71 protein-coding genes, 1 tRNA gene and 4 pseudogenes are annotated in these 98,153 nt (G+C 70.7%); 33 read left to right on the plus strand and 43 right to left on the minus strand.

The window, feature by feature from the left end:
• Window positions 1–43 precede the first annotated feature (43 nt).
• On the minus strand, window positions 44–1,213 hold the full coding sequence (gene xylA, locus B9S57_RS06920; RefSeq protein ID WP_103514641.1) for a xylose isomerase: 1,170 nt from the start codon (window positions 1,211–1,213) through the stop codon (window positions 44–46).
• 220 nt (window positions 1,214–1,433) lie between these two features.
• Between xylA and xylB the strand changes: the two genes are divergently transcribed.
• The 5 genes from xylB to B9S57_RS06945 all read left to right on the plus strand — a co-directional run bounded on the left by xylB (window position 1,434) and on the right by B9S57_RS06945 (window position 8,604).
• Window positions 1,434–2,915, plus strand: coding sequence for a xylulokinase (xylB, locus tag B9S57_RS06925; protein WP_103514642.1), 1,482 nt, complete (start codon window positions 1,434–1,436; stop codon window positions 2,913–2,915).
• A 71-nt stretch (window positions 2,916–2,986) separates the two neighbouring features.
• The gene (locus tag B9S57_RS06930) at window positions 2,987–4,273 is read left to right on the plus strand and encodes a VWA domain-containing protein (protein WP_103514643.1); all 1,287 of its coding nucleotides are present in this window, start codon (window positions 2,987–2,989) and stop codon (window positions 4,271–4,273) included.
• Window positions 4,273–5,097, plus strand: a complete 825-nt coding sequence (locus tag B9S57_RS06935) for a hypothetical protein (protein WP_103514644.1) — start codon at window positions 4,273–4,275, stop codon at window positions 5,095–5,097. Before B9S57_RS06930 ends, B9S57_RS06935 begins: the two co-directional genes overlap by 1 nt.
• A gap of 154 nt (window positions 5,098–5,251) precedes the next feature.
• Entirely contained in the window at window positions 5,252–6,619 is a 1,368-nt protein-coding gene (locus tag B9S57_RS06940; RefSeq protein WP_103514645.1) for a cytochrome P450, read from the plus strand.
• Between the two features lie 95 nt (window positions 6,620–6,714).
• A complete protein-coding gene (locus B9S57_RS06945) occupies window positions 6,715–8,604 on the plus strand; it encodes an ABC transporter ATP-binding protein (protein WP_103514646.1) in 1,890 nt (629 codons plus the stop codon).
• Between the two features lie 313 nt (window positions 8,605–8,917).
• Here the strand turns inward: B9S57_RS06945 and B9S57_RS06955 are convergent.
• From B9S57_RS06955 to B9S57_RS07010, 11 genes and pseudogenes are all read right to left on the minus strand, one after another.
• A pseudogene (locus tag B9S57_RS06955) lies at window positions 8,918–9,442 on the minus strand (maleylpyruvate isomerase family mycothiol-dependent enzyme); the annotation flags it as partial.
• Window positions 9,443–9,476: 34 nt separating this feature from the next.
• A complete protein-coding gene (locus B9S57_RS06960; protein WP_103514648.1) occupies window positions 9,477–10,811 on the minus strand; it encodes a hypothetical protein in 1,335 nt (444 codons plus the stop codon).
• Entirely contained in the window at window positions 10,801–11,541 is a 741-nt protein-coding gene (locus B9S57_RS06965) for an ABC transporter ATP-binding protein (protein ID WP_103514649.1), read from the minus strand. Before B9S57_RS06965 ends, B9S57_RS06960 begins: the two co-directional genes overlap by 11 nt.
• A complete protein-coding gene (locus B9S57_RS06970) occupies window positions 11,538–12,107 on the minus strand; it encodes a PadR family transcriptional regulator (RefSeq protein ID WP_103514650.1) in 570 nt (189 codons plus the stop codon). Before B9S57_RS06970 ends, B9S57_RS06965 begins: the two co-directional genes overlap by 4 nt.
• A 131-nt stretch (window positions 12,108–12,238) precedes the next feature.
• On the minus strand, window positions 12,239–13,222 hold the full coding sequence (locus B9S57_RS06975) for an ABC transporter substrate-binding protein (protein WP_103514651.1): 984 nt from the start codon (window positions 13,220–13,222) through the stop codon (window positions 12,239–12,241).
• Between the two features lies 1 nt (window position 13,223).
• A complete protein-coding gene (locus B9S57_RS06980) occupies window positions 13,224–15,206 on the minus strand; it encodes a proline/glycine betaine ABC transporter permease (RefSeq protein ID WP_103514652.1) in 1,983 nt (660 codons plus the stop codon).
• On the minus strand, window positions 15,206–16,297 hold the full coding sequence (locus tag B9S57_RS06985) for a glycine betaine/L-proline ABC transporter ATP-binding protein (protein WP_103514653.1): 1,092 nt from the start codon (window positions 16,295–16,297) through the stop codon (window positions 15,206–15,208). The genes B9S57_RS06980 and B9S57_RS06985 overlap by 1 nt, the downstream gene beginning before the upstream one ends.
• A complete protein-coding gene (locus B9S57_RS06990; RefSeq protein WP_103514654.1) occupies window positions 16,294–17,865 on the minus strand; it encodes a GMC family oxidoreductase in 1,572 nt (523 codons plus the stop codon). Before B9S57_RS06990 ends, B9S57_RS06985 begins: the two co-directional genes overlap by 4 nt.
• Window positions 17,866–17,943: 78 nt before the next feature.
• Window positions 17,944–19,476, minus strand: a complete 1,533-nt coding sequence (locus B9S57_RS06995; RefSeq protein WP_103514655.1) for an aldehyde dehydrogenase family protein — start codon at window positions 19,474–19,476, stop codon at window positions 17,944–17,946.
• Between the two features lie 511 nt (window positions 19,477–19,987).
• The gene (gene yicI / locus B9S57_RS07005; RefSeq protein WP_103514657.1) at window positions 19,988–22,255 is read right to left on the minus strand and encodes an alpha-xylosidase; all 2,268 of its coding nucleotides are present in this window, start codon (window positions 22,253–22,255) and stop codon (window positions 19,988–19,990) included.
• Window positions 22,252–25,191 carry a glycoside hydrolase family 3 C-terminal domain-containing protein gene (locus B9S57_RS07010; RefSeq protein ID WP_103514658.1) on the minus strand — a complete coding sequence of 980 codons (2,940 nt, stop codon included), beginning with the start codon at window positions 25,189–25,191 and terminating at the stop codon, window positions 22,252–22,254. Before B9S57_RS07010 ends, yicI begins: the two co-directional genes overlap by 4 nt.
• Before the next feature lie 411 nt (window positions 25,192–25,602).
• On the opposite strand from B9S57_RS07010, the gene B9S57_RS07015 reads away from it, so the two are divergent.
• The 7 genes from B9S57_RS07015 (at window position 25,603) to B9S57_RS07045 (ending at window position 36,493) form a co-directional block, all read left to right on the plus strand.
• The gene (locus B9S57_RS07015; RefSeq protein ID WP_103514659.1) at window positions 25,603–27,276 is read left to right on the plus strand and encodes an extracellular solute-binding protein; all 1,674 of its coding nucleotides are present in this window, start codon (window positions 25,603–25,605) and stop codon (window positions 27,274–27,276) included.
• A 1-nt stretch (window position 27,277) separates the two neighbouring features.
• Window positions 27,278–28,294, plus strand: a complete 1,017-nt coding sequence (locus B9S57_RS07020; RefSeq protein WP_103514660.1) for a sugar ABC transporter permease — start codon at window positions 27,278–27,280, stop codon at window positions 28,292–28,294.
• Between the two features lie 8 nt (window positions 28,295–28,302).
• Window positions 28,303–29,238 carry a carbohydrate ABC transporter permease gene (locus B9S57_RS07025; RefSeq protein WP_103514707.1) on the plus strand — a complete coding sequence of 312 codons (936 nt, stop codon included), beginning with the start codon at window positions 28,303–28,305 and terminating at the stop codon, window positions 29,236–29,238.
• A gap of 68 nt (window positions 29,239–29,306) precedes the next feature.
• Entirely contained in the window at window positions 29,307–31,544 is a 2,238-nt protein-coding gene (locus B9S57_RS07030; protein ID WP_103514661.1) for a sialidase family protein, read from the plus strand.
• A gap of 15 nt (window positions 31,545–31,559) precedes the next feature.
• A complete protein-coding gene (locus B9S57_RS07035; RefSeq protein WP_103514662.1) occupies window positions 31,560–33,536 on the plus strand; it encodes a beta-galactosidase in 1,977 nt (658 codons plus the stop codon).
• Window positions 33,533–35,752, plus strand: coding sequence for a glycoside hydrolase N-terminal domain-containing protein (locus tag B9S57_RS07040; protein WP_103514663.1), 2,220 nt, complete (start codon window positions 33,533–33,535; stop codon window positions 35,750–35,752). The genes B9S57_RS07035 and B9S57_RS07040 overlap by 4 nt, the downstream gene beginning before the upstream one ends.
• 33 nt (window positions 35,753–35,785) lie before the next feature.
• The gene (locus B9S57_RS07045; protein WP_103514664.1) at window positions 35,786–36,493 is read left to right on the plus strand and encodes a hypothetical protein; all 708 of its coding nucleotides are present in this window, start codon (window positions 35,786–35,788) and stop codon (window positions 36,491–36,493) included.
• Between the two features lie 106 nt (window positions 36,494–36,599).
• On the opposite strand, the gene B9S57_RS07050 is transcribed toward B9S57_RS07045, so the two are convergent.
• The 4 genes from B9S57_RS07050 to B9S57_RS07065 all read right to left on the minus strand — a co-directional run bounded on the left by B9S57_RS07050 (window position 36,600) and on the right by B9S57_RS07065 (window position 41,325).
• Entirely contained in the window at window positions 36,600–37,607 is a 1,008-nt protein-coding gene (locus tag B9S57_RS07050) for a LacI family DNA-binding transcriptional regulator (RefSeq protein ID WP_103514665.1), read from the minus strand.
• Window positions 37,608–37,945: 338 nt separating this feature from the next.
• Window positions 37,946–38,743 (minus strand): ATP-grasp domain-containing protein, encoded by a 798-nt coding sequence (locus B9S57_RS07055; protein WP_103514666.1) that lies wholly within the window; start codon window positions 38,741–38,743, stop codon window positions 37,946–37,948.
• A gap of 81 nt (window positions 38,744–38,824) precedes the next feature.
• Complete coding sequence (locus B9S57_RS07060; protein ID WP_258036268.1) at window positions 38,825–40,012, minus strand: cytochrome P450; 1,188 nt, start codon at window positions 40,010–40,012, stop codon at window positions 38,825–38,827.
• Between the two features lie 32 nt (window positions 40,013–40,044).
• A complete protein-coding gene (locus tag B9S57_RS07065) occupies window positions 40,045–41,325 on the minus strand; it encodes a cytochrome P450 (protein WP_103514668.1) in 1,281 nt (426 codons plus the stop codon).
• Between the two features lie 215 nt (window positions 41,326–41,540).
• Between B9S57_RS07065 and B9S57_RS07070 the strand changes: the two genes are divergently transcribed.
• Complete coding sequence (locus B9S57_RS07070) at window positions 41,541–41,810, plus strand: hypothetical protein (RefSeq protein ID WP_103514669.1); 270 nt, start codon at window positions 41,541–41,543, stop codon at window positions 41,808–41,810.
• On the opposite strand, the gene B9S57_RS07075 is transcribed toward B9S57_RS07070, so the two are convergent.
• Window positions 41,796–42,260: a hypothetical protein gene (locus B9S57_RS07075; RefSeq protein WP_258036266.1), complete on the minus strand. Its 465-nt coding sequence runs from the start codon at window positions 42,258–42,260 to the stop codon at window positions 41,796–41,798. The two genes, B9S57_RS07070 and B9S57_RS07075, sit on opposite strands and share 15 nt — an antisense overlap.
• An 86-nt stretch (window positions 42,261–42,346) precedes the next feature.
• Here B9S57_RS07075 and B9S57_RS07080 point away from each other — a divergent pair, with 86 nt between their 5' ends.
• The gene (locus B9S57_RS07080) at window positions 42,347–42,739 is read left to right on the plus strand and encodes a helix-turn-helix domain-containing protein (protein ID WP_219818554.1); all 393 of its coding nucleotides are present in this window, start codon (window positions 42,347–42,349) and stop codon (window positions 42,737–42,739) included.
• Between the two features lie 86 nt (window positions 42,740–42,825).
• Window positions 42,826–43,236, plus strand: coding sequence for a VOC family protein (locus tag B9S57_RS07085; RefSeq protein ID WP_103514671.1), 411 nt, complete (start codon window positions 42,826–42,828; stop codon window positions 43,234–43,236).
• A gap of 187 nt (window positions 43,237–43,423) precedes the next feature.
• Here the strand turns inward: B9S57_RS07085 and B9S57_RS07090 are convergent.
• A pseudogene (locus B9S57_RS07090) lies at window positions 43,424–43,666 on the minus strand (hypothetical protein); the annotation flags it as partial.
• A 134-nt stretch (window positions 43,667–43,800) separates the two neighbouring features.
• On the opposite strand from B9S57_RS07090, the gene B9S57_RS07095 reads away from it, so the two are divergent.
• Window positions 43,801–45,471 (plus strand): DUF262 domain-containing protein, encoded by a 1,671-nt coding sequence (locus B9S57_RS07095; protein WP_103514672.1) that lies wholly within the window; start codon window positions 43,801–43,803, stop codon window positions 45,469–45,471.
• A 281-nt stretch (window positions 45,472–45,752) separates the two neighbouring features.
• On the opposite strand, the gene B9S57_RS07100 is transcribed toward B9S57_RS07095, so the two are convergent.
• Together B9S57_RS07100 and B9S57_RS07105 are read right to left on the minus strand one after the other, a co-directional pair.
• Window positions 45,753–46,373, minus strand: a complete 621-nt coding sequence (locus B9S57_RS07100) for a hypothetical protein (protein ID WP_103514673.1) — start codon at window positions 46,371–46,373, stop codon at window positions 45,753–45,755.
• A gap of 53 nt (window positions 46,374–46,426) precedes the next feature.
• Complete coding sequence (locus tag B9S57_RS07105) at window positions 46,427–47,653, minus strand: DNA sulfur modification protein DndB (RefSeq protein ID WP_103514674.1); 1,227 nt, start codon at window positions 47,651–47,653, stop codon at window positions 46,427–46,429.
• A gap of 165 nt (window positions 47,654–47,818) precedes the next feature.
• On the opposite strand from B9S57_RS07105, the gene B9S57_RS07110 reads away from it, so the two are divergent.
• The 4 genes from B9S57_RS07110 to B9S57_RS07125 all read left to right on the plus strand — a co-directional run bounded on the left by B9S57_RS07110 (window position 47,819) and on the right by B9S57_RS07125 (window position 56,625).
• Window positions 47,819–49,990 (plus strand): N-6 DNA methylase, encoded by a 2,172-nt coding sequence (locus tag B9S57_RS07110; RefSeq protein ID WP_181011260.1) that lies wholly within the window; start codon window positions 47,819–47,821, stop codon window positions 49,988–49,990.
• Between the two features lie 85 nt (window positions 49,991–50,075).
• Window positions 50,076–52,193 carry a class I SAM-dependent DNA methyltransferase gene (locus B9S57_RS07115; protein ID WP_103514676.1) on the plus strand — a complete coding sequence of 706 codons (2,118 nt, stop codon included), beginning with the start codon at window positions 50,076–50,078 and terminating at the stop codon, window positions 52,191–52,193.
• Window positions 52,190–53,446, plus strand: a complete 1,257-nt coding sequence (locus B9S57_RS07120; RefSeq protein ID WP_103514677.1) for a restriction endonuclease subunit S — start codon at window positions 52,190–52,192, stop codon at window positions 53,444–53,446. Before B9S57_RS07115 ends, B9S57_RS07120 begins: the two co-directional genes overlap by 4 nt.
• The gene (locus B9S57_RS07125; protein WP_103514678.1) at window positions 53,443–56,625 is read left to right on the plus strand and encodes a type I restriction endonuclease subunit R; all 3,183 of its coding nucleotides are present in this window, start codon (window positions 53,443–53,445) and stop codon (window positions 56,623–56,625) included. The genes B9S57_RS07120 and B9S57_RS07125 overlap by 4 nt, the downstream gene beginning before the upstream one ends.
• 74 nt (window positions 56,626–56,699) lie before the next feature.
• On the opposite strand, the gene B9S57_RS07130 is transcribed toward B9S57_RS07125, so the two are convergent.
• Window positions 56,700–56,903: a DUF397 domain-containing protein gene (locus tag B9S57_RS07130; protein ID WP_181011261.1), complete on the minus strand. Its 204-nt coding sequence runs from the start codon at window positions 56,901–56,903 to the stop codon at window positions 56,700–56,702.
• Entirely contained in the window at window positions 56,900–57,766 is an 867-nt protein-coding gene (locus B9S57_RS07135; protein WP_103514680.1) for a helix-turn-helix transcriptional regulator, read from the minus strand. The genes B9S57_RS07130 and B9S57_RS07135 overlap by 4 nt, the downstream gene beginning before the upstream one ends.
• A 528-nt stretch (window positions 57,767–58,294) precedes the next feature.
• On the opposite strand from B9S57_RS07135, the gene B9S57_RS07140 reads away from it, so the two are divergent.
• The 3 genes from B9S57_RS07140 (at window position 58,295) to B9S57_RS07150 (ending at window position 61,841) form a co-directional block, all read left to right on the plus strand.
• On the plus strand, window positions 58,295–59,341 hold the full coding sequence (locus B9S57_RS07140) for a MarR family transcriptional regulator (protein ID WP_103514708.1): 1,047 nt from the start codon (window positions 58,295–58,297) through the stop codon (window positions 59,339–59,341).
• A 126-nt stretch (window positions 59,342–59,467) separates the two neighbouring features.
• The gene (locus B9S57_RS07145; protein ID WP_103514681.1) at window positions 59,468–61,237 is read left to right on the plus strand and encodes a hypothetical protein; all 1,770 of its coding nucleotides are present in this window, start codon (window positions 59,468–59,470) and stop codon (window positions 61,235–61,237) included.
• Between the two features lie 133 nt (window positions 61,238–61,370).
• The gene (locus tag B9S57_RS07150; RefSeq protein ID WP_103514682.1) at window positions 61,371–61,841 is read left to right on the plus strand and encodes an ATP-binding protein; all 471 of its coding nucleotides are present in this window, start codon (window positions 61,371–61,373) and stop codon (window positions 61,839–61,841) included.
• Window positions 61,842–62,104: 263 nt separating this feature from the next.
• Here the strand turns inward: B9S57_RS07150 and B9S57_RS07155 are convergent, their stop codons facing one another.
• Window positions 62,105–64,261: an AIPR family protein gene (locus B9S57_RS07155; RefSeq protein ID WP_258036267.1), complete on the minus strand. Its 2,157-nt coding sequence runs from the start codon at window positions 64,259–64,261 to the stop codon at window positions 62,105–62,107.
• A gap of 422 nt (window positions 64,262–64,683) precedes the next feature.
• Here B9S57_RS07155 and B9S57_RS07160 point away from each other — a divergent pair, with 422 nt between their 5' ends.
• From B9S57_RS07160 to B9S57_RS07170, 3 genes are all read left to right on the plus strand, one after another.
• Window positions 64,684–66,294 carry a protein kinase gene (locus B9S57_RS07160; RefSeq protein WP_374935919.1) on the plus strand — a complete coding sequence of 537 codons (1,611 nt, stop codon included), beginning with the start codon at window positions 64,684–64,686 and terminating at the stop codon, window positions 66,292–66,294.
• A 55-nt stretch (window positions 66,295–66,349) separates the two neighbouring features.
• Entirely contained in the window at window positions 66,350–68,485 is a 2,136-nt protein-coding gene (locus tag B9S57_RS07165) for a UvrD-helicase domain-containing protein (RefSeq protein ID WP_103514683.1), read from the plus strand.
• A 220-nt stretch (window positions 68,486–68,705) separates the two neighbouring features.
• Window positions 68,706–69,362 carry a YceI family protein gene (locus B9S57_RS07170; RefSeq protein ID WP_103514684.1) on the plus strand — a complete coding sequence of 219 codons (657 nt, stop codon included), beginning with the start codon at window positions 68,706–68,708 and terminating at the stop codon, window positions 69,360–69,362.
• A 7-nt stretch (window positions 69,363–69,369) separates the two neighbouring features.
• Here the strand turns inward: B9S57_RS07170 and B9S57_RS07175 are convergent, their stop codons facing one another.
• On the minus strand, window positions 69,370–70,410 hold the full coding sequence (locus B9S57_RS07175) for a helix-turn-helix domain-containing protein (RefSeq protein ID WP_103514685.1): 1,041 nt from the start codon (window positions 70,408–70,410) through the stop codon (window positions 69,370–69,372).
• A gap of 44 nt (window positions 70,411–70,454) precedes the next feature.
• Between B9S57_RS07175 and B9S57_RS07180 the strand changes: the two genes are divergently transcribed.
• A complete protein-coding gene (locus B9S57_RS07180; protein WP_103514686.1) occupies window positions 70,455–71,783 on the plus strand; it encodes an MFS transporter in 1,329 nt (442 codons plus the stop codon).
• A gap of 210 nt (window positions 71,784–71,993) precedes the next feature.
• On the opposite strand, the gene B9S57_RS07185 is transcribed toward B9S57_RS07180, so the two are convergent.
• A complete protein-coding gene (locus B9S57_RS07185; RefSeq protein WP_103514687.1) occupies window positions 71,994–73,313 on the minus strand; it encodes an aminotransferase class I/II-fold pyridoxal phosphate-dependent enzyme in 1,320 nt (439 codons plus the stop codon).
• Between the two features lie 47 nt (window positions 73,314–73,360).
• Between B9S57_RS07185 and B9S57_RS07190 the strand changes: the two genes are divergently transcribed.
• Entirely contained in the window at window positions 73,361–74,704 is a 1,344-nt protein-coding gene (locus B9S57_RS07190; RefSeq protein WP_308457384.1) for an MFS transporter, read from the plus strand.
• A 233-nt stretch (window positions 74,705–74,937) separates the two neighbouring features.
• Window positions 74,938–75,738: an SAM-dependent methyltransferase gene (locus tag B9S57_RS07195; RefSeq protein ID WP_103514688.1), complete on the plus strand. Its 801-nt coding sequence runs from the start codon at window positions 74,938–74,940 to the stop codon at window positions 75,736–75,738.
• A gap of 107 nt (window positions 75,739–75,845) precedes the next feature.
• Here B9S57_RS07195 and B9S57_RS07200 read toward each other — a convergent pair whose 3' ends face one another.
• Window positions 75,846–76,865, minus strand: a complete 1,020-nt coding sequence (locus B9S57_RS07200) for an alpha/beta fold hydrolase (RefSeq protein ID WP_103514689.1) — start codon at window positions 76,863–76,865, stop codon at window positions 75,846–75,848.
• Window positions 76,866–77,187: 322 nt separating this feature from the next.
• The gene (locus B9S57_RS07205) at window positions 77,188–77,700 is read right to left on the minus strand and encodes a DUF1772 domain-containing protein (protein WP_103514690.1); all 513 of its coding nucleotides are present in this window, start codon (window positions 77,698–77,700) and stop codon (window positions 77,188–77,190) included.
• A gap of 459 nt (window positions 77,701–78,159) precedes the next feature.
• Between B9S57_RS07205 and B9S57_RS07210 the strand changes: the two genes are divergently transcribed.
• A complete protein-coding gene (locus B9S57_RS07210; RefSeq protein ID WP_103514691.1) occupies window positions 78,160–79,038 on the plus strand; it encodes a septum formation family protein in 879 nt (292 codons plus the stop codon).
• Between the two features lie 130 nt (window positions 79,039–79,168).
• Window positions 79,169–79,969: an N-formylglutamate amidohydrolase gene (locus B9S57_RS07215; RefSeq protein ID WP_103514692.1), complete on the plus strand. Its 801-nt coding sequence runs from the start codon at window positions 79,169–79,171 to the stop codon at window positions 79,967–79,969.
• Between the two features lie 9 nt (window positions 79,970–79,978).
• On the opposite strand, the gene B9S57_RS07220 is transcribed toward B9S57_RS07215, so the two are convergent.
• The 6 genes from B9S57_RS07220 to B9S57_RS07245 form a co-directional block, all read right to left on the minus strand.
• Window positions 79,979–80,410, minus strand: coding sequence for a VOC family protein (locus B9S57_RS07220; protein WP_103514693.1), 432 nt, complete (start codon window positions 80,408–80,410; stop codon window positions 79,979–79,981).
• A 196-nt stretch (window positions 80,411–80,606) separates the two neighbouring features.
• Window positions 80,607–80,996 carry a D-ribose pyranase gene (gene rbsD / locus B9S57_RS07225; RefSeq protein WP_103514694.1) on the minus strand — a complete coding sequence of 130 codons (390 nt, stop codon included), beginning with the start codon at window positions 80,994–80,996 and terminating at the stop codon, window positions 80,607–80,609.
• A complete protein-coding gene (locus tag B9S57_RS07230) occupies window positions 80,993–81,931 on the minus strand; it encodes a ribokinase (RefSeq protein ID WP_103514695.1) in 939 nt (312 codons plus the stop codon). The genes rbsD and B9S57_RS07230 overlap by 4 nt, the downstream gene beginning before the upstream one ends.
• A 20-nt stretch (window positions 81,932–81,951) precedes the next feature.
• Window positions 81,952–83,919 carry a substrate-binding domain-containing protein gene (locus B9S57_RS07235; protein WP_103514696.1) on the minus strand — a complete coding sequence of 656 codons (1,968 nt, stop codon included), beginning with the start codon at window positions 83,917–83,919 and terminating at the stop codon, window positions 81,952–81,954.
• Window positions 83,909–85,486 carry a sugar ABC transporter ATP-binding protein gene (locus B9S57_RS07240; protein WP_103514697.1) on the minus strand — a complete coding sequence of 526 codons (1,578 nt, stop codon included), beginning with the start codon at window positions 85,484–85,486 and terminating at the stop codon, window positions 83,909–83,911. The genes B9S57_RS07235 and B9S57_RS07240 overlap by 11 nt, the downstream gene beginning before the upstream one ends.
• Window positions 85,483–86,499 carry a LacI family DNA-binding transcriptional regulator gene (locus tag B9S57_RS07245; protein WP_103514698.1) on the minus strand — a complete coding sequence of 339 codons (1,017 nt, stop codon included), beginning with the start codon at window positions 86,497–86,499 and terminating at the stop codon, window positions 85,483–85,485. The genes B9S57_RS07240 and B9S57_RS07245 overlap by 4 nt, the downstream gene beginning before the upstream one ends.
• Before the next feature lie 285 nt (window positions 86,500–86,784).
• Between B9S57_RS07245 and B9S57_RS07250 the strand changes: the two genes are divergently transcribed.
• Complete coding sequence (locus B9S57_RS07250; protein WP_103514699.1) at window positions 86,785–88,542, plus strand: hypothetical protein; 1,758 nt, start codon at window positions 86,785–86,787, stop codon at window positions 88,540–88,542.
• Window positions 88,543–88,734: 192 nt separating this feature from the next.
• Here B9S57_RS07250 and B9S57_RS07255 read toward each other — a convergent pair whose 3' ends face one another.
• Together B9S57_RS07255 and B9S57_RS07260 are read right to left on the minus strand one after the other, a co-directional pair.
• On the minus strand, window positions 88,735–89,448 hold the full coding sequence (locus tag B9S57_RS07255; RefSeq protein ID WP_103514700.1) for a VOC family protein: 714 nt from the start codon (window positions 89,446–89,448) through the stop codon (window positions 88,735–88,737).
• 268 nt (window positions 89,449–89,716) lie between these two features.
• Window positions 89,717–89,804, minus strand: a tRNA-Leu gene (locus B9S57_RS07260).
• Between the two features lie 189 nt (window positions 89,805–89,993).
• On the opposite strand from B9S57_RS07260, the gene B9S57_RS07265 reads away from it, so the two are divergent.
• A complete protein-coding gene (locus B9S57_RS07265; RefSeq protein WP_103514701.1) occupies window positions 89,994–91,298 on the plus strand; it encodes a DUF2254 domain-containing protein in 1,305 nt (434 codons plus the stop codon).
• A gap of 11 nt (window positions 91,299–91,309) precedes the next feature.
• Here B9S57_RS07265 and B9S57_RS07270 read toward each other — a convergent pair.
• From B9S57_RS07270 to B9S57_RS07305, 8 genes and pseudogenes are all read right to left on the minus strand, one after another.
• Window positions 91,310–91,616: pseudogene (locus B9S57_RS07270) on the minus strand (aldehyde dehydrogenase family protein); the annotation flags it as partial.
• Between the two features lie 92 nt (window positions 91,617–91,708).
• Complete coding sequence (locus B9S57_RS07275; protein ID WP_103514711.1) at window positions 91,709–92,779, minus strand: sugar phosphate isomerase/epimerase; 1,071 nt, start codon at window positions 92,777–92,779, stop codon at window positions 91,709–91,711.
• A 42-nt stretch (window positions 92,780–92,821) separates the two neighbouring features.
• Window positions 92,822–94,213 carry a nucleotide pyrophosphatase/phosphodiesterase family protein gene (locus tag B9S57_RS07280; RefSeq protein WP_103514702.1) on the minus strand — a complete coding sequence of 464 codons (1,392 nt, stop codon included), beginning with the start codon at window positions 94,211–94,213 and terminating at the stop codon, window positions 92,822–92,824.
• Window positions 94,210–95,385, minus strand: coding sequence for a metabolite traffic protein EboE (gene eboE, locus B9S57_RS07285; protein ID WP_103514703.1), 1,176 nt, complete (start codon window positions 95,383–95,385; stop codon window positions 94,210–94,212). The genes B9S57_RS07280 and eboE overlap by 4 nt, the downstream gene beginning before the upstream one ends.
• Window positions 95,386–95,388: 3 nt before the next feature.
• A complete protein-coding gene (locus B9S57_RS07290) occupies window positions 95,389–96,237 on the minus strand; it encodes a TatD family hydrolase (RefSeq protein ID WP_103514704.1) in 849 nt (282 codons plus the stop codon).
• Complete coding sequence (locus tag B9S57_RS07295; protein ID WP_103514705.1) at window positions 96,234–96,872, minus strand: EboA domain-containing protein; 639 nt, start codon at window positions 96,870–96,872, stop codon at window positions 96,234–96,236. Before B9S57_RS07295 ends, B9S57_RS07290 begins: the two co-directional genes overlap by 4 nt.
• A complete protein-coding gene (locus B9S57_RS07300) occupies window positions 96,866–97,750 on the minus strand; it encodes a sugar phosphate isomerase/epimerase (RefSeq protein ID WP_103514706.1) in 885 nt (294 codons plus the stop codon). Before B9S57_RS07300 ends, B9S57_RS07295 begins: the two co-directional genes overlap by 7 nt.
• A pseudogene (locus B9S57_RS07305) lies at window positions 97,747–98,153 on the minus strand (prenyltransferase); the annotation flags it as partial. The pseudogene B9S57_RS07305 and the gene B9S57_RS07300, both read right to left, overlap by 4 nt.

Consider the following 98,153-nt stretch of genomic DNA (forward strand, 5'->3'; position numbering starts at 1 on the left):
GTCCGGGGCGCCCGGTGGTGGGCCGGGTGCCCCGGGGGGTGGGTCAGCGGACGCCGAGGAGGTGTTCCATGGCGAGCTGGTCGAGGGCTTCGAAGGCCATGGAGCGCTCCGCTGCGGCGGTGGCGTCGAAGTTCTCGTAGGCGGACCGGTCGGCGAGGAGGCTCTTGAGGCCGTCGTCGGCGGTGGGCTGGGCGAGTTCGTCCAGGCGGGAGGCGGTCAGGGCCTGCTGGACGGCGGGGTCGGCGCGGAAGGCGAGGGCGCGTTCCTTGAGGATGAGGTAGTTGCGCATGCAGTTCTTCGCGGATTCCCAGACGCCGTCGATGCCGTCGGTGCGTACGGGCTTGAAGTCGAAGTGGAGGGATCCGGTGTAGTCGGAGGTCTCCAGGAGGTCGACGAGCCAGAAGGCCTGGCGCAGGTCGCCGGCGCCGAAGCGGAAGTCCTGGTCGTACTTGATGCCGGACTGTCCGTTGAGGTCGATGTGGAAGAGCTTGCCGGCCCACAGGGCCTGGGCGATGCCGTGGGGGAAGTTCAGCCCGGCCATCTGCTCGTGGCCGGTCTCCGGGTTCACGCCGACCATCTCGGGGCGCTCGAGGCGCTCGATGAAGGCCAGGGCGTGGCCGATCGTGGGCAGGAGGATGTCGCCGCGGGGCTCGTTGGGCTTGGGCTCGATCGCGAAGCGCAGGTCGTAGCCCTGCTCGGTGACGTAGTCGCCCAGCAGGTCGAAGGCTTCCTTCATCCGGTCCAGGGCGATACGGACGTCCTTCGCGCCGCCGGACTCGGCGCCCTCGCGGCCGCCCCAGGCGACGTAGGTGGTCGCGCCGAGCTCGGCGGCCAGGTCGATGTTGCGCATGACCTTGCGCAGCGCGAAACGGCGTACGTCGCGGTCGTTCGCGGTGAACCCGCCGTCCTTGAAGACCGGGTGGGTGAACAGGTTCGTGGTGGCCATCGGGACCTTCATCCCGGTGCGGGACAGGGCGTCCTTGAACCGGCCGATCAGCCGGGCGCGCTCCGTCTCGGAGGACCCGAACGGGATCAGGTCGTCGTCGTGGAACGTCACCCCGTGCGCACCGAGCTCCGCGAGCCGCTCGACCGACTCGACCGGGTCCAGCGCGGGACGTGTCGGCTCACCGAACGGGTCGTTGCCACGCCAGCCCACGGTCCACAGACCGAACGTGAACCTGTCCGAAGGGGTGGGAGTGAAGCGTTCCGTCATCGTCTGTCCGCCTTCGACTACCTGGGGTCCGGGACCGTCGTCGCCACCCCGGGCCTATTTGTTCACTGACATGATTAATTATGCACACGGTGTCGGGCGGACGTAACCCCCCGGACGTCGAAACGGGGCCGCCCCTGTTCCGGACGCCTCCGATCACGTAATTTGTTTGTCGCACTCCCAAAAGCCGCACCACCGGAAACCGCACGAGAAGAGGTAGCCCATGCCGCCGCGTACCGTCGTCATCGGCGTGGACAGCTCCACCCAGTCCACCAAGGCTGCAGTCACCGACGCCGAGACCGGTGAACTGCTCGCCGTCGGCCGCGCCCCGCACGTCGTCACCGGCGAGGGCGGGGCGCGCGAGACCGACCCCGAGGTCTGGTGGCGCGCGCTGTGCGACGCCGTCGCGGCCGGGCTCAAGGAGTCGGGCCTCTCCGCGTCCTCGGTCACGGGCATCGCCGTCGCCGGGCAGCAGCACGGGCTCGTCGTCCTCGACCGGTCCGGCCGGCCGCTGCGGCCCTCGCTCCTGTGGAACGACACGCGCTCCGCGCCGCAGGCCGCCGCGCTCGTCGCCGAGCTGGGCGGCCCCGACGCCTGGACCCAGCGCACCGGCACGGTGCCCGTCGCGTCCATGACCGCGACGAAGTGGCGGTGGCTGCGCGAGAACGACCCGGCGAGCGCCGAGGCGACGACATCGGTCCGGCTGCCCCACGACTTCCTCACCGAGCGGCTCGCGGGCGTCGCGGCGACCGACCCGGGGGACGCGTCGGGCACCTGCTGGTACTCCACGCGGACCGGCGCCTACGACCCGGAGCTCCTGGACCGCCTCGGCCTGGACCTCTCGATGCTGCCCGAGGTCGCCCCCACGGGCGGGACCCGGATCGGCTCCCTGACCGAGGCCGCTGCCGAGACGCTCGGCCTGCCGGTCGGCATCGCCGTGGCCGCCGGGACCGGGGACAACATGAGCGCGGCCGTGGGGCTCGGCCTGGGCGGCGCGGGCCTGCTGGACCACCCCGTCCTGAGCCTCGGCACCTCCGGTACGGTCTTCGCCGCCTCCCGGGCCCGTCCGGCGTCGACCGCCCTCTCCGGATTCGCGGCGGCCGACGGTACGTATCTCCCGCTGGCCTGCACCCTCAACTGCACCCTGGCCGTCGACAAGGTGGCCGCCCTCCTCGGCCTGCACCGCGACGACGCGACGCCCGGCGGTGAGGCCGTGCTGCTCCCGTACCTGGACGGCGAGCGCACCCCGGACCTGCCCACCTCCTCGGGACTCCTGACCGGCCTCCGGCACGACACCACGCCGCAGCAACTGCTGGGCGCGGCGTACGAGGGGGCGGCCTTCACCGTGCTGCGCGCGCTCGACGAGCTGCTGCGGGCCTGCGGCCTGGACCCGGCCGACCCCGAGGTGGCCGGCCGGCCGCTGCGGCTGATCGGCGGCGGCGCCCAGGGCCGGACCTGGGTGGACACCGTGCGCCGCCTCTCCGGCCGACCCCTGATCGTGCCGGGCAGCGGCGAACTCGTCGCGCTCGGAGCGGCGGCGCTGGCCGCCTCCGCGGCGGGCGGCGGCGATCCGGTCGCCATCGCGACGCGGTGGAACGCGACGCCGGACGACGCCGAACTCCCCCCGGTGGAGCGGGACACGGAGACCTGGGAGCGTGTCGGTTCGGTGCTGGACAAGGCATCGGGGCCACTGCTCGGCGGATGAGCACGGGCCCCGAAATCGCTTCCGGCACACACGTTTTGGGGATGACAGCGGATCTTCAATAGGATCCGGCGATGATCACAAGAAAACGGCTGACGGCCGGGGTGTGCGTCCTTCTCGCCACCCTGGCCGCCGGGCTCGGCACCGCCCTCCCGGCCTCCGCCGACGAACCCACCGCCGCCGCATCGCCCAAGGTCGAGCTGGTCCTTGACGTCAGCGGCTCCATGCGGACCCGCGACATGGACGGCGAGTCCCGCATATCCGCCGCCAAGCAGGCGTTCAACGACGTCCTGGACGCGGTGCCCGAAGAAGTGGAGCTCGGCATCCGCACACTGGGCGCGGACTATCCGGGCGACGACCGGAAGGTCGGCTGCAAGGACACCAAGCAGCTCTACCCGGTCGGCCCGCTCGACCGCACCGAAGCAAAGACCGCCGTCGCCACGCTGGCTCCGACCGGCTGGACCCCCATCGGCCCGGCCCTGCTCGGCGCCGCCGACGACCTCGACGGCGGGGACGCCACCCGGCGGATCGTCCTCATCACCGACGGCGAGGACACCTGCGGACCACTGGACCCCTGCGAGGTCGCGCGCGACATCGCCGCCCGGGGGATCCACCTGGTCATCGACACGCTGGGCCTGGTGCCGAACGCCAAGATCCGGCAGCAGCTGACCTGCATCGCCGAGGCCACCGGCGGCACCTACACCGCCGTACAGAACACCGACGAACTCTCCGGCCGCGTCCAGCAGTTGGTGGACCGGGCCGCAGAGCCCGTCGTCACCCCGGTGGCGACCGAGGGCGCGGGCAGCTGCTCCGCCGCCCCGGCCCTGAAGGCGGGTCTCTACACGGACCGCCAGGTGATCGGCACGCACCGCTGGTACCGGGTGGACGTCCTGCCCGGCCAGGAGCTGCGCGCCTCGGTGAGCGTGGGCGCGGACCGCGCCGTGAACAACGACTACGGGATCCTGCTGCGCGCCGTGACCGTACACGGCCGTGAGATCGTCCGCGGCTCGGAGTCGGGCACCGGGCGCACGGACGCCGTCTCCACCGGGTTGCGATACCCGAAGCCCGAGCAGGACGACGCCGACGACTCCGACGGCGACGTGAAGTCCGCCGCCGAGAGCGTCTGCCTCCAGCTCGGCAACTCCTTCTCGGCGCCCGCGTCCGTGAAGACCACTCCCGGCATGCCGGTCGAGCTGACCATCGACCTGGTGGACTCTCCCGACGAGGCCGCCGACACCGCCGCCTTCGGCCTGGGCCGCGGCTGGTGGCTGCTGGGCGTCATGGTGCTGGCCGGGCTGATCGCCGGCCTGCTGTTCGGCTGGATCTCGCGCTTGCGCATCGCCGTATGGAGGACCAACTGATGCGTACCACCCGCAGGAACACCCTGCGACGCGTAGGCGTGGGCGCACTGCTGGCCGCCGTCACGCTGCTGACACCGGCGGGGACCGCCGTGGCGGACGACCCGTCCGCGAGCGCGAGCCCGTCGGAGAGCGAGGAGGCGGGACCGACCGAGGCGGGCACCACCTTCCGCACCGCCACGCCGGTCCGGCAGGGACAGGCGGCCACCGCGGACGCGTCCACGGGTGACTACCTGTACTGGGCCTTCCCCGGAGACACCGGGCAACGCCCCACCGTCCGGGCGAAGGTGAGCCTGCCGGAGAGCGCCACCCGGCACGGGGCGTCGACCTGGCAGGTCGACGTGTACGACGGACTCCGCCGACGGCAGGCCTGCATGTACGGACACCAGACGCGGAAGGCGGCGCCCGACGCGGGCACCGTCGAGCTCTCCTGCGTGCTGCGGACGGTGCGCGCCTGGTCCGAGCCGTGGGCGTCCGACCCGCTGCCCGGCACGTACTACGTACGCCTGACGGTGGTCGGCCTGGCCGAGGAGGACCTGGGCCTGCCGGTCCACGTCGAGACCGAGGTCACCTCGGCCGACCAGGGCGGCGCCCACGACGTGGACGGCACCCTCTCCGCACCCGTGGTGCCGGGTGCGTCCGCCGTCTCGGCCAAGGGCGCCGCCCCGGCCGGCAGCGAGCCGGAGGACGGCTGGTCCTCCGGATGGTGGACCAGCCGCTGGCTGTGGACCGCGGGCGGGGCCGCACTCGCCGCGCTGGCGGGCGTGTTCGGCTACTCCCTGACGCGTGGCGGCGGCCGTCCGTCCCGCGTCCCGCAGGGGATCTGACCCGCAGCACGCTGTTCCGAGGGCCGCAGGCGAACCGTCTGCGGCCCTCCGTCATGCCGTGGCCTGAACCGGAGTCACCTGCTTCGAACTCACGGCCGACTGACGTTAGGCTCAGCAACTCACTTACTGCGTACGGCAGATGACGGGAGTTCCCATGTCCACGGAAACCGGTGCGGCCCTCGACGCCGAGCCGAGCGGCCACCGGCTCGTCCAGGGACCACGAGGGATTCCCCTCCTGGGGAGCCTGCCTCGGTTCGGTAGGGACCCCCTCGCGTTCTTCGAGCTTCTGCGCGGATACGGGGACATGGTGCGCTGGCGCTTCGGCCGCAACGACTGTGTCTTCGTCGCCGATCCGGAGTGCATCGGCGAGCTGCTCACCGAGACGGAACGCACCTTCGACCAACCGCTGCTGGGCATCGCCTTCCGCACGGTCATGGGCAACGGTGTCGTCGTCGCCCGCGGCCCCGACTGGCGCCGCAAGCGGTCGCTGGTGCAGCCCTCGGTGCGGCCCAAGCAGGTGAAGTCGTACGCCTCCACCATGACGGCGTGTGCGGTGGAGCTCGCCGACAGCTGGTCGGGCGGCGAACGCGTCGACGTCAAGCGCGAGATGGCGGCCCTGACGCAGCAGATCGCGGTCCGCACGATCTTCGGGGTGGACACGCCGGCCGACGCCGAGTCGATGGGCCGGGCCATGGACATCGCCCAGCAGGAGATCGGCAAGGAGTTCAGCGGGCTGGGCGCCGTCCTGCCCGACTGGGTTCCGACTCCCGGGCGGGCCAGGATCAAGAAGGCGGCCGCGGTGATCGACGCCGAGGTCGGGCGGGTGGTGGCCCGCCACCGTGACGGGGACGGTGAGCGCCCCGACCTGCTGAGCCGACTCCTCACCGCGGTCGACGAGACCGGGGCTCACCTCACCGACCAGGAGATCCGGGACGAGACCGTCACGCTCTACATCGGCGGCCACGAGACGACCGCCTCCACGCTCGTGTGGGCCTGGTACCTCCTCTCCCGTACGCCGGGGACCCTGGCCGCGCTCACCGAGGAGCTCGACCGGGTGCTGGGCGACCGGGAACCGGGCATCGACGACTACGCGCACCTGCCGTACGCGCAGGCGGTGGTGAAGGAGACCCTCCGGCTGTATCCGACGATCTGGCTGGTCACGGGGATCGCCAAGGAGGGCGCCCGGATCGGTGGGGTGCCGATGCCGGAGGGCACCCGGGTGTGGAGCAGCCAGTGGGCCACGCACCGGGACGAACGGTGGTTCCCCGAGCCCGAGGCGTTCCGCCCGGAGCGCTGGGACGCCGAGGACGGGGACGAGATCCCGGAGTACGCCTGGTACCCGTTCGGCGGCGGCCCCCGGGTCTGCCTGGGCACGCGCTTCGCGATGGTCGAGGCGGTGCTGATCCTGGCCGTCCTGGCGCGCCGTTTCGAGCTGGCGGTGGACCCCGGCACCGTCAATCCCGTACCGACGCTGACACTGCAGCCGGACCGGGAGGTCATGGCGACCGTACGGGCACGCTGAGCGCGCCGACGGGTGAAGCCGACGGGGAACGCTTGACCTCGACCTTACTTGGGGTCCTAGCGTTCCCCGCGTACCGACCGACCCCGGAGGACCGCATGGACATGGAAGTCACGGCGTGGCATTCGCTGCACAGCACGATGAACGCGCAGAAGGACCGCAGACCCTTCTCCAGGGCCACACTGGGCCGCATCGCGGCGTTCGCCCGGCCGCACCGGGGCAGGATCGTCCGCTTCCTGCTCCTCAGCGTGGTCACCGCCCTGCTCGCCGTGGCCACGCCGGTGCTTGCGGGGTGGGTCGTCGACGCGATCGTGCAGGGCCGGGACTCCGGCACGATCACCCGGTTCGCCCTGCTCATCGCCCTGATCGCCGTCGCGGAGGCCGGGCTCGGCCTCCTCGTGAGGTGGCTCTCGGCCACCCTCGGCGAGGGGCTGATCCTCGACCTGCGGACGGCCGTCTTCGACCACGTCCAGCGGATGCCCGTCGCCTTCTTCACCCGTACGAGGACCGGTGCGCTGGTCAGCCGGCTCAACAACGACGTGATCGGCGCGCAGCGGGCGTTCAGCAACACGCTCTCCGGCGTCGTCTCCAATGTCGTCACCCTGCTGCTGACCCTGACCGTGATGCTCACGATCTCGTGGCAGATCACGGTGCTGGCCCTGGTGCTGCTGCCGGTGTTCGTCGTCCCCGCCCGGCGCATGGGCGCACGGATGGCGGACCTCCAGCGGGAGGCCGCCGGCCACAACGCCACCATGGGCACGCAGATGACCGAGCGCTTCTCGGCGCCGGGGGCGACACTCATCAAGCTCTTCGGGCGCCCCGCCGACGAATCCTCCGAGTTCGCGGCCCGCGCGGGGCGGGTGCGTGACATCGGCGTCCGCACGGCGATGCTGCAGTCCACGTTCATCACGGCGCTCACCCTGGTGTCGGCGCTCGCCCTCGCCCTCGTCTACGGGCTCGGCGGCCACTACGCGCTGCGCGGTGCCCTGGAGCCCGGAGCCGTCGTCGCCCTGGCACTGCTCCTCACCCGGCTCTACGCCCCGCTGACCGCTCTGGCCGGTGCCCGGGTCGAGGTGATGAGCGCCCTGGTCAGCTTCGAGCGGGTCTTCGAGATCCTCGACCTGAAGCCGCTGATCAGTGAGAGGCCCGACGCCCGCCGGGTACCGGACGGACCGGTCTCCGTGGAGTTCGACGGGGTCTCCTTCGGCTACCCCTCCGCCGACAAGGTCTCCCTCGCCTCGCTCGAAGAGGTCGCCACGCTCGACTCTGGGGGCGGCACGCAGGTCCTGCACGACGTCTCCTTCACGGCGGAGCCCGGCCGGATGGTCGCCCTCGTGGGATCGTCCGGAGCCGGTAAGTCCACGATCGCGCAGCTCCTCCCCCGGCTCTACGACACCGACGCCGGGGCCGTGCGGCTGAACGGCGTCGACGTACGCGATCTGACGGCCGATTCGATCCGGGAGACGCTCGGCATGGTGACCCAGGACGGGCACCTCTTCCACGAGTCGGTGCGCGCCAACCTCCTGCTCGCGCGGCCGGAGGCCACGGAGGACGAGGTCTGGGACGCCCTGCGCCGCTCCCGTCTGGAGGGCCTGGTGGCCTCGCTGCCCGAGGGACTGGACACGGTGGTCGGCGAGCGCGGCTACCGCCTCTCGGGCGGTGAACGCCAGCGGCTCACCATCGCCCGGCTGCTGCTGGCCCGTCAGCGGGTGGTGATCCTGGACGAGGCGACAGCGCACCTGGACTCCACCTCGGAGGCGGCCGTCCAGGAGGCGCTGGCCGAGGCTCTGGAGGGCCGCACGGCCGTGGTGATCGCCCACCGGCTGTCGACCGTGCGCTCGGCCGACCTGATCCTGGTCGTCGAGGAGGGCCGTGTCGTCGAACGGGGCACGCACGAGGAGCTGCTGGCGGCCGGCGGACGGTACGAGGAGCTGCACCGCACCCAGTTCGACCGCCCGGAGGCCGTGAAGGACACCGCACCGCTCTGACCAGCACGGGACGGACGCCCGCCAGTCCCCCCTCGCTCCCGGTCCTGTCCCCCGTGCGACGCCGGGGGCCACCACGACGTCGTCCTGCTCGGCATGACCGCTGCGGAGTACCGGGCCACCCGCCCTTCGCCGCCGGTGCGTTGAGAGCCCGCGCACGTGGGGAACGGCGGCGGAACGTGCGCTCCGGGCCGGGCCCCACCGGGAGGGGCCTGTCGGCTGCGACGGCGGCGGTCGCGCCGACGCGTCGGACGGTGCACGCGAGGACGCGGTGCACGGAGGACGGTGCACGGGAGGACGGTGCACGGGAGGAGCGTCAGATGGCCGCCGACAGAGCGGTGACGCCCGGCCCGTCGAGGTCGTCCAGCGCCGCCCGCCGGCGGGAGACGGCCAGGAGCAGCGACAGCGCGGCCCCTGACACCTCGGGGCCTTCACCGATCGAGAGATCGGCGTCCTCGGCGGTCAGGCGAACGCGCGCGACGAGCTCCTTGGCACCGCCGAAGGAGGCCGGAGTACGCGCCTGCAGGCGGAGCGACCGGACGACGGCCTCCTGCGGGTAGGAGCGGGGGAGCCCCAGCGGCCGGCGGATGTCCTCACCGTGGACGACCTCCTCCACCAGTCGGCTGTCGAGAGGTGCCGGCGGGATGGGCCTCCGCGGGGCCACCCGCCGCAGCCTCTCCAGCGTCTCCCGCGGAGTGGCACCACGTTCACGCGCGACCCCGCGGGCGTTCTGGCGGTCGAAGTCGAATCCCGCCCGGGCGAGGCCGGCCACGAAGCCCAGGCAGGTCGTCCGGGCCGTGTCGGCCAGGTGGGCGACGACGTCGTGCACGGGCATCGCGGCGCGGCGGAGCTCTGCGAAGGCTGCGGGACAGCCCTCAGGTGAAGCGCAGCTCCGACGGGTGCGTCACGCGCCGCAGGAGCGGGAGCGAGGTGGCGGCGGCCAGCAGGCAGGCCGCGTAGACCGCCACGGGCACGAGCAGCGGCAGCAGGGGCACGAAGCCGTTGTTCACGATGCCTGCGTACGCCAGGTAGACCACCGTGCCTCCGGCGCCCGCGAGCAGCAGTGCGGGCGCCAGGGGGAGCGCGGTCTCCAGGAGTGTGGCCCCGGCGAGGACCCGGTGCGGTACCCCGGCGGCCGCCTGGGCGGCGAGCCCCCTGCGGCGGGTGGCGAGCGACTCGGCGGCGCCCACGGCCAGCCCGCAGAGGCTGATGGCGAGGGCGATCAGCACGGCGGAACCGGCAAGGTCGATCCCGGTGGTGTAGAACGCCATGTTCTCCGGGGGATGGCCAGGCCCTCGCAACTCCGCGAGCAGGACCCCGCGCACGCCAACGAAGCCGACGCCGACGACCGTCGCCAGCAGCAACGCGGCGTGGGTGCGCGCGGCGGCCCAGGGATCCTGCGCGAGGCGGCTGGCGGCGATGAGCACCGCCGGCCGCTTCGCGCGGAGCGTGAGCCTGCGGCCCATGAACGCGGCCGACGCCTTGGCCGCCCAGACCGCACCCATCCCCGTGAGGAGGACGAGGGCCACGAGCAGCAGCACGATCGGCGCCGCGCCCCTGCGGGCCGGGAACAGGAGGAGCAGGGCCGATACGGCGATCAGCACGACCGCGAAGGCGAAGCCGAGCGCCGCCCGGCGTTGCGAGTCCGGTCCCGTCCTGCGCACGTGGTCGAGGGGCGCGGCGAGCACCGTGCGCAGGGCGCGGGCACTCACCAGCCCCGCGGCCACCGGAACGGCGAGGACGACCGCCGCGAAACCCGCCCAGGCGCGGAGGTCCGGCAGGTACCCCACGACGGCGAGGAGTACGGCGAACGCCCCGAATCCGGTCGTCGATCCGGCCAGACAGGCGAATCCCGACTCCACGGCGGCGATTCTCCGCACCTGGGCGGGCGACGCCCCGGCGAGCCTCATGCCCGCCATCCGCCGGTGGCGGTGCACGGCGCCGATGCGCGCACACTGGCCGAGGAACCCCAGCACGGGGATCAGCAGCAGCACGAGCGCGAGCACCACCCCCGAACGCTCGCCGGGTTGGTTCAGCAGGCCGTGCGCGTACGGGATCGACATCTGCCCCGGCACGGCGGCGATCGTCACCGCCGCGAGGCCGAAGCCCGTGGCGAGCAGGGCGCCCAGGAACGTGAGCGAGACTCTCCACCACTCGCGGCGTTCCGAGCCGCGCGCGAGGATCCAGGCGATGCGGATGTCAGCCTTCATGGCGGGCGGCCTCCTGGGCGAAGGTCTCGGCCGGACCGGAGTGGACGACCCCGTCACGTATCCCCACCTCACGGTCGGCGTACGCCGCGACCTGCGCGTCATGGGTGATCAGCAGCACCGCTGTTCCCGATTCCCTCGCGGTGTGCACCAGAGCGGTCATCACCTGTTCCCCCGCGAGCGCGTCGAGGGCCCCGGTCGGCTCGTCCGCGAAGACGGCTCTGGGGCCGGTGACCAAAGCCCGCGCCAGAGCGACCCGTTGGCTCTGGCCACCGCTCATCCCGCCGGGGCGCAGGGCTGCCTGGCCGCGTACGCCGAAGCGCTCCAGCCACTCCCCCGCGCGCTCGTTCGCCTGGTCGCGCCGGGTCCCCGCGAGCAGCAACGGCAGCGCCACGTTGTCGAGCGCGGTGAGCTCGGGGATCAGCTGCCCGAACTGGAAGACCACTCCGAAGTCGTCGCGTCGCAGGGCGCTGAGCCGGTCCTCGGACAGCCCGCCGAGCTCCTCCCCGTCGTACATGACGGTGCCCGCGTCGGGGCGGACGATCCCGGACAGGCAGTGCAGCAGGGTGGACTTCCCGCTGCCGCTCGCGCCGGTGACCGCGAGGACCTCGCCCGTACGGAGGTCGAGGGAGGCGCCCCGGAGCGCCTCGGTCCTTCCGTACGACTTCGTCAGACCCCGCGCGGAGATCAGCGGGGCCGCCCCCGGGGACGGTTCTTCGTGCCGTGTGCTCATGATGCGTTGACCTCCGCGGTCAGGGCGTCGATGCGGGCGGTGGTCGTGGTCATCCACCGGACGTCGGCGTCGAGATGGGCAAGGGCGTAGTCGGCCGAGAGCACCGTGCTGAGATCGGCTCCCGGCGTGGTCTTGAGGGCGGTGAGCTCGCGCATCCGCTCCATGTGGGCGGCGCGCTGGGCCCGGAGGTGCGCGGCGGCGTCCGGCGTCCGTCCGTCCTCACCGGTCCCCGTGGAGACGGCGGCGACGAGGATCAGGACGACGACCTTGGCGAAGATCTCGTTCGTCACGAAGGGGGCGGGTGCCGTGATCTCGTCGGCCCAGCGGTCCAGTTCGTGTGATCCCTCGTCCGTGGACCGGTAGAGGGTGCGCTCCGGGCCGCCGTCGGAGTCGGTGCCGTCGACGGCTGCCAGGCCGTCACGCACGAGGCGTTGCAGCGTCGTGTAGACCTGCCCGTAGGCGAGCGGGCGGGCCTGCGGGAAGCGGGCGTCGTACTGGCGCTTCAGGTCGTAGCCGTGGCAGGGACCGGCCGCGAGCAGGCCCAGAAGGACGTGGCGGGTGCTCATGGACCGACTATGCCCTCGATACATGTACTGAGTGAATAGTGATTCCGGACGGTCCGTGGCCAAAAACACCTCAGCCGCCGCGGCAGGTGCCGCGGCGGCTGACGGTGGAGGCGAGGGCCTGTGGTCTCAGGTCACTTGTCCAGCCACTTCTTCCAGGTCTCCGGGTGCTTCTCGATCCAGCGTCCGGCGGCCTCGTCCGGGGACAGCCGCTCGGAGGCGATCATCTCGGACACCTCGTTCTGGTCCTTCTGCGACCAGTGGAACTTCTTCAGGAACGCGGCCGCGTCCCCGCCCCGCTTCGAGAAGCCCGCGTTGAGGTACTTCTGCAGCGGTGTCTTCGGGTACGCGCAGTCGATGTCCGCCGGGTCCTTCGCCGCGCAGGCGTCGGAGTACTCCGGGAGCTTCACCTCGACCATCGGCACCTCGTTGAACAGCCACTGCGGCTGGTACCAGTAGCTGAGGAAGGGCTTCTTCTCCTTGGCGAACTGCTGTATCTGCGTGATCTGGGCGGCCTCGGAACCGGCGAAGACGACCTTGTAGTCCAGGCCGAGATTCTTCACCAGCGCCTTGTCGTTGGTGACGTAGGAAGGCGAACCGTCCATCAGCTGGCCCTTGCCACCGCTCTCCGGGGTGCGCAGCTCGTCGGCGTACTTGTCGAGGTTCTTCCAGTTCGTGACGTCGGGGTGCTCGTCCGCCCAGTACTTGGGGACGTACCAGCCGATGTGGCCGGTGACGCCGAGGTCTCCGCCGGGGACGATGGTCTTCTTGTCCTTGACGTACAGCTGTTCCTGGTCGGGGTGGCCCCAGTCCTCCAGGATGGCGTCCACCCGGCCCTGGCTGAGGGCGTCCCAGGCGGGGACCTCGTCGGTCTGGACGAGGTCGACGCGGTAGCCGAGCTCGTCCTCGAGGATCTTCTGGGCGACGGCCACGTTGGACTGCGCGCCGACCCAGGACTGGACGGACAGGGTGACGGTCTTGATGTCCGCGGGCGCGGCGAACGGCGAGGCCTGCTTGGTCATGTCGGCCGCGCCGCAGCCGGTGACGGTCAGCAGCGCGCCCGCGGAGGCGACGATCGCGGCGGTACGGAGACGGGCATGCGTACGGGTGCGAGCCATGTCAGCTCTCCTTCCGCTGGCGGCGGGCGGTGGGCTGGGTGACACGGTCCAGCATCAGTCCCAGGCAGACGATGGCGGCGCCCGCGACGAGACCGGTGGCCAGGTCGCCCTGCGCGAGGCCGAACACGACCTCGTAGCCGAGTGCGCCGGAGCCGACGAGGCCGCCGATGATGACGACCGCGAGGACCAGGACGACGCCCTGGTTGACGGCCAGCAGAAGAGCGGGCCTGGCCAGCGGGATCTGGACCTGCCGCAGTTGCTGGCCTCCGGTGGCGCCGAGCGAGCGGGCGCACTCCATCGCGGCGGGGTCGACGCCCCGCAGCCCCTGGGTCGTGATGCGCACGACGGCCGGGAGCGCGTAGACGACGGCCGCCGCGGCGGCCGGGGCGCGGCCGACGCCGAAGAGGGCGACGACGGGGATGAGGTAGACGAACTGCGGCATCGTCTGGAAGACGTCCAGGACGGGGCGCAGCAGCCGTTCGAGGCGCCGGCTGCGCGCGGCGCCGACGGCGATGCCGAAGCCCAGGACGAGCGTGACGGCGACGGCGGCGATGACCTGGCTGAGCGTGTCCATCGACAGGTTCCAGACGCCGAGGACCCCGATGGCGGCCATGGCCAGTACGGCGGTGAGCGCGGTGCGCCAGGTGCCGAGGGTCCAGGCGAGGGCGGCGACGATCAGCAGCACCGACCACCAGGGCAGGCCCTGCAGTCCGCTGCGGAGCGGGTTGAGGATCCATTCGGTGAAGTGGGCGGCCCAGTCGGCTGTTCCGCCGATGACGGGAATGCCGGTGTAGAGGTGGTCGACCATCCAGTCCTTGGCCGTGTTGACCGGGCCCGCGATGGCGACGACGCCGCCTTCGGGCCAGATGCGGCCACCGGCGAAGCGGCCCACGACGGCGACGACGGCGGCGATGAGGGCGGCGAGGCCCCAGCCGCGTGCCCCGCGCAGGGCGGTGGGACCGGTGGGTTCCGTGCCGATCTTCCGGCCGGCCGCCTCGGTCGTACGGTCCAGGACGACGGCCAGCAGCACGATGGGGATGCCCGCGGCGAGCGCGGCGCCGACGTCGACGGAGGAGAGCGCCTGGTAGACGCGGTCACCGAGGCCGCCGGCGCCGATGACGGAGGCGATCACAGCCATGGACAGCGCCATCATGATGGTCTGGTTCAGGCCGAGGAGGAGCTCCTTGCGTGCCAGCGGGAGCCGGGCGCTCAGCAGGCGCTGCCGGCCGGTGGCGCCGAGCGAGGCGACGGCCTCCATGACGCCCGCGTCCGCGCCGCGCAGTCCGAGTGCGGTGAGCCGGGCCATCGGCGGAGCCGCGTAGACCACGGTGGCGAGCACCGCGCCGGGCACGCCGATGCCGAAGATCAGCACGACGGGCAGCAGGTAGGCGAAGGCGGGGAGCACCTGCATGGTGTCCAGGACGGGGCGCAGGACGCGGAACGTCCGGTCCGAGAGTCCGGCGGCGAGGCCGAGGAGCAGGCCCAGCACGACGGAGGCCAGGACCGCGACGACCATCAGCGCGAGGGTCTGCATGGTCGGCACCCACATGCCGAGCAGCCCGCAGGCGAGGAGGGACGCTCCGGCGGTCAGCGCGAGGCGCCATCCTGCGGTGCGCCAGGCGACGAGCGCGGCCACGGCGGTGACACCGGCCCAGCCGAGGGCGAGCAGGGCCAGGTAGACGCCGCGCACGGACAGGACCACGGCGTTGCTGATGTGGCCGAAGAAGTAGAGGAACAGCGGGTGGCTGTCGCGGTTGCCGATGATCCAGTCGTTGACCTCCCCGAGCGGGCCGCTCAGGTCGACGGTCAGGGCTCCGGGCCAGACCCCGCCGCCCCAGCGGGCGTGCGCGAGGGGCACGACGACGGCGGCGATCACCAGCAGCAGGAGGATCTTCCCGAGGGCGGGCCGCTCGCGCAGGGCGGCGAGCGGGGCGTTGCCCGGGGGTCCGGAAGCCGTACCGGAGGCGGCTTGGGCGGTGGCCATCAGACGGTCACCTCGCGGGTCGTCGAGTCGTCCGTCCCCTGGTCGCGGGGCTCGGGGTCACGGGCTCCCGCGACCACGTCGAGCAGGCAGGCGTGGTCGACGACGCCCAGCAGCCTGCCGTCCTCCACCACCCGTGCGACCGGGGCGCCGGAGCGGGACACGGCCTCGATGGCCTCGGAGACGGTGGCCCCGGGGCGGACGGCCGGGCCCTGGGCGTCCTCGCCGGTGGCCGGCGGGCGCATGGCGGTGGCCACGGTGAGGACCTGCTCGCGGGCCACGTCCTGGACGAATTCGCGTACGTAGTCGTCGGCGGGTGAGCCGACGATCTCCTCCGGAGTGCCCAGCTGGACGATGCCGCCGTCGCGCATCAGCGCGATGCGGGTGCCCAGGCGGAGCGCCTCGCTGAGGTCGTGGGTGATGAAGACCATGGTGCGGCCCTCCTCGCGGTGCAGCCGGACCACCTCGTCCTGCATCTCGCGGCGGATCAGCGGGTCGAGCGCGCTGAACGGCTCGTCGAAGAGAAGCACGGACGGGTCGACGGCGAGTGCGCGGGCCAGGCCGACGCGCTGCTGCTGACCGCCGGAGAGCTGGGCCGGGCGGCGGTTCTCCAGCCCCGCGAGGCCGACCTTCTCCACGAGTTCGGCAGCCTTGGCGCGGCGTTCGGTCTTCCCGAGGCCCTGGATCTCCAGGCCGTAGGCGACGTTGTCGAGGACGGTGCGGTGCGGGAGGAGTCCGAAGTGCTGGAAGACCATCGCGGCGCGGTGGCGGCGCAGTTCACGCAGCCGGGTGCTGTCCATGGCCAGGACGTCCTCGCCGTCGATGGCGAGAGTGCCGCTGGTGGGCTCGATGAGCCGGGTCAGACACCGGACGAGGGTGGACTTGCCGGAGCCCGAGAGGCCCATGACGACGAAGACCTCCCCCTTCTCCACGTCGAAGGAGACGTCACGCACGGCGGCGGTGCAGCCGGTGCGCTCTCGCAGTTCGGCGGGGGGCAGGCCGGCGAACTCGCTTCCGGGGATGCGGTCGGCCTTGGGGCCGAAGACCTTCCAGAGGTCACGGACGCTGAACACAGGGGTACCGGCTTCACTCATCGGACATCGCCTCCGGTGGTCGGGGTCGCTCGGAGCAGTTCGGCGCACTTCTCGCCCACCATCAGGACTCCGATCATGGGGTTCACGGCGGGCATGGTCGGGAAGACGGAGGCATCGGCGATGCGGATCCCGTCCAGCCCCTGGATCCGCAGCTGCGGATCCACGACGGCCGCGGGGTCGCCCCCGGCGCCCATCCGGCAAGTGCCGGCCGGGTGGTAGACGGTGTGCGCGACCTTGCGGGCGTACGCGCTGATGTCCTCGTCGGAGGTGACCTCGGGCCCGGGGCAGACCTCGCGCTTGAGCCAGTGCGCCAGCGGCTCGGTCTTCGCTATCTCGCGGGCGAGCTTGATGCCGTCGACCAGGGTGCGGCCGTCGTGGTCGTCCTCGTCCGTGAAGTAGCGGAAGTCCAGGGCCGGCTTGACCTCGGGGTCGGCGCTGGTGAGGTAGAGCCGACCGCGGCTGCGCGGCTTGGGGATGTTCGGGGTCATCGACACGCCGTGCTCGGGCTTCTCGTAGCCGAGGCGCTCCGGGTTGTCGGTGAAGGGGATCTGGTAGAAGTGGAACATCAGGTCGGGGCCCCGGGATCCGGGGTCCCTGCGCACGAAGAGGCCCGCGTCGGAGTCCATCGCCGAGTTCTCCGGGATGGGCCCGTCGGTCTCCCAGACGATGACCGACTCGGGGTGGTCCAGCAGGTTCTCGCCGACGCCCGGGGCGTCGTGGACGACGGGGATGCCGAGCGCGGCGAGGTCCTTCGCCGGTCCGACACCGGAGTGCATCAGCAGCCTCGGGGTGTCCACCGCGCCGGCGCAGACGATGACCTCACGGGCGGCACGCAGGAGGATCTCCTCGCCGTCCTTGGTGCGGACGTGCACCCCGGTGGCCCGGTTTCCGTCGAACTCCAGGCGGTACGCCCATGTCTCCAGCAGGATCTCGAGGTTGGGGCGGTCACCGGCCTCGATGTGCGGGTGGAGGTAGGCGACGGACGCCGAGGAGCGCTTGTTGTTCTCCGGGTGGTACGCCAGGTCGAAGAAGCCGACGCCCTCGTGGAAGGGCTTCTTGTTGAAGCTGTCCACGCGGGGGACGCCGGCGGCCGCCTGGGCGGCGTCGACGAAGTCGCGGGCGATGGCGTTACGGTCCTTCTCGTCGACCGGCACGATGTTGTTGCGCAGCCGGGCGAAGTAGGGGTCCATGGCGGCGGCGTCCCAGCCGTCGGCCCCGGCCTCGGCCCACTCGTCCCAGTCGCCGGGCAGCGGCTTGAAGCTGATCAGCGTGTTGTGCGAGGAGCAGCCGCCGAGGACGCGGGCGCGGCTGTGCCGGATGTGGGAGTTGCCCCGGGGCTGTTCGGTGGTGGGGTAGTCGTAGTCGAGGTCCCCGCCGAGCAGGCCGAGCCACCGGCGGAGGGTGAGGACGTCCTCGCGGTCGATGTCGGTGGGCCCGCCCTCGATGACGGTCACGGTGACGTCGGGGTCCTCGGTGAGGCGGGAGGCGATGACCGAGCCGGCCGTACCTCCCCCGACGATCACGTAGTCGACGGGGTCGGGGCGTGCGGTGCTGGGGGACGGGGGCATCGGTCACTACTCCTTCTGCAAGGTGCTTGCGTGTACGTGGTGCTGCGAACAGTTGTTCGGGCGGGCGGACTTCCGGATTCAGCCGGCGAACCAGCGCTGCGGGCGCGGGTTGAGGTTCTGGTAGATGTGCTTGGACTCGCGGTACTCGGCGAGTCCGGTGGGGCCGAGCTCGCGGCCCGTGCCGGACTTGCCGAAGCCGCCCCACTCGGCCTGCGGGAGGTAGGGGTGGTAGTCGTTGATCCAGACGGTGCCGTGGCGGAGCCGGCCGGCGACGCGCCGGGCGCGGCCCGCGTCGGTGGTCCAGACGGCGCCCGCGAGACCGTAGTCCGTGTCGTTGGCCAGGGTGACGGCCTCTTCCTCGGTGCGGAAGGTCTCGACGGTGAGGATCGGGCCGAAGGTCTCCTCGCGGACCACCCTCATCTCCCGGTGGCAGCCGTCCAGGACGGTCGGCCGGTAGAAGTAGCCGGTCGCCGGCCGGATGTCGGTGGGCTCGGGGCGGGCGCCGCCGGAGCGGACGACCGCGCCCTCCTCGCGGGCGGACGCCACGTACGCCTCGACCTTGGCGAGCTGCTGCGCGGAGACGAGCGGGCCGCACTCGACCCCGTCGACGGTGCCCCGGCCGAGCCGGATCGCGTCGGCGCGGCGGGCGAGCTCGGTGACGAAGCGCTCCCTGACGGACTCCTCGACGATGAGCCGGGCACCGGCGGAGCAGACCTGGCCGCTGTGGAAGAACGCGGCGTTCAGCGCCTGGTCGACGGCGGTGTCGAAGCCCTCGTCGGTGGCGCACGCGTCGGCGAACACGACGTTGGGGTTCTTGCCGCCGAGCTCCAGGGCGACCTTCTTGACCGACGGCGCCGCGGCCTGGGCGACCTTCGTGCCGCTGGCGAGGCCGCCGGTGAAGGAGACCAGGTCGACGTCCGGGTGTGCCGACAGCCGGGCGCCGACGGGGTCGCCCGCCCCGGTGACGAGGTTGGCCGCACCGTCGGGGAGTCCGGCCTCGGCGAGCAGCCGGACCAGGTGGACGGTGGAGAGCGGGGTGACCTCGCTGGGCTTGAGCACGAAGGTGTTGCCCGCGGCGAGGGCCGGGGCGATCTTCCAGCTGGCCTGGAGCAGCGGGTAGTTCCACGGGGCGATCAGGGCGCAGACGCCGACCGGCTCGTGCACGACGACGCTGTGGACATCGGGGTCGCCCGCGTCGACGACCCGGCCGCCGCTCTCGTTCATGACGAGGTCGGCGAAGTAGCGGAAGGCGTTGGTGACGTCGTCGACGTCGACGCGCCCCTCCTCCAGGGTCTTGCCGGTGTCGCGGCTCTCGGTGATCGCGATCTCCTCGCGGTCCCGCTGGAGGAGTCCGGCGACGCGGCGCAGGAGCTCGGCCCGCTCGGCGACGGGCCTGTGGGGCCAGGGGCCGTCGTCGAAGGCGCGGCGCGCGGCGGCCACGGCCGCGTCGGTGTCCTCGGTACCGCCCTCGGAGACGAGCGCCAGCACGGTGGCGTCGGCGGGGTCGAGGACCTCACGCGTCGCGCCTGATGCCGCCGCCTGCCAGACACCGTCGATGTGGAGGGTCTCCAGGGCGGCCGGGGAGTGGGCCGACGAGGGGTGAGCCGACATGTAGTGGTCTGCCTTCCGTGCCTGAATTGCTCCGCACCGGTCCGGCCGAGCACTGTTCCGAGCCGGTGGACCGGGATGAGGGCACACCAGCAGCCCGGACACCTCTCCGGTCCGGCGGAATGTATGCCGAGAAACTCACCCTGGGTGACATGACTCACTGCGGAGCACAGGAACGCAGCCGCGCATAATCGGGCAAAGCGCCCATAAATGGACCATTTAGTTGAATGCTGGACGGATTACTGGGGCGTGCGCGCCCCCGGAACGAAGCCGCCGAAGGGCTGCTCCCAGCGCTCGCCGGGCAAGACAGAGGTCACAGCCCCTCCGCGGACCGGTGGACCCGTATAGACGGTGCCCAGGCCCTCGTCGCAGGAGTACCGGTACAGCGGCGGCCTCGGAATCGCCGCCACGTCGTCCACGCCGGAGGCGCGCACGGCCCGGCCGTCCGCATGCGTGCGGCCCCGGAGAGAGGGCTCTCTGCGGGGCCGCAGACCCGCGCCGAGGCGCGGTCCGGTCAGGCGACGGTGACCGTTCCCGCCCCCTCCCCCGCCGCTCCGGTCTCCTCGACCGTCACCCGGTACGGCCTGTCCGTGCCCTCCGCCGTGACCCGCGCGCCGCCGGCGTCCCGTACGACACGGAACACCGCCGCCGGAGTACCCGTCAGGTCCGGTACGGTGACCGACCGTTCGCCGGCGCCGGGTCCGAACACCCGGAGGGTGAGACCGTCGAGCCAGTCACCGTCCGGGCGCTGGTCGTCGGCGCCCCACGGGAGCACGGCCCCGTCCCTGACCAGCAGGGGCAGGCTGTCGAAGCCGTGCGTCTCGTGCCGCCAGGCGGGCCCGGTGACGCGCTCACCGGTGAACAGGGACGTCCAGGTGCCCTCGGGGACGTAGTACTCGACCTCACCGTCCTCGGTAAAGACCGGGGCGACCAGCAGGTCCGGGCCGAGCATGTACTGCCGGTCCAGGGTGCGGGAGGCCGGGTCGCCGGGGAACTCCGCGAGCATCGGCCGCATCATCGGGACGCCCGTACGGTGCGCCTCGGCGGCCACTTGGTAGAGGTAGGGCATGAGCCGGTGCTTCAGCAGGGTGAACTTCCGTGCCACGTCGACGGCTTCCTCGCCGAACTCCCACGGCACCCGGTAGGAGACGTTCCCGTGGAGCCTGCTGTGCGAGGAGAGCAGGCCGAAGGCGAGCCAGCGCTTGAAGACCGCGGGATCGGGGGTGCCCTCGAAGCCGCCGATGTCGTGGCTCCAGAAGCCGAAGCCGGACAGGGACAGGGAGAGACCGCCACGCAGCGACTCGGCCATCGCGGTGAACGAGGCGAAGCAGTCTCCGCCCCAGTGCACCGGGAACTGCTGGCCGCCGGCCGTCGCGGACCGGGCGAAGAGCACCGCCTCCCCGGCGCCGCGCTCCTTCTCCAGGAGTTCGAAGACGGTGCGGTTGTAGATCTGCGCGTAGTAGTTGTGCATCCGCTCCGGGTCGGAGCCGTCGTGCCAGACGACGTCGGTGGGGATACGTTCGCCGAAGTCGGTCTTGAAGCAGTCGACGCCCTGGTCGAGCAGGGCGCGCAGCTTGTCGTCGTACCAGGCGCGGGCGGCCGGGTTGGTGAAGTCGACCAGCGCCATCCCGGGCTGCCACAGGTCCCACTGCCAGACGTCGCCGTTGGGTCGCCGCACCAGGTAGCCGTGTTCGGCACCCTCCGCGAACAGCGGCGACTTCTGGGCGATGTAGGGGTTGATCCACATGCTGATGCGGAGCCCGCGCTCCTTGAGGCGGGCCAGCATGCCCTCCGGGTCGGGGAAGACCTCGGGGTCCCAGAGGAAGTCCGACCACTGGTACTCGCGCATCCAGAAGCAGTCGAAGTGGAAGACGCTGAGCGGGATCCCGCGCTCGGCCATGCCGTCGACGAAGGAGGTGACGGTGGCCTCGTCGTACGAGGTGCAGAAGGAGGTGGTGAGCCAGAGGCCGAACGACCAGGCCGGCGGAAGCGCGGGACGGCCGGTCAGAGCGGTGTAGCGGGACAGGACGTCCTTGGGCGTCGGCCCCGCGACGACGTAGTACTCCAGCGTCTGGTCCTCGACGCTGAACTGCACCTGGCCGACGGCCTCGGAGCCGACCTCGAAGGAGACCTTGCCGGGGTGGTTGACGAAGACGCCGTAGCCGCGCGAGGACAGGTAGAACGGGATGTTCTTGTAGGCCAGCTCACTGCTGGTGCCGCCGTCGGCCTGCCAGATGTCGACGGTCTGGCCGTTCTTCACGTACGGGGTGAAGCGCTCGCCGAGGCCGTAGACGTTCTCGCCGACCTGCAGGGCGAGTTGGGCGATCATGTGGTGGACGCCGTCGGGTGTGGCCGCGAACGCCGTGCCCTTCGGATCCACTCCGGTGAGACGGCGCCCGTCACCGTCGAGGAAGGTGATTCCCCAGGGCCCGTCGCCGTCCGTGCGCAGCGTCAGCGGCCCACTGGTGAGTTCGGTGGCCGCGCCGTCCCGGCGGGTGCGGGCCGGCGGCGCCGTGGCGTCGCCCGCCATGATCTCGAAGTCCGGCCCGCGCCGGGCCCTCCCCGCGTGGTGGGTGGTGCGGACGCCGATGACGCCCTCGGCCGGGGAGAAGCATTCGACCGTGATCAGTGGGGTGTTGAGGGTGTCCCCGCGCGCCGCGACTCGCTTGACCGCGGCGTACGCGGTGAACCGGTCTGCTCCGACCCGCAGGTCGCGGATCTCGGTCGCGTAGGAGGCGCGGACGCCCTCACGCATGAGCCAGAAGCCGTCGGTGAACTTCATGAGGACTCCTTGCCGGGGATGACGTCGATGCGGGCGAGGCGCAGAGGCCCGGAGAGGCCGATCCGCAGATCGTGGACCCCGCGGAGGTGGAGTGCGGCCTCGACGGGGCGGTAGTCGTACGGCCCCCGGTCGCCGGAGAAGAGGGTGCTCAGACTCTGTCCACCGGCGGTCACGGTGATGCAGCCCTCTCCCGAGACGAGGAAGGCCAGTCCGTCCACGCCCGCTCCGAAGTCACACGCCCGGTAGACGAGATGCCCCTCGCTCCCGGCGGTGGCGGGCGCGACGACGTCACCCGCCGTCCTGCTGCGGTCGAGGATCACCGTGTCCTTCTGCCGGTCGTAGTCGGCGGCCTCCAGCCCTCGCCCCACCACCGGCCGGGGCCCCTGCGCCTCCCCCTGGACGACCTCCGTGGCGGTGAGCCGGACGTCGGTGCTCGACGCCCCCACGAGGACCTCGTACGCGCCCGGCTCCACGGTCCACCGGCCGTGCGCCACACTCCAGTGGCCCAGCTCCTCGACGGGCACGGTGAATTCGACGTGCTCCGCCGCTCCGGGTGCGAGGTGCACCCGTCGGTGGCCGACCAGCTTGCGCAGCGGCAGGTCCACGGGTTCGTCGAGACCGCCGAGCAGGCGCCCCAGGCCCTCGGGGGACGGGCGGGCGGTCCCTTCCGGCCCGGCCCGGCGGACGTACACCTGCGCCACCTCGTCGGCGGCGGTCCCGCCGTCGTTGGTGACGGTCAGCGACACCCGCAGGTGTGCCCCGTCCACCTCCGTCCGCAGCGCGGAGTAGGTGAAGTCGGCGTAGGCCAGACCGTGTCCGAACGGGAAGAGCGGGGTGCCGTCGAAGTAGAGGTACGTCTGCCGCGAACCGATGATGTCGTAGTCGAAGAGGCCGGGCAGGTCGTCGTCGCTCGCGTACCAGGTCTGCGGGAGCCGCCCGGCAGGTGACACGTCACCGGCGAGGACGCGCGCGAGAGCGGTGCCGGCGGCCTGGCCGCCGTGCGCCGTCCAGAGCAGGGCCGGCAGTGCGTCCGCCGCGTCGACGACGGCGTACGGGTAGGCGGAGGACAGCACGAGGACCGTACGCGGGTTGGCGGCGTGCGCGGCGCGCCACAGGCGGTCCTGCTGGGCGGGGAGGGCGAGGGTCGTGCGGTCCTCGGTCTCGCGGCCGTTGATGTGGGGGTCGTTGCCGGCGACGACGATCACGGTGTCGGCGGCCGCGGCGACCCTGGCGACGGCGTCGGCACCGTGTTCGACGGTCTCCAGCTCGAAGACGGTGGCCCCGTCCCCGGAAATCCTTTCGCCTGATTCGGCAACCTTCGCGCCGTCGGCGGCGACAGAGACGTACCCACCCGTCCCGATGTGCAGAAGGCGGTGCCCGCCGTCGTGTCCCTCCACCGCCTCCATGCGGAACGTCTCCTGGACGACCCAGCCGCCGGGCTCGTCCGCGGAGGCCCTGACGTAGCCGTCGTCGGCGACGGAGAGGTACAGCCCGTCGTCGGTCCGCAGGGTGAGGACGCCGTCGCCCCAGTCGACGAGGGCCAGTTCGGTCGCCTCCTCGCCGCGGGTCAGCGGGGGGAGGTCGGTGCGGCCTGCGAGGAGGGCGGGATCGAGGGTGCCCTCGGCGCCCCGGGCCTCGCCGTCCGTCGCCCCGCCGGCCGCGGGCACCTGGAGCCAGCCGTCGGAGGTCTTCAGCCGGATCCGGTCCACGCCCTCCGCGTGGAGGACGTTCTCGGCGCCGTACCGTTCGCGGATTCCGTCGAGCGGGGTGGAGCGGTGCATGAGCATGCCGCTGTACCAGTCGAGCTTGCAGACGTCACCGAGAAGTCCGACCACGGCGACGGTGCGGCCCGGCTTCGGCTCCAGAGGCAGCAGGCCGCCGTTCTTCAGCAGGACGACGGCCTGCTCCGCGGCCTCCAGGGCGAGCGCGCGGTGCTCCTCGGTGTCCAGGGCGTCCACCCCCGCGTACGGATCGAGCTCCGGGTCGAACTCACCGAGCGCGAGGCGCATGGCGAGCAGCCGGCGGACCGCGGTGTCGATGTCGCTCTCGTCGACGAGGCCCTTGGCGAGCGCGTCGCGGATGCGGCCGGTCATGACGGTGGAGTCGGTGCCGTGGTCGGTGAAGCTGTCGACGCCCGCCTTCAGGGAGGCGGCGGTGGCCTCCTCGTGGGTGTCGAAGTAGTGCTCGGAGTCGACCAGGTTGGAGGGCGCGCCCGCGTCCGAGCAGACGACGAGCGGCTGGTCGGTCCAGCTCCGCAGGTGCTCACCCATGAGCGGGGAGACGTGGTTGGGGCGGCCGTTGACCAGGTTGTAGGCGGGCATGACCCCGGCCACCGCTCCGGCGCGCACGGCATCGCGGAAGGCGCGCAGATCGTATTCGTGAAGGACGCGCGGCCGGACCGAGGAGGACGCGGTGTCGCGGTCGGTCTCGTTGTTGTGCGCGAGCCAGTGCTTGAGCACCGGAGCGGTACGCCAGTATCGGGGGTCGTCGCCGCGCAGTCCCCGGGTGTAGGCGACGGCGATGGCGGAGGTCAGCGCCGGGTCCTCGGAGTACCCCTCCTCACCGCGGCCCCACAGCGGGTGGCGCAGCAGATTCACCGTCGGCGCCCACACGTTGAGCCCGACACGGTCGTCCTGGGCGCGCTTGGCCCGTACCTCGTCGCCCACGGCCTCACCGACCCTGCGGACCAGGTCGTCGTTCCAGGTGGCGCCGAGGCCGACGGCCTGGGGGAAGACGGTGGCGGGTCCCATCCAGGCGACCCCGTGAAGGGCCTCCTGCCCGGTGCGGAACGCACCGACGCCCAACCGCTGGACCGCGGGGGCGAACTGATGCAGCATCGCGATCCGCTCGTCGAGCGTAAGCCGCCCGAGCAGGTCGTCGGCGCGCCGGGAGAAGGACAGCTGCGGGTCGCGGAAGGGAAGCGGAAGGTCCGTCACGTGCGGGTCCCCTTGGAGAGGTGGGAGGTTTTCCGGTCTACGAGCATCGAAGAGGCCTTCGACGTGAGGAGAAGATCTTTCGAAGCGCTTCGATGCTCTGCGGCCAACCCCGCAGGTGTCAAGGGTGCTACCGCCCCAAAGAGGCTCTTACGGACGTATCAATGCCGTGTCGCACCAGGAAGCGGTTCGGAAACAGGTCGGAGGAATATCGAAACGAACTCTTGTGTGGTCGGGACCCTTCACTTAATCTCGCTGCAACATCGAAGCGCTTCGACGAGGCAGCCCGTTGACCGCTTCAGCTCAGCCGGCGCACCGCCGTCGGCTCGGCCGGTAACGCCCCTACCTCAGACACAGGGCCGAGCGGCAGTCGCCGCCGCGGGCCGTCCTGTTGCACCACGAAGGGTTGACGCAATGACGCCGAACTCCCCCTCCGCCCCCAGCCGGAGACGATTCCTCGCCTCCTCCGTGGTCGTCGCGGCAGCCGTGGGCGGCGGGATGCCGCTCCTCGCCGCCTGCGGCGGTGGTTCCGGCGGTTCGAAGAACGAGGGCACGACCACGGGCAAGAAGCTGAAGGACGTCCTTCCGACCTTCGTGCCCTCCAAGGCGGTCACCGGGGACATCCCCGCCAAGAACGGCTCCGCGGTCGGATTCACCACCGCGCTCCCGGTCGACCAACTGGCGGTGTCGGTCCCGAAGAAGCTCGGCAAGGGCAGCGAGCTGAGCATCATGGCGCCGCTTTGGGGCACCTCGCCTGGCGCGGGTAACCCGTACTGGACCGCGATGGACGAGGCGGTCGGCGTCGAGGTCAAGTGGCAGAACCAGGACGGCAACGTCTACGGCCAGAAGCTCGGCGCGGTGCTCGCGTCCAGCAGCATCCCGGACGCCGTGGTCGTCCCCGGCTGGGAGCTGGGCGGCAAGATACCGAGCGCCATCGCCAACAAGTTCGCCGACCTCGGCCCCTACCTCTCGGGCGACAAGGTCAAGGACTACCCGAACCTCGCTGCCATCCCCACGGGTGCCTGGCAGCGCGGGGTCTTCGCCGGGAAGCTGCGCGGCCTGCCCATGCCCGCCGAGTCGACGCCCAACATCACCCCCTTCTACCGCGCGGACATCTTCGAGGAGAAGGGCTACGAGGTCCCGACCACCACGCAGGAGTTCTACGACCTCTGCAAGGAGATCAACGCCCCCAAGAGCAAGGTGTGGGCGTGCAGCGACATGACGTGGTCGTCGTTCGTCTTCTTCGGGGTGCTGCCGGAGAAGCCGTACTACTGGCAGCTCGTCGACGGCAAGCTGGTCAACCGCTACGAGACCCAGGAGTACCTCGAGGCGCTGGAGTGGTCGCGCTCGCTGTACTCGGCGGGCTTCGTGCACCCGGACGCCAAGGCGGAGACGGGTGACATGCGCACCACCTTCTCCTCCGGCAACGTCCTCATGTACAACGCGGACATCTCCGACTGGTACGCGGCGACCACGGTCCAGAGGCTGGACAAGCCGGAGTTCCGGATGGGCGCGATGGACTTCTTCGCCCACGACGGCGGCGACCCGGTGATCTACGAGGCCGCGCCCTCCAACATCTGGTGCTTCGTCAACAAGAACGCGGACAAGAAGACGATCGAGGACATCCTCGCCCTCGCCAACTTCACCGCCGCCCCGTACGGCACCAAGGAGCAGCGCCTGAAGGCGTACGGCATCGAGGGCACCCACCACACTCTCAAGGACGGCGTCCTCGTCAAGACGGAGAAGGGCAACAACCAGGTCTTCGCGACGTACGAGTACATCGCGACCTCGGCTCCCTTCCGTGCCTACCCCGACCACCCGGACGTGGTGAAGGGCGTCATCGAGTGGCAGCAGCGTCAGGGCGCGCATCTGAGGAAGCCGCTCTTCCACGGCATGCAGATCCAGGAGCCCACCCGCTACACCCAGCTCAACGCGCAGTTCGAGGACCTGGAGAAGGACATCGTGCGCGGCCGCAAGAAGGTGAGCGACATGCAGCAGGCGGTCTCCGACTGGAAGACCAGGGGCGGCGACAGCCTTCGCGACTGGTACGAGAAGCTGCTCGACGAGACCGGTGAGTCGGCCTCCTGACATGTCGCTGAGCACAGACGACCGGCGCGCGCAGGAGGCACGGACGCCGCCGGTCAAGACGGAGGCGAGCGTCGGACGGCCGGTGAGCGGGCGCATGCCGCTGCGGCACCGACTCCGCCGGGACCGCACCCTGCTGCTGATGACCCTGCCGGCGATGCTGCTGCTGCTGGTCTTCGCGTACATCCCTCTGGCGGGCAACATCGTCGCCTTCCAGGACTACGACCCGTACGTCGCGGACAACGCCTTCCAGGCGATCGCGCAGAGCCCCTGGGTCGGGTTCGAGTGGTTCCAGCAGATGGTGAACGACCGGCTGTTCTGGTCGGCACTACGCAACACGCTGACGATCTTCCTCCTGCAGCTGACCCTGTTCTTCCCGGTGCCGATCCTGCTCGCGCTGTTCATCAACAGCTTCGTACGGCCCCGGGTCCGGGCGGTGGCGCAGGCGATCCTCTACCTGCCCCACTTCTTCTCCTGGGTCCTGGTCGTCACGGTGTTCCAGCAGATGTTCGGCGGCGCCGGACTCATCGCGCAGACGCTGCGGGAACACGGACACGAGGGGTTCGACCTCATGACCGACCCCGGTCTGTTCAAGTTCCTGATCACCTTCGAGATGATCTGGAAGGACGCCGGCTGGGGAGTCATCGTCTTCCTCGCCGCTCTGGCGGCGGTCAGCCCGGACCTCTACGAGGCGAGCGCCATGGACGGTGCGAACCGCTGGCACCGGATGTGGCACATCACGCTGCCGGCCCTGCGTCCCGTCGTGGCCCTGCTGCTGGTGCTCCAGGTGGGCAACGCCCTGACCGTCGGCTTCGAGCAGATCCTGCTCCAGCGCACGGCGGTCGGTCCGGGTGCCTCCGAGGTGCTCGACACGTACGTCTGGAACGTCGGCATCACCAACGGCGGGTTCAGCTACGCGGCGGCCGTCGGGATCGTCAAGGGAATCTTCGGTCTGCTGCTGGTCCTCGGGGCCAACAAGGTCGCCCACCTCATGGGTGAGCAGGGGGTGTACAAGAAGTGAGCAGCAGCCTGCTCTCCGGCCTGACCGGCTTGGGCGGCGTGAAGCCGGGAACCCGCGGACGCCTGCGTCCGGTGTGGGAGGAGGAGCCGTCGAGGACGGGTCTCGCCTCCAAGGGTGTGGTCCTGGTCCTGATCTGCCTCGCCGTGCTGTTCCCCCTCTGGGTCGTGATCGTCACCAGTCTGTCCTCGGTGAAGACCATCACCGGGACCGGCGGGCTGGTGGTGATCCCCCGGGGCATCACGTTCGTCGCCTACCAGGAGCTCCTCGGCGGCGGCCAGGTCACGCGCGCCACGGTGATCAGCCTCGGTGTGACCCTCGTCGGGACGCTCTTCAGCATGACCGTGTCGATCCTGTGCGCCTACGGTCTGTCCCGTACGGGGTCGGTGCTGCACCGGCCGCTCCTGGTGTTCATGCTCGCCACGATGTTCTTCGGCGCCGGCCTCATCCCCACCTATCTGGTGGTCCAGGGCCTGGGCCTGACCGACTCCTATCTGGCGCTGATCCTTCCGAGCGCGCTGAACGTCTTCAACATCCTGGTGCTGCGTGCCTTCTTCATGAGTACGGCCCAGGAGCTCATCGAGAGCGCCCGTATCGACGGGGCCGGTGACTTCCGCATCCTGTGGCAGATCGTCATGCCGCTGTCCCGCGCGGTCATCGCCGTGATCACGCTGTTCTACGCGGTCGGCTACTGGAGCGCCTGGTTCAACGCCTCCCTCTACATCAGCGACCCGGAGATGCTGCCGCTGCAGAACGTGATGAACCAGCTCGTGCTCAAGCAGGAGCGGCCCACCGGCCTCGCCCAGGCCATCAACACGGGCCACCTGTCACCGCTCGCCATCCAGATGGCGGTCATGGTGCTCGCGCTGATCCCCGTCGCGTTCCTGTCGCCGTTCGTCCAGAAGCACTTCAAGGAAGGCATGCTCACCGGCGCCGTCAAGGGCTGAGCCCTGCCCCGGTCGGTCAACGCCCGCCCGGCCCATATCACCGTCACTCCCCACGGAGGTCCGTCGTCATGCGCGCTTCGTCCGCCCCGCAGCCAGATCCCGCCCCGCTCCCCCGGCGCCGCACCGTCCTGGCCGGTGCGGCGGTGGCAGCGGCCTCGGCCTCCGCGCTGCCGGCGGCGGGTCCGGCCGCGGCCGCCCGGCGGCCCGCGAGGACACAGCCGCACAGATGGCGCACCGTGGCGATCGGCGGGACGGGGTTCGTGACGGGCGTCCTGTTCCACCCGGCCGTGCGCGGTCTGGCCTACGCCCGCACGGACATCGGCGGTGCCTACCGGTGGGACGACCGGAGATCCCGCTGGACGGCGCTCACCGACCACCTCGGCTGGGACGACTGGAATCTCCTCGGCGTCGAGGCGATGGCCGTCGACGCGGCGCACCCGGACCGGCTGTACCTGGCCCTCGGGACGTACGCGCAGGAGTGGGCGCCCCCGGGTGCGGTGCTCAGGTCCGAGGACCGGGGCGCGACCTGGGCGCGCACGGATCTCGCCGTGCGCCTCGGGGCCAACGAGGACGGCCGTGGCTGCGGCGAGCGGCTCCTGGTCGATCCGCGTGACAGCGAGACGCTCTGGCTCGGTACGCGCCACGACGGGCTGCTGCGCTCCACGGACCGCGGCGCCACCTGGGCGGCCGACACCTCGTTCCCGGCCGTCGCTTCGGCGACCGGCCAGGGCGTCACGGTGCTGGTCGCGGTCGGCCGGACGGTGTACGCGGGCTGGGGCGACGGCGGGACTGCCCTCTACCGCAGGGGCGCGTCCGACGACTGGGAGGCGGTCCCCGGGCAGCCGTCGGCCGGAGCGGCGACGCGGGTGCCGGTCCGGGCGGCGTACGACGCGGGCAGCCGCGCGCTGTACGTGACCTACGCGGACGGGCCGGGCCCCAACAACCAGGCCGACGGCTCCGTGCACCGTCTCGACACCGTGACCGGCGGCTGGACGGACGTCACTCCCGTGGCACCGGGTGACGGCGACGCGTTCGGCTACGGCGGGGTGGCCGTGGGTGCGGCCCGTCCGGGCACGGTCGTGGTCTCCACGAACAACAGGTGGGGCGCCGTGGACACCCTCTTCCGCTCCACGGACGGCGGGTCCACCTGGACCTCGCTCAAGGACACGGCGGTGCTGGACGTGTCGGAGACCCCGTACCTGACGTGGGGCGGGGAGCCGAAGTTCGGCTGGTGGATCCAGGCCGTGGCCGTCGACCCGTACGACGCGCGGCACCTGCTGTACGGGACGGGTGCCACGATCTTCGGCACCCGTGACCTGGTGCACTGGGCCCCGGAGATCCGCGGTCTGGAGGAGTCGGCCGTCCGCCAGCTGATCGCGCCGCCCTCGGGCGCCCGGCTGCTCAGCGGCCTTGGGGACATCGGCGTCATGTACCACGACTCCCTGGCCTCCTCCCCGTCGCGCGGCATGGCGTCCGACCCCGTGTTCGGCACGGCGACGGGACTCGCCCTCGCCACCCTGAAGCCCTCGTACGTCGTACGGACCGGCTGGCCGTCGGGGTCCGACGCGGCCGGTGCGTACTCCCGCGACGGCGGGGCGAGCTGGCAGCCGTTCGCCGCCCAGCCGGCGATCGCTCCTTCGGCCCCGGGCCCGGTGGCGGTCTCCGCCGACGGGGCGACGCTCCTCTGGTCGTTCGTCCACTGGGACGGCACGAAGTACGCGGCGCACCGCTCCACGGACGGCGGCGCGACCTGGGCCGAGGTCGCCACGTTCCCCAAGGGCGGCACACCGGTCGCCGACCCGCTCGATCCGAAGCGCTTCTACGTCTACGACACGGACACCGGGGCGGTGTTCCTGTCCACGGACAAGGGCGCCACCTTCACCGCGGGCGCGAGCGGGCTCCCCTCGGGCGACGCGCAGTTCCGCATCGCCGCGGCCCCCGGGCGCTCCGGCGACCTGTGGCTCACCGCCAAGGACGACGGGCTGCTGCGCTCGACGGACGGCGGCCGCACGTTCGCTCCGGTGGCCGGCTGCCAGGCCTCGCACGCCCTCGGCTTCGGCAAGGCCGCCCCGGCGAAGGGCGGGCCGGGCTACCCGGCTGTGTTCCAGACCGGGCGAGTCTCCTCGACGTACGACGGTGTGGCCGTCCTGCGCTCGGACGACGCCGGTGCGACCTGGGTCCGCATCAACGACGACGACCACCGGTGGGGGTGGACCGGCGAGGTCATCACCGGCGATCCCCGCGTCCACGGCCGTGTCTATCTGGGCACCAACGGCCGCGGCATCCAGTACGCAGACCCGAAGTAGAGGAACGAGACGTCCATGCCGTCCCTGCACGATGCCACCCGTGGCCGCATCCTCTTCGGAGGCGACTACAACCCCGAGCAGTGGCCCGAGGAGGTGTGGGCCGACGACGTCCGGCTGATGAAGGACGCCGGGGTCAACTCCGTCACCGTCGGCGTCTTCTCCTGGGCGACGATCGAACCACGCCCGGGTGCACGGGAGTTCGACTGGCTCGACCGGCTGCTGGACCTCGTGCACGCCCACGGCGTCGGCGTCGTCCTGGCCACCCCGACGTCCTCACCGCCACCGTGGATGGGTGCCCTGCACCCGGAGACGCTGCCGCGCACGGAGGACGGCTCGGTGGTCAGCTACGGTTCGCGGCAGCACTTCTGCCCGAGCTCCCCGGTCTACCGTCGCTACGCCGCGGCCCTCACCGAGGATCTCGCGGCACGGTACGGGGACCATCCGGCGCTCACCGTGTGGCACATCAACAACGAGTACTGCACGCACTGCTGGTGCGACGAGACCGCCGCCCACTTCCGGCGCTGGCTCTCCTCCCGGTACACCACCCTGGACCGGCTGAACGACGCCTGGGGGACGGCGTTCTGGAGTCAGCGCTACGACACCTGGGCCGAGATCCTGCCGCCGCGCCGCGCCCAGTACATTCGCAACCCCGCGCAGGAGCTGGACTTCAAGCGGTTCACCTCCGACGCGCTGATGGAGTGCTACACCGCCGAGCGGGACATCGTCACCCGGCACACCCCGCACATCCCGGTGACGACCAACTTCATGCCGCTGTGGCCGGGCCAGGACGCCTGGGCGTGGGCGGAGCAGGAGGACGTCGTCTCCGTCGACGTCTATCCGGATCCGAAGGACCCGGGGGCCGGCCAGTACAACGCGATGCTGGCCGACATGACCCGCTCGCAGGCGGGCGGACCGTGGATGGTGATGGAGCAGGCCACCGGCACGGTCAACTGGCGCACCGTCAACCACCCCAAGCCGACTGGTCTCAACCGTCTCTGGTCGCTGCAGTCGGTGGCCAGGGGTGCGGACGCCCTCTGCTACTTCCAGTGGCGGCAGTCCCGGCAGGGGGCTGAGAAATTCCACTCCGCGATGGTGAGCCACGCGGGCGAGCACGGCAGGACCTTCCGCGAGGTCAAGCGCATCGGCGCCGAACTCGCCCTGATCGGGGCCGAGGTGAGCGACACCGTCGTGCCCGCCGAGGTCGCCGTCCTGCACGGCTGGGACGCCTGGTGGTCGAGTACCCAGGAGGGCCGGCCGTCCTCCCTCGTCTCCTACCCGGAGCTGCTCCAGGCGTGGCACCGAGGGCTGTGGGAGAGCGGCATCACCACGGACTTCGCCCGGCCCGGGGCGGATCTGAGCGCCTACCGCATGGTCCTCGTGCCCCACCTCCAGCTCCTGGACGACGCGGCGACCGAAACCCTCGTCGCCTACGTGCGGGGCGGCGGAACGCTCGTGTGCGGCTTCTTCACCGGCGTCGCGGACGTGGACGACCGGATCAGGCCGGGCGGCATGGACAGCCGGCTGCGTGGGCTCTTCGGCATCCGCACGGTGCACGAGTGGTGGCCGCTGGACGCTGACGTGACGGTGGAGTGCGACGGTTTCCGCGGCACCCTCTGGTCGGAGGAGCTCGAACCCGACGGCAGCGCGGAGACGGTCGCGGCCTACCGCGGCGGCGAGCTGGACGGTCTCCCGGCGGTGCTCCGCAAGGGCACGGCCTGGTACGTCTCGACGCTGCCGGAGCCCGAGGCGCTGCGCGCCCTGCTCGGCCGTGCCGCGGCCGATGCAGGCGTGCGTCCCGTGCTGGAGGGGCTGCCGGCCGGGGTGGAGGCCGTGCGGCGCGGCGGGCTGCTCTTCCTGCTCAACCACGGACGGTCGCCGGTCGAGGTGAAGCTGCCGGGCCGCCGGTTCGACCTGCTCACGGGCACCGAGGCCGACGGCGGTGTGGAGCTGGGCCGCTACGGCGTGGCCGTGCTCGGGGAGGTCTCACCATGATCGACGGCACGTGGGAGCCCGGCCCCGCCACCCGCTGGGAGGACGCGTTCCTCAGCGGCAACGGCCGTCACGGGGCGATGGTGTTCGGCGACCCGGCGGACGACCGGGTCGTGGTCAACCACCACACCCTGGTGCGGCCGAACGGCAGCGGGGACCTGCGGCCCCCGGAGCTCGCCGACGGGCTGGGCCGCCTCAAGGACGCGCTCCTGTCCGGGGACACGACGGCGGCGGAGGACTTCGGAGCGGGGCGGCCCCTGGTGTGGGTGCAGCCCTTCCACCCGGCGTTCCGCACCCGGGTGCGCCGCAGCCGGGGACTGCACGAGGCGGTCTGCGGATACCGGCGCGAGGTCGACTTCACGACGGGCGAGGTGACCGCGTCGTACGAGGCGTGGCGCAGCGGCGTCTTCGTGTCGCGGGCCGACGACGTGGTCGTCCAGCACATCACCGACCCCGGCCTCACCGCCGACGTCGTCCTGGACCACGCCCTGCCCGGCGCCCCCGCGCACCTGGCGGTCGGCCGCTCCCACGCGCTGACTCCGGGGGGAGCGCGGCTGGCCCTGCGGGTCGGCTATCCGGACAGCGAGCTCGGGTACACGGGAGTCACCGTGGCCCGGGTGGACGGAGGCCGGGTGTCCGTGGCGGGCGAGGGAATCCGCGTCGAGGGAGCGCGGAGCCTCACCCTGACGACCAGGGTCGTCCGTGCGGCGGGCCGTCCGGACCTGGCCGAGCTCTGGGCCGGCCTGCCCGACGAGGAGTACGCCACCCTGCTGGACCGGCACCGGCCGCTGCACCGGAACGCCTACGGACGCGCCTCCTTCAGCGTGCGGGACGCCGCGGCGGAGCGGGAGCTGTCCGGCAGCGAGCTGCTGCGCCGCCCCAGGAGCCCCGCGCTCCTGGAGCGGCTCTTCGCGGCGGGCCGCTACCACCTGCTGTCCTCCTCCGGGATGCTGCCGCCCCGGCTGACCGGTCTCTGGACCGGGGACTGGGACACCGCCTGGTCCGGCGCCTTCACCACGAACGCCAATCTCAACCTCCAGATCGCCTCGGCCCCGGCGGCCGCCCTCCCGGAGGTCACGGACGCCCATACGGCTCTGGTGCAGAGCCAGTTGCCCGACTGGCGGGACAACGCGGCGGCTCTCTTCGGGACCAGGGGCATCGTCGCGCCGTCCCACACCGACGGCGCTTCGGGCCACACCCGGCACTTCCAGCGCGCCTATCCGCTGCACCTGTGGACCGCCGGAGCGGACTGGCTGCTGCAGCCGCTCCTGGAGCAGGCCGAGGCCACGACCGGGGCCCCGGGCAGGGGCCTGACCGCGGCCCTCGTCGAGACGGCCCTGTTCTACGAGGACTTCCTCGACCGCGAGGACCCGGACGGGAACGCGGCGGTCGTGCCCTCGTACTCCCCGGAGAACCGGCCGGCCAACGCGAGTTGGGTCACGGTGAACGCCACCATGGACATCGCCGCCGCCCGCCACGCCCTGACGACCGCCGCCGCGCACGCTCCCGGGCACCCGTCGGCCGGCCGCTGGCGGTCGCTGGCCGCCCGGCTCCCGGCGTACGTGGTGAACGAGGACGGGGCGCTCGCCGAGTGGGCGTGGCCCGGCCTGCGGGAGACGTACGACCACCGCCACCTCAGCCACCTCTACCCGGTGTGGCCCCTGGGCGAGATCAATCCCTACGACACCCCGGAGCCGGCCGCGGCCGCACACCGCGCGCTGGAGCTGCGGGGGTCGGAGAACGACTCGGCCCACGGGCATCTGCACCACGCTCTGATCGCCGCCCGGCTGCGCGACCCGTCCCGGGTGTCGGCGGCGCTGGACGCGGTGCTGGGCGGCGACTTCTTCCACGACTCGCTGATGAGCGCCCACTATCCGTCCCGCGACGTCTACAACGCCGACGCCGCACACGCCCTGCCGGCCGCCGTGATCGAGTCGCTCGTGCAGTCGACGCCCGGCCGTCTGGTGCTGCTGCCCGCCGTCCCGGCGTCCTGCCCCGCCGGTGAACTGCGCGGCATTCGGACCCGGTTCGGCGCACACCTGGACCTGTGGTGGGCGGAGGACGGCGCCACCGCCGTGCTGCGCCCCACCCGCGACGCCCGCGTCGATCTGCGTACGGGCGACGGGTTCGCCCTCACCGAGACCTCCGCCGGAATCCCCCCGGCTCCGCTGGAGCTGACGGCCGGCGTGGACCGCGTCCTCACCCTGGGGGCGCGGTAGCAGTCCTCCATCCCCACATGGAAGGAACACCTCATGGCACGATCCACCCTGACCCGGCTGCTGCTGGCCCCCACGGCAGCCGTGGCCGCGCTGATCGGATTCGCGGCGGCGCCCGCCCACGCCGCGATCTGGACCTCGTCGGAGCAGTGGGGCAACTACACCACGTCCGACGGCTACGTCCTCTACAACAACATCTGGGGCTCAGGAGCGGGGACCCAGAGCATCTGGGCCGACTCGTCGAGCACGTGGGGCGTGACGGCGAACCACCCGGACACCGGCGGCATCAAGTCGTACCCGAACGCCAAGAAGGTCGTCGACAAGCCCATCACGTCGCTCTCCTCGCTGACCAGCCACTACAACGTGAGCGTCCCGTCGTCCGGGGCGTACAACACCTCGTACGACATCTGGGACACGGACTACGACTACGAGGTCATGCTCTGGGTGAACTACAACGGCGCCGTCGGCCCCCTCGGCACCTCCCAGGGGAACGTCACCCTCGGCGGCCACACCTGGACCGTCTACAAGGGGGACAACGGAGCCAACGAGGTCTTCTCCTTCCTGCGGACCTCCGACTCGACGTCCGGCACCGTGGACATCCTGCCGATCCTCAAGTGGATCAAGGAAACCAAGGGCTGGTGGGGCGACGAGACCATCGGCGACGTGCAGTTCGGATACGAGATCACCTCGTCGTCGGGCGGGCTGGACTTCACGACCAACGGGTTCGGCGTCTCGTCGAGCTGATCCCGGCGTGAGGCGGGGCGGGAGGACGCTCCCGGCCCGCTGCACGTCGCCGCCTCACGAGAGCCGGAACCCGTTCCACCCGCACCAGCGAGCCGGACCGCGTGGCTCACACCGGTGCCGGCCCCGTGCTCGCGCGGACCGTCAGAACCGGCTCCAGCAGCTCCACCTCGTCCGTACCCCGCCCCGCGAGTTTCGCAACCACCTGTTCCACCGCGCGGCGCCCCATCTCCTGCGCCGGAATGGCCACGGAGGTGAGCCGCACCGACGCCTGGGTGGCCACCTGTTCGGGGCAGACGGCGACGACGGACACGTCCTCCGGGACGGCGCGCCCCTGCTGCTGGAGCAGATTGAGCAGCGGCTCGACGGCGGCCTCGTTCTGGACGATGAATCCGGTCGTGCCCGGCCGTTCGTCGAAGATCCGGGTGAGGGTGCCGGCCATCGCGGCGTACCCGCCCTCGCAGGGCCGGTGCAGGATCCGCATCCCCGCGTCCTGTGCCGCGGTGCGGATACCGTCCACCGTCCGTTCGGCGAAGCCGGTGTGCCGCTCGTAGACGGCGGCGGCTTCGCCGATCACCGCCACCTCGCGGTGCCCGAGGCCGGCGAGATGGTCCACGCAGAGCGCCCCGGTGGCCTCGAAGTCGAGGTCCACACAGGTCACCCCCGCAGTGTCGGCGGGCAGGCCGATGAGGACGGCCGTACGACCCGAGTCCCGGAGCAGCGGCAGTCGTTCGTCGTGCAGTTCGACGTCCATGAGGATCATGGCGTCCGCCAGCGAGCTCCCCGCGATGCGCCGGACGGCCGCAGGGCCCTCCTCGCCGGTGAGCAGCAGGACGTCGTAGCCGTGCGTACGGGCGCTCGTGGCGACGGCGATGGCGATCTCCATCATCACCGGTACGTACATGTCCGTGCGCAGCGGCACCATCAGCGCGATGATGTTGGACCTGCTGCTGGCCAGAGCGCGCGCACCGGCGTTGGGGTGGTAGCCGAGCTGCTGGATACTGAGCTCCACCCGTTCCCGGGTGGAGGCCGAGATCGACCGCTTGCCGCTGAGGACGTAGCTCACCGTGCTCGCGGAGACTCCGGCGTGCTGGGCGACCTCGGCAAGCGTGACCATTCGGCTTCTCCCCTACAGACGGTGACCGCAGGGGAGAGCGGGTGAAGCGCTTCGACAGCGCCTTGCTGTGCTCCCCTTCGCACTCTGACATGCGCAGACACCGTGGAGCCTAGACTCGCTTGCGGGCACTGTCCAGAGTCGCGTCGAAGCGCTTCGACCAGCCCTTGTCGGCAGGCACCCTGCCGCACACCGTGACTCAGGACGCCGAGGGTGTCCAGCCTGCCAGCCAGTCGGCGGTCTCCTGGTCCACCGCCTGGGAATCGGTGAGCTGCAGTAGTCGCCACGGCCGTCCCGAAGGTTGCCGTGCCGGGTTCACCGTGCCGGGTTCACGGCCCGCTTCACGGCCGCCGGAACGGTGCGTCCCGCTCCCGAACTCCGGCGCCGGGGCCGGCCGAGCGGAGGACCACGTCGAGGGCGCGGGCGGGGTCGGCGGCGTAGACGTTGCTGAACCAGGCCATGTTGGCCTCGACCACGGCCCACCGCCCGGTGGCCCCCCGGTCGTCGTCCGCGCGCATCAGTCCGACATCGAGCACCACGCCGCTGGGCAGGGTGTCGGCGCATGCCGCGCCCAGCCGGCGGACGAACGCGCGCACCTCGGGCTCGTCGGCATGGCCGGTCAGCGGCGCCGGATCGAGCCGTCCGAACGTGGCGTACTGCGAACCGGTCCGTATCTCCCCGTCCAGCAGATGCAGCCGGAACTCCTTGGCCCAGGTGACCACGTCGCTGATCTGGACGAGGGGGTCGTCCTCGGCGCCCACGGGGACACGCAGTGCCTCGCCGTCCGCGTACACCCCGGCCGGGAAACTCTTCTCCGTGGGCGGTTTGGCGAAGAGCGGGCCGGGTGCGCGGCGGGCCTCGCTGAGCGGAACGCACCGGATGCGGCGCCCCGTGAACGCGTACGGCAGGGCGTCCAGCCAGCCGTCGGACGGCTGGAGAAGGGCGATGCCGAGACGTCCGGCGGCCGAGGCGGCGAAGCGGGGACCACCGTAGTAGTGCACCCGGGTACCGGCCGTCGGCCTGCCGGGAAGGCGGTCGCGCGGCAGGACCGTCACGTCCATGCCGCGCTCCCGCGCCGCACAGGCCAGCAGACCGACGGTGGTGGACCGGTGCGGGGCGAGGGCGAGGAGGTCGGCCATGCCGCCGCAGCTTACGGGCCGGCGCCCGTGAGCTGCGGCGGCCCCTCGGAAGGTCCCGGGACCGCTTCGTTCGGGGCCGCCTCAGCCGTTGAGCAGCACCGGGAAGGCCTCCATGTCGTTCTGCGTCATGACCGGCAGCTTGCGGATCTCGTCGTCGCCGATGGCCAGCTTCAGCTCCGGGAAGCGCCCGAACAGTGCGGGCAGCGCGATCCCGGCCTCGACCCGGGACAGTGCGGCGCCGGGGCAGATGTGGGGCCCGTGGCCGAAGGTCATGTGCCGGATCGGCGTCGGGCGGGTGATGTCGAAGGCGTCCGCCGCGTCCCCGTGGTGGACGGTGTCGCGGCCGATGGCCCGGTAGGAGATCACCACGCCCTCCCCCTTGGCTATGACCTGGTCCCCGACCTGGATGTCCTCGGTGGCGAACCGCATCAGCAGGTGCGTGGTGGGTGTGTCCCAGCGCAGCGTCTCCTCGACCACCGTCTCCCACGGGATCTCCCCGCCCAGCACCTTTCGCAGCTGATCGGGGTGGGCGAGCAGCGCGCGTACGGCGTTGAGGATGAGGCCGATGGTGGTCTCGTGGCCCGCAGCCACCATGGCCTTGAGGTTGCCGACGACCTCCTCCTCGGTGAGCGGCTTCCCGCCCTCCTCGGCGAGGATCAGCGCACTGGTGAGGTCGTCGGTGGGGCGGGCGGTCTTCTCCCGCACGAGCTCCGCGTAGAAGACGTCGAGCTCGGCCAGCAGGGCCAGCCTGTCCTCCTGCGGGGTGAGCATCGAGAAGAACGCCTTGTACTGCCGGGTCAGCATGGGGTGCAGCGCCTCGTCCACCCCCATCAGGAGGCCGACCACCTTCATCGGGAGGGGCTGGGCGAACACGGCCTTGAGGTCGACGACCCCGTCCTCGCCCTGCGCGGCGAGCGCGTCCAGCAGCTCCTCGGTGAACTTCTCGATGTCCGGACGGATCGCCTCCAGACGGCGGGGGGTGAGGGCCTGGGAGGTCTTCGTCCGCAGTCGGCGGTGCTCCTCACCGTCCACGGTGAACATGGAGCGCCCCGCGTCGATCATGCCGATCAGCGGCCAGGCGTGGGTGACCTCCCCGCTCTGCCAGAGCCCCCATGCGTCCAGGTCCTTCACCAGACGTGTGTCGACGAGGAGTTGGCGGGCCTCGGCATGCCGGGTGACGGTCCAGGCCGGGACCCCGAGGAGCTCGATGCGGGCGAGCGGGGCGGACGCCCGCAGCTGTTCGGTCTCACCGTCGAGGTCCTGGACCATGGGGTCGATGACCACGGTCGCGTACGGGCAAGTCACAGCAGGTCTCCTGTCGTGTGTACGGGTGCGAACCGGACGGGAAGCGCGTTCATCCCTCGCAGGAAGGCGGACGGCCGCCGGACGAGATCCCTTGCGGGGACGGTGAGTTCGAGGTCGGGCAGCCGGTCGAGAATGACCTCGATGGCCGTACGGGCGATGGTCTCCGCGATCTCCTGCGCGGGGAAGGGGCAGCGGTACTCCCCGTGGCTGAACGCCAGATGCGACCCGTTGCCCGCGTGGTGCCCGGCGCCGGCCACTCCCATCTCCTGGCGTATCAGCGGGTCGGTGTTGGCCGCCCCCAGGCCGAGCAGGAGCATGTCACCGGCGCGGATGGTGCGGCCGCCCAGCCGCGTGTCGCGGGCGGCCCAGCGTCCGGCGAGGATCTGGGTCGGGCTCTCCTCCCAGAGGACCTCGTTCATCGCGTCGCCGACACTGCGCCGCCCGCCCGCGAGGGAGTCGGCGAACTGGTCCTCGGTAAGCATCAGCCGCAGGGAGTTGCTGATCCAGTCGGCGGTGGTGAGGTGGCCCGCCGCGGTGATGGCCATGAGGTCGAGGGCGTACTCCTCGTCCGTGAAGGGCTCCGGGTCGGCCAGCATCCGGGAGGTGACGTCGTCGCCGGGCGCGGCCCGCTTGGCCGCCACCAGCCGTTGCATGTGCTCGCCGAAGCGGCCGTACGCCTCCTGGGCGCCGGGCCCTCCGTCCGCCAGGTCCTTCAGGACCCGGGCGATGTCCGCACCCTCCGCGTCGGGGAAGCCGACGAGGCGTGCGAGGACGAGTACGGGCAGCGGCTCGGCGAACTCGGCGACGAGGTCGGCCCTGCCACGGGCGCAGATGCCGTCGACGAGCCGGTCGGCCAGCTGCTCGCAGTGCCCCCGGATCTCGAAGGGGTCCGCGGCTTCGAGGGCCGGCACGACCATCTCGGCGTGCCGCCGGTGCTCGGCGCCCGCGGTGAAGTAGATGGAGGGCATGGGCCGCCCCACCATGGGGAGCAGCGGCCAGTCCTCCGGTATGTGCTCCCACTGGTTCCACAGCCCGACGTCCCTCGGGAACAACTCGCCGTCGCTGGTGACCTGGTGGAGCTCGCGGTAACCGACGACCAGCCAGGCCGGAAAGCCACCGGGCAGCTCGACGGGGACGACGGACCCGTAGGAGTGGCGCATGGACCGGTAGACGGCCTGCGGCTCGGTGTGGAACTCGGGCCCGCTCAGCGGCACGGGGGCGTGCGCGGGGCAGCCGCCGCCGGAGGCGGGCGTGGCTGATAAGGAGGGGGTCGTCATCGTACGGACTCCTGGGAGACGGCTTCGCGCGTTGCGGCCGATCAACGCGCCCCCACTATAGGGAGGTTGCGTGAAGCTATGGGTACAGATCGTGAGGTCGCCCGCTGACGGCCCCCCGGAATCCGGGCCGCGCCAGGTGCGACAGGCTTCCCACCCGTTGCAGTTGCCCGGTGATCCGAGGCCTCATCACCCCGCTTCGGGGTATGGAGGTGAGCATGGCTCTCGTGAAGCGTGTTGCTCTTGCTCCTCGTGCGGTGCGGCAGCTACGGCGCGTCCGCTCGGTGTACGTGGCGGGGGTGCTGCTGTCCGCCCTCGGTCTGCTCTCCCTCGACGGCGCGGCGGAAGGGGGTGGCCGGCAGACGGTGATCGCGGGCGTCTTCCTCCTGGTGTTCGCCGCGCTCCTCACCCTGACCGCGGTGCAGCTGCGGCGGCACGGACGGACCGAGCACTGCAGCACGGCCAAGAAACTCTCACCGCTCGTGTGACATCGGCCCGTACGCCTGGCCAAGGGAGAGGCGACCAGCGAACGCAGAATCGGTCATGTCGTCCCGCCTTCGGCGGCCACCCAGCTCGGCTGCGAGATCCGCGTCGCGCATGCCGGGGAAGGCGTAGCCCTCGGTCTCGTCCCACGGAACGTCGAGGTCGTCCATGTGCACGCTCCAGTCCGCTCCTGGCAGGGCGCGGCGCAACTGGCTCACAGAACTCAGCACATGGTCGAGCACCGGGAGGAGCCGGCCGGGGTCGAAGGGCATCTTGGTGGATCCCGCGAGGATCTCGGCGGGCTCACGCCCCTGCCCGTCGTACAGGTGCAGGCTCTCCTCGTCCTGATACGGGAAGGACGACCTGTGGGCAGCGACGATGCGCTCGACGGCAGCCGACTCGGCAGCCGTCGGCTGCAGGGCCCTGCGCGCGCTGCAGTAGAGGGAGACACTCATGTCCCCGAGCGTACGGAGGGGGTATGACAACGCCGTCGCGCCGGAGCGCTCCGCCTGACGGCGGACGCTGTGGTGAGATGGTCGCCGTGAGCCGCACCGTCGAGGAGTCCAACCGCCGCCTGCTCCGAGCCCGGGACGCGATGGACCGCGCGTACGCGCAGCCGCTGGACGTCCCGGCCCTGGCCCGGATCGCCCACGTGTCCCCGGCCCACTTCACTCGCACCTTCCGGGCCACCTTCGGCGAGACGCCGCACCGCTATCTGCAGCGGCGCCGCGTCGAGCGGGCGATGTTCCTCCTGCGGGAGAGCGACCGCAGCGTCACGGACATCTGCTACGAGGTCGGCTTCGGCAGCACCGGCACCTTCAGCCGCACGTTCCGCGACATCGTCGGCCGCTCGCCGAGGACGTACCGCAGTCAGGCGACCGCCGCGGACGTCCCCACGTGCTTCACCAAGGCGTGGACACGGCCGAGCGCCTGAACGTCGCGTACGGAACCGCCACACCGGTCGGCCATTGAGCAGTTCTGGATAAGATTTCGCCGTGCCGGCCGTCTAGCGTGGGATGCATGTTCAACGCGATCACACACTCACAGATCTTCGTCCTCGACCAGGACGAGGCCATCGACTTCTACGTCGGCAAGCTCGGCCTGGAGGTCAACGCCGATGTCGACATGGGCTTCATGCGCTGGCTCACCGTCAGCGTCCCCGGTCACCCCGACCGCCAGGTCCTGCTGGAGAAGCCGGGGCCTCCGGCCATGTCCGAGGAGACGGCCGAGCAGGTCCGCGACCTGGTGACGAAGGGCGCGATGGGCGCAGCACTGATTCTCACCACGGACGACTGCCGCACGACGTACGAGACGCTGAAGGCCCGGGGCGTGGAGTTCACGGACGAGCCGACGGAGCGCCCGTACGGAATCGACTGCGGCCTGCGCGACCCCTTCGGCAACAACATCCGCTTCACCCAGCTGAAGGCCTGAGGGCGGAGGGGGAGGGTCCGGCCGCACGGCGGGCGCCGTTCGGTGGCTCCTGGCCGGTCCACGGGGGCATGATCGGGGACCGAGGTGGTGGATGCCGTCGTCGCGGCAGCGCACCGGCTGTCGGCGCGGCTGAACGGGGCGGAAGCCGAGACCGTCTGAGGAAGGCACGCCAGGCATGGCTCGCCGGTCAGCCGCGCTGGGTTCCCTGGGCGTCCTGGAGGACGCCACGGCGGCTGTCGTCGGTCTGCACAAGAAAACCTTGCCCCCGCTGTTCGAGCGCGAGGTACCAGGAGCCGGGCACAAGCTCTGCGACCGGCTTGCGACTGCCTATTTCGCTGGACAACGGCCGGATGACCGGCACCGCAAACCAGAAGGGACCGAATTCACCCGCCTCAGCATCATCCTGCGAGGCCTGCCCCGCTTCCACCGGGCAGTCGCCGCGAGCTGCGGAAAGGGCCCCTCTTTTCAGCCCGTGCACCCCCCGTTCTGCCGCTTCGCGAGGCCGCGACCATACTTTGCCCACTTCGCTGCGGAGTTCGCCTCCGGTGGGGAATCATTGCGATCATGGCTCAGCTCGAAGCGCGCGAAGTGCCGCTGCACAAGGTCTTCTGCAGTGACTACGACTTCCGGATTCCTGACTACCAGCGCCCTTACGCCTGGCAGACCGAACAGGCCCAGCAACTGCTCGCCGACCTCGAAGAGGCACTCCTCCGGGGCGACGGGGAGCCCTACTTCCTCGGATCCCTGGTGCTCGTCAAGGACAGTCGCGCCGCCCAGGCCGACGTGATCGACGGCCAGCAGCGGCTGACGACCCTGACGATCCTGCTGGCCGTCCTGCGCGACCTGGCCCAGCAGTCCGACGTGGTGACCAACCTGGTGGCGATGATCGCCGAGCCCGGAAACACGGTCCTGGGGTTGAAGGCGAAACCTCGGCTCACCCTGCGCCCCCGGGACGCCGACTTCTTCCACCAGCACATCCAGACCTCCGATTCCATCAGGACCCTTCTGGAGCTGAACCCCCACAACCTGAGGACCGACGCGCAGAGGGCCGTCCAGGCGAACGCGCGGGTGCTGCACACCACTCTGTCGTCCTGGACCGATGAACAGCGGCTCGCGCTGTGCAAGTTGATGGGAATCCAGACCTTCCTGGTCGCGGTCAGCACCCCCGATCTGGACAGCGCCCACCGGATCTTCAGCGTCATGAACTCCCGAGGTCTCGACCTGTCGCCCGCCGACATCTTCAAGGCGCAGATCATCGGAGAGATCGACGAACAGGTCTCGGAGACCTACGCCAGGCGGTGGGAGGACGCGGAGGAGAGCCTCGGCCGCGAGGACTTCTCCGACCTCTTCCTCCATATCCGCATGATCTTCTCGGGGGAGCGGGCACGGCAGGAGCTGCTGAAGGAGTTCCAGACGCAGGTCCTGTCCCACTACAAGGGGGGACGGGCCAAGGAGTTCGTGGATGAGGTACTCGTCCCCTATGCCGAGGCGTCCGCGATGATCCGCGACAAGGCGTACGCGGCCGGGGAGGGGTCGACCCAGGTCAACCTCTGGTTCCGTCGGCTGTTGCAGCTGGACAACAACGACTGGTGGCCGGCCGCGTTGTGGGCTCTTCGCTCACACGGGGACAACCCGGTGTGGCTGGGTTCGTTCTTCCGGCAACTCGAGCGCCTCGCGGCAAGCATGTTCGTACGGCGCGTCTACACCACTCCTCGTGTGCTCCGGTTCGCCGAACTGCTGACGGAGCTGAACAACGGCCTCGGTCTGGACGCCCCGGCGCTCCAGCTGACCGAGGCCGAGCGGACGGAGACTCTGACCCGGCTCGACGGCGATGTCTACTACGAGCTGCGGACGCGCCGCTTCATCCTGCTGCGACTCGACGAACTGGTCGCCGAGGACGACATCGTGGCCACCTACGACGCTCCACGCATCACGGTCGAGCACGTGCTCCCCCAGAACCCCGGGGCCCAGTCGCAGTGGCGTGCGGACTTCACCGTGGACGAGCGGAAGAAGTGGACGCACCGGCTCGCCAATCTGGTGCTGCTCAGCCGCACCAAGAACTCCCAGGTGCAGAACCTCGACTTCACCGCCAAGAAGGAGCGGTACCTCAAACGGGGCGTCGTCACCTTCCCCCTGACCACGCAGGTACTGGGGCAGGACACGTGGACACCGGAGCACCTGGAGAAGCGGCAGACGGAACTGCTCGGGTTGCTGGTTCAGGAATGGCGCCTGTAGCCGAACCCGGGAAGCCAGTCACCGCGCGCCCGCGATGGCCGGGCGCGGTACGTGAGTCGAAGAGCAGCCCATGAGTGCCGACGGGGGAGCTACCCTCGCCCGAGCAGCGCCGTCTCCAGCTCTACGGCCTCGTGCGAGGTGCCACGCAGGTGTGGTCGGTGCAGATCCATCTGTCCTTCGCATACGTCGCCCCCAGGGCACGCCCCTTCTCGAGGAGGCAGGATTGCGCGAGAAGGGAACTGCGCTGCTTCGCGCCGCGCTCAGTCACCGTTCGATGCCGCTCACCCGACGCGCTTCCACTCCTGACAGCGCGTCGACTTGAAGACCTCGCCCTTGTTGACGGTGACCCGGCCGCTGCCGTCCAGGTTGCCGTTGGCGATGATCGCGTCGAACTCGCCGCTGGCGTTGCTCGCCCGCTCCCAGTAGCACCCGAAGCCTCCTTCGGGTCCTGCGGTCTTGTAGGTCCCCGCCTTCATGTCCTCACCCACCAGGTACTCACCGTCCCCTTCGACGGTGGTGGGCGGCCCCTTCGGCTTCGGGGGCTTGGGCGGCGGGGCCGTGACCGTCGCGGTCTTCGTGACCGTCACCGTGGGTCCCGGCACCTCGACCGCCTTGGTGACGCTCTTGGTCACGGTCACCGTCGGCGCGGGGCCGGCGGCGTCGGTGGCCTGGGCCTGGTCGTCCGAGGTGCCGATCCCGACTCCGAGGAAGAGGGCGACGAGACCGACCGCTCCGTGGGTGAGGCACCCCCTGCCGCGCGACGCCGGCCTGGTGGGCGGGGCGGGCGGGGGCAGTTGTCCGCCCGGGAACGCGCCGTGCGGAGACGGTCCGGTCCAGGTCGGATGCGTACCGGAGGAAGGGGCGGGCGGACGGCCGGGCTGTTGCGAGCTGTCGGGACTCATCGTGCGAACTCCTGGGTGTGTGGTCGTGTGTCGGGATGGGCGAAGGAAGACCGTCACCGGCCCCTGATACGCCGCCCCGCCTCCGTGCCCGGGTAGAGCATCGCGTCGGCGACCCGGCCGCCGGAGTCCTTCACGCCGCCGCTGAAGTTGAGCCGCCCGGTCGCGCCGGCCTTGGCGGCGACGCCGTCCCAGTAGCGCGCCTCGCGCTCCCACTGGATGTCGGCCAGAAGGCGCTCCAGCGCATCGGGGCTCAGCGCGTTCGCCGGATCCGCCCAGGGCGTCGTGTGGTGAACGGCGATCCCGAGCCCGGCGAGTACGGCGGGAGCGGTGAGGGCGCTGCGCGCGACGAAGTGGGCGCTGTGCTCGGCGATGAGGCGCGCCAGCAAGGGCACGACGCACGCTTCTACCTGCGCGACGTCGGTCCCGTTGGGGAGTTCGTCCTCCTGGACGGTCTCCGCGGACCTGGTCAGCCCGTTGCGACCGTAGATCGCCGTGATGACGAGGGCACGCAGGGCGGACAGGGTGATGACCTCGGGGTCGGACTTGCCGACCTGCCGCTTGGTGGCGTTGACGAGCTTGGCGAACGGGATGAGCTTGCCCTCGACGTCCACCTTGACGGCGTCGGCGACCCGGTGGGCGAGGCGGGTGGCGAAGTCCCGTTGGTCCATGGACATGGCCAGGTTCTTCGCGACGGCTACTCCCTGGACGTTGCGGTCGTAGAAGATCTGGCGTGCGTCGGCCACGCTCAGGTCCACGTACAGCTCGAACGGGACGCGCACGGAGGCGAGTTCGTTGTAGGTCAGCCCGAAGCGCTCGGGGCCGTCGTACAGCTCGTGCCAGGCGGTCGTCTGGGTCTCGCCGTCGATGGCGACGACCGAGGTGCCGGGCGTGATGGTCAGGGTCCGCAGTCCGGTGCCGGGCAGCAGTTCGTCGCTGAGCGCGGCGAGCGGTCCGGCGTGCCAGAAGGTGATCGGCGGGGTGGACCAGCCGGCGCCCAGCTCACCGTTGACGCCGTCGGCGATGTACTCGGCGTAGGAGCCGACGTTCTTCCCCTTCTGTGTGGACTTCAGCGCCCGCTGGACAAGAGATCGCAGTTCGGCGTGGCGGCGCACGGCGCCGGAGGCGACCTTCAGCGTCTTCGTGTCCTCCTCGCGGCGGGGCGAGGGGACGAGCTGGACGAGCGTCGGGACGGACATGGTCCCGATCACGGCATCCGCCCGGAAGGGCATGACGGTGAGCTGGGTTCCCTCGATGACTGCGGTCGGCATGGTGATGCGCATGGCGATGCTTCCCCCCACGGGTTCGACGAGCTCGGACCGAGCACATGCACTCGGAAGCAACACCAGATAAGCAGAACCGTGAAAGCACTGTCAATCAGCATTATCGGTTTGACGAGTGGTGTAGATTGTGAGCTGTTCACTACCGAGAGGCTCAGGACTCCCGCCATGCCACAGCCATCCGCCCAGGTGACCGCCGCCGAGATCTCACGCATCGCCGGGGTCACGCGCGCCACCGTCAGCAACTGGCGCCGCAGGCACGACGACTTCCCGGCCCCGTCGGGGGGCACGGAGTCCAGCCCCTTGTACGACCTCGTGGACGTACGGGCATGGCTCGGCACCCGTGGCCACACGGCGACGGCGGATCCTGCCGAAGAACTGCGCACCACCCTGCGGCTGCACCCGAGGGGCAGCGGTCTGACCGGCCGCCTGCTCCCTCTCGTCCTGGCCGCCGCCCGTTGCACACCCGAGGAGCGCACGGATGTGGCCGGCCTGTCCGACCCCAGCCTGATCGTCCGCGCGGAAGGCGCATCCGCCGATCTCGTGGACCTCGTCCCCGAGGCGGAGGCCGTCCGCTTCGCAGGGGAGGACATCGGCGTCCTGCGGGCTCTGCTGCACTGCGTACAGGACGACGGGACGGGCGAGGCGGCGCTGGCCGTCCTGGCGGACCGTGAGCTGGAGGACAGTTCGACCGGCGGCACCTACCGCACGCCCGCCCCCCTCTCCGACCTCCTGGCCCGCCTGGTGCCTGCCCCGTACGCCCGCGTCCTCGACCCGGCCTGCGGCAGTGGCTCCCTGCTCGCCGCGGCGGCCCGACAGGGAGCGACCGAGCTGTACGGCCAGGACAGCGTGGTCGTACAGGCCCAGCGCAGCGCGGTGAGTCTGCTGCTGGCCGCCCCGGACAGCGACATCACGGTCCGTACGGGAGACAGCCTCCGCTCGGACGCCTTCGGCGGGGTCGCAGTCGACGCCGTCCTGTGCAACCCGCCCTACGGCGACCGCGACTGGGGTCACGACGAGCTGGCGTACGACGCCCGCTGGGCGTACGGCGTCCCGCCGCGTGCCGAGTCCGAGCTCGCCTGGGTGCAGCATGTGCTGGCCCATCTGGTGCCGGGCGGTCACGCCGTGATGCTCCTCCCACCGGCCACGGCCTCCCGCGCCTCGGGGCGTCGCGTACGGATGGACCTTGTACGCAGCGGCGCCGTCCGCGCCGTCATCGCGCTTCCCCCAGGTGCGGCGGCGCCCCTCCACGTGGGGCTCCAGATCTGGGTGCTGCAACGCCCCGAACCGGCGGGCCCCGAGCGGAAGTCGGTGCTGTTCGTCGACACGGCTGAGCCGGCGGGAGCGGGTGACCGGGTCGCGACGGCTTCGGCGGCGACGGCGACCGGCACGCGTGGCACCCGTTCCGCCCTGGACTGGGACGCGCTCACGGCTGCGGCGCTCGGCCAGTGGTCGGCGTTCACCGAGGCCCCCGACGGGTTCACGGACGAACCGGGGACGGCGCGCGCGGTCCCGGTGGTCGACCTCCTGGACGACCAGGTCGACCTCACGCCCGCCCGTCATGTCCGCGCCTCCCGTACGGACATCGCCCCGGCGGACCTGGCCCGGGAGACGGACGAGGTACGCCGCCGGCTCGTCGCCGGGGCTGCCTCGCTGGGCAAGGCGGCGCGCTACACCGACTGGAGCTCCGCCGGCCCCTCTCCCCGCGAGTGGCGCACGGCCACCGCGGCAGACCTCGCACGGGGTGGCGCGCTCGCCCTGCTGCGGACGGCGCCGGAGGGGCGGGAGTCCGCTGTCGACACATCAGCGGCGTCACGTGCCGTGCTCACCGGCACGGACATCGCGCGGGGGACGGCCCCGTCCGGCGCCCCGGGCAGCCTCCGCACGGACTCGGCGCCGGTGATCGCGACCGGCGACGTCCTCGTACGGGCGCTAGCAGGCGGCAACGGCGCGATGGCCCGGGTGACGGACGAGGCGGACGCCGGGGCGCTGCTCGGCCCCCAGGTCCACCTCTTCCGGCCCGACCCGGCGCGGCTCGACCCGTGGTTCCTCGCTGGGTTCCTGGGCTCGGCGGAGAACATCGCAGCCGCGTCGACGGGCAGCACGACTGTGCATGTGAGCCCGGGGCGGCTACGCGTGCCACTGCTGCCGCTGGAGGAGCAGAGACGCTACGGCGAGGCGTTCCGGCGCGTGCACAGGCTGCGGGCCGAGGCCGCGCGCGCCACGGAACTGGCCGACGAGACGGCACGGCTGCTGGCGGGCGGGCTCACCGGCGGCGGCCTGATCCCGTCCCCGATGCCGACCAGGGACAGCACGGCCCCTGATGACGGATCGGCCTGAACCAGCACCACGCCCTTCACGTAACCACCACACTTGCCCATACCCGCTCCGGTAGAGCGGGGTCGATATGGAACCGGGGAACCCCTTGAACAGCAGCAAGCACACGGAGCTGGCGAACCACGCCTGGTCCGTCGCCGACCTTCTGCGCGGCGATTACAAGCAGTCCGACTACGGGAAGGTCATCCTTCCGTTCACGGTGCTGCGCCGCCTGGAGTGCGTGTTGGAGCCGACGCGGGAGAAGGTCGCGGAGGAGGTCGTCCGGTGCAAGGAACAGGACCTCGACCCTGACTACTTCCTGCCACGTGCCGCGGGCCACTCGTTCTACAACACGAGCGGCCTGACGCTCAAGAAGATTGCCGGTGACGCGGGCAACGCGGCCACCAATCTTCAGATGTACGTCGCCGGCTTCTCGCCCAACGCCCGCGAGGTACTGGAGAAGTACAAGTTCGCCCAGCAGATCACGGCGCTCGACGAAGCGAACCTGCTGTACAAGGTCATCGGCAAGTTCACCGACCTGGACCTGCGCCCCGAGGCCGTGTCCAACCACCAGATGGGGTACATCTTCGAGGAGCTGATCCGCCGCTTCTCCGAGCAGTCCAACGAGACCGCGGGTGAACACTTCACCCCGCGCGAAGTCATCAAGCTCATGGTCAGCCTGCTCATCGCTCCCGACGGCGACGCGCTGAGCCTGCCGGGTGTCGTACGCACGGTCATGGACCCGGCCTGCGGCACGGGCGGCATGCTCAGCGCGGCCGAGGACCACATCAAGGCGTACAACGAGCACGCGACGGTGGAGGTGAGCGGCCAGGAACTCAACCCGGAGTCCTGGGCGATCTGCCGGTCCGACCTGATGATCAAGGGGCAGGAACCGGAGAACATCGCGTTCGGCAACTCCTTCTCGGACGACGGCCACAAGCGGGAGAAGTACGACTACCTGCTGGCCAACCCTCCGTTCGGCGTGGAGTGGAAGAAGGTCAAGGAGGCAGTGGAGTTCGAGCACAACAGCCTCGGCGACTCCGGCCGCTTCGGCGCGGGCCTGCCGCGCATCAACGACGGCTCGCTGCTCTTCCTCCAGCACATGATCTCGAAGATGAAGCCGGTGGACGTGAAGGGCGGGGGCGGTTCGCGCATCGCGATCGTCTTCAACGGCTCACCGCTCTTCACCGGCGCGGCCGGCTCGGGCGAGTCGGAAATCCGCCGCTGGATCCTGGAGAACGACTGGCTGGAGGCGATCGTCGCCCTGCCGGACCAGCTCTTCTACAACACGGGGATCTCCACCTACTTCTGGATCCTGACGAACCGCAAGGACGCCCAGCACAAGGGCAAAGTCGTGTTGCTGGACGCGCGTGACCAGTGGGTGAAGATGCGAAAGTCGCTGGGCGACAAGCGCAAGGAACTGGGCGACGGCACGGGCGGCAAGCCGAACCACATCGCCGACATCACCCGCTTGTACGGGAACGCGGTGGCGGTCGCGGCGGACCCAGAACACCCGCTGCACCGCAAGGTGAAGGTCTTCGACAACGAGGCGTTCGGCTACCAGCGGATCACGGTGGAACGACCGCTGAAACTGCGGTTCGAGCTGACTGAGGAGACGCTGGCCGCGTTGCTCGCGTCGAAGCCGGTGCAGAAGTGGGCGGAGGAGCGGTTCCTGCCGCGCGAACCGGAGCTGGCGGCGAAGGCGAAGGCCCGGCGGAAGCTGACGGACGAGGAGGAAGCGCGGTTCCGGGATCTGGCGGAGACCGAGACCACGCTGCTCGCCGATGCGCTGCTTCCGCTGAAGGACTCAACCTGGGTGACCAAGTCGGAGGCGCAGGTGGCGGTGCGGAGCGCGATGGCGGATGCCGGGGTGCAGGGGCCGACGGGTGCGACGTTCACGAAGGCGCTGCGGGACACGGTGGGGGTGCGGGACCCGGAGGGCGAGGTTCAATTGCTCAAGGGCGGCGAACCCGAGCCGGACAGCGAGCTGCGCGACTACGAGAACGTGCCGCTGGGCGAGGACGTCGAAGAGTACCTGAAGCGGGAGGTGCACCCGCACGTGCCGGACGCGTGGATCGACCACACGAAGACGAAGGTGGGATACGAGATCCCGTTCACGCGGCACTTCTACGTGTACAAGCCACCGCGACCGTTGGCGGAGATCGACGCTGAGCTGAAGACGCTCGAAGCGGAGATTCAGGCACTGCTGGGTGAGGTTACGGAATGAACGCAAATATTCCACTGAAGCGTGTAGCTCGTGTTCAATACGGGCTGGGGCAGCCGCCGAAACTTTCGGACTACGGAGTCCCTATTCTCCGAGCAACAAACATCACAAGGGGGAAGATCACAGAAAGTGGTCTACTCCGAGCGAAGTTGGAAGACCTTCCCATCGAGAGAGCACCACTTCTTCGGGAAGGGGAAATTCTCGTCGTGCGAAGTGGCGCCTACACAGGAGACTCAGCAAGAGTTTCTGGGAAGTGGATTGGAAGTGCACCAGGCTACGACCTTCGAGTCACTCCGCAGGGAGCCGACTCTCGATACCTGGCACATTCACTGCTGAGTTCTGTGGCCCTGGATCAAATGAAGCTGGCCAGCTCACGAGCCGCTCAGCCGCACCTCAACGCCGACGAATTGGGAGGGGTAGAGCTATGGTTTCCTTCTCTGGATGAGCAGCGCCGCATCGCTGACTTCCTCGACGCAGAAACCGCCCGCATGGCTCAGCTCACCACCGCGCTGCATCGCTTCGATCAGGACGTTCGAGAGCGAGAGCGCACTGTCCTTGCGAATGTACTGAACGCGGACACACAAGAGGCTCAAGACGACTTGCCCTCGGGGTGGCGATGGACTCCTCTCATGCACCTAACCGATCAATTTCGACAGATCATGTACGGCATCGTGCTGCCTGGCCCCAATGTTCCTGACGGGGTTCCGATCGTAAAAGGTGGAGATGTCGCCGCCAACCGTCTCTCGCTGGCGACCCTGAATCGGACGACCCATGAAGTCGAGTCCTCCTACGAACGATCTCGTCTCATTGGCGGCGACTTGGTGATCGCCATCCGCGGAAGTGTTGGCGAACTTGCGACCGTGCCAACCGAGTTGGCGGGGGCCAACCTCACACAGGATGCTGCACGGATCTCCATCGGAGCCTCCACCAACCGCAATTGGCTACGCCTGGTACTCGGATCCCCTCTAGTCGCACATCAGATCCAAAAGCGCATCACAGGGGCAACAATCAAAGGGATCAACATTTGGGATCTGAAGCGAGTGATGATCCCCACGCCCAACCCTGCCGTACAGAAAACGTTGGCCCAAAAGGCTGGTGGCGCAATCGCAACACACGAAGCTCTGAGATCACGCGTGGCTCAGCACCGCAAATTGGTAGCCGAACGCCGCCAAGCCCTCATCACCGCCGCCGTGACCGGCCAGTTCGACGTCTCCACCGCCAGCGGCCGCAACGTAACGGACGGAGTCACGGCATGAGCCCCATACACAGCGAGTCCGCCTTCGGCGAAGCCATCGTCTCGGCCATGACCGAGCGCGGCTGGCGTGAAGCACGTCCTGAGGACTACGCGGCAGACCGAGGCCTGGACGCCAAAGAGCTGTTCGCCTTCCTCAACGAGAGTCAGCCGCGCGAATGGAGCGAGCTCGCCGCCGTCTATGGCAATGACGTCAACGCCGCCGAGCGCGGCTTCGCCCAGCGCCTCGACAAGGCCATCAGTGACGACGGCCTCCTCCACGTCCTCCGCAACGGCGTCAAGGACCGGGGCGTCCGCCTCCGTGTGGCCTACTTCAAGCCGAACCTCGTCACCGACGACTCCGTCCTGGACGGCTACCGCGCCAACCGCCTCACCGTCGTACGCGAGCTCGCCTACGCCACGAAGCAGGCCGACTGGGGCAACAAGCTCGACCTGACCCTGTTCCTGAACGGCATCCCCGTCGCCACCGCCGAGTTGAAGAACCCGATCACCCGGCAGGGCGTCGAGCACGCCAAGGAGCAGTACCGCACCGACCGCGACCCCACCGAGCCGATCTTCACCCGCCGCGTCATCGCCAACTTCGCCGTCGACCCGGACCTCATCTTCGTCGCCACCCAGCTCCGGGGCAAGAACACCCGCTTCCTCCCGTTCAACACCGGCTCCAACGGTGCCGGCCTGCCCGGTGGCGCCGGAAACCCGGCCCCCACCGCGTACGGCACGTACGCCACCTCCTACCTGTGGGAGCAGGTCTGGGCGCGGGACAACTGGCTGGACCTGCTCCAGCGGTACGTACATCAGCAGAAGAACAAGACCCCCGGCGGCGGTACCACCAAGTCGACGATCTTCCCGCGCTTCCACCAGTGGGACGTGGTCAAGAAGCTCACCACCCACGCCGCGACCTTCGGCGTCGGCCAGAACTACCTCGTCATGGCCTCCGCCGGCTCCGGCAAGTCGAACACCATCGGCTGGCTCGCCCACCGACTGAGCGACCTCCACGCCGACACCGACCCCCGCACTCTCGACCCGGACGCGCTGTCCGCCGGCCGGATCAAGCCGGGTACGCCGGTCTTCGACAAGGTCATTGTCATCACCGACCGCCGAAACCTCGACGCGCAGCTCCGCGAGACGGTCGGCAGCTTCTCGCAGACCGAGGGCCTGGTCGTGAAGGTGGACGAGAAGCACGGCTCGAAAAGCGAGCAGCTCGCCCGTGCGCTGTCCCGCGACACCGGCAAGATCGTGACCGTCACCCTGCACTCGTTCCCCGCGCTCATCGACTACATCGAGCGCAACCCGACCGAGATCAAGGGCACGAACTTCGCCATCGTCATCGACGAGGCCCACTCCTCCCAGTCCGGCGACGCCTCCACCGCCGTCAAGGCCGCCCTGCGCGACCTCGGCCTGGACGCGGACTCGGACGAACCGGGCGCGAGCGCCGTCACGGTCTACGAGAAGCTGAGGAAGAAGGCCGCGGAGCGTTCGCAGGCCGCGAACCTCTCCTACTTCGCTTTCACCGCCACCCCGAAGGCGAAGACGCTGGAACTCTTCGGCACGGAAGACACCGTGGACGGCAAGTCGGCCTACCGCCCCTTCCACACGTACTCCATGCGCCAGGCCATCGAGGAAGGCTTCATCCTCGATCCGCTGCGGAACTACGTCACGTACAACACCTACTGGAAGCTGGTGAACCAGAACGCGGACGAGCGGGAGGTGGACCCGTCCAGGGCCAACACCCTGCTCGCCCGGTACGCGCTCACCCACGAGCACACCGTCTCCCAGCATGCCCAGGTGATCGTCGAGCACTTCGTGACGCACTCCCGGGGCCGGCTCGGCGGGCGGGCCAAGTCCATGGTCGTGACGGCCTCGCGGCAGTCCGCCGTGGAGATGGCGCGGGCGATCAAGAGCTACATCAAGGACCGGGACTACGACACCAAGTACCCGGACCTGGGTGTCCTGGTGGCGTTCTCCGGCGTGCTGAAGATAGGCGATGACGACGAGACGACCGAGCCGAAGGAAAACGGCGGGATCGCGGAGAGCGCACTGCCGAAGGCGTTCGCCTACACGCGGGCCGATGACAAGGCGGCACGCGCGGGCGGCCGGGGCCAGCAGGAGTTCAGGATCCTCGTCGTCGCGGAGAAGTACCAGACGGGCTTCGACCAGCCGTTGCTGACGACCATGTACGTCAACAAGACGCTGACCGGGATCTCTGCCGTCCAGACCCTCTCCCGCCTCAACCGCACCGCCGACCACAAGGCCCAGGCCGACCTGGCGGTCCTGGACTTCGTGAACGACGCCGAGGACATCCGGGACGCGTTCCGCCCGTACTTCGAGGAGGCCAACACCCTCCCGTCCGACCCGAACCTGCTCTACACCGCGCAGAGCCGGGTGATGTCGGCGCCGATCATCTCGGAGTCGGAGATGGACGAGTTCGCCACGGCCTACTTCGCGGCGAAGGAGAAGGCGGCCGGCTCGCAGGCCAAGTGGGAGAAGCTGCACGCGGAGCTGTACCGGCTGCTCTCCCCCGCCGTCGCGCGCTTCACGCCGCTCGTGGAGAGCGAGGAGGAGGACGACGTGGAGACGGCGGAGGACTTCCGCGCGAACCTCAACGACTACGTACGCAAGTACGGCTTCCTCGCCCAGATCGTCCCGTACCACGACCCCGAGCTGGAACGCCTCCACCTCTACGGCCGCTACCTCCTCAACCGGCTTCCGCGCCGCGCGGACGGTGGCGTGGACATAGGCGAGATCGACCTCAGTCACCTGCGCGTGGAGAAGACGGGCGAATACGACGTCTCCCTGAACCCCGAGGGCTCGACCGAACTCCCAGGGTTCGGTGACGGCTCAGGCGGCGCGGCGGAGGAGGAGAAGTCGCTGCTGTCGGAGCTGATCGAGGCGTTCAACGCCAAGTTCGGCACGGACTTCACCGAGGAGGACGTCCGCAAGCCGTTCAACAAGACCAAGGAAGACCCCAAGGTCCGGGCGGCGGCCGTCGTCAACGACGAGGCCAACTTCGGCAAGGTCTTCGACCGGGCCTTCGCCGACAACATGGCCGACCACATCGAGAACACCGCCGGCATAGGGCGCCAGTACTTCGGCCCCGACAAGAGCTTCCGCTCGAACCTGGACCGCAGCGCACGGCGGGCGGCGTGGCGGATGATCCGCCGCGAGGAGAACGTGGACGAGTAGGCCCCTACGTACGCGGGAGGGCCCCGCCGCACGCCGAATCAGCGTCGCCGGCGGGGCCCTCCCGCGCACGTTGCTCAGCCGGCGACGATCCCGACGAACCCGGCCCATGCTTTGGGGCCAACTGTCAGCACCGGGCCGTTCGACTGCTTCGAGTCCCGGATGTGCACCTGGGTGGCAGCCGCAGCGACCTCAACGCACTCGCCGCCGTTGCCGGTGCTGTAGCTGCTCTTGAACCACGCCAAATCGGAGGTCGCCAGCCTGGTGTGGTGCATGGTCATTTCTCTCCCAGAAGCTTCTCGATGAACTCCGAGGACTCACGTGGAGTGAGAGCCTGTGACCGGATGATGCCATAACGGGCTTCGAGTTCTCGGACTGCTGCAAGACCTGTGTAGAGACGGCTGTCACCCTGCACTTCGGCATACGCGATGCGCTGCCCCTGCGCGGTGTCGATCAGCGTGAACGGCCCTCCGAGCGCCGCGTGATCCTCTCGGTCCAGAGGCATCACCTGCACTTCGACGTTGCGCTTCCTTCCAAGGCGCAACAGTTGTTCCAACTGGCCGTGTAGCGCTGGCCGACCACCGATCGGCCTGCGAAGTACGGCCTCATCGACGATGAAACTCAACAGCGGTGCAGGACGTCGGTCGTAGATCTCCTGCCTGGCCAGTCGAGCAGATACCCCTTGCTCAATGACTTCGTCGTCAAGAAGCGGACGCTCTTGCTGGAATCCAGCCCGCGCATAGTCTGCCGTTTGCAACAACCCTGGCACCGCGTACAGCCCGTATACGCAGAGGGCAACCGCCTTCGCCTCCAACCGCGCAGCATCCCGGAAGAACGCCGGATACTGCGACCGAGCCAACTCCTCCTTCAACGCCACCAGGAGCCCGCCGGCCTCCAGTACCCGGTCCGCCTTGTCCACGAACCCCGGCTGCGGGACGCGCCGCCCCTGCTCGAACGAGGCCACCGACTGCGCGGCGTACCCCACCCGCTTGCCGAACTCAACCCGGTCCAGCCCGGCCCGCGTCCGCAGCAGCTTCAGTTGGCGCCCGAACGCCACCGCCACCCCGTTCTCCGACTGTCCCTCCGGCCGCGTCCCCGGCGGGTGCTCCACACCCTCACCCGCAACCGCCTCATCCTGCGTCACCCGCCACCGCCTGCCCCACGTACGTACACGTCCCACCCAACTGCGTACAAACAAGCCGAGAGAGGGACCGTTCACAGATTTGCCGTGTCGGCGGCGCCCGCTCCGACTCGTCCCACTCGGGCACCGTAACGAGCTGCGCGGTTACGCGCCCGTCATTCTCGCGACGTTCCCTCGAAGGAGCGGCCCGACGCTCGGGACTCGAGAGCCGAACTTCGTGCGCCGGAACAGGCTCGTTCACACCTTGGAGTTACAGCGATCAAGAGCCAGGCCCGACGCTTGAGCTTCGGGATTCGGGGGCCAAGATGCGAGCTTCGTGATCCGAGCGATGTTGTTCACCCGGTAGGTAGAAGAAGGGTTTGGGAAAACCTCCCCACCCCCCTGCCCCTCCACAACCAGCTGATATGACTAAATGTGATCAGCTTGCGGCGCAGAGTCACGTCTGCTTACGGTGCCCCCAACGAATCGACCCCGACGCGGTGCACAAACACCAGGCCGGGGTCTCACCCCAAGATCGAAATGGACGATCTCGTGGCTACCGAGCACCTTAGCCCCGCCCTCCGCGCACCCGCATCCTCGCGCCCGTACGCGAAAGCCCACCCCGGCTACGGCAAGCGGGCCGCGCCGGACCAACGCACGCCCCATGCAAATGACTTCGCCCTGATGCCGGAGCGCGAGCGGTACATCGCCGGATACGTCGACCAGCTCCCCGACGGCGCGGCCATGGACATCAAGTCACTCGCCAAGAGCCTCCCGCTGTACGGCCAGATGGCAGTCTCCAGCGCCCTGAGGGCCCTGGGCGTCGCCGGGCACCTGCGGCGCGTGCGATGCCTGGCCGGCCTGGGCGACCAGGTCCGCTGGGTCTCCCGCACCTACTGGTCCCGCACTGCCCGCGACAACGAGTGGTGGGACGCCTTCCTGACCGGCGAGGACAGCCGCCCGGCCCCGGAAGCGACGTCCGCTCCCCCGTCGGCCGACACCGTTCCACGGGCCCCGGCCGCATCCGAGCCCCTGCCCGTGACACCGCCCCCGGCTGCCGAGCCCAGGCGAACCCCGCAGCCGACCACCGCTGCCCCCGCTGCCTCCGTACCCGAGCAGCGCGCTCCCGCGGCGGCTTCGTCCGCGGCCTCCCCGGCCTACCTCGCACTGGCCCAACTCGGCCGCGCGGAACCGCGACTGGCCCTCTCCGCAGCTGACTGTCAGGTCCTGGAGCCCTTGGCCGCCGCGTGGTTCGTACGCGGCGTGGACTCGGCCTACCTCACCCAGGCCCTCACCGCAGGCATCCCCGCGCAGGTCGGCTCCCCCATCGGCTTCGTACGCCGCCGCCTCACCGACAAGCTTCCCCCGCACCTGCCCGCCAGCTCCGCCCCCGCCTCGACCACCGCCCCGACTCGCCGCGTCGTCGCGGAGTGCACCGAATGCGGCCGACCCGGACCGCCGGAAGCGCTCCCCGACGGCCTCTGCCGCCCCTGCCGCACCACCGCATCGCCAGCCCCTTCCGCCACAGCGACTCCGCCTGTCGAACGTGACGTACACGCGCTGGTCAGCCAGCTCCGCGACCTGACCCGCGTGCCCTGACCCTCCTCGATCCCTCCTCGATCGACTTGGTGCATTCGCCCTGAACCGCCAGGTGTTGAGCCATAGACTCCAGCCGTCAACGCCTACGGTGTCGGGCCGTTGCGCGTCCCCGCAGGAGGAGATCACATGCAGGACCCTTCGGACTCGTTGGAGAGCGCCGAGCCGGAGGAGAGCGGCCGGAGCCGTACCGCCGGCCCACCTGGTGAGGACGCTCAGACACCCGACAGGGACACCGACTCGGCCCCGGCCTCGACGGTCCTGGCGGAGGTGCTCCCCGGAGTCGCCGTCCTGTGCGGTGAGGTCCCGCCGGAGCTCAAGCCGGATCTGATCGACTTCGGGATCGTGCCGGCCGCCGACCGCAAGCAGATCTCCGCAGTCCTCGCCTCGATCGGGAACCTCGCGACCGTCGCCGGCAACCTCGGAAACGCGTTCGCCGGTGTCCAGGGGCTCTACAGGCTCGGCGCCACGACACAGGCCCTGCTGAAGGGCGGCGCGACGCTCGCCGTCAAGGACGGCGCGAACCTCGGAACGGTGATGCTTCCTGGCCGCATCCTGCGCCAGGCTCGTCTCTACCCCGTGAAGGCGGTGAGCAAGGCACAGGGCGCGGCCTCGATCGGGCCGGGGCTGGCCATGATCGCTCTTCAGATGATGCTGAGCGAGGTTTCCGGCCTCGTCAGGACCAACCTCGCGGTGACGAGCCAGGTCCTCACCGCCATCCGTAAGGAACAGTGGGCCGAACTGACCGGACTCGTCACCGCCATCGATCGCGCGGTTGACCAGGCGCGAGAGATCGAGTCGGTCCCGGCGTCCCTGTGGGAGGACGTCACAGGCAGCGGAGCGCTGCTGCAGAAGCAGCTTGAGCTCTACCGAGGGCACGTCGGCGACCACGTCAGGCAGATCGACCGGTCCACCGCACGCAGCCACCACGAGTACCTGCAGACGAACGCCGAGGCGATCGCCTTCGACGCCTACGCCCTCCTGTCCGCCCTCAAGGCATGGACCGGATATCAAGCGCTGCGCGCCGCGAGGTCGAGGGCCGCCGGGCGCAAGGACGCGGCCGAGGCTCAGTACGCCGAGGTCATCGCGCGCGACACCCGCGCGGAGTTCGACTCGTCCCTCGCCGAATCGACGAGCCTCATCGACTCCCTCACACGGGACCTACGCATCCTGGCCGAGCTCCCCGGCCGCGACACACTGCCACTGCCCGGGAAGCGGAAGGACTCGAAGGCAGCCCGCCTGACCGTTGCCCGCCTCCTGGATGCGATCGTGCCTCTCGCCGATGCACTCCGTGCTCCGACTCCTGCGCTCCAGGCTCCGGACGTCGTCTGCGCACCCGGCTCACCGGAACTCGGGCCGTACCTGCGCATCCTGCGATGGCTCCTCGAGGACGGTGAGACCCTACGTGTCCTAGGCTTCGCCGATCAGCTCGACGCACTCGGGCCCGTCTCTGCGATCTTCAGCGGGGCCAAGGGGAAGTTCACGGCAGCAAGGGACAAGACCGCGGCAAGCACACTGGTCGCCATCACGGATCGCCGCGTCATCACGGCCAAGGCAGGCGCGTTCCTCGAACAAGCCGAGATCCGCGCGGACATCCCGATCGACCAGGTGCGATACGTGCGCGCAGCGGACACCCAGGACAAGGCCACGCGTCTGACGGTCGACCTCATCACGCGAGACGAGAACATCCGTTGGCTCTTCCACGCCGACGCGGACAGCACCCAAGTGGACGCGCTCGCCGCCGTGCTTGCCGAGTCGATGACGATCCCGGACGCAGAGCGCGACGCACTGCAGCGGCTTCGCCACCCGGCCATCGAGGCGGGCGGGAAGCACGAGACTTCCGACGTGAGCTCCACCGAACCGACCGGATCCGAACCCGCGACCTCCGACGCAGGGTAGCCCCGGGGCCGGTCGGCCCTGGGAAATCCCGGTGCCCATTCCGCGTACAAGCCCCGCCCCCGCCACGTACATCCAGGACGTGACAGCACGTCACCTCTGGTCACACTCAGGCATGACGCATCAACGTTGAGGAATGAGCAGCAAGCAGACACCCCTCCCCGTGCGCGCCGCCTCCACCCCTCACACGCGCTTCCCCTGGCATCACTTCACGATGCGTTTCAGTTCCACCCCGCGCGGCGCCCGCCTCGCCCGTCGGCTGGCCGGCGAGCGCATCGACGCCTGGGGCATCGCGTACGGGAGCGATACGCACGACGCAGTGACTCTGACCGTCGCCGAGTTGAGCGCCAACGCCGTACGGCACGGTCACGTGTCCGGCCGGGACTTCCGCCTCCGCCTCTCGGCCGAGGACACAGCCATCCGCATCGAGGTCACCGACACCCGGGGCGAACGCCTTCCCACGCTGCCCGAAAGGCCGCCGCTCGTCCAGGACGGCGGCCGCGGGCTGCTCCTGGTCGCCGCGCTGGCCGATCGCTGGGGGTGGTACCCCAGTCCGGATGGCCCGGGTAAGACGGTGTGGGCTGTTCTGGGAGTCCAGATCTCCTGAGCGATCGCGGCCTGGATGTGCTTCTACTGTCACGAGCCGCTCATGCGCGTGGACCGCGGCAACGGGTCGAGACTTTCGTCGGCGGTCTTCGTCCAGACAAACCGTGCCGCAGTGGGCGTGAGGCACCGCGAAGCGGGGGTGGCGCAGCAGCCCCGCTGCTGATCGGGGTCTTCAGGGAGTAGGTGCCTGCCGGAGGACACGCGCAACCCGCCGCTGTTCCCTCAAGACCTGGGTGATCTTGAGCGGCCGGCAGGATCGTGCCACTACTCGGCATCCTTCTCTTCCTCCATACCGTCAAGCAGCCGCCGGGCGAGAATGGCGAGCGTCGTTCCGTCCTGGGTGGCCCAGCGGGCGGTGCCCTGGTTCGCGACGGGGTGGCCTTCCCAGTCAGCCAGCTCCCACATCCGTGCGATGAGACCGCTGGGTGAGTATGCGAGGCCATCGGCAGCCCAGACGATGGGACGTGTACGGCTGGCATTGGTCCACTTGGCGAGTCCTCGGCGCGGATTCGCTGCGAGCCACTCGGCCAAGGCTTCCTTCTCGGGCTGCAGGTACAGGGCCAGGTGCAGGGCCGCCCCTTCCTCCAGGGAACCGCGGTCGATAATGACGTGTACTGCGTTGGGCCTGCGACGCTTGCGCGGCTTGCTCGCCTGCCGCCGGTACTTCGCGGCGGCGTCTTCGGTGCCACCGCCTTCGAGGGCTGTCAGAACAGCGCTCACGAGGTCCGCGGCCTGCCGAGGGTCGGCACATACGCGCAGGAGACTCGTTCGGGTTCCTACTTCATCGTCCAGGGCCTGCACAAGTACGGGGACGATGCGCTTGACCAGCCCGGGCACCTGATCCTGGGCCATCGCGGCCCACTCGAGCGATTGATCCGGCTCACCCATGCCGGCGTCTTGGGCGAGCAGTTGCCGGAACACCAGGTGGGTGATGAAGAACGTGCCGTCGTCGATGACGGCAGCCCCACGCCCCTCGTACTGTTCGCGTTCTGCACGCAGGGCTGTACGTACCCCGCGGAGAACGCCCACGGCGTTCCAGGTTTCGTACACGCTGGGCACGGATCGGAAGAGGGGGTCGTAGATTCCGCTGCTGCCCCGTTCCCACAGCACGTCGGTGGAACCGGAGGCGACAAGCCTGGCCGCGAACCGGCTGCCACTGTGTGCGCAGGCAAGTGCGCAGGCCGCTTCCACGACGGAGCAGCCCTCGTCGTCCTGCGGTTCGAGTTCGCTGCGCCGCACGCTGTACACAAGGCCGAGCTCGGCACGGAACTCTTCGATGAGCACTGCCTGGGCCGGGTCAAGAGCGATACGGTCGCGATCAGTGATGTGGTTCTGCCGGTTGGTGGCCAGGGTGGTGCGGTTCGCGAATTCGGTGTTCCCGCCGGTAACGATGAAACGAACGGTGACCTGGGCCAGTTCGGCGTCCTCGGTCTGCTGGGCGGCCTCGATGACGGAACGCACGGTCTGCGCGCCGTTCACCACGCTGGCACCGTGGGCGCTGAGGCGGACGGGGTGGCGCTCGGGGACCTTCTGCGACCCGAATACCGGTTCAACGGAGTCGCACAGAACCGTGACTCCGTTGTTGAAGTACCAGAACAGGGACGGCTCGGCGTTGAGAGTATCCACCAGTTCCCTGTTGATCGGTGTCAGCCCGAGCGGGTTGCGGATGTTGCGGGCAAACAGCTCGTCACCGTGCTCAGCCCAGCTCGCGATCTCTTCGCCCTGCACGACGCCCTCGTAGGAAGCGTAGGGCGACGTCACGCTGAACCAGGGGCTGAGTGTCGCTTCGAGTGTGACGGGTTCTCTTCTCTGATCCTTCCGGATCAACGCGTGAATGTGTGGAGCGTGGAGGAAGTGGTGATCGACGTAGTCGCCGTGGGAGTTGAACTCCGTCTCACCGTTCTTGATGACTCGTTGCACGCCTGGGGAAGGCGGCTTGATCCCCATGAGGGCGATCACTTGGGTGATGCGAGTGCTCTTCTCGCCGATCAGGTCGTGTGCCCGCTTGGCAAGGATCTGACCGCGAGGGTTGAACTGTGCTGCCTCTCCGGAATCGATGAGGGTAAGTCCCGCGAACAGCTTGTGTACCGCGGTCTCATCCGCCTTCGCCGTCCCCTCCGGGCTCCACTTGGCCTGCACGAGGTAGATGTGTGAGCGCGCCTCGTCGATGGCGATCGCGTCGACCCCCTGGTCCTGGCCGCCGTCGATCACACAGTCCGCGGCCTGTTCCGGGGTCCATCCCGTCATGAGACGCACGGCGTGCGCGGCAAGAGCGCGGGAGCGGAAGGCGGGCTTGGTCTGCTCTGGCGACCGATTGCCGAAGTCACTCATATCGATGAGCCCGGTGTACGTCTCGTCGAAGGCACGCTCGGTCTGGCGGACCTGGGTGGGTATGTCAGGGCTCTGGGAGTGAGTGCTCACGACGTTCCTGTTCAACTGGCTACGAGTGGCGCAGAGTTCAGCGGCACTGAATCACCGGCGGAGAGATTCCCGGAGCGCCTGGAAACCCTCCTTTGCGATCCTCGAGAGGGGGCACAATCGCTTGCGTGATGCCGCATGGATCGCCAAATCCCTTCTCTGCAGGGTGATCGCCCGCCGAGCCTATCCGGCGACCGGTCGTCTGCGCCGGTATTTGGCGCGGCTCCAGAACTTAGGTCAGTAGGAGCGCCGGCGATGCCCGGTGCCGACGAAGAGGGGAGGCCCGGGGCCGACCGCACATCTCCGACCTGGCTGGAATCGTTCGACAACTCACTCTGCGTTCTGCAGCCGGTGGACCACGGGCGGCCCGCCGGAGAGACTTACCCGACAGAGGCCAGGCGGGTGGCAGTCGCGCACCGGCCAAGATGCGCACACACGGGGGCAAGGTGCCAGACCAACCGATCGCCGGGCGGTACGAGCTCCTGGAGGAGCTCAACAGCGGCGGTATGGGCGACGTGTGGCGTGGTTACGACGCCGTGTTGGACCGGCCCGTCGCCGTCAAAGTGGTCCGGCGGCAGGCCGTCGCCGGTTCCCCGCAGCTTGCGGAGGAGTTCGCCAAGCGGTTCAAGCGCGAGGCCCGCATCACCGCACGCATCCAGCATCCCGGCGTTCCTCAGGTGTTCGACGCGGTGCTCGATGACGCCTACGAGCGGCTCTTCCTCGTCATGGAGCTGGTCGACGGCGTCCCGCTGTCCGCGTACATCCACCCCGAGCGCCCGCTTCCCGTCAGCTGGGCCGTGGCCGTCGCGGCGCAGGTCGCCACCGTGCTGTCGTACGCCCACGAGGTGCCCGTGATCCACCGGGACCTCAAGCCGGGGAACATCCTGGTCGCGCGGGACGGGACGGTGAAGGTCCTGGACTTCGGGATCGCGGCGATCCTGCGCACGGACGTGACCAAGCTGACCGCGACCGGCAGCCCGATCGGCACGTACCAGTACATGGCACCGGAGCAGGTCCGCGGGGGGCGGACCAGCCCGCAGACCGACCTGTACGCGCTCGGCTGCGTGATGCACGAACTGCTCAGTGGTAGGCACCTGTTCACCGCCGACAGCGAGTACCTGGTGATGTATCAGCACGTGAACGCCGCGCCGACCCCTTTGCGCATGCTGCGACCGGACGTGCCGACGGCTCTGGAGGAACTCGTCCTGCATCTGCTGCTCAAGGCTCCTGAGGCACGGCCCGCCGACGTGCAGGAGGTGTACGAGCGGCTGAGGCCCTTCCTTCCGGCACCCGGCGAGGAACCCGCACCCGGTGAAGGAGGGCCACGGGGAGCACCCGACCCCACGGGGGTCTTCCGTCAGCCGTACGCGCCGCGCGCCCGCCCGGGGGCACGGAAGCCCGCAGCCACGGCGGTCGATCCGGCCGCTGCGATCCCAGCTCCCGCTGCCCTGCCGGAACGGCTGCGGGAGGAGATCGCGGAGGCGTACGCCCACTCCGACGCGCTGCTGGAGGAGGAGCGGTTCACCCAGGCCGCCGAGGTGCTCAGCGAGATCATCGAGCCCGCTGCCCGCGCCCTCGGCGCGGAGAACAGGAAGGTCCTGGAACTGCGGACGCAGCGCGCCGCGATCCAGCTGCTCGGCGGGGACTACCGGGCGGCGCTTCCCGAGTTCGACGTCCTCGCCGACGCGTACGCACGTACAGGCGGCCCCAGCAGCGCACAGGCCCGCGCCTGCCGTGCCCAGGCCGCCCGGTGCCGCGCCGAGCTGGGCCAGGCCACGGACGCCTTGGCGGCGCTGCGAGGCGTTCTCGACATCGTCCGTACGGTGGACAGCGATGTCAGTGAGGAGGCGGTCGAGCTGCGGAGAGACATCGGCATGCTCCTCCTGGCCCAAGGACTGGCGGCCGACGCGCACGTCGTCCTGGCACCGCTCCACGACGACCTCCGCGTCGTCTACGGCCCCGCGGACGAGCTGTCCGAAGAGGTCGCCGAGGCGCTGGTCCTCATCGAGCTCGATCTTGACGGCCCGGCCGTCTGAGTCGTCACCACCCCGGCATCCCTGTCACACCCGCTGCTGCACGGAGAGTCCACCCATGCCTCACCTCGCGTTCGACATCGATTTCTGTGCCCAGCTCAGCAAGCTCCAGGGCGGCGTCAAGAAGGGAGTGTTCGACGCATGGGAGAAGTTCGAACGCCTCACGCTGGAGCAGCTGTTCAAGGACCCAGGGCTGAAGCTGGAGAGCCTGAAGCAGGCACGTGATCCCCATATCCGGACCATTCGCATCGATCAGGGAACGCGCGGTGTCGTCCTCGCGCCGGACAGCGGCGACACGTACGTGCTGCTGCGCGTGATGCCACATGACAAGGCGATCGCCTGGGCCGTCAAGCAGAAGGCCAGCATCAACACCGTCACCCGGGCCGTCGAGATCCGGGACATCGCCATGCTCGACGAACTGACCCCGGCGTACGAGCGAATCGCTCCGGCTCCCGACCAGCGGCTCTTCGCGCAGGTGTCCGACGGTGACCTGGCCGCGCTCGGGATCGACGAGACCACACTCCGGCAGGCCCGCGCGCTCACCGACGCCGAACAGCTGGAGGTCTTCGCACCGTACTTCCCGCAGGATCAACGTGAGGTCCTGGAATACCTCGCGGCCGGGTTCAGCGTGGAGGACGTGTGGCGGGACGTGGTGTCCGTGGCCATGGCCACCGTGTCCGCCGGTGACCCACCCGTGGACACGCATGACTTCGCGACGGCGATTCAGCGCACCCGTGCCCGGATCGCTCTGGTCACCGCATCCGAGGAGCTGCGCGACATCCTCGACAAGCCCTTCGCGGCGTGGCGGGTCTTCCTGCATCCGTCACAGCACAAGGTCGCCTACCGGCCTTCGTACTCGGGTCCCGCACAGGTCACAGGTGGCCCCGGGACCGGGAAGACGGTCGTCGCTCTGCACCGCGTACGTCACCTTCTGGGACACCTGCGTGACGGCGACCGGGTGCTGCTGACGACGTACACGAATGCGCTGGTCGCAGCCCTGCGCGTGGGCCTCGCGGCCCTCGTCGAGGACGAGGTGCTGCGCGACCGTGTCGACATCATGACCGTGGACGCGTTCGCCGGCCGTGTGGTGTCGACGTCACGGCGGCCGTTGCGAGGGGGCGAGGAGGAGGCACGGTGGGAGCAGGCGGCTCGCGCCACCGGCTTCACCGGCACCACCCAGTTCCTCGCCCAGGAGTACAAGCACGTGATCCTCGCCCGGAATCTACGGAACCTGGAGCAGTACGAGGCCTGCGAGCGCCGGGGGCGCGGCAGCGCTCTGCCCGCGTCCGCACGCGCTTCCGTGTGGCGGACGGTCGAGGAGTTCACCGACCGTCTCACCGCCGACGGGCTGCGCACCTACCTCGGCACGTGCGCGGAGGCCTCCGATCTGTTGGAGGGTTCCGGTCCGCGCTACCGGCACGTCGTCGTCGACGAGGCTCAGGACCTGCATCCGGCCCAGTGGCGGCTGTTGCGGGCCGCGGCTCCCGCACGGCCCGACGATCTGTTCATCGCGGGAGATCCCCACCAGCGCATCTACGACACGAAGGTCTCCCTGAAGTCGGTCGGTGTCCGGGTGACCGGCCGGTCCACGAAGATGCGTAAGAACTACCGTTCCACTCACGAGATCCTCAGCTGGTCCACGGCCCTTCTCGTCGGCCGGCCCTTCGAACAGTTGGCGGACGACGCCCGCAACGAGACCCTGCTCGGCTACCGTTCGGCTCTGCACGGCGACGGTCCCGAGACGTTCGGCGGGTCCTCGGAGGATGCCGAACTCAACGCGCTGACCGCCCGGGTACGCGGGTGGCTCGACGCCGGCATCGCGCCCGGCGAGATCGGGATCAGCGCCCGGTTCAACAAGACCTGCGACAGGGCCCTGGAACGGCTCAGGGCGGCCGGCATCCGTGCCGTGCGGCTCCGGGGCGACGCACCTGCCGATGCCGACAGCGTGCAGATCGGCACGATGCATGCGTTCAAGGGCCTCGAGTTCCGGTGCGTCGCGGTCGTCGGCGTCAGCGACGGGGCGCTTCCGTATCCGAGGGCGGTCACCGCGGCCGAGGTCGACCGGCTCCAGCACGACGCGGACCTCCTTGCCGAACGCTGCCTGCTGTTCGTCGCGTGCACCCGCGCGCGCGACGGGCTGTACGTGTCCTGGTGGGGAGACCCGAGCGAGTTCCTGGTGGAGGCCGGGGTCTGAAGCGCCCAGGCTTCCTCTCTCGGGCAGGACACCGCCTCGCGACCGAGTCGGGCGGTCGGCTGCCGTCGGCCGCCCTCACGGCGGGTCACAGGGCCGGAACCGCGCGTTCCACCATCTCCGCGCCGCCGATGGTTCACCGTGTGAAGGTTCGCTCGGGGATGGTCGGGTTCGTAGATCATGGGTTGCGAGTCGTCCTTACGCGCGGGTAACAACATGCTCCATGAACCTCTTCAGCCGCAACTCCCTGCTCCGCCGTCCGGAGACCCCTCCGGAGGAGTCGGCCTCCGTCCCGACGGCCGCGGGCAACCCGGTTCTGCCCGATCCCGGACTGGCGGCCCTCACCGGGGAGTGGATGATCGACCCCGCGCACAGCAGGATCGGCTTCTCCGTGCGGCACGCCATGGTGACGACGGTGCGCGGCGCGTTCCTCGAGTACGAGAGCCGCCTCTACTTCGACGGGCGCAACCCGGCACGTTCGCGGGCCGAGATCTCCATGTCCACCGCCAGCGTCGACACCGGTGTCGAGCAGCGCGACGCGCACCTGGTCGGGCGCGACTTCCTGAACGCCGCGAAGCACCCGCGCATCAGCTTCGCGAGCACCGCCGTGCAGCTCATCGGCAAGGACGTCTACCGCATGACCGGCGACCTCGCGATCAGGGGCATCACCCGCCCTGTCGTCCTGGACCTCACCTACATCGGATACGTCACCGACCCGTTCGGCTACGAACGGGTCGGGTTCGACGGGACCACCACCATCAACCGCTCCGACTGGGGCCTGACCTACAACGCCCGGCTGGCCGAGGGCGGCGCCATGGTGAGCGAGAGGCTGCGGCTTCAGTTCGACATCGCCGCCATCCGCACTCCCGGCTCCGTCTGACCTGGCGTCAGCCGGTCGGGCCGCCGTCCGCGCCTCTGAACGTGCGGCGGTACGCGCGCGGTGACACCCCCAGTGCCGCGTGGAAGTGCTGCCGCAGCGCCGTGCCGGTCCCGAAGCCGGAGTCGGCGGCGATCCGGTCCACCGGCAGGTCGGTACGCTCCAGCAACTGTCGTGCCCGGTCGACGCGTTGCTGAATGAGCCACTGCATGGGCGTGAGGCCGGCCTCCTGACGGAAGCGCCGGTTGAACGTGCGTACGCTCATCGACGCCCGGTCCGCCAACTCCGCAAGCTTCAGGGGCCGGTGCAGATGGGCGAGCGCGAACTCCCGGGCCGGGCCTGTGGGGCACTGCTCCGGCGGGGTGACCGGGCGCTCGACGTACTGGGCCTGGCCGCCTTCCCGGTGCGGAGGTACGACGGTCCCGCGGGCAACCGTGTTGGCGACCTCCGCACCGTGGTCGGTGCGGATCATGTGGAGGCAGAGATCGATGCCCGAGGCCACCCCCGCCGAGGTGAGGACCCCGCGGTCGTCGGTGTACAGCACGTCGGCGTCCACCTCGATCTCCGGGTAGAGCGTCCGGAACTCCTCGCAGGACTTCCAGTGCGTGGTGGCCCTGCGTCCCGCCAGCAGCCCCGCCGCCGCGAGGACGAACGAGCCGGTGCAGATCGATGCCACCCGCGCCCCCGCAGGAACCCGGGCCAGCGCTCCCGCCACATCCGCACCGATCCGCCCGCGTTCCTGTGGCTCGTAATCCTCCTGAGCGGCCGGCACGATGACCGTCTCCGCGTGCTCCAGCGCCTCCGTGCCGACGGCCACGTTGAGGGTGAAGTCGGTGTCCGTCGGCACGACGCCCGGCCGCGGCGTGCAGGTGACGACCTCGTACAGAGGGTCGCCGGACGACGAGACCGCCTGCCCGAAGAGTCGGTGCACGATGCCGAGCTCCATGGGCAGCAGCCCCGGCCGGACGAGTACGGCCACCCGATGCCTGTCCCTGCCGTCCCTTGCCCTGCCGTCCCTTGCCATGGCCAGATTCTTGCAGAAGTAGTCCATCTCGCCAGTGGTCGGCCTGCCGGGGTACGCAGACGATCGAACGCATGGACACAGTCACCACACCGTCGCGCCACGATCGGCCGTCGCAGCGCCACCGACTGGGCCACCGCGCCTGGTGGGTCGCGGGCGCAGCACTCCTCGCCGTCGTCGTGGCAGGGGCCTTCTCGACCCTGCCCGGCTTGCTCACGGGGCCGCTGCACGAGGAGTTCGGCTGGTCCCGCGGTTCGATCGGCCTCGCCGCGTCGGTGAACATGGTCCTCTACGGCCTCACCGCACCGTTCGCCGCCGCGTTCATGGACCGCTTCGGGATGGGCCGTGTCGTGGTCGTCGCCCTCCTGGTCGTCGCGTCGGGGGCCGCGCTCACCACCGTCATGGCCACGGCCTGGCAGTTCACCCTGTACTGGGGGCTGCTCGTCGGTCTCGGCACCGGGTCCATGGCCACGGCTTTCGGCGCCACGGTCACCCAGCGCTGGTTCGTACGCCGACGCGGTCTGGTCACCGGCATCATCGCGTCCGGCAGCGTCTTCGGGCAGATGGTGTTCCTCCCGGCCCTCTCCTGGGTCGTGGACCATCACGGCTGGCGCCCGTCGCTCGTCAGCCTGGTCCTCGCGGCGTGCGCAACGGCGCCGCTGGTCGGGCTCGTGCTGCGGGACCATCCCGCCGACGTCGGCCTGGAGCCGTACGGTGCCGCCCGGCCCGTGGCGAAGCCCGCACCCGCCGACGGCGCGGGACGCAGGGCGGTGAAGGTCCTGCGCGCGTCGGCGCACACCGGCCCGTTCTGGCTGACCGCCGGTGCGTTCGCCGTCTGCGGGGCCTCCACCAACGGCATCATGTGGACGCACTTCACCCCGGCCGCCCACGACCACGGCATGCCCGCCACCACCGCCTCGTCCCTGCTCGCGGCGATCGGTGTCTTCAACGTGATCGGCACCGTCGTGTCCGGGTGGGCCACGGACCGCGGCGACCCCCGGCGGCTGCTCGCCGTGTTCTTCACCCTGCGCGGTCTGCTCCTGATGTGCCTGCCCCTGCTGATGAGCGCCACGGTGCGGCCGTCGATGCTGGCCTTCGTGGTCGTCTTCGGCCTGCTCGACCTCGCCACCGTCCCGCCGGTCATCGCGCTGTGCCGGGAGTTCCACGGCGACGACGGTGCGATCGTCTTCGGCTGGGTCGGCGCGGCGCACCAGGTCGGCGCCGCCCTGGCCGCGTTCGGAGGAGGAGCCGCCCGGGACACCTTCGGTACGTACGCTCCCGTCTGGATGACCCTGGGCATCCTGTGCGCCGGGGCGGCACTGTTGTCACTGATGGTGCGGCGCCCCTCCCCGGCCGGGCAGGGCGCCGGATCGTACGCGGCGGCGGACGAGCAACGTCCGTGAGCATCTGTCCCGCCCCGCCTCGGAGAGCCGCTCCGACCGCGACAGGCGGTGACCGTTCAGCCGTGGCAGCCGCCCACGGCTCTGCCGGCCGGCTCCACCGTGCACGCCCGTGTCCTGCACCGCGGGTTTCCGGACGGTTCCGGCGCCGCGTTCACACCGGCCGAGCGCATCAAGCTCGCCCCACCTGCGGCCGCGCCTGCGGGACAGCCCTCAGCCGCCGTAGACCGCCTGTGACTCGGCGAGCACGTCCGCGAAGTCCTGTGCCAGCTGTGCGGCTTCGGCGGGGGTGAGGGTGGCGGTGGTGACGCGCACCGCCGGCGGGGAGGCGATGCGGAAGCGGGTTCCCGCCGCGGTCCACCAGCCCCGGGTGCGCAGTCCGTTGACGACGGCGGACTCGTCGCGGACGGGCACCCACACGTTGAGCCCGCTGACCCCGTGTGACGCGATGCCGTGCCCCTGCAGTGCGGCGGTCAGGGCCGCGCGGCGGGCGGTGTAGGTGTCGGCCGCCTCGGCCACCAGCCGGGCCACCGCCGGATCGGTCAGGAGGTCCTCGACCGTCGCCTGGAGGATGTGGCTGACCCATCCGGACGTGAGCAGCATCCGCCCGTCGTGCCGTGCGAGGGTGGCGGGGTCGGAGGCGAGGGCGGCCCAGCGCAGGTCGATCCCCAGGTGCTTGGACACCGTACGCACATGGGCCCAACGGGGCAGGCCGCCGGAGGCGAGATTCACCGCGTCCGCGCCGGCGATGTCCGCGTTGTGGTCGTCCTCCACGACCAGCACCTCCGGGAAGTCGCCCAGCACGGTGAGGAGTTGATCGCGGCGGCCGGGGGTGAACCGGGCGCCGGAGGGGCTCTGGCCGCGGGGGCTGCACACCAGCGCGCGGGCCCCCGCGCGCAGGGCGGTGCGCAGCGCTTCCGGGCGGATGCCCTCGTCGTCGACCGTCACCGGCAGCATGCGCAGGCCCGACGCCGTCACCAGGTCGAGGAGGTGATGGAAACCGGGATCCTCCACGGCCACGGCGTCCCCGGGCCTGAGCTCGGTGGACAGCAGCCTGGCGATGCAGTCCAGAGCGCCGTGGGCGAACGTCACCGAGCCGGTCGGCACTCCGTCGCGGGCGAACCAGGCGCGGGCGGCGTCCTCGAGCGTCGCGAGCCTCGGTGAGGCGCGGTGCGATCCGGGCACGGGGGCCACGCGCGCGGGCGGGGCCAGCACCGGGAGGCAAGCGGGGTCGGGGTGCCCACCCGCGAGGTCACGGAGTCCGGCGGGCACCCGGGGAGGCCGCCGCGAGGTGACGGCGGGTGCGGACGCCACCACCGTGCCACCACGCCCCAGGGTCACCACCACCCCGCGGCCCCGGAGTTCCTTGTACGCCGCCGCGACCGTCCCCGCGCTCACGCCCAGCTCCTCGGCCAGTCGCCTGACCGGAGGCAGAGAGGCGCCCGGCTGCAACGTGCCGTCGGCCACGCGGTGTTCGACGGATGCCGAAATCTCCCTGGCCGTACCGCCCGCGATCCCATATTGTTCTGCCACAGACGACAGTTTGTACCGATACAAAATGCCTGTCAAGGGGGAACACGATGGAACCGGCCCCGAGCCGAGCACCCTTCACCCGGCGCTTCACCATCCCGGGAGGCCGCGACGGACGGCGGATGCTGGTCGTCGCCGTCATCGACAAGGTGGGCACCGGGCTGTGGGCGGGGGCGGCCACGCTCTACTTCATCTATGTCGCCCATCTGTCGGTGGCTCAGATCGGCGTACTCATGGGGCTGTCCGGCGTCCTCGGCATCGCCGGTCCGCCGCTCGCGGGACGGCTGGCCGACCGCTTTCCCGTGACGCGCGTCCTCGTCGTCGCCCAGCTCGCCAGGGGAGCGGCCCTCCTGGCCCTGCTGACGACCGACGACTACGCACTCCTGGTGCTGTTCTCGGCGCTGGGGTCGCTGCCGGACCGTGCGTCGAGCGTTCTCACCAAGCTGTTCGCCGCACGCGTCGCGGGCCCCGACCGCATCCGCTACCAGGCGATCCAGCGCACCGCCGTGAACATCGGCTGGGCCGTGGGCGCGGCCGGGGCCGCTGCCGCGCTCACTGTGGGCACCACTGCCTCCTACCAGGCGCTCCTGCTCGCCAACGTCGCCTCGTACGTGGTCATCGGGGCCCTGACCCTGCGGTGTGCGGAACCCCCGGCACCCAGTCGCACGGTCGCCGCGTCGGGCCCGCCCACCGACCGGACCGGGACGCCGACGCCGTGGAGGGACCGACGCTACCTCGCGTTCACCGGGTCGGAGATATGGCTGTTCCTGGACGACAGCATCCTCCAGGTCGGGTTCCCCCTGTGGATCGTCCACGCCACCGACGCCCCGGTCGGGCTGGCGCCGCTGGTGCTCGTCCTCAACAGCGCGCTGGTGATCGCGCTCCAGGTGCCGCTCTCCCGCTTCGGGGAGACGAGCGCCGCCGCACGCCGCCTGCTCGTCCCCATCGGTGCCGCCTTCCTGACCGGAGGGGTGGCGCTCGCAGCCTCGGCCGGCGGTGGCCCCTGGTTCGCCACCGCCGCGGTCCTCGTCGCGGCGGTCGCCTTCACCCTCGCCGAGATCCTGCACTCGCTCGCGTCCTGGGAACTCTCCGTCACCCTCGCGCCCGGCGAGGCCCAGGGCGCCTATCTCGGCGTGCACGGCCTGGCCCAGTCGGCGCAGCGCAGCCTCGGCCCCGTCGTCGTCGGGATCGCCGTGAGCGTCGGCCCGCTCGCCTGGCCGGTGCTCGGCGCCACCCTGGTGGCGGCCTGCCTCGCCCAGCACCGACTGGTCAGGCCGATCGCCGCACACCCGGCGCCGGCGGCCGGGCACACGAGTGCGCCGAAGATCCGTCCTGCCGCCGACTCCGGTCACTCCCCCGCCACATCACCGCCTCCGCCCGCACCCGGCAGCTGACGGCGGCCCCGTCCGTACGCTCCGACGACCGGAGCAGCGTGACTGTTGGGCGTGGGTCTCGTGGGCCTCGTCCGGCAACTCGACAGGCCGTGACGTGACGCGCCCGGGACACGCACCGGACGCACGGCGTCGGCCCTGTTCCCGCCGATCGACGATCGATGGCTGATCACCGGGGGTACCGTGGCCGAACACGAGTCCGACCGGGCCGCTTTGGCCGCACGAGGTGACGAACGATGAACGAATACCCGCTGCCCACACCGCATCCCGCCAGTGCGCATCCCGCACGCGTCTACAACGTCTGGCTGGGAGGCAAGGACCACTACCCGGTCGACCAGGAGGCCGCCGAGCTCGCCGCCCGGGCGAACCCGACCATCGTGCCGTCGGTCCGCGCCAACCGGGCTTTCCTCGGACGCGCCGTGCGTCACCTCGCGGCGACCGGGGTCCGCCAGTTCCTCGACATCGGCACGGGCATCCCCGCCGCCGAGAACACGCACGAGGTGGCCCAGCGGGCCGCTCCCGACGCACGCGTCGTCTACGTCGACAACGACCCGATCGTCCTCACCCACGCCCGGGCTCTACTGGTCAGCGGCCCCGAGGGACAGACCGACTACGTGCAGGCCGACGCGCGGGACGTCGACACGATCCTCGACGCGGCATCCCGCACCCTGGATCTGAGCCGGCCGGTCGGGCTGACGCTGGTGGCGATCCTGCAGTACATCAAGGACTCCGAGGACCCGTGGGACATCGCCCGCCGCCTGCTGGACCGGCTCGCCCCGGGCAGCCATCTCGTCCTGTCCCACCCGGCCGCCGACGTCACCGCCCCCGAGGTCGCGGAATCGATGCGGATCTACAACGAGCGCGCCGCCGCCCACGCCTCCGCGACCCCGCGCACCCGGAAGGACGTGGAACGCTTCTTCGAGGGCCTGGAGATCCTCGATCCGGGCGTGGTCACCCTGACGCGCTGGCGGCCCGGGCCGTCCGACACCCCGGACGACACCCTGCCCATGTGGTGCGCGGTCGCCCGCAAGGCGTAACCGTCCGCCGTACGTGAACGAGGGACCAGGCGGGCGGAACTTCTCTCGTGGGAGGGGAGTTGCAGCACGCCGCCCGTCTGGTCCCCGGCCGTACGGGGGGGCTCCCCTCATGTGGCGCTGCGCTCGCTCGCCTCCCGCAGGTCACGGTCCACCGCCCGGTCGAAGGCGGGGTCCGGCGCGCCGGCCGCACTGCTGGGACGGCCGGCGCGGAGAAGTTCGCGCCAGCGTTCCTGGCTCCAGTCGGCCGGGGCCGTGGTGCCCATGAAGTCCTCGACCAGGGCGCAGAAGCGCGCCGGGTCGCTGTGGAAGGGGAAGTGACCGGCGCCCTCGAAGATCTCCAGGCGACTGCCGGGCATGGCCGCATGGGCTCCGTAGGCGTGGTGCACGGGGACGACGCTGTCGCGGGAGCCCCACAGCAGGAGCGTGGGCATGCCCTGCGTCAGGTAGCAGCGGTCCAGCATCGTGACGACCTGGCCGCGCCAGTCGACCACCGCTCTCAGCGTGCTGATGAAGGCGCTGCGGGAGGTGCTGTCGGGGAGGGCGTCCACGAGGTCGATCAGTTCGCCCGCGTCCTGCCCGAGATCGGTGTCGAGCAGCTTGATCAGCCGGGTGAAGAGGCCGACCTGGCTGCGCATCCCCGGCAGGCGCAGCGTGGACAGCATCAGATCGGCGCCGGGGAGGGAGACGGCTCGCAGCACGGGGTTGACCTCCCGCCCCACGCCGCCCGCGCTCACCAGGATCAGCCGGTCGGTGCGTTCGGGGTACTGGTAGGCGAACTGCATGGCCACACCACCGCCGAGGGAGTGTCCGACCAGGGTGGCGCGTTCGATACCCAGGACGCCCAGCAGGTCGCGGATGCCGTTCGCGTAGGCCGCCACCGAGTAGTCGGCGCGAGGCTTGTCCGAGGCGCCGTGCCCGAGGAGGTCCGGAGCGATCACCGTGTGGTGGCGGGCCAGCTCGGGGATCAGCTCGGCCCAGGTCGCGGACGAGTCACCGATGCCGTGGATGAGCAGGATGGCAGGCCCCTCCCCCGCCATCCGGTAGGCACGGCGGTAGCCGTGGATGGTGCGGTGGGACAGCCCCACGCTGTGCTCGGCCTGTCGTCCGCGTACTGGTGCGCCGGCCACGGCACCGCCTCCGTCTGCTGCTCCGACGATTCCCGAGCGAGGGTAGAAAGCTCCCGCGCCGAGCGGATTACCGGGACGTTTCAGGCGGCGCCCGTGTGTGATCCGGGGTGGCCGCCCGCCGTCCCGGCATTCGTAACACGCGCGCGCTGGTCCCACCGGAAGACGCGCCCTGTGATCGTCGTGGCACCACCTGCGGGGGAAGCGACGCCTCGTCAGGCGCGGTTCCGCGCCTACCGCGTCGCGGCGTACGGGCTCATCCGGCCGGCCGAGCGGGCGATCGCCGTCGCGGCCTGGGTCCTCAGGCTCCCCGTGGCGCCCGCGCCTACGAGCCCGTCTCCCCCTTGGCCGCGCCATGGAGGTGGATCGCCCAGAGCAGCGCGCCGAGGGACGCGGTGTGAAGGACCGCGCGGACGGTGTTCCACGTGACCCAGCGGTCCTCGAACGCCGCCCGCGCGTCCCCGAGCCGGGCGGGGCCCGCGTCGATCGGCACCTTGTCGAGTGCGTCGTTGAGCGGGACGTTCTGCGTACCGGTCACGAGGAAGGCCGCCGCGTACAGCGCAAGCGCCGCGATGATCCAGGGGAGGGCTCCCCGGCTGTGCCCCTTGGCCGCGAGGACCGTCGCCAGGACGAGCAGGGGCAGTGGCAGGAGGAAGGGAAGGAGGAACCAGCCGTTGAGGATGGCCTTGTTGATGTGCTGCATGCTCTGGACGAAGGAACGGTCGTCACCGCGGGCCAGGCCCGGCATGACGGCGTAGGAGAAGGCGCAGAACAGCCCGGCCATCAGGGCGGCGCCCGCCGCCGAGGCGAGGAGTGCAGCGGTCTGCAGTGCTCTCATGCGTGCTCCGATTCCGGCGCTGAGGCCCGGTCGACGAACGGGACGGGCGGCCCCGTCGGGGCCGGTGATGGTGGCGGGCCGACGCCCCGGACCGCTTCGGCGTCCCGGCCGGACCGGCCGCGCTCGGCGCGCCCCAGCTCAGCGACGCCGACGGGACGCCACTCCGGAGCATGCTGCGCACCTCGCGCTGAAGAAATATCAGAGTGCGCTGTATTAAGGGGAGTTGATTCCCGAAGCGGTAGCCGACCCCTCCGTTTGCGGGCCCTTCGGACGCTGCGGGTCCGGACGCGAGGACGACCCTCGCGCGGTGGCGAAGCACCGCGTCCCACCCCCTTCCGCACGGCACGGCACGGACGAGAGGGGGCATCGCCGGATATCACCTGCACACAGAGAGGTCATATTTATGCCATACGATGCGCACACCTGTTCACAGTTCTTCCGTTTGAGGATGCCCACGTCATGTTCTCCGGTGTCACGTCACGTTCAGCACGCGGCATATCCGCCGCCGTAGCCCTTCTCGCGATCGGCGCGGTGGGTTGTGCCGATCTCGTCGACAGCGCCAAGGACGGCGCCAAGAAGGTGGCGCGTCAGCGATCGGTCTTCTCGCTGACCCCCGGCGACTGCTACAACCCGAACGCCGGGACGGGCGAGAGCCAGGAGTCCAGCGTCGAGATCGTGCCGTGCGGAGAGGCGCACAAGGGCCAGGTCGTCGGCGAGTTCTCCATCGAAGGGAAGTCGGAGTACCCCGGGGACACGGAGGCGTCGAAGATGGCCGACGAGGGCTGCCCGGCGGAGTCGCAGAAGTTCGTCCCCGACACCTGGGCGGTGCCCGAAGGGGTCGGGCTCTTCATCTACTACCCCACCAAGGAGAGCTGGGCGGACGGCGACCGGGCTGTGAGCTGCACGTACGCCAAGGAGTCGGGCACGTTCTCCGGCTCGCTCAAGAACGCCTCCCTCACCGCCGACCAGCGCTCCTACCTGAAGGGTGCGAACGCCGTCTACGAGGCGTTCTGGAGCAACCAGCCGGAGGCGGACCAGATCGAGAAGGACCTGGCCGGCTACAAGAAGCAGGCCGAGGCCGTCGCCAAGGCACTGGACTCGCACCTCGCCGCCCTGAAGAGCGTGGACCAGCCGGAGACCGTCAAGCTCCGCACCCAGCTCGGGGAGACCGCCGAGGCGTGGGACGATGCCGCATCCGCGGCCGGCATCGACGACTTCTACATCGCCTACGACATGGCGTTCACGGGCATCGACCCGCACAAGACGGTCGCCGCCCGCAAGGAGCTGAAGCTCGCCACCACCATCCCCGCCGACGACGCCGACGTCTGGGCGAGCTGACCCGGCGTCGGGGGCCCGCTCGGGTGTCCCCTGCCCGGTCGGGGCCGTGCAGGGGCACCGGGGCGACGCGGGGGAGGATGGGCGGACCGGGCGCGCCGCGTCCGCCTTCCCTGCGTACGAGGAACCACCGTTGAGCCCCGACCCCTCGCCCTTCCATCTCGTGCCCGGCGCCGTCGGATCGCCGGTGCTGCTGCACGTCCCGCACTCCTCACGGGCGATCCCCGCACCCGTACGCGCGGGCATCGTGCTCGACGACGAGGCGCTGGAGACCGAACTCGACCACATCACGGACTCCCACACGGCCGAGCTGGCAGCCAGGGCCTCCACGGCCTGCGCGGTGGCTCCCTGGCGTTTCGTCAACGGCCTGTCCCGGCTGGTCGTCGACCCCGAGCGGTTCCCCGACGACCGGGAGGAGATGCTGGCCGTCGGCATGGGCGCCGTCTACACCCGCACCACGCACGGGGAGCGGCTCCGGCCTCCCGGCGCTGATCCGGAGCCCCTGCTCGACCGCTGGTTCCACCCGTACGCCCGGGCGATGACCGCGGCCGTGGACGAACGGCTCGCCGCCACGGGGCGCGCGGTCGTCGTCGACCTCCATTCCTACCCGTCCACCGCACTCCCGTACGAGCTGCACGGCGCCGGCCCCCGCCCCCCGGTCTGTCTGGGCACCGACGGCTTCCACACCCCGCCCGGGCTCCTCGCCCGGGCGGAGGCGGCGTTCGCCGGATTCGGCGGCACGGGGCTGAACAGCCCCTTCCCCGGTACGTACGTGCCGCTGAAGCACTACGGGAGGGACCGGCGGGTCTCCGCGCTGATGATCGAGATCCGGCGCGACACGTACATGACCGAGCCGGGCGGCCCGTACGTCCCTGGGCTCGACGCGCTGGCCTCCGCGCTGACCGCACTGGTGGACGGCCTCACGGACGGGTGACGGAAGCGGCTACCTGGGCCGGGCGTAGGGCCGGGTCATGATCTCCATGTTGTGGCCGTCCGGGTCCTTGAAGTAGGCCCCCCTTCCGCCGAAGAGGCGGTTGATCTGCCCGGGTTCGGTGTGCCGTGGATCGGCGTAGTAGGTGACATCGAGCGCCCCGAGCCGGGCGATCATGGTGTCGAACCCGGCGTCGGGGACGAGGAAGGCGTAGTGCTGCGGCTGCACCGGCTCGTCCCGCAGTTCGTAGTAGTCGAGCGTCACGCCGTTGCCGAGGTCGACGGGGAGGAACGGCCCGAACGGGGAGCCGACCTCCAGACCGAGGACCGCTGCGATGAACTCGGCCGACAGGCCGCGGTCCTTGGCGTACACCGCGTGGTGGTCCAACTGGACGACGTCGACGCCCTGGTGGTCCCGGTCTGCTTGCTGCTCTGTCTCGGGCATGTGTGTCACGTCTCCGTGTCGTGGATTCCGCTGGGACGGGGGCGCCCCATACGGGCGCCGGGCGGGAGAACACGACAGGGCGGCGGGGCTCGTGCCCGCCATGTGGTCACGCGGGGGCCGGGCAGCGCTCTCGTACATGGCCCATGGCCGACCCGGCAGTCACATGACGGATTCTAGCCCCGGCCGCCGTGCGGCGTCAGAAGAAGACGCCGCACCGCAAAAGGACGTTGGCATAGGGCCGGGCCTCGCCGGTCCGTACGACCAGCCGGGCCGACGCGGTGAGTTCCTTCAGCCGCTCGTGCGACACGTGCGCCGGCTCCGGGAGCCGGGCCGCCAGGAGCCGGGCGGCTTCCGGATTGGCCTCCCGCATCTCCTCGGCCGCTGTCGCGCCCTCCACCACCAGTTCGTCCAGCAGTCCGTCCAGGACCTCCGCGAACGACGGGACGCCCGCCCGGAAGGCCAGGTCGACCACGCGCGGCCCCGGCGGGATGGGCATGCCCACGTCGCATATCAGGACGCCGTCGCCGTGGCCCAGTTCGGCCAGGGCGCCCGCGAGGTGGCGGTTGAGGATGCCCGACTTCTTCACAGCGCCGCGACCTGTTCGATGGTGGGGAAGGACGCCTGCGCGCCCTGCCTGGTGACCGCCGCCGCGCCGACCCGGACGGCGAACGCGGCGGCCTGTTCCAGTTCCTCGCCCAGACCGAGCCGCCAGGCGAGCGCCGCCGTGAACGCGTCGCCCGCGCCCGTCGTGTCCACGGCATCGACCCGGGGGCTCGGCACACGTACGGGAGCGCCTCCCCGCGTGTCGCAGACCAGTGCGCCCTCCGCCCCCAGGGTGATGACCACCGACCGGGGGCCGAGCGCGGTGAGCCCCCGCGCCCAGGACTCCGGGGTGCTGCCCGCGCCCTCACCGAGGATGGAGCGCGCCTCGTGCTCGTTGACGACCAGCGGGTCGCAGGCCGCCAGCACCTCGTCGGGGAGCGGCGCTGGCGGGGACGGGTTGAGGACCAGCCGCGCTCCGGAACCGAGGGCACGCGCCGTCTCCGCGACGGTGTCCAGCGGAATCTCCAGCTGTACGGAGACGACGCGGGCCGAGGCGAGCAGAGGCCCTGCGGCCCTGATGTCCTCGGGGGTCAGCCGGGCGTTGGCGCCCGGGGACACGACGATGCTGTTGTCGCCCGAGGGGTCGACGGTGATGAGGGCGACGCCGGTGGGCGCGCCCCCGACGAGGACTCCGCCGGTGTCGACGCCCGCCTCCTGCTGCGAGGCGCGCAGCAGCCGCCCGTGGGCGTCGTCGCCGACCCGGGCCAGCAGGGCCGTACGGGCGCCGAGGCGGGCGGCGGCGACCGCCTGGTTGGCGCCCTTGCCGCCGGGGTGGACGACGAGGTCGGAGCCGAGCACCGTCTCCCCCGGTCCGGGGCGGCGGTCGACGCCGACGACCAGGTCGGCGTTGGCCGAGCCGACGACCAGCAGGTCGTACCGGGGCGGAGCGAGCGGCGCGGAGTCATCGTTCCCGTGCATCTGGGCAGTACCTTCCGTGATCAGGAGAAGTCGGCGACGTTCTGGCGGGTGACGACCTTGACCGGCACCTTGACCGTGCTGTCGACCTTCTTGCCGTCGGCAGCACGGATCGCGTTCCGGACGGCGATCTTCCCGAGTTCCTTGGGCTGCTGGGCCACGGAGGCGTAGAGCGTGCCCGCCTCGACCGCGGTCAGCCCGTCGGGCGTTCCGTCGAAGCCGACGACCGGGACGGACTTCCCCGCCTTGCTGCCCAGTGCCTTGACCGCGCCGAGCGCCATCTCGTCGTTCTCGGCGAAGACGCCGTTGACGGTGGGGTGGGACTGGAGCAGGTTGGTCATGACGTCGAGGCCCTTGGTGCGGTCGAAGTCCGCCGGCTGGGTGGCCACGACCTTGATGCCCGGGTAGGCCTTGATGCCCTCGGCGAAGCCCGCGCCGCGCTCACGGCTGGCCGAGGTGCCGGCCGTGCCCTGCAGGACGATGATGCTGCCCTTGCCGCCGAGGCGGCCGGCGAGCGTCTTCGCGGCGAGCTTGCCGCCCGCGACGTTGTCGGAGGCCACGAGGGTGGCGGTCTCGGCCTTGTTGACGCCCCGGTCGGCGGCGATCACCGGGATGCCGGCTTGGTTGGCACCGCGGACGCCGGGGCCGACGGCGTCGGAGTCCACCGGGTTGACGATGACGGAGTCCACCCCGGAGCTGGTGAAGTTCTGCAGCTGGTTGGCCTGTTGCGAGGCGTCGTTCTGGGCGTCGGTGACCGTGAGGTCCACTCCGGCGGCCTTCGCCTCCTCCTGCGCGCCCTCCTTCATCTGGACGAAGAAGGGGTTGTTCAGAGTGGAGAGCGACATTCCCACCTTGGTGGTGGTGCCGGTGGAACCGGACTTGTTGAAGAAGGTCACCGCGGCGATCACGGCGGCCACGCAGACCACGGCAATGCCCAGCTGCGTCGCTCCCTTGCGGCCCTTTCCAGGGCCTCCGGGTGCGGCGGACGAGCCGCCGGCGGAAGCGGCACCCGGTCCTGCCTTGCGGCGCAGGGTGTCCAGGAGCACCGCGAGGGCGATGACGACACCGATGACGACCTGCTGCCAGAAGGCGGACACCGAAAGGAGGTTGAGGCCGTTGCGCAGCACGGCGAGGATCAGCGCGCCGATCAGGGTTCCGGACGCCTTGCCGACGCCGCCCGCGAGGCTGGCCCCGCCGATGACGACCGCGGCGATCGCGTCGAGTTCGTACCCCTGCGCGGCCTGGGGCTGTGCGGAGACCAGGCGGGAGGCCAGGACGATGCCGGCGACGGCGGCGAAGAGGCCGGACAGGGCGTAGATGGCGAGCTTCTGCTTCTTGACGCGCAGGCCGGAGAGGCGGGCCGCCTCCTCGTTGCCGCCGATGGCGTACATGGAGCGGCCGATGTAGGTGCGGGCCAGGATCAGTGCGGCTATCAGGCCCATGGCGATCATCACGAGGACCGGGACGGGCAGCCAGCCGCCGAGCGTGTCACCGAGCACGGAGACGGAGTCGGGGAAGGGGATCGGCCTGCCCTGCGAGATGACCAGGGACAGCCCCCGCGCCACCGAGAGCATCGCCAGGGTCGCGATGAAGCTGGGCAGCTTGCCGTACGCGACGAGGGCGCCACTGACGAAGCCGCAGGCGATGCCGGTCGCCACGGCGATGACGACCGCCAGCCAGACGGGTACGCCCGCAGAGGTCGCGGACCAGGCGAGGACGGTCGCGGAGAGTGCGGCGACGGAACCGACGGAGAGGTCGATGCCGGCCGAGACGATGACGAAGGTGACGCCGAACGCGAGGATCGCGGTCACGGCGGCCTGGACACCGACGTTCAGGAGGTTCTGGGTGGTGAGGAAGTCGCCGGAGAGCAGCGACATCGCCACCAGGAGGACGACCAGGGCGCTGAGCGCGCCGTTGTCGAGCAGGAGGCGGCGGAGGGTGTGTCCGGCGCCGCCCGCGCCCGCCTTGCTCGGATGCGTGTCAGTGGCCACGGGGGCTCTCCTCTGCGTTCTCGGTGCGCTCGGTGTACTCGGTGTACTCGGGGTTTTCGGCGGACGGGGCGGTGACGGGGGCGCCGCTGACGGCGAGGGCCATCACGGCGTCCTGGGTGGCTTCGTGGGCGGGGAGTTCACCGGCGATGCGGCCCTGGGCCATGACGAGGACCCGGTCGCTCATGCCGAGGACCTCGGGCAGGTCGCTGGAGATCATCAGCACGGCGTGTCCGGAGGCCGTCAGCTCGTTGATGAGCTGGTAGATCTCGACCTTGGCGCCGACGTCGATGCCACGCGTGGGCTCGTCGAGGATCAGCACCCGGGTGTCGGCCAGGAGCCACTTGCCGATGACGACCTTCTGCTGGTTGCCGCCGGACAGGGTCCGGACGTGCTGGCCGAGGCCCGACATCCGTACGCCGAGCTGCTCCGCGATCCGGGCGGCGGCCGTGCGCTGCCCCTTGACGTCGACGAGTCCGGAGCGGGTCGCCGAGCGGAGGGTGACCAGGCCGAGGTTCTCCTGCACGGAGGCGTCGAGGACGAGGCCCTGGCCCTTGCGGTCCTCGGGGACGAGCCCGATCCCGGCGCCCATGGCGGCGGTCACGTCGTGCTTGCCGAGCCGCTCGCCGCTCACGTCGACCGTGCCGGTGTCGTACGGGTCGGCGCCGAAGACGGCGCGGGCGACCTCGGTGCGACCCGCTCCGACGAGTCCTGCGAGCCCGACCACCTCACCGGCCCGCACGTCGAAGCTGATGTCGTGGAACACCCCGTCGCGGGTGAGCCCGCGGACGGAGAGCAACGGCGCTCCGGTCTCGGGGCGTTCGCGCGGGTACTGCTGGTCGATGCTGCGGCCCACCATGAGCTGGACGAGCTCCGCCTCGGGCGTCGAGGCGGGCACCTGGTCGATGCTGCGGCCGTCGCGCAGGACGGTGACGCGGTCGCCGAGGGCGGCGATCTCGTCGAGGTGGTGGGTGATGAAGACGACGCCGACGCCGTCCCCGCGCAGCTGCCGCACGATCCCGAAGAGCTTGTCGACCTCTTCGGAGGTCAGGACCGCCGTCGGCTCGTCCATGATCAGGACACGTGCGTCCAGGCTGAGCGCCTTGGCGATCTCGACCATCTGCAGCCGGGCGATGCCCAGTTCACGGACCCGGACCCGGGGTGAGACGTGCAGGCCGACGCGGCGCAGGAGCACCTCGGCGTCGGCTTCCATGCGCCGCCGGTCGATCACGCCGAGGCGGCGTGGCTGGCGGCCGAGGAAGATGTTCTCTGCGACGGTCAGATCGGGGACCAGGTTGAACTCCTGGTAGATCGTGGCGATTCCGAGCTTCTCGGCGTCCTGCGCGCCGCTGATCCGCACCTCTCGCCCACCGGCGAAGATCCGCCCGGCGTCCGGGCGGTAGGCGCCGGAGAGCATCTTGATGAGGGTGCTCTTGCCGGCGCCGTTCTCACCGAGCAGGACGTGCACTTCACCGCTGCGCAGGTCGAAGTCGACACGGTCCAGGGCGACGACGCCGGGGAAGGTCTTGCGTACGCCTTCGATGCGCAGCAACTCGACTGATTCACTCACTCGTTGCTCCCGGGAGTGGGGGTGCTCTCGCCGCAGGAGCTGCGTACGACGAGGCCGGCGGGCAGGGTGACGGACTGCGGGGGGCGGCCCTCGACGATGTCGATCAAGGCGCGGACGGCCGCGCGGCCGAGGTCGCCGGTCGGCTGGGCGATCGCGGTGATCGGCGGGCCGGTGTGGACGAACCACGGGATGTCGTCGAAGGCGGCGATCCCGATGTCCTCGGGGACCCGCAGACCGCGTGCGCGGATGGCGTCGAGGGCACCGAGCGCCATGAGGTTGTCGGCGGCGAACACGATCTCGGGCGGGTCGGGGAGCGACAGGAAGTGCTCCGTGGCCCGTCGGCCGCTGTCGGCCTGGAAGTCGCCCTGCCCGATGTAGGCGTCGGGGAGGGCGAGCCCGTGGGAGCGCATCGCTTCCCGGAACGCCTCCACACGTTCGTTGCCCGTGGTGGTGGCCGCCGGGCCCGCGATGATGGCGAGCCTGCGGTGGCCGAGGGCGTACAGATGGGCGACGAGGTCCTGGATGGCCCGGTGACCGTCCGCACGGACGACGGGAACGTCCACCCCGGGCACCCAGCGGTCCACGAAGACCATCGGGGTGCCGGTGCGGGCGACCTCCCGCAGGAGGGGGGACTCACCGTCGGCGGGCGAGACCAGCAGTCCGTCGATCCTGCGGTCCAGGAGCGTGCGGACGTGGTCGTCCTGCTGCTCGGTCCGCTCGTCGGCGTTGCCGATGATCACGCTGTAGCCGAGGGCGCGGGCCTCCTCCTCCACGGAGCGGGCCAGTGCGGTGAAGTACGGGTTGAGCACGTCACTGATGACGAGCCCGAGCGTGCGCGTCTGGTCGGTGCGCAGTGAGCGGGCCACCGCGTTGGGCCGGTAGCCGAGGGCCTCGACGGCGGCGAGGACGCGTCGGCGCGCGTCCGGGCTGACGGAGGGATGGCTGTTGAGGACGCGGGAGACCGTGGCGACAGAGACTCCTGCCTGGGCCGCGACATCCTTGATGCTCGCCATTTCCGGACCACCTCCTTGTGGTTTCCGTGAGCCTCGAAACCAGCGGTACCAGCCGTGGAATCGATTACACGGATGATTGGAATCGATTACATGGCGGAAATCAACCCCCTGAGCGGCGCCCGAGGCCGGATTGTGATGCACCACTCCCTCCACACGCTTCGCCTGCGGCTGGCCGTAATCCGAGCTCCGAGACACCGCGGAGACGATCCCGAGAGGTGCCACCGGTTCCATCGCCCCGGGCTCATCCGGCCCGGCACGGTGGTGACACGACGCACTGGAGGTGCGATGGACGGCGGGGCAGCCAGAGACACGGCGAGCGGGCGCGGGCCCGGGAACGAGCGCCGGGCGGTAACGGGTGTGCGGCGGTGGTGGTCCCGCTGCGCCGTCCTGGCCGCGGCCGCTGTGAGCGCCGCCCTGCTGACGGCGCCCACGGTCCAGGCCGCGCCCGCCGCCGCGCAGGCCGCGCCCTGTCCCCAACTCCCCTGCGAGGGAGCGGATCCGGGCCAGGTGACCGCGTGGCAGTCCGGCGGGGCGCCGAAGGTTCTGAAGCAGACGACCCTCGCCTCGGGGACCACGATCATCCAGTACACCGGCAAGCCGTCCTGGGACGCCTCCGGCGGCCGTACCTACACCTGGGCCGAGGTGCGCTTCGGCACCGGGGTGCAGAACGGCCGGCTGTGGCTGCGCACCGAGGACAACTGGGGCGACGGCATCAACATCATCACGACCCTGCAGCACCCGCGTTCGTACCGCGCCACCACCGGCACCACCGGCATGTTCCTGTACTCGACCTCGGTCCCCCAGGGCACGTACGCCAACAGCGCGTGCGTCACCGACGGCAGAGAGCGGGGGTGCCTCGGTCAGTACGCCGCCGAGGTCGTCCCGCTGGGGCCGTGCGAGGGCTGGTGCGCCGAGGTCGCCGACCCGGTGGCGGTCCCGCAGTCCGACTGGTCGTACGTGGAGCGCTCCGAGTACGACCGGGCCGAGCTGCCGTCGGGCGCGTCCGTGCAGCAGGTGGCCGGACGCCTGAAGCAGGGCAGCTATCTGGGCTGGGCGGAGGGCGAGCTGCCCTCGGGCGGGCGCTTCTGGCTGGAGGCGTGGCAGGGCGAGGGCCGCTGGGGCCAGGTGTACTCCGCGCTCCCGCGTGACGGCGCCTCCCGCACGGCGACGGGCTCCACCCGGGCGTTCTCCTGGCTGCCGGAACTGCGGGCCTGCGTCAGCGACGCGACGGGCACGGAGTGCACCAGGGACGAGGGTTCCATGGCGACGACCCCGCCCGAGGCCCCGTGCAGCACGCTTCCGTGCACGGGGATCGACCCGGCGAGCGTCACCGAGTGGATGCCGAACTACGAGGGTGACGTGGTGGAGGACGCCAACATCTACCTGGGGGGCCGGCTCAAGATCTACCAGGGTCGTCCGGCCTGGGACCCGTACCACATGTACTACTGGGGCGAGGCGGAACTCCCGCCGGGCCGCAACGACGTCTCGGCCACGCTCATGAAGCACTCGTCGAGCGGTGCCGACTCCCGGACCGCCCGCCCCGTGCCACTGCCCGGAGGCCGGCTGACCGCCTCGGGCACGACGAAGATGGTCGCGCTGGACCCGCTGTCCGGGGACGAGATCGCCGGGCTGGTGGTGGACGGCGAGAAGTGGGCGTTCGCCACCCGGCAGGGAAACAACATCGACAAGACGTCCGTCCAGGGTCCGATCGGCCCGTGCGCCCCGGGTCAGGCCTGTGAGGGGGTCTCCCCGAGCGCGGTCACCACCTGGTCGTCCAAGGCGACGGAGTGGGCGGCGGCGACCCTGCCGGGCGGCGCACGCGTCACCCTGTCCGGCGGCCGCCCCGACTGGTCCGTGACCGACCACTATGCCTGGGCCCACTCGGACACGGCGGGCGTCACGGTATGGCTGGAGGACAAGCAGTCCGGCGGGACGTACGCGAAGGTCGCCGACGCCGACAAGCTGAAGGCGACCGAAGGCCGCTTCGTGCGGGCCTGCCTGAGCGACGGCACGACGACGGAGTGCACACAGCCCATGGTGTGACCGAGGAAGGCGCCACCTGGCATGCGGGTGGGTGCGGACGAGGTGTCCGGCCCGCCCGTGTGCACGGCGGGCGCGGCACCGGAAGGGCCCTGGACGTGAAAGAACCCGACGGGGCGGGGATCTCTCCATGGCGGCCGGCCGACACCGTGCCCGGGGTCGGGTGCGGGTCTTCCGGCTCCCTCGGTTCCGGGTTCATCGGCGCGTGAGCAGGCGGAACTCGTTGCCGTCGGGGTCGGCCAGCAGCACCGTGCCGTCCTTGCCGTGGGCGGAGTCGAGACGCTTCGCCCCGAGGGAGAGCAGGCGCTCGACCTCTGCTTGTTGATCGTCGTCCGGGACGAGGTCCAGGTGCAGGTCCTTGCCGGGGTCCGGCATGAGCGGCGGACCGCCCCACGTGATCTTCGTGCCGCCGTTCGGTGACTGGATGGCGGTCTCCTCGTCCTGGTCCCAGACCAGCGGCCAGCCCAGCGCCTCGCTCCAGAAGTAGCCCACGGCCTGCGAACCGTCGCAGGCGAGCGCTCCGAGGAAGCCGCAGCCGGCGAGGAATGCGTTGCCCGGCTCGAGGACGCAGAATTCGTTCCCTTCGGGGTCGGCGAGCACCACATGGGGCACGTCCGGTCCCTGGCCGATGTCGGCGTGCTGCGCGCCGAGGTCGAGCGCCCTGGCCACGGTCTCCTGCTGGTTCTGCAGAGAGGTGCTGGTCAGGTCGAAGTGCAGCCGGTTCTGGGCGACCTTGTGCGCCTGGGAGGAACGGAAGCCGAGGCGGTGGCCGGCGTCGTTCCCGGACAGCAGGGCGACGCCGTCGTAAGGATCGTCGGCTCTCTCCAGGCCCAGGGCACCGGACCAGAAACGCGCCAGGCGCTCCGGCTGATGCGCGTCGAAGGAGATTGCGTAGAGTCGGCTGCTCATGCGCCACGCGTCCTCGGTCCGTTGGATGCCGACTGCCGGCAGGGCGCCGTGCAGGTGCCTCGGCCGACGATCCTATGGGCGGACCGGCTTCAGCCGCAGCCGAGTATTCCGCGGGCCCCACAGCCGGAGCTCCCCCTTGAGGTTCGGCCTCGGCGCGAGGGTCGGCCTCCGCGTATGCGCAGAGGGCCGGATCACGTCCACCACGCCGAAAGAGCCGGTCGAAGCGACAAAGTGTCGCTTCGACCGGCTCCGTCTGGTCAGTTGACCATGGTGTCCGAGGGGGGACTTGAACCCCCACGCCCGATAAAGGGCACTAGCACCTCAAGCTAGCGCGTCTGCCATTCCGCCACCCGGACAAGGTGTCTGTCGTCCCGGGGTGTTCCCCGTGGCGACAAAGAAAACAATACCAGGGGTTTGGGGTGGCTCTCACCTGCGTTTTCGGTGGTCAGTGCGGTGTGCGCACCTTCGGGTGCGCCCGGCGCCGGATCGCGTACGTTCCGTGGCGCGTCATGTACACGGTGTGCTCACGGGCTACCTTCGCGGGCATGAGTGACCGCCCCTACCGACGGCCCCGCGTACTGTCCCCCTTGCGGGAACATCTGCGCGACACCTTCTGGTTCGCCCCGACGACGGGGCTGATCTGTTCCTTCCTCGTCTGGTGGGGCCTCTCCCTCCTGGACACACAGATCGTGGCCGGCCTCCAGGAGGAGAAGGCGTACGACGAGATCCGGAGCCTGATCTCCTACGCCTCCGACGCCAAGTCGATCGTCACCACGATCAGCTCGGCGATGATGACCTTCATCGGCGTCGTCTTCAGCATCTCCCTGGTGGCCGTGCAGATGGCGGCGGGTCAGCTCACCCCCCGGGTGGTGCGCATCTTCGTGCGGAGCCGGATCAGCAAGCTCACGCTGACGGTGTTCCTGGCGACCTTCGCCTTCTCGCTGCTGGTGCTCACCTCGTACGAGAGCGAGACGGATCCGCGCCGGATCCTCTCGGTGCCCGTGCTGCAGAGCCTGGTCACCGTTCTGATGGTCGGCCTGAGTCTGCTGCTCTTCATCGCCTACCTGTCGTCCACGCTGCGCCTCATGCAGGTCGGCCCGGTCGTCGACCACATCGCGCGGGAGTCCTTCCGGGTGATCGGCCGGGTGCCCGGCGGCTCGTCGGAGGACGGCCCCCGGGCCCCGGAGACCGCACAGGTCATGCACCGGGGGCGGGCAGGGGTCCTGAAGGACGTGAACGTGCCACGGCTGGTACGGGCCGCGCGTCGGCAGGGCGTCGTCCTGCGGCTGATCCCACGCGTCGGGGACTTCGTCGTCCCGGGGACTCCGGTGCTGGCCGTGCACGGTGGAGACCCTCCGCCGCGGTCCCGGCTGCGGTACACGATGGCGCTCGGGGTCGAGCGCACGCTCCACCAGGATCTGGCGTTCGGGCTGCGCCAGCTCTCCGACATCGCCCTGAGGGCCCTGTCCCCGGCGGTCAACGATCCGACCACCGCCGTGCAGTGCCTGGACCGGATCGTGCAGATCCTCGCGGCGGTGGCACGCCGTCCACTGGGGCCGGTGCACCACCGCGACCGCCGGGGCGAGGTGCGACTCGTCCAGGACGGGCCGGACTGGACGGACCTCGTCGATCTCTCCTTCGAGGAGATCAGGGGGCACTCGGCGAACAGCCCGCAGGTCACCCGGCGGTTGCTGGCCGGGATCGACGACCTGCTGCTGCTCGCCCCGGACGACCGGAGGAAGCCCCTCCTCCGGCACCGTGCGCTCCTCGTGCAAGCCGTGGAACGCACCGTGCCCGAAGCCGCGGAGCGGGAGTTCGCCCTGCTGCCCGACCACCAGGGAATCGGCTGACGCGTGCAGGCCTACGGCATGAGGTGGTGGTCCGGGAAGTCGCCCGGCAGCCGCCCCTCCCCCGGGCCGTCGATCACCGCCCGTACGAGCAGTTCGCCACCCACGAACGCGGTGTGCCGTGGCCGGTCTCGAATGCGCGGATCCGCGGGGGCAGCCGTTCGTACGTCGCCGGGTCGTCGGTCGACAGGGTGCGACCAAGGCCCCGTTCGACGCGTTCGTGGCGGCGAGGAGTTCGGCCTCGGTGTCGACCAGGACGATCGTGCCGACCGGGCCGAAGGGCTCCGCCGCGTGGTGGATCGGGGAGGAGGGCGGGGGGTGTGACCGGCCCCGGCGTGGCATGACCGGTCCGTTCCTCGGCACACAGCAGTACGGGGGCCCGGTGAGGGCCCCCGTGCTGCTGTGTGCCGGAGTCAGTCCCCGCAGCGGCTCTCGCGCAGCGAGTGGAGGTGCTCGCTGGACTTGCGGGCGAAGGCGAAGGACTCGACCGGGTTGTCGTGCTCGGTCTGCCAGTGGTGGTAGGTGCGGCCCCGGTGGGTCCGCGCGGTGACCCTGCTCAGGAAGTTCTTGTAGTCGATGTCCCCGTCGCCGACGTCCGTCATGTCGTAGCCGTCGACGGCGGAGTCGTTGCGGGTGCCGTCCTTGACGTGGAAGAGGGGGTAGCGGTCGGGCTGCTTCAGCACGTAGTCGATGGGGTTGAACGGTGCCGGTGTGCCGTCCGCCCGCTTGCCGAAGCGGAACTGGGCGCAGAACGCCCAGTAGATGTCCATCTCGAGGTAGACCAGGTCGGGGTCGGTCTCGGCGAGCAGGACGTCGTAGAGGCGCACCTTCGGCCGGTCCGTGGCGAAGGAGAACTCCTCCGCGTGGTTGTGCTGGTAGAACTTCATGCCGCGCTTGCGGGCGGCGGCTCCGTACGTGTTGAAGTCCTCCGCCGCGCGCTTCCATCCGTCGACCGTCGAGCCGTAGCGGAAGGGACCGGAAGCGGTGCCGATGTGCTTGAGGCCGAGGGCCTCCGCGTCGTCGAGGACCTTGGTGAGGTTCTGGGCGAAGGTGTAGGCGCCCGGGTTGCTGTCGTCGTAGTAGCCGACGTGACTTCCGATCGGGTCGAGGCCGTGGTCCCGGGCGAGCTTCCTGAGCTGGGCGAGGCTGATGGCCCCGGCCGAGCCCTGGGTGTAGCCGGCGAACTCGATCTCGTCGTACCCGTATGCCTCGAGTTCCTCGAAGACGGGGGCGAAACCGAGGGTCGAGACCTTGTCGCGGAGGCTGTAGAGCTGGATCCCGAGGCGGCCCGGAGGCAGGACGGGACGTCCCCTGCCGTGGCCGTGGCCCTTCCCGCGGTCGTGTCCCTGGCCGGCCTGCGGGCCGGCCGCCTGGGCGGCGGCGCCGCTGAGGAGGGTGGCGGCCGTGGCTCCGGCGGCGACGCCCAGGATGTTGCGGCGGCTCAGTCTGCGGGCGAGTTCTGAGTCCTTCGGAGTGCGGCTCATGATCACGAATCTCCCTGTGGAGGTGCGGGTGCGGGCGGATTGTCAGTGCAGTCCGGCAAGGTGGAGGAGCAGGGACTTCACTTCGGTGGCCTGGACGCGGTCGCCGAACGCATGGGGGGTGGAGCAGAGGATGAGCGGACCTTCGTCGTCGCTCGTGGGCAGGCGGCCGTGGCTGCCCCGGATGGGTGAGGGGTCAAGGGGGACGACCGCCATGCGGTAGCGCATCCCAAGCTTCTTGCGGGCCACGGCGGAGACGGCCTTGACCCGCACGTAGGGGTCCTGGGGGTCCATGAAGAGTTCCACGGGGTCGTAGCCCGGTTTGCGGTGGATCTCGACGAGCTGCGCGAAGTCGGGCGCGCGGGCGTCGTCGAGCCAGTAGTAGTACGTGAACCAGGCGTCCTTCTCCGCGACGGCGACGAGCTCCCCGGAGCGGGGATGGTCCAGCTGCTGGGCCTTCTTGCCCTCGTCGTCGAGGAGTTCCGCGATGCCGGGCAGGTCGGCGAGGGCCTCCCTGGTCGCCGCGAGGTCCTCGGGCCGGCGTACGTAGACGTGCGCGAGCTGGTGGTCGGCGACGGCGAAGGCGCGCGAGGCCATCGGGTCGAGGTACTCCATCCCGTCCTGGGTGTGGACCTCCAGGAGGCCGGCCCGGCGCAGGGCGCGGTTGATGTCGACGGGCCGGTCGACGCGGGTGATGCCGTACTCGGAGAGCGCGACGACGGTGCGGCCCTCGGCCCGTGCGTCGTCGAGCAGCGGCGCCACGGCGCGGTCGAGGTCGGCCGCCGCCTGGTGGGAGCGGGGGTCGTCGGGACCGAAGCGCTGGAGGTCGTAGTCCAGGTGGGGGAGGTAGCACAGGGCCAGGTCGGGGGTGCGGGTACCCATGATGTGCCGGGTGGCGTCGATGATCCACTGAGAGGAGACCAGGTCGGCCCCGGGACCCCAGAAGTGGAAGAGGGGGAAGGTGCCCAGTTTCTCGGTCAGTTCGTCGTGGAGCGCCGGAGGCCGGGTGTAGCAGTCGGGCTCCTTGCGGCCGTCGGCGTAGTACACGGGGCGGGGGGTGACCGTCCAGTCGGTGTCGGCGCCCATCGCGTACCACCAGCAGATGTTGGCGACGGTGTAGCCGGGGTGGGCGCGGCGGGCGGCGTCCCACAGCTTGTCGCCCTCGACGAGCCCGTTGTGCTGGCGCCACAGGAGGACGTCGCCGAGCTCGCGGAAGTACCAGCCGTTGGCGACGATGCCGTGCTCGGCGGGGGTGGTGCCGGTGAGGAAGGTGGACTGGGCGGCGCAGGTGACCGCGGGCAGCACGGTGGAGAGGGGAGCCTTCGAGTCGGCCATGGCCCGGAGGTTCGGCATGTGCTGGAGCAGCTGCGGGGTGAGGCCGACGACGTCCAGGACGAGGAGCGGGGTGGGGCGGGTGCCGGATTCCGGTGTGGTCACGGAAGCTCCTTCAGTCCGAGGTCGACGAGGAGGTCGCGGGCGAGGGTCAGTTCGGCGGCGATGCCGTCGGCGAGCTGGGTCCGGGTGCGCGGGCGCAGTTCGGCGGGGAGCGCCTGCCAGGTGTACGTCTCGACCTCGAGGTGCCGGGTGAGGGGCACCGGTCCGCCGACGAGCCGGGTCAGCACCGACTGGAGTACGGGGAGGGTGGAGGTGAGCGGGGGCGCGGGGGGTGCGTGGAGCGGGACGTGGAAGTGGGAGCGCCAGGGCGTGCTGTCCGGGAGCGCTCCGCCGGAGACCGCCTCGTCGAGGTCGTCGGTCCCGCGGAGACCCGCGGCGGTGAGGGTGCGGGTCTGGTGGAGGAAGCGGGGTTCGGCGAAGGCCCCGAGGGCGGCGCGCACCTCGGGCAGGTGCGGGTGCTCTGCGTGCAGTGCCGCGGAGAGCTGGGCCTTGGCGACGGGGACCCCTGACCTGTTCAGGGCGTCGAGTGCCGTGTCGGGGTCCTCGAAGGAGGTGGCGAGGTGGCAGGTGTCGACGCAGATCCCGATGCGGTCGTGGCCCACCGCGGTGAGGGTGCCGATGGCGTCCGCGGTGGTCTCCACCGTGCAGCCCGGCTCGGGTTCGAGGCCGATCCTGATGGACTTGCCGGTGAGCTCGCAGAGCGCGTCGAGCCGCTGGGCGAGGGCGAGGAGCGCCCTCTGTGCGATGCCGGCCGCCGTGGGGTCGTCGGCGAACGGGGTGCGCCAGGCGATCGGCAGGGTGGAGATCGTGCCGTCGGTGACGTCGTCGGGGAGCAGGGCGGCGAGCAGCCGGGCCAGATCGGTGGTGTGGGCGAGCCGTTCGGGATCGGTCCAGTCCGGTGTGTAGACCCGGTACTTGACCTCCTGGGCCCCGAAACCCTCGTACGGGAATCCGTTGAGGGTGACCACCTCGAGGCCGCGGCCGTCGAGCTCGCCGCGCAGCGCGCGGAGCGCGGCGGGGTCGTTGACCAGGGTGCGCGCGGCGTCCTTGGCGAGCCAGAGGCCGATGCCGAGGCGGTCCCGGCCGAGCCGTCTGCGTACGGGTTCGCAGTGGTCCCGGAGCTGGGCCCTGACTCCTTCGACGGTCTCCGCGGGGTGCACGTTGGTGCAGTACGCGAGGTGGACGATGGAACCGTCGGGGTGGCGGAAGCGCATCGCTCACTCCCCGCCGCGGAGGATGGAGTTGCCCTCGTGGAGCGAGCCCGGGGCGGTGGTGCCGAGCTGGAGCCGGCCGCTCCGGCCGTAGAAGGCGACCGGGTTGCGCCAGAGCACCTTGTCGACGTCGTCCTCGTCGAATCCGGCCTTCAGCATGGTGTCGGCGACCTTGCGGGTCTTCAGGGGGTCACTCTTGCCCCAGTCGGCGGCCGAGTTGACGAGGATCCGGTCGGTGCCGTGGTTCCGCAGGACCGTGATCATGCGGTCCTCGTCCATCTTGGTGTCCGGGTAGATGGAGAAGCCGGCCCAGCAGCCGCTGTCGAGGGCGTCCTTCACGGTCGTCTCGTTGAGGTGGTCCAGCAGGACCAGTTCCGGGGCGAGGGCCGATTCGCGGACGACGTCGAGGGTGCGGTGCAGTCCGGCGAGCTTGTCGCGGTGCGGGGTGTGGACCAGCGCGGGCAGGCCGTGGTCCGCGGCGAGCTGGAGCTGGGCGGCCAGGGCGTGGTCCTCGGCCGGCGTCATCGAGTCGTAGCCGATCTCCCCCACAGCCACCACGGAGTCCTTGGCCAGGTACCGGGGCAGTGCCTCCAGGACGGGGGTGCAGCGGGGGTCGTTCGCCTCCTTCGGGTTGAGGGCGAGCGTGCAGTGGTGGGCGATGCCGTACTGGGAGGCGCGGAAGGGCTCCCAGCCGAGGAGCGCGTCGAAGTAGTCGAAGAAGCTGGCCGGCGAGGTGCGGGGCTGGCCGAGCCAGAAGGAGGGCTCGACCAGGGCGCGGACCCCGGCGTCGTACATCGCCCGGTAGTCGTCCGTGGTGCGGGAGGTCATGTGGATGTGGGGGTCGAAGATCCTCATCGGGATTCCTCCGTGGACGTGGGGGCGGGGACGGGCGCCGGGGCCGTGAGGCCGAGGACGGTCCGCAGACCGGCGGGGACGGCACGGCCCGCCGCGGTGCGTTCGGCGGCGAAGTCCTTGAGCATGCGGGCGAGTTCGGCGTCGCCGCGGGCCCGCTCGCCGAGGCGGTCGAGGGACTCGACAGGGACTTCGGTGAAGAGGCATTTGAGGACGGCGTGCCGCCAGCCGTGTGCGTCGAGTCGGGCCGCGCCGTAGGGTCCGACGGCTGCGGCGACCAGCCGGGTGTCGTTGGTGCGCAGGGCGTCCTCGACGAGCGGGAGTGCGGCGGCGCCGAGGTCCAGCCGGTGCAGCGTCAGCAGGACGGCGCGGCGCTCGGCGGCGGTTCCCCGCTCGTAGAGCCTGGTCACGGCGGGCAGCCCGGCGCGCGCCTCGACGAGCAGCAGCGCGCGGACGGAGTCGGCGTGTTCGAGTCCGCAGTGCCTTCCCACCGAGGCGAACCGTAGCTCCCAGGGGGGATCGCCGCTGTCCGCCCCGGGGTGGGCGGCGGCGTGTGCGGCCTCGGCGAGCGCTTCGTCGAGCCATGCCCTGGCGGCTCCTCCGAGCCGGGCGTCGAGTTCCCTGCGGTCGATCAGCACGGTGCGGCTCCGTTCGTCGTCCCGGTGGGGCGGCCCGTCGCACCGGTGGCGCGGCGCAGGAAGTCGATCGAGCCGCGGGCGAGTTCCGGGCCCGCGTGGGAGTGCCGGGGCAGCTCCACGACGGTGAGGCCGGCGTACCCGGTGGCGGCGAGGGCTTCCAGCACCGGTGGGAAGTCGATCTCGCCGTCGCCGAACGGCAGGTGCTCGTGGACGCCGCGCCGCATGTCCTCGATCTGGACGTGGCGCAGCCAGGGCGCCGCCTCCTTCACACAGTCGACGGGCGAGGTGGGCTCGAGGCACTGGCAGTGGCCGATGTCCAGGGTGAGCCCGAGGGGTTCCGGGTCGCCCAGGAGCGTGCGGAGGTGGTGGAAGTCGGCCAGGGTGGCGAGGAGGTGTCCGGGTTCCGGTTCGATGGCGAGGGGGACGCCGTCGCGGGTGGCCGCTTCGAGTACGGGGCCGAGTGCGTCGGCCAGCCGCTGCCACGCGGTGTCCGTGGTGGTGTCCGGCGGGGTGATGCCGCTGAAGCAGTGCACGGCGTGGGCGCCGAGGCCGGCGCCCACCTCGACGGCCCGGACGAGCAGGGCGGTGCGGGCCGCGCGGCCTTCGGGGTCGGGGTCGAGGAGGGAGGGGCCGTGCTTGCGCCGGGGGTCCAGGACGTAGCGCGCGCCGGTCTCGACCGTGACGCCGAGGCCGAGTCCGGTGAGCCGGCGGGCCACCCGGCGGGTGCGCCCCGGGAGGTCCGGGGCCAGCGGGTCGAGGTGCATGTGGTCGAGGGTCAGCCCGACACCGTCGTAGCCGAGGTCGGCGAGGAGGCCGAGGGCGTCGTCGAGCCGGAGGTCGGTCAGGCCGTTGGTGCCGTAGCCGAAGCGGAGGGTCACGTGGGGCTCACCTTCCGTGCGAGGGCGCGGGCGAGGGGGACGAGCCCCATCACCGCCAGGCCGTTCAGGGGTGCTCCGGCTCTGGTCGCGAGCGCGGCCTGCAGCGGGATCATCGCCCGGATCCCGCCGCCGACGGCCCGCTGGGTGAGGGGTGGGGAGGGGTTGAGCGCGGCGTGCAGGAGGGGGACCGCGGAGGTCCGGAGGTAGGCGCCGGTGAAGGCGGTGAGCAGCAGCCCCTCGGTGGCGGCGGGAGTCCGGGAGGACTCCCCCGGTGCCGGCCCACCGCGCAGGACGGCCCCCGCGAGTGCGGCGGCACCGGCGAGCGCCACCAGGGGTGCGGCGGTGGATCCGCCCCGCGCCTCGTGCCGGGAGACGGCGGTGACGGCGTAGGTGTGGGCGCCGA

The sequence above is a fragment of the Streptomyces sp. SM10 genome (genome assembly GCF_002910915.1).
In the GTDB taxonomy this organism is placed as follows: domain Bacteria; phylum Actinomycetota; class Actinomycetes; order Streptomycetales; family Streptomycetaceae; genus Streptomyces.

Excerpts from the sequence above, each read along its gene's own strand:
- xylA (WP_103514641.1), bottom strand. The coding sequence starts at position 1,213 with ATGACGGAACGCTTCACTCCCACCCCTTCGGACAGGTTCACGTTCGGT.
- xylB (WP_103514642.1), top strand. The coding sequence starts at position 1,434 with ATGCCGCCGCGTACCGTCGTCATCGGCGTGGACAGCTCCACCCAGTCC.
- B9S57_RS06930 (WP_103514643.1), top strand. The coding sequence starts at position 2,987 with ATGATCACAAGAAAACGGCTGACGGCCGGGGTGTGCGTCCTTCTCGCC.
- B9S57_RS06935 (WP_103514644.1), top strand. The coding sequence starts at position 4,273 with ATGCGTACCACCCGCAGGAACACCCTGCGACGCGTAGGCGTGGGCGCA.
- B9S57_RS06940 (WP_103514645.1), top strand. The coding sequence starts at position 5,252 with ATGTCCACGGAAACCGGTGCGGCCCTCGACGCCGAGCCGAGCGGCCAC.
- B9S57_RS06945 (WP_103514646.1), top strand. The coding sequence starts at position 6,715 with ATGGACATGGAAGTCACGGCGTGGCATTCGCTGCACAGCACGATGAAC.
- B9S57_RS06960 (WP_103514648.1), bottom strand. The coding sequence starts at position 10,811 with ATGAAGGCTGACATCCGCATCGCCTGGATCCTCGCGCGCGGCTCGGAA.
- B9S57_RS06965 (WP_103514649.1), bottom strand. The coding sequence starts at position 11,541 with ATGAGCACACGGCACGAAGAACCGTCCCCGGGGGCGGCCCCGCTGATC.
- B9S57_RS06970 (WP_103514650.1), bottom strand. The coding sequence starts at position 12,107 with ATGAGCACCCGCCACGTCCTTCTGGGCCTGCTCGCGGCCGGTCCCTGC.
- B9S57_RS06975 (WP_103514651.1), bottom strand. The coding sequence starts at position 13,222 with ATGGCTCGCACCCGTACGCATGCCCGTCTCCGTACCGCCGCGATCGTC.
- B9S57_RS06980 (WP_103514652.1), bottom strand. The coding sequence starts at position 15,206 with ATGGCCACCGCCCAAGCCGCCTCCGGTACGGCTTCCGGACCCCCGGGC.
- B9S57_RS06985 (WP_103514653.1), bottom strand. The coding sequence starts at position 16,297 with ATGAGTGAAGCCGGTACCCCTGTGTTCAGCGTCCGTGACCTCTGGAAG.
- B9S57_RS06990 (WP_103514654.1), bottom strand. The coding sequence starts at position 17,865 with ATGCCCCCGTCCCCCAGCACCGCACGCCCCGACCCCGTCGACTACGTG.
- B9S57_RS06995 (WP_103514655.1), bottom strand. The coding sequence starts at position 19,476 with ATGTCGGCTCACCCCTCGTCGGCCCACTCCCCGGCCGCCCTGGAGACC.
- yicI (WP_103514657.1), bottom strand. The coding sequence starts at position 22,255 with ATGAAGTTCACCGACGGCTTCTGGCTCATGCGTGAGGGCGTCCGCGCC.
- B9S57_RS07015 (WP_103514659.1), top strand. The coding sequence starts at position 25,603 with ATGACGCCGAACTCCCCCTCCGCCCCCAGCCGGAGACGATTCCTCGCC.
- B9S57_RS07020 (WP_103514660.1), top strand. The coding sequence starts at position 27,278 with ATGTCGCTGAGCACAGACGACCGGCGCGCGCAGGAGGCACGGACGCCG.
- B9S57_RS07030 (WP_103514661.1), top strand. The coding sequence starts at position 29,307 with ATGCGCGCTTCGTCCGCCCCGCAGCCAGATCCCGCCCCGCTCCCCCGG.
- B9S57_RS07035 (WP_103514662.1), top strand. The coding sequence starts at position 31,560 with ATGCCGTCCCTGCACGATGCCACCCGTGGCCGCATCCTCTTCGGAGGC.
- B9S57_RS07040 (WP_103514663.1), top strand. The coding sequence starts at position 33,533 with ATGATCGACGGCACGTGGGAGCCCGGCCCCGCCACCCGCTGGGAGGAC.
- B9S57_RS07045 (WP_103514664.1), top strand. The coding sequence starts at position 35,786 with ATGGCACGATCCACCCTGACCCGGCTGCTGCTGGCCCCCACGGCAGCC.
- B9S57_RS07050 (WP_103514665.1), bottom strand. The coding sequence starts at position 37,607 with ATGGTCACGCTTGCCGAGGTCGCCCAGCACGCCGGAGTCTCCGCGAGC.
- B9S57_RS07055 (WP_103514666.1), bottom strand. The coding sequence starts at position 38,743 with ATGGCCGACCTCCTCGCCCTCGCCCCGCACCGGTCCACCACCGTCGGT.
- B9S57_RS07060 (WP_258036268.1), bottom strand. The coding sequence starts at position 40,012 with ATGGTCCAGGACCTCGACGGTGAGACCGAACAGCTGCGGGCGTCCGCC.
- B9S57_RS07065 (WP_103514668.1), bottom strand. The coding sequence starts at position 41,325 with ATGACGACCCCCTCCTTATCAGCCACGCCCGCCTCCGGCGGCGGCTGC.
- B9S57_RS07070 (WP_103514669.1), top strand. The coding sequence starts at position 41,541 with ATGGCTCTCGTGAAGCGTGTTGCTCTTGCTCCTCGTGCGGTGCGGCAG.
- B9S57_RS07075 (WP_258036266.1), bottom strand. The coding sequence starts at position 42,260 with ATGAGTGTCTCCCTCTACTGCAGCGCGCGCAGGGCCCTGCAGCCGACG.
- B9S57_RS07085 (WP_103514671.1), top strand. The coding sequence starts at position 42,826 with ATGTTCAACGCGATCACACACTCACAGATCTTCGTCCTCGACCAGGAC.
- B9S57_RS07095 (WP_103514672.1), top strand. The coding sequence starts at position 43,801 with ATGGCTCAGCTCGAAGCGCGCGAAGTGCCGCTGCACAAGGTCTTCTGC.
- B9S57_RS07100 (WP_103514673.1), bottom strand. The coding sequence starts at position 46,373 with ATGAGTCCCGACAGCTCGCAACAGCCCGGCCGTCCGCCCGCCCCTTCC.
- B9S57_RS07105 (WP_103514674.1), bottom strand. The coding sequence starts at position 47,653 with ATGCGCATCACCATGCCGACCGCAGTCATCGAGGGAACCCAGCTCACC.
- B9S57_RS07110 (WP_181011260.1), top strand. The coding sequence starts at position 47,819 with ATGCCACAGCCATCCGCCCAGGTGACCGCCGCCGAGATCTCACGCATC.
- B9S57_RS07120 (WP_103514677.1), top strand. The coding sequence starts at position 52,190 with ATGAACGCAAATATTCCACTGAAGCGTGTAGCTCGTGTTCAATACGGG.
- B9S57_RS07125 (WP_103514678.1), top strand. The coding sequence starts at position 53,443 with ATGAGCCCCATACACAGCGAGTCCGCCTTCGGCGAAGCCATCGTCTCG.
- B9S57_RS07130 (WP_181011261.1), bottom strand. The coding sequence starts at position 56,903 with ATGACCATGCACCACACCAGGCTGGCGACCTCCGATTTGGCGTGGTTC.
- B9S57_RS07145 (WP_103514681.1), top strand. The coding sequence starts at position 59,468 with ATGCAGGACCCTTCGGACTCGTTGGAGAGCGCCGAGCCGGAGGAGAGC.
- B9S57_RS07150 (WP_103514682.1), top strand. The coding sequence starts at position 61,371 with ATGAGCAGCAAGCAGACACCCCTCCCCGTGCGCGCCGCCTCCACCCCT.
- B9S57_RS07160 (WP_374935919.1), top strand. The coding sequence starts at position 64,684 with ATGCGCACACACGGGGGCAAGGTGCCAGACCAACCGATCGCCGGGCGG.
- B9S57_RS07165 (WP_103514683.1), top strand. The coding sequence starts at position 66,350 with ATGCCTCACCTCGCGTTCGACATCGATTTCTGTGCCCAGCTCAGCAAG.
- B9S57_RS07170 (WP_103514684.1), top strand. The coding sequence starts at position 68,706 with ATGAACCTCTTCAGCCGCAACTCCCTGCTCCGCCGTCCGGAGACCCCT.
- B9S57_RS07175 (WP_103514685.1), bottom strand. The coding sequence starts at position 70,410 with ATGGACTACTTCTGCAAGAATCTGGCCATGGCAAGGGACGGCAGGGCA.
- B9S57_RS07180 (WP_103514686.1), top strand. The coding sequence starts at position 70,455 with ATGGACACAGTCACCACACCGTCGCGCCACGATCGGCCGTCGCAGCGC.
- B9S57_RS07190 (WP_308457384.1), top strand. The coding sequence starts at position 73,361 with ATGGAACCGGCCCCGAGCCGAGCACCCTTCACCCGGCGCTTCACCATC.
- B9S57_RS07195 (WP_103514688.1), top strand. The coding sequence starts at position 74,938 with ATGAACGAATACCCGCTGCCCACACCGCATCCCGCCAGTGCGCATCCC.
- B9S57_RS07205 (WP_103514690.1), bottom strand. The coding sequence starts at position 77,700 with ATGAGAGCACTGCAGACCGCTGCACTCCTCGCCTCGGCGGCGGGCGCC.
- B9S57_RS07210 (WP_103514691.1), top strand. The coding sequence starts at position 78,160 with ATGTTCTCCGGTGTCACGTCACGTTCAGCACGCGGCATATCCGCCGCC.
- B9S57_RS07220 (WP_103514693.1), bottom strand. The coding sequence starts at position 80,410 with ATGCCCGAGACAGAGCAGCAAGCAGACCGGGACCACCAGGGCGTCGAC.
- B9S57_RS07230 (WP_103514695.1), bottom strand. The coding sequence starts at position 81,931 with ATGCACGGGAACGATGACTCCGCGCCGCTCGCTCCGCCCCGGTACGAC.
- B9S57_RS07245 (WP_103514698.1), bottom strand. The coding sequence starts at position 86,499 with ATGGCGAGCATCAAGGATGTCGCGGCCCAGGCAGGAGTCTCTGTCGCC.
- B9S57_RS07250 (WP_103514699.1), top strand. The coding sequence starts at position 86,785 with ATGGACGGCGGGGCAGCCAGAGACACGGCGAGCGGGCGCGGGCCCGGG.
- B9S57_RS07255 (WP_103514700.1), bottom strand. The coding sequence starts at position 89,448 with ATGAGCAGCCGACTCTACGCAATCTCCTTCGACGCGCATCAGCCGGAG.
- B9S57_RS07265 (WP_103514701.1), top strand. The coding sequence starts at position 89,994 with ATGAGTGACCGCCCCTACCGACGGCCCCGCGTACTGTCCCCCTTGCGG.
- B9S57_RS07275 (WP_103514711.1), bottom strand. The coding sequence starts at position 92,779 with ATGAGCCGCACTCCGAAGGACTCAGAACTCGCCCGCAGACTGAGCCGC.
- eboE (WP_103514703.1), bottom strand. The coding sequence starts at position 95,385 with ATGCGCTTCCGCCACCCCGACGGTTCCATCGTCCACCTCGCGTACTGC.
- B9S57_RS07290 (WP_103514704.1), bottom strand. The coding sequence starts at position 96,237 with ATGAGGATCTTCGACCCCCACATCCACATGACCTCCCGCACCACGGAC.